General features: G+C 44.5%; 105 protein-coding genes, 3 tRNA genes and 2 other RNA genes (1 of these 110 running past the window's edge). 57 read left to right on the forward strand and 53 right to left on the reverse strand.

Annotated elements, in window-relative coordinates; all coding sequences use genetic code 11:
* Positions 1-115 precede the first annotated feature (115 nt).
* The 9 genes from WC496_07185 to WC496_07225 all read left to right on the forward strand — a co-directional run bounded on the left by WC496_07185 (position 116) and on the right by WC496_07225 (position 10,890).
* Positions 116-649, forward strand: coding sequence for a hypothetical protein (locus tag WC496_07185; protein MFA5292802.1), 534 nt, complete (start codon positions 116-118; stop codon positions 647-649).
* 58 nt (positions 650-707) lie between these two features.
* The gene (locus WC496_07190) at positions 708-3,983 is read left to right on the forward strand and encodes a right-handed parallel beta-helix repeat-containing protein (protein ID MFA5292803.1); all 3,276 of its coding nucleotides are present in this window, start codon (positions 708-710) and stop codon (positions 3,981-3,983) included.
* A gap of 160 nt (positions 3,984-4,143) precedes the next feature.
* Positions 4,144-5,109: a hypothetical protein gene (locus WC496_07195; GenBank protein ID MFA5292804.1), complete on the forward strand. Its 966-nt coding sequence runs from the start codon at positions 4,144-4,146 to the stop codon at positions 5,107-5,109.
* A gap of 200 nt (positions 5,110-5,309) precedes the next feature.
* Positions 5,310-6,164, forward strand: a complete 855-nt coding sequence (locus tag WC496_07200) for a hypothetical protein (GenBank protein MFA5292805.1) — start codon at positions 5,310-5,312, stop codon at positions 6,162-6,164.
* A gap of 36 nt (positions 6,165-6,200) precedes the next feature.
* A complete protein-coding gene (locus tag WC496_07205; protein ID MFA5292806.1) occupies positions 6,201-6,365 on the forward strand; it encodes a hypothetical protein in 165 nt (54 codons plus the stop codon).
* A 61-nt stretch (positions 6,366-6,426) separates the two neighbouring features.
* Positions 6,427-7,482 carry a rod shape-determining protein gene (locus WC496_07210; protein MFA5292807.1) on the forward strand — a complete coding sequence of 352 codons (1,056 nt, stop codon included), beginning with the start codon at positions 6,427-6,429 and terminating at the stop codon, positions 7,480-7,482.
* Positions 7,483-7,550: 68 nt separating this feature from the next.
* The gene (locus tag WC496_07215) at positions 7,551-8,354 is read left to right on the forward strand and encodes a rod shape-determining protein MreC (GenBank protein MFA5292808.1); all 804 of its coding nucleotides are present in this window, start codon (positions 7,551-7,553) and stop codon (positions 8,352-8,354) included.
* A 3-nt stretch (positions 8,355-8,357) separates the two neighbouring features.
* The gene (gene mreD, locus WC496_07220; GenBank protein MFA5292809.1) at positions 8,358-8,879 is read left to right on the forward strand and encodes a rod shape-determining protein MreD; all 522 of its coding nucleotides are present in this window, start codon (positions 8,358-8,360) and stop codon (positions 8,877-8,879) included.
* Positions 8,880-8,886: 7 nt separating this feature from the next.
* On the forward strand, positions 8,887-10,890 hold the full coding sequence (locus WC496_07225) for a penicillin-binding transpeptidase domain-containing protein (protein MFA5292810.1): 2,004 nt from the start codon (positions 8,887-8,889) through the stop codon (positions 10,888-10,890).
* Positions 10,891-10,948: 58 nt separating this feature from the next.
* Here WC496_07225 and WC496_07230 read toward each other — a convergent pair whose 3' ends face one another.
* The 7 genes from WC496_07230 to WC496_07260 all read right to left on the reverse strand — a co-directional run bounded on the left by WC496_07230 (position 10,949) and on the right by WC496_07260 (position 15,659).
* A complete protein-coding gene (locus WC496_07230) occupies positions 10,949-12,640 on the reverse strand; it encodes a penicillin-binding protein 2 (GenBank protein MFA5292811.1) in 1,692 nt (563 codons plus the stop codon).
* A 27-nt stretch (positions 12,641-12,667) separates the two neighbouring features.
* Positions 12,668-12,898 carry a hypothetical protein gene (locus WC496_07235; protein ID MFA5292812.1) on the reverse strand — a complete coding sequence of 77 codons (231 nt, stop codon included), beginning with the start codon at positions 12,896-12,898 and terminating at the stop codon, positions 12,668-12,670.
* Between the two features lie 5 nt (positions 12,899-12,903).
* A complete protein-coding gene (locus WC496_07240) occupies positions 12,904-13,734 on the reverse strand; it encodes a LysM peptidoglycan-binding domain-containing protein (protein MFA5292813.1) in 831 nt (276 codons plus the stop codon).
* Between the two features lie 23 nt (positions 13,735-13,757).
* On the reverse strand, positions 13,758-14,663 hold the full coding sequence (rsmH, locus tag WC496_07245) for a 16S rRNA (cytosine(1402)-N(4))-methyltransferase RsmH (GenBank protein MFA5292814.1): 906 nt from the start codon (positions 14,661-14,663) through the stop codon (positions 13,758-13,760).
* A 43-nt stretch (positions 14,664-14,706) separates the two neighbouring features.
* On the reverse strand, positions 14,707-14,913 hold the full coding sequence (locus tag WC496_07250; protein ID MFA5292815.1) for a hypothetical protein: 207 nt from the start codon (positions 14,911-14,913) through the stop codon (positions 14,707-14,709).
* A 25-nt stretch (positions 14,914-14,938) separates the two neighbouring features.
* Positions 14,939-15,412, reverse strand: coding sequence for a hypothetical protein (locus WC496_07255; GenBank protein MFA5292816.1), 474 nt, complete (start codon positions 15,410-15,412; stop codon positions 14,939-14,941).
* A 176-nt stretch (positions 15,413-15,588) separates the two neighbouring features.
* A tRNA-Gly gene (locus WC496_07260) sits at positions 15,589-15,659 on the reverse strand.
* 183 nt (positions 15,660-15,842) lie between these two features.
* Here WC496_07260 and WC496_07265 point away from each other — a divergent pair.
* The 4 genes from WC496_07265 to WC496_07280 all read left to right on the forward strand — a co-directional run bounded on the left by WC496_07265 (position 15,843) and on the right by WC496_07280 (position 19,012).
* Complete coding sequence (locus WC496_07265) at positions 15,843-17,141, forward strand: glutamate-5-semialdehyde dehydrogenase (GenBank protein MFA5292817.1); 1,299 nt, start codon at positions 15,843-15,845, stop codon at positions 17,139-17,141.
* On the forward strand, positions 17,141-18,241 hold the full coding sequence (proB, locus tag WC496_07270; protein MFA5292818.1) for a glutamate 5-kinase: 1,101 nt from the start codon (positions 17,141-17,143) through the stop codon (positions 18,239-18,241). Before WC496_07265 ends, proB begins: the two co-directional genes overlap by 1 nt.
* A 41-nt stretch (positions 18,242-18,282) precedes the next feature.
* Positions 18,283-18,366: transfer RNA gene (locus tag WC496_07275), tRNA-Leu, on the forward strand.
* A 100-nt stretch (positions 18,367-18,466) separates the two neighbouring features.
* Positions 18,467-19,012 (forward strand): nitroreductase family protein, encoded by a 546-nt coding sequence (locus tag WC496_07280; protein ID MFA5292819.1) that lies wholly within the window; start codon positions 18,467-18,469, stop codon positions 19,010-19,012.
* Positions 19,013-19,163: 151 nt separating this feature from the next.
* Here WC496_07280 and WC496_07285 read toward each other — a convergent pair whose 3' ends face one another.
* The 3 genes from WC496_07285 to WC496_07295 form a co-directional block, all read right to left on the reverse strand.
* Positions 19,164-19,994 carry a hypothetical protein gene (locus tag WC496_07285; protein ID MFA5292820.1) on the reverse strand — a complete coding sequence of 277 codons (831 nt, stop codon included), beginning with the start codon at positions 19,992-19,994 and terminating at the stop codon, positions 19,164-19,166.
* A 158-nt stretch (positions 19,995-20,152) separates the two neighbouring features.
* On the reverse strand, positions 20,153-20,854 hold the full coding sequence (gene rnc, locus WC496_07290; GenBank protein MFA5292821.1) for a ribonuclease III: 702 nt from the start codon (positions 20,852-20,854) through the stop codon (positions 20,153-20,155).
* A gap of 83 nt (positions 20,855-20,937) precedes the next feature.
* On the reverse strand, positions 20,938-21,273 hold the full coding sequence (locus tag WC496_07295) for an STAS domain-containing protein (protein MFA5292822.1): 336 nt from the start codon (positions 21,271-21,273) through the stop codon (positions 20,938-20,940).
* A gap of 236 nt (positions 21,274-21,509) precedes the next feature.
* Between WC496_07295 and WC496_07300 the strand changes: the two genes are divergently transcribed.
* The 6 genes from WC496_07300 to WC496_07325 all read left to right on the forward strand — a co-directional run bounded on the left by WC496_07300 (position 21,510) and on the right by WC496_07325 (position 26,804).
* Entirely contained in the window at positions 21,510-22,136 is a 627-nt protein-coding gene (locus WC496_07300) for a PIG-L family deacetylase (GenBank protein MFA5292823.1), read from the forward strand.
* A 33-nt stretch (positions 22,137-22,169) separates the two neighbouring features.
* Positions 22,170-22,541, forward strand: a complete 372-nt coding sequence (locus WC496_07305) for a four helix bundle protein (protein ID MFA5292824.1) — start codon at positions 22,170-22,172, stop codon at positions 22,539-22,541.
* Positions 22,542-22,649: 108 nt separating this feature from the next.
* Complete coding sequence (locus WC496_07310; protein ID MFA5292825.1) at positions 22,650-23,792, forward strand: glycosyltransferase family 4 protein; 1,143 nt, start codon at positions 22,650-22,652, stop codon at positions 23,790-23,792.
* Complete coding sequence (locus WC496_07315; GenBank protein MFA5292826.1) at positions 23,792-24,976, forward strand: glycoside hydrolase 100 family protein; 1,185 nt, start codon at positions 23,792-23,794, stop codon at positions 24,974-24,976. Before WC496_07310 ends, WC496_07315 begins: the two co-directional genes overlap by 1 nt.
* Entirely contained in the window at positions 24,966-26,384 is a 1,419-nt protein-coding gene (locus tag WC496_07320) for a hypothetical protein (protein MFA5292827.1), read from the forward strand. The genes WC496_07315 and WC496_07320 overlap by 11 nt, the downstream gene beginning before the upstream one ends.
* A 90-nt stretch (positions 26,385-26,474) precedes the next feature.
* Positions 26,475-26,804, forward strand: coding sequence for a DMT family protein (locus WC496_07325; GenBank protein MFA5292828.1), 330 nt, complete (start codon positions 26,475-26,477; stop codon positions 26,802-26,804).
* A 23-nt stretch (positions 26,805-26,827) separates the two neighbouring features.
* Here the strand turns inward: WC496_07325 and WC496_07330 are convergent, their stop codons facing one another.
* The 3 genes from WC496_07330 to WC496_07340 are packed head-to-tail and all read right to left on the reverse strand — an operon-like array spanning position 26,828 to position 29,833.
* A complete protein-coding gene (locus WC496_07330) occupies positions 26,828-27,235 on the reverse strand; it encodes a DUF3795 domain-containing protein (GenBank protein ID MFA5292829.1) in 408 nt (135 codons plus the stop codon).
* A gap of 15 nt (positions 27,236-27,250) precedes the next feature.
* Positions 27,251-28,777, reverse strand: a complete 1,527-nt coding sequence (locus WC496_07335) for a YifB family Mg chelatase-like AAA ATPase (protein MFA5292830.1) — start codon at positions 28,775-28,777, stop codon at positions 27,251-27,253.
* Between the two features lie 21 nt (positions 28,778-28,798).
* Complete coding sequence (locus WC496_07340; GenBank protein MFA5292831.1) at positions 28,799-29,833, reverse strand: hypothetical protein; 1,035 nt, start codon at positions 29,831-29,833, stop codon at positions 28,799-28,801.
* A gap of 116 nt (positions 29,834-29,949) precedes the next feature.
* Between WC496_07340 and WC496_07345 the strand changes: the two genes are divergently transcribed.
* Entirely contained in the window at positions 29,950-30,354 is a 405-nt protein-coding gene (locus WC496_07345; GenBank protein ID MFA5292832.1) for a hypothetical protein, read from the forward strand.
* A gap of 265 nt (positions 30,355-30,619) precedes the next feature.
* Here WC496_07345 and WC496_07350 read toward each other — a convergent pair whose 3' ends face one another.
* The gene (locus tag WC496_07350; GenBank protein MFA5292833.1) at positions 30,620-31,894 is read right to left on the reverse strand and encodes an SLC13 family permease; all 1,275 of its coding nucleotides are present in this window, start codon (positions 31,892-31,894) and stop codon (positions 30,620-30,622) included.
* Between the two features lie 57 nt (positions 31,895-31,951).
* Positions 31,952-32,155: a hypothetical protein gene (locus WC496_07355; protein ID MFA5292834.1), complete on the reverse strand. Its 204-nt coding sequence runs from the start codon at positions 32,153-32,155 to the stop codon at positions 31,952-31,954.
* Positions 32,156-32,317: 162 nt separating this feature from the next.
* Between WC496_07355 and queA the strand changes: the two genes are divergently transcribed.
* The 3 genes from queA to glgP all read left to right on the forward strand — a co-directional run bounded on the left by queA (position 32,318) and on the right by glgP (position 36,803).
* Positions 32,318-33,364, forward strand: coding sequence for a tRNA preQ1(34) S-adenosylmethionine ribosyltransferase-isomerase QueA (gene queA, locus WC496_07360; protein ID MFA5292835.1), 1,047 nt, complete (start codon positions 32,318-32,320; stop codon positions 33,362-33,364).
* Between the two features lie 156 nt (positions 33,365-33,520).
* Complete coding sequence (locus WC496_07365) at positions 33,521-33,979, forward strand: PTS sugar transporter subunit IIA (protein ID MFA5292836.1); 459 nt, start codon at positions 33,521-33,523, stop codon at positions 33,977-33,979.
* Positions 33,980-34,181: 202 nt separating this feature from the next.
* Positions 34,182-36,803 carry an alpha-glucan family phosphorylase gene (glgP, locus tag WC496_07370; protein ID MFA5292837.1) on the forward strand — a complete coding sequence of 874 codons (2,622 nt, stop codon included), beginning with the start codon at positions 34,182-34,184 and terminating at the stop codon, positions 36,801-36,803.
* Positions 36,804-36,951: 148 nt separating this feature from the next.
* Here the strand turns inward: glgP and ssrA are convergent.
* Positions 36,952-37,305: a transfer-messenger RNA gene (gene ssrA, locus WC496_07375) on the reverse strand.
* A gap of 173 nt (positions 37,306-37,478) precedes the next feature.
* Between ssrA and ssrS the strand changes: the two genes are divergently transcribed.
* The 3 genes from ssrS to WC496_07390 all read left to right on the forward strand — a co-directional run bounded on the left by ssrS (position 37,479) and on the right by WC496_07390 (position 42,372).
* Positions 37,479-37,662: non-coding RNA, 6S RNA (gene ssrS, locus WC496_07380), on the forward strand.
* A 284-nt stretch (positions 37,663-37,946) separates the two neighbouring features.
* Positions 37,947-40,613 (forward strand): carbohydrate-binding protein, encoded by a 2,667-nt coding sequence (locus WC496_07385; GenBank protein ID MFA5292838.1) that lies wholly within the window; start codon positions 37,947-37,949, stop codon positions 40,611-40,613.
* 139 nt (positions 40,614-40,752) lie between these two features.
* Positions 40,753-42,372, forward strand: a complete 1,620-nt coding sequence (locus WC496_07390) for a pectate lyase (protein MFA5292839.1) — start codon at positions 40,753-40,755, stop codon at positions 42,370-42,372.
* Here the strand turns inward: WC496_07390 and WC496_07395 are convergent.
* Entirely contained in the window at positions 42,365-43,453 is a 1,089-nt protein-coding gene (locus WC496_07395) for a DNA-binding transcriptional regulator (protein ID MFA5292840.1), read from the reverse strand. The two genes, WC496_07390 and WC496_07395, sit on opposite strands and share 8 nt — an antisense overlap.
* 304 nt (positions 43,454-43,757) lie before the next feature.
* Between WC496_07395 and WC496_07400 the strand changes: the two genes are divergently transcribed.
* Positions 43,758-46,553: a pectinesterase family protein gene (locus WC496_07400; protein MFA5292841.1), complete on the forward strand. Its 2,796-nt coding sequence runs from the start codon at positions 43,758-43,760 to the stop codon at positions 46,551-46,553.
* Between the two features lie 72 nt (positions 46,554-46,625).
* Here WC496_07400 and WC496_07405 read toward each other — a convergent pair whose 3' ends face one another.
* Positions 46,626-49,769: a glycoside hydrolase family 78 protein gene (locus WC496_07405; protein MFA5292842.1), complete on the reverse strand. Its 3,144-nt coding sequence runs from the start codon at positions 49,767-49,769 to the stop codon at positions 46,626-46,628.
* A gap of 178 nt (positions 49,770-49,947) precedes the next feature.
* On the opposite strand from WC496_07405, the gene WC496_07410 reads away from it, so the two are divergent.
* The 3 genes from WC496_07410 to WC496_07420 all read left to right on the forward strand — a co-directional run bounded on the left by WC496_07410 (position 49,948) and on the right by WC496_07420 (position 55,068).
* Entirely contained in the window at positions 49,948-51,819 is a 1,872-nt protein-coding gene (locus WC496_07410; GenBank protein ID MFA5292843.1) for a pectinesterase family protein, read from the forward strand.
* A 103-nt stretch (positions 51,820-51,922) separates the two neighbouring features.
* Entirely contained in the window at positions 51,923-54,022 is a 2,100-nt protein-coding gene (locus WC496_07415; protein MFA5292844.1) for a TIM-barrel domain-containing protein, read from the forward strand.
* Between the two features lie 212 nt (positions 54,023-54,234).
* Complete coding sequence (locus WC496_07420; protein ID MFA5292845.1) at positions 54,235-55,068, forward strand: bifunctional methionine sulfoxide reductase B/A protein; 834 nt, start codon at positions 54,235-54,237, stop codon at positions 55,066-55,068.
* Between the two features lie 28 nt (positions 55,069-55,096).
* On the opposite strand, the gene WC496_07425 is transcribed toward WC496_07420, so the two are convergent.
* From WC496_07425 to WC496_07475, 11 genes are all read right to left on the reverse strand, one after another.
* Positions 55,097-56,650, reverse strand: coding sequence for a glycosyltransferase family 39 protein (locus WC496_07425; GenBank protein MFA5292846.1), 1,554 nt, complete (start codon positions 56,648-56,650; stop codon positions 55,097-55,099).
* 191 nt (positions 56,651-56,841) lie between these two features.
* Complete coding sequence (locus WC496_07430) at positions 56,842-57,648, reverse strand: sugar phosphate isomerase/epimerase family protein (GenBank protein MFA5292847.1); 807 nt, start codon at positions 57,646-57,648, stop codon at positions 56,842-56,844.
* Between the two features lie 28 nt (positions 57,649-57,676).
* The gene (gene nifS, locus WC496_07435) at positions 57,677-58,840 is read right to left on the reverse strand and encodes a cysteine desulfurase NifS (GenBank protein ID MFA5292848.1); all 1,164 of its coding nucleotides are present in this window, start codon (positions 58,838-58,840) and stop codon (positions 57,677-57,679) included.
* Positions 58,841-58,850: 10 nt separating this feature from the next.
* Complete coding sequence (gene nifU / locus WC496_07440) at positions 58,851-59,699, reverse strand: Fe-S cluster assembly protein NifU (protein ID MFA5292849.1); 849 nt, start codon at positions 59,697-59,699, stop codon at positions 58,851-58,853.
* 11 nt (positions 59,700-59,710) lie between these two features.
* Entirely contained in the window at positions 59,711-60,031 is a 321-nt protein-coding gene (locus WC496_07445) for a hypothetical protein (protein ID MFA5292850.1), read from the reverse strand.
* Entirely contained in the window at positions 60,031-60,393 is a 363-nt protein-coding gene (locus tag WC496_07450) for a four helix bundle protein (protein MFA5292851.1), read from the reverse strand. The genes WC496_07445 and WC496_07450 overlap by 1 nt, the downstream gene beginning before the upstream one ends.
* A 30-nt stretch (positions 60,394-60,423) precedes the next feature.
* Positions 60,424-61,713: an O-acetylhomoserine aminocarboxypropyltransferase/cysteine synthase gene (locus tag WC496_07455; protein MFA5292852.1), complete on the reverse strand. Its 1,290-nt coding sequence runs from the start codon at positions 61,711-61,713 to the stop codon at positions 60,424-60,426.
* Between the two features lie 2 nt (positions 61,714-61,715).
* Positions 61,716-62,633 carry a quinolinate synthase NadA gene (gene nadA, locus WC496_07460; GenBank protein MFA5292853.1) on the reverse strand — a complete coding sequence of 306 codons (918 nt, stop codon included), beginning with the start codon at positions 62,631-62,633 and terminating at the stop codon, positions 61,716-61,718.
* Between the two features lie 7 nt (positions 62,634-62,640).
* A complete protein-coding gene (epsC, locus tag WC496_07465; protein MFA5292854.1) occupies positions 62,641-63,540 on the reverse strand; it encodes a serine O-acetyltransferase EpsC in 900 nt (299 codons plus the stop codon).
* Positions 63,541-63,640: 100 nt separating this feature from the next.
* Entirely contained in the window at positions 63,641-64,561 is a 921-nt protein-coding gene (cysK, locus tag WC496_07470; protein MFA5292855.1) for a cysteine synthase A, read from the reverse strand.
* Between the two features lie 18 nt (positions 64,562-64,579).
* The gene (locus WC496_07475; protein MFA5292856.1) at positions 64,580-65,017 is read right to left on the reverse strand and encodes an Rrf2 family transcriptional regulator; all 438 of its coding nucleotides are present in this window, start codon (positions 65,015-65,017) and stop codon (positions 64,580-64,582) included.
* 198 nt (positions 65,018-65,215) lie between these two features.
* Here WC496_07475 and WC496_07480 point away from each other — a divergent pair, with 198 nt between their 5' ends.
* The 3 genes from WC496_07480 (at position 65,216) to xth (ending at position 67,734) form a co-directional block, all read left to right on the forward strand.
* Complete coding sequence (locus tag WC496_07480; protein MFA5292857.1) at positions 65,216-66,238, forward strand: hypothetical protein; 1,023 nt, start codon at positions 65,216-65,218, stop codon at positions 66,236-66,238.
* 196 nt (positions 66,239-66,434) lie between these two features.
* Positions 66,435-66,950: a hypothetical protein gene (locus tag WC496_07485; protein MFA5292858.1), complete on the forward strand. Its 516-nt coding sequence runs from the start codon at positions 66,435-66,437 to the stop codon at positions 66,948-66,950.
* A gap of 13 nt (positions 66,951-66,963) precedes the next feature.
* On the forward strand, positions 66,964-67,734 hold the full coding sequence (gene xth / locus WC496_07490; GenBank protein ID MFA5292859.1) for an exodeoxyribonuclease III: 771 nt from the start codon (positions 66,964-66,966) through the stop codon (positions 67,732-67,734).
* Between the two features lie 28 nt (positions 67,735-67,762).
* Here the strand turns inward: xth and WC496_07495 are convergent, their stop codons facing one another.
* From WC496_07495 to WC496_07505, 3 genes are all read right to left on the reverse strand, one after another.
* Positions 67,763-67,903: a hypothetical protein gene (locus WC496_07495; GenBank protein ID MFA5292860.1), complete on the reverse strand. Its 141-nt coding sequence runs from the start codon at positions 67,901-67,903 to the stop codon at positions 67,763-67,765.
* A gap of 61 nt (positions 67,904-67,964) precedes the next feature.
* Entirely contained in the window at positions 67,965-68,723 is a 759-nt protein-coding gene (locus WC496_07500) for a pseudouridine synthase (GenBank protein ID MFA5292861.1), read from the reverse strand.
* Between the two features lie 11 nt (positions 68,724-68,734).
* Complete coding sequence (locus WC496_07505) at positions 68,735-69,415, reverse strand: hypothetical protein (protein ID MFA5292862.1); 681 nt, start codon at positions 69,413-69,415, stop codon at positions 68,735-68,737.
* 332 nt (positions 69,416-69,747) lie between these two features.
* Between WC496_07505 and WC496_07510 the strand changes: the two genes are divergently transcribed.
* Positions 69,748-71,190, forward strand: a complete 1,443-nt coding sequence (locus WC496_07510) for a hypothetical protein (GenBank protein MFA5292863.1) — start codon at positions 69,748-69,750, stop codon at positions 71,188-71,190.
* Between the two features lie 16 nt (positions 71,191-71,206).
* On the opposite strand, the gene WC496_07515 is transcribed toward WC496_07510, so the two are convergent.
* Positions 71,207-71,986: an NAD(P)H-hydrate epimerase gene (locus WC496_07515; protein ID MFA5292864.1), complete on the reverse strand. Its 780-nt coding sequence runs from the start codon at positions 71,984-71,986 to the stop codon at positions 71,207-71,209.
* Between the two features lie 7 nt (positions 71,987-71,993).
* Between WC496_07515 and surE the strand changes: the two genes are divergently transcribed.
* From surE to WC496_07540, 5 genes are all read left to right on the forward strand, one after another.
* Positions 71,994-72,740 carry a 5'/3'-nucleotidase SurE gene (surE, locus tag WC496_07520; GenBank protein MFA5292865.1) on the forward strand — a complete coding sequence of 249 codons (747 nt, stop codon included), beginning with the start codon at positions 71,994-71,996 and terminating at the stop codon, positions 72,738-72,740.
* A 15-nt stretch (positions 72,741-72,755) separates the two neighbouring features.
* Positions 72,756-73,046 carry an ACT domain-containing protein gene (locus WC496_07525; protein ID MFA5292866.1) on the forward strand — a complete coding sequence of 97 codons (291 nt, stop codon included), beginning with the start codon at positions 72,756-72,758 and terminating at the stop codon, positions 73,044-73,046.
* Between the two features lie 95 nt (positions 73,047-73,141).
* A tRNA-Arg gene (locus tag WC496_07530) sits at positions 73,142-73,215 on the forward strand.
* A 100-nt stretch (positions 73,216-73,315) separates the two neighbouring features.
* A complete protein-coding gene (pta, locus tag WC496_07535; GenBank protein MFA5292867.1) occupies positions 73,316-74,317 on the forward strand; it encodes a phosphate acetyltransferase in 1,002 nt (333 codons plus the stop codon).
* 165 nt (positions 74,318-74,482) lie between these two features.
* Complete coding sequence (locus tag WC496_07540; protein ID MFA5292868.1) at positions 74,483-74,863, forward strand: DNA polymerase ligase N-terminal domain-containing protein; 381 nt, start codon at positions 74,483-74,485, stop codon at positions 74,861-74,863.
* Here the strand turns inward: WC496_07540 and gltA are convergent.
* Both gltA and WC496_07550 read right to left on the reverse strand, forming a co-directional pair.
* Complete coding sequence (gltA, locus tag WC496_07545; protein ID MFA5292869.1) at positions 74,838-76,310, reverse strand: NADPH-dependent glutamate synthase; 1,473 nt, start codon at positions 76,308-76,310, stop codon at positions 74,838-74,840. The genes WC496_07540 and gltA overlap by 26 nt on opposite strands.
* Before the next feature lie 144 nt (positions 76,311-76,454).
* Positions 76,455-77,306 carry a sulfide/dihydroorotate dehydrogenase-like FAD/NAD-binding protein gene (locus WC496_07550; GenBank protein ID MFA5292870.1) on the reverse strand — a complete coding sequence of 284 codons (852 nt, stop codon included), beginning with the start codon at positions 77,304-77,306 and terminating at the stop codon, positions 76,455-76,457.
* 332 nt (positions 77,307-77,638) lie between these two features.
* Between WC496_07550 and WC496_07555 the strand changes: the two genes are divergently transcribed.
* From WC496_07555 to WC496_07570, 4 genes are all read left to right on the forward strand, one after another.
* Positions 77,639-77,947 carry an HU family DNA-binding protein gene (locus WC496_07555; GenBank protein MFA5292871.1) on the forward strand — a complete coding sequence of 103 codons (309 nt, stop codon included), beginning with the start codon at positions 77,639-77,641 and terminating at the stop codon, positions 77,945-77,947.
* Between the two features lie 100 nt (positions 77,948-78,047).
* The gene (locus WC496_07560; protein ID MFA5292872.1) at positions 78,048-78,251 is read left to right on the forward strand and encodes a cold shock domain-containing protein; all 204 of its coding nucleotides are present in this window, start codon (positions 78,048-78,050) and stop codon (positions 78,249-78,251) included.
* Between the two features lie 131 nt (positions 78,252-78,382).
* The gene (locus WC496_07565) at positions 78,383-79,018 is read left to right on the forward strand and encodes an HNH endonuclease (protein ID MFA5292873.1); all 636 of its coding nucleotides are present in this window, start codon (positions 78,383-78,385) and stop codon (positions 79,016-79,018) included.
* Between the two features lie 28 nt (positions 79,019-79,046).
* Positions 79,047-79,664, forward strand: coding sequence for an NAD(P)H-dependent oxidoreductase (locus WC496_07570; protein MFA5292874.1), 618 nt, complete (start codon positions 79,047-79,049; stop codon positions 79,662-79,664).
* Positions 79,665-79,679: 15 nt separating this feature from the next.
* Here WC496_07570 and aroF read toward each other — a convergent pair whose 3' ends face one another.
* Positions 79,680-80,699, reverse strand: a complete 1,020-nt coding sequence (gene aroF / locus WC496_07575; protein MFA5292875.1) for a 3-deoxy-7-phosphoheptulonate synthase — start codon at positions 80,697-80,699, stop codon at positions 79,680-79,682.
* The gene (locus tag WC496_07580) at positions 80,696-81,568 is read right to left on the reverse strand and encodes an NAD(P)H-hydrate dehydratase (protein MFA5292876.1); all 873 of its coding nucleotides are present in this window, start codon (positions 81,566-81,568) and stop codon (positions 80,696-80,698) included. Before WC496_07580 ends, aroF begins: the two co-directional genes overlap by 4 nt.
* A 122-nt stretch (positions 81,569-81,690) precedes the next feature.
* Between WC496_07580 and WC496_07585 the strand changes: the two genes are divergently transcribed.
* Both WC496_07585 and WC496_07590 read left to right on the forward strand, forming a co-directional pair.
* Positions 81,691-83,199 carry a pectinesterase family protein gene (locus WC496_07585; protein ID MFA5292877.1) on the forward strand — a complete coding sequence of 503 codons (1,509 nt, stop codon included), beginning with the start codon at positions 81,691-81,693 and terminating at the stop codon, positions 83,197-83,199.
* Positions 83,200-83,409: 210 nt separating this feature from the next.
* Complete coding sequence (locus WC496_07590) at positions 83,410-84,060, forward strand: hypothetical protein (protein ID MFA5292878.1); 651 nt, start codon at positions 83,410-83,412, stop codon at positions 84,058-84,060.
* 143 nt (positions 84,061-84,203) lie between these two features.
* Here the strand turns inward: WC496_07590 and tsaD are convergent, their stop codons facing one another.
* From tsaD to WC496_07605, 3 genes are all read right to left on the reverse strand, one after another.
* Positions 84,204-85,238, reverse strand: coding sequence for a tRNA (adenosine(37)-N6)-threonylcarbamoyltransferase complex transferase subunit TsaD (gene tsaD, locus WC496_07595; GenBank protein ID MFA5292879.1), 1,035 nt, complete (start codon positions 85,236-85,238; stop codon positions 84,204-84,206).
* A 61-nt stretch (positions 85,239-85,299) separates the two neighbouring features.
* Entirely contained in the window at positions 85,300-85,755 is a 456-nt protein-coding gene (locus WC496_07600) for a hypothetical protein (GenBank protein ID MFA5292880.1), read from the reverse strand.
* A gap of 23 nt (positions 85,756-85,778) precedes the next feature.
* Entirely contained in the window at positions 85,779-86,729 is a 951-nt protein-coding gene (locus WC496_07605; protein ID MFA5292881.1) for a DUF362 domain-containing protein, read from the reverse strand.
* A gap of 97 nt (positions 86,730-86,826) precedes the next feature.
* Here WC496_07605 and WC496_07610 point away from each other — a divergent pair, with 97 nt between their 5' ends.
* Positions 86,827-87,918 carry a M20 family metallopeptidase gene (locus tag WC496_07610; GenBank protein MFA5292882.1) on the forward strand — a complete coding sequence of 364 codons (1,092 nt, stop codon included), beginning with the start codon at positions 86,827-86,829 and terminating at the stop codon, positions 87,916-87,918.
* Between the two features lie 83 nt (positions 87,919-88,001).
* On the opposite strand, the gene WC496_07615 is transcribed toward WC496_07610, so the two are convergent.
* The 7 genes from WC496_07615 to WC496_07645 form a co-directional block, all read right to left on the reverse strand.
* A complete protein-coding gene (locus WC496_07615) occupies positions 88,002-89,117 on the reverse strand; it encodes a glycoside hydrolase family 172 protein (GenBank protein ID MFA5292883.1) in 1,116 nt (371 codons plus the stop codon).
* 80 nt (positions 89,118-89,197) lie between these two features.
* Positions 89,198-90,604 (reverse strand): chromosomal replication initiator protein DnaA, encoded by a 1,407-nt coding sequence (gene dnaA, locus WC496_07620; GenBank protein ID MFA5292884.1) that lies wholly within the window; start codon positions 90,602-90,604, stop codon positions 89,198-89,200.
* A 243-nt stretch (positions 90,605-90,847) separates the two neighbouring features.
* On the reverse strand, positions 90,848-92,218 hold the full coding sequence (locus tag WC496_07625; GenBank protein ID MFA5292885.1) for a transcription antitermination factor NusB: 1,371 nt from the start codon (positions 92,216-92,218) through the stop codon (positions 90,848-90,850).
* Positions 92,218-93,174: a methionyl-tRNA formyltransferase gene (gene fmt, locus WC496_07630; protein ID MFA5292886.1), complete on the reverse strand. Its 957-nt coding sequence runs from the start codon at positions 93,172-93,174 to the stop codon at positions 92,218-92,220. The genes WC496_07625 and fmt overlap by 1 nt, the downstream gene beginning before the upstream one ends.
* The gene (def, locus tag WC496_07635) at positions 93,171-93,701 is read right to left on the reverse strand and encodes a peptide deformylase (GenBank protein MFA5292887.1); all 531 of its coding nucleotides are present in this window, start codon (positions 93,699-93,701) and stop codon (positions 93,171-93,173) included. Before def ends, fmt begins: the two co-directional genes overlap by 4 nt.
* A complete protein-coding gene (gene lptB / locus WC496_07640; GenBank protein MFA5292888.1) occupies positions 93,701-94,456 on the reverse strand; it encodes an LPS export ABC transporter ATP-binding protein in 756 nt (251 codons plus the stop codon). The genes def and lptB overlap by 1 nt, the downstream gene beginning before the upstream one ends.
* An 80-nt stretch (positions 94,457-94,536) precedes the next feature.
* Complete coding sequence (locus WC496_07645) at positions 94,537-95,460, reverse strand: metallophosphoesterase (protein MFA5292889.1); 924 nt, start codon at positions 95,458-95,460, stop codon at positions 94,537-94,539.
* A 125-nt stretch (positions 95,461-95,585) separates the two neighbouring features.
* On the opposite strand from WC496_07645, the gene WC496_07650 reads away from it, so the two are divergent.
* Entirely contained in the window at positions 95,586-96,518 is a 933-nt protein-coding gene (locus tag WC496_07650; GenBank protein ID MFA5292890.1) for a peptidyl-prolyl cis-trans isomerase, read from the forward strand.
* Positions 96,519-96,619: 101 nt separating this feature from the next.
* Here WC496_07650 and WC496_07655 read toward each other — a convergent pair whose 3' ends face one another.
* Positions 96,620-97,996, reverse strand: a complete 1,377-nt coding sequence (locus WC496_07655; protein MFA5292891.1) for a tetratricopeptide repeat protein — start codon at positions 97,994-97,996, stop codon at positions 96,620-96,622.
* Between the two features lie 298 nt (positions 97,997-98,294).
* On the opposite strand from WC496_07655, the gene ribE reads away from it, so the two are divergent.
* The 5 genes from ribE to WC496_07680 are packed head-to-tail and all read left to right on the forward strand — an operon-like array spanning position 98,295 to position 102,463.
* A complete protein-coding gene (gene ribE, locus WC496_07660; GenBank protein ID MFA5292892.1) occupies positions 98,295-98,759 on the forward strand; it encodes a 6,7-dimethyl-8-ribityllumazine synthase in 465 nt (154 codons plus the stop codon).
* Positions 98,760-98,777: 18 nt separating this feature from the next.
* A complete protein-coding gene (nusB, locus tag WC496_07665) occupies positions 98,778-99,218 on the forward strand; it encodes a transcription antitermination factor NusB (GenBank protein MFA5292893.1) in 441 nt (146 codons plus the stop codon).
* On the forward strand, positions 99,206-100,051 hold the full coding sequence (locus WC496_07670) for an AAA family ATPase (protein ID MFA5292894.1): 846 nt from the start codon (positions 99,206-99,208) through the stop codon (positions 100,049-100,051). Before nusB ends, WC496_07670 begins: the two co-directional genes overlap by 13 nt.
* Positions 100,052-100,071: 20 nt before the next feature.
* On the forward strand, positions 100,072-100,797 hold the full coding sequence (locus WC496_07675; GenBank protein ID MFA5292895.1) for an RsmE family RNA methyltransferase: 726 nt from the start codon (positions 100,072-100,074) through the stop codon (positions 100,795-100,797).
* A gap of 1 nt (position 100,798) precedes the next feature.
* Positions 100,799-102,463: a glycosyltransferase family 39 protein gene (locus WC496_07680; GenBank protein MFA5292896.1), complete on the forward strand. Its 1,665-nt coding sequence runs from the start codon at positions 100,799-100,801 to the stop codon at positions 102,461-102,463.
* On the opposite strand, the gene WC496_07685 is transcribed toward WC496_07680, so the two are convergent.
* The 3 genes from WC496_07685 to WC496_07695 form a co-directional block, all read right to left on the reverse strand.
* A complete protein-coding gene (locus WC496_07685; protein MFA5292897.1) occupies positions 102,420-102,971 on the reverse strand; it encodes a dual specificity protein phosphatase family protein in 552 nt (183 codons plus the stop codon). The genes WC496_07680 and WC496_07685 overlap by 44 nt on opposite strands.
* Positions 102,972-102,983: 12 nt before the next feature.
* A complete protein-coding gene (locus WC496_07690; protein ID MFA5292898.1) occupies positions 102,984-103,943 on the reverse strand; it encodes a glycosyltransferase family 2 protein in 960 nt (319 codons plus the stop codon).
* Between the two features lie 86 nt (positions 103,944-104,029).
* Positions 104,030-104,860, reverse strand: coding sequence for a ChbG/HpnK family deacetylase (locus WC496_07695; protein ID MFA5292899.1), 831 nt, complete (start codon positions 104,858-104,860; stop codon positions 104,030-104,032).
* Positions 104,861-104,987: 127 nt separating this feature from the next.
* On the opposite strand from WC496_07695, the gene WC496_07700 reads away from it, so the two are divergent.
* From WC496_07700 to WC496_07710, 3 genes are all read left to right on the forward strand, one after another.
* Positions 104,988-106,583, forward strand: coding sequence for an LptF/LptG family permease (locus WC496_07700; protein ID MFA5292900.1), 1,596 nt, complete (start codon positions 104,988-104,990; stop codon positions 106,581-106,583).
* A gap of 3 nt (positions 106,584-106,586) precedes the next feature.
* A complete protein-coding gene (locus WC496_07705) occupies positions 106,587-107,690 on the forward strand; it encodes an LptF/LptG family permease (GenBank protein MFA5292901.1) in 1,104 nt (367 codons plus the stop codon).
* Between the two features lie 90 nt (positions 107,691-107,780).
* Positions 107,781-108,977 (forward strand): aminotransferase class I/II-fold pyridoxal phosphate-dependent enzyme, encoded by a 1,197-nt coding sequence (locus WC496_07710; protein ID MFA5292902.1) that lies wholly within the window; start codon positions 107,781-107,783, stop codon positions 108,975-108,977.
* 59 nt (positions 108,978-109,036) lie between these two features.
* Here WC496_07710 and WC496_07715 read toward each other — a convergent pair whose 3' ends face one another.
* Complete coding sequence (locus WC496_07715; GenBank protein MFA5292903.1) at positions 109,037-113,224, reverse strand: M56 family metallopeptidase; 4,188 nt, start codon at positions 113,222-113,224, stop codon at positions 109,037-109,039.
* An 11-nt stretch (positions 113,225-113,235) separates the two neighbouring features.
* Entirely contained in the window at positions 113,236-113,655 is a 420-nt protein-coding gene (locus WC496_07720; GenBank protein ID MFA5292904.1) for a BlaI/MecI/CopY family transcriptional regulator, read from the reverse strand.
* A gap of 747 nt (positions 113,656-114,402) precedes the next feature.
* On the opposite strand from WC496_07720, the gene WC496_07725 reads away from it, so the two are divergent.
* Together WC496_07725 and WC496_07730 are read left to right on the forward strand one after the other, a co-directional pair.
* The gene (locus tag WC496_07725; GenBank protein MFA5292905.1) at positions 114,403-114,960 is read left to right on the forward strand and encodes a PEP-CTERM sorting domain-containing protein; all 558 of its coding nucleotides are present in this window, start codon (positions 114,403-114,405) and stop codon (positions 114,958-114,960) included.
* A 34-nt stretch (positions 114,961-114,994) separates the two neighbouring features.
* Positions 114,995-115,343: the 5' portion of a PEP-CTERM sorting domain-containing protein gene (locus tag WC496_07730; GenBank protein ID MFA5292906.1), read on the forward strand. 287 nt of this gene lie beyond the right edge of the window; the window shows 349 of its 636 coding nt (coding positions 1-349); it begins with the start codon at positions 114,995-114,997; its stop codon lies beyond the right edge, outside the window.

Below are 115,343 nucleotides of genomic sequence, written 5' to 3' on the forward strand. Positions count from 1 at the left end.
TTTTAATGGTAAATTTGGTATAATGAATTATTGAGTCTGGCTGATGATTAGGCAGGATGCGGAAGTCCAGACGGAGAAGAAAAAATTAGGGAGAAATTTTTTAAGGAGCGAGAAAATGAAGAAGTTATTGGGATCAGTTTTTGCAATTCTGTTTTTATTGTCGCTTCGCGCTAACGCAGGTTACATTGACATCTATGAAGATACAATTATTAGCACCGATCTTGGCGCAATTGTTACGGTACATGGTTCTGCTCAAATTACTGTTTTACCCGGCGGGGACGCATCAGTCTTTTACTTAACAGATACCAGTTCAGCTATTGTATATGGTGGCAGCGCAAGTTACAGGGCAAAAGATTCCAGCGTGCTTAATCTTTATGGTGGCACATTCGGCTCCGTTGGATATGACGGCAGTTTGGCAAAAATTTATGTATATGGCGAAAACTTCCAAATAGATCCCGCAAGTGATGACCATACGACAGTGTTTCTCAAGGGCAATTGGCTAAATGGCCCATCTTTTGACATCTACTTTAGAATGTTGCCGCAGCCATTTGAAAATGCGATCGGAACAAATATATTTCTCATACCTGAACCAATAACGATTTCTCTAATGTTGTTTGGAATTTTAGGCATAAGAAAATTTAGAGGTTAGTCTTACTAATTTATTTTATCAAAATTTAACGGAATGCCCTGCATTCAAAGGAGGAAATATGTTTACCGGAAGAAGTATTATAGGCCTTTCTTTCATTTGCTTGTTCATTTTGTTTGTTAGTTCATCAATTTTATATGCAGAATACGAGCCAATTAGATTATATACAAATAGCTATAAAGCCGAAACCGGCGGCGTTGCGTTCAACTGTTATCCATCAGGTTATTCAGACGGCTGGTGGTGGGGTGAAACTGACAGGCATGAAGGTTACGGATATCATGAGACTTTGTCGGGAGAGTGGGCTACCGCAATTTACTATACCGGTATTCACAACAACGTCAGCAATTGGTTTGAAAAGCATTTTCTATATCCATATTGGGATCCAGACACAAGTTTTGAGGAAGATACAAATTTCTATTACAACCAGGATACACAGCAGTGGCAAAGCTGGCATGTCTGGAATAACAATCGTACAGCGCAATCACGAGTTTATGACCCAAATATTCAGGTGACAATCGATTACAATATAATTGATCTTGGCGAAAACGGCTATGTTTCTATGCCTTTTTACCCAGAAGGCTATTCTGGTTCTGATGTACCTTATGTAACAAGTGAACGATATATTTTAATCCAAACCTACAACATAACCAATACGCATTCGTTGCAAAGTGGCGTCAATATAACTGGACTCAAATTTTACCAAATGCTTGATGGTTTGGTAACTTTATCAGGCGCTAAATCCTCTACGTATTCAAACGCTAATATCCCCGGCTTACTTACGGGCTATGATCCCACCGACCCAACAGTTGTTTTCAAATATGTAATTACACAATGGAATAACTATGAATATCATACTGACTGGATAAGTTTTGCCTGTAGTGTCGAACCGACCTCGTTTGAAAATGGTATATATGACACCGGTTCCGGTGGAGATAGCACGCCAGGCTATGTTACTTATGACATTAGAAATTGTAATCTTAATAACGACCCAAATGTTTATGATACTTATGGCCCTGCTGGAGCCATGGGGTGGGATTTAGGCACTCTTGCGCCTAACCAAACCAAATCAATAACGGTAGCCGCCATGTTTGGTACCGGCCCTATACAATATGCAGAGCCGATACCGCCATTGCCGCCGGGCTGCGAAGATGTAAACCTTTCAATAGATACCACCGACGTTGAAGACTGTGTTGTTCCATCTGTTGACGGCTGGATTGACAGTGTTTTTGATTATAATATCTGTTATCATTTTGGCCCTGCCTGCTCGGCTAATGACATCAACATTGTCAGCACATTGGACGATTATGTGGATTATAACGATTCCTCACCGGAAGGTTATTATGACCCCTGCAACCACACCGTAACGTGGACTCTCGGCGATTTGCAGGATGTAAACGAATCGAATTGTATAACTTTAACCGTTCGTGTGGCTGAAGGTGTCATTCAGGGAAGAAATCTTGAAAATACCGTAAGAATATATCAGGGCAGCAATGTCGTCAAAACCGTAAAAGAATATACAAAAGTCTGTTGTTTGTATGATACTGTTTTTGTTGATAATGATGCTCCGCCGGAGGGCGATGGTAAATCATGGGATACTGCTTACGATAATTTGCAGGATGCCCTTAATGATGTTTGGGCTGGCGATCACGGCTGCGCCGATAAAATCTTCGTAGCTGCCGGGACGTATTATCCGACAAACGATGCTAACCAGACTGATGCGACTTTTACATTGGTAGATGGCGTTGATATTTATGGTCATTTCGAGGGCTGGGAAACCAGTATCGACCAGAGAAATCTCGCAGATATTAACAGCACGACCACTCTCTCCGGTGTTTTGAATCAATACGGCTATCCTGCTCTTAATCATATTGTTACCGCCGCTGATTGTCATATTGACGGCTTTACTGTTACAAAAGGAACGCAAAAAGGAATTTACTGCTATGCCTGTTTGCCAACGATTGTAAATTGTGTTGTCAAATACAACAACAATGGGATATACATAGAAAATAGTCCATATGCAGCGATTATTAATACATTTGTAACTAACAATAATACAGGGATTAATGGCCCAAGCAACTCAAGTATCGATATTAATGAATGTACCATAAGCCTAAACAGCGTTTATGGACTTACGAGCAGTGGCTATACGATGAACGTAACAGACAGTATTTTTGGGGGGAACAGCTTTGGGGCAGGCTTTGTAGCAAGTGGCATTGAAATCAACGGTGGCACTTTAGCCATGCAAAACTGCGATGTCAATGATAATAAAGGACATGGAATTTACCTGACCATGACGAATGCCAGTATTCAAAGATGCAGGATACAACGCAACTCTGACTGCGGATTAAAGAGTGTCTATGCAAATGCCAGTCTCATATCAAATATTATTGCTGACAGCGGTTTAACAGGTGTTTATATTTTTTCAAATTATTCCGGGGATTTCAACCTGATTAACAACCTGATTTATCACAACTCTGAAGGTATATATAGCACTAGTAATACTTCTCCGGGAATTTACAACAATACCATTGTTTCGAATGATGGTAATGGTATTAGCAACAATGGCGATCCAAATATTAACAGCAATATTATATGGGGAAATGCCAATAGTCTTAACGGCACATTTACAAAGGTAAATTACAACTGCATCCAGAATTACACCGGCGGCGGAACAAACAGGAATGATAATCCGCAATTTCGTGACTCTGATGCAAACAATTTCCATTTAACGGCAGATTCAAATTGTATTGATAACGGCAATCCCAATTTTGTTGCCGAACAAGATGAAACCGATATTGACGGTGAAGACAGGATAATAAACGGCAGGGTCGATATTGGCGCGGATGAATATTACAAAAATCCTGCGGATTTCAATAATGATGGTATTGTTGATTGGGCCGACATGGTTCTTTATTCGGATAATTGGCTTGAAGAAGTGGATAGTTCAATGCCTGCTAATTTTGTCGATGACGATGTTATTAACTTTCTGGATTTTGCGGTATTTTCATCTGATTGGCATTGGCGGGAAGGCATGAATTATTGGGCGCATATTGGCGGAAGTGGCGCGTATTTTGAAGATACAAGCGGCCAAATAGAAATGATGATGTCGGAACAATCCGAACCGGAACTTTTATTGATGCCTGCACAAATGCAGGCCGAGGCGATGACAGTGGTACAAGTTGAGCCTCAGGTTGTCGAGATTGAGCAGGTATTCGATGTTAACCAGGTACTTGACTGGCTCGACGAATTATGGAAAAACGATGAGGAATTTATAGAATCGATGAGCGAACAAGAGTATCTTGAATTCAGAAAATCTATTGAGGATTCGGAGAAATAGATATTTAGCAGTAAAATACAAAGATAAAAGGCCGGTTTTGCCCCCGGCCTTTTTTTGATGTGTTTTTTAGCATAAATTTCAACTATCTTTGGGGTATAATCCGTTTTTGTGTCGATATATAAATTAACCGAAAACAGAAAGGTGAAAGCGGAAAACGGCCATGAATAAATTAAATACTATTTTTATTATAAGTCTTTTAATAACAGCAAATTATTGCACTGGGTCGGAGACGGTAAAAAGTCTTGTTCCCGAGGCTGAGGCAATTGTATTGAACAGTTTGAAAAGTTCGGACGCAAGAATCAGGGCCAACGCTGTTGAGGTCATTTCCGAGGGCAAAAAAACAGAAATGATGGAAAATGTCGTTGCTCTTTTGGACGACCCTGCGGTAGCTGTACGTTTTGCCGCTGTTGTCGCTATTGGCGATATGCTGTACGGCCCGGGCGAGGCTAAGCTCAAACCTTTATTGAAGGATCCAGACTTAAATGTAGCTGTCGCCACGGCTTATGCCCTTTATAAAATAGGAGGCGATATAAAGTATCTCAAGCCGATAGAGGATTCGGCCGACTCGCCTGACCAGACAGTAAAGGCCAATGTCGCAATGTTGCTCGGGAAACTGAAAAGCAAACATTCTCTGCCAATACTTCACAAACTCAAAGACGACCTTAATGCCGGAGATGCCGTCGCACTTAACGCGACCGAGGCAATTGCGAGGATTGAGCCGAATGATGAAATTTACAAAAAAATATGGACAATGCTTATAAGTGTTTATGCTGACAAGAGATATATGGGAGTACGCGCGATGGGCGCATTTGGCGGCGTTAAAGGCGCCAACGCCATTATTACGCTTCTCGATGACGAAGTGGCTGAAGTAAGACTGGCAGCCGCTGAGCAGCTTGGAATGATTGGCGATAATAGCGGCCAAATTGTTATTCTCGAGTACTTAAACAATCCTGAACAGGCAGAAAAACCAATAATAGATCGCCGTAATGTCCTTGCCGCACTTGCGATAGGGTCGATCGGCACAGAGCCGCTGATAGCTCATCTGCCTAAATTGCTTAAGAACGAATCGCAACCAGTCCGACTTGCGGCGGCTGAGAGCATTTTTATTCTTGCCACAGGCCATTGAACGGTTTTTAAAACCCGGTAACTGTCTGCCAAATAGGTGCACAGTAAAGGTAAAAATAACTTGACCTTAAGGCAATCAACCCGTAAAATCTGCACGAGTCTTATGATACAATCCGTCAGGTGGCGGATGAATCTTGAAGCTTTCGGGCAGTCTTGTCTAAACGTAATCAGCCTGACAACCAGCAGCGAAAGGAGCAAAATTTGAGTACTCTTACGAAAATTCTAATAGTTTTGTTGTCATTATTATCTGTTTATCTATGCAGCAGCGTCGTAATCTATGTCGGTACCGCTACGAATTACAGAAAAGCTTACGAAGACTTAAGGTCCGAGCTGGCCGCGACACAGGAGAAAAACAAGAGCTTCGAACAGCAGCTCGAAGAGAAAAAACGGCAGATGAATGAGCTTTCCGATAAGCTCGACACAGAGATAGCAAAGCTAAAAGCCGATAAGCTAAAAGCCGAACAGGATATGAAAGACGCCAAACGTTCGGAAAGCGAACTTAACGAGAAAGTCAAGACCCTTGCGGCGGCGGCATTGAAATTCGAGGGGACAGTCGGCGGAATGGAAGAATCCCTGAAAAAAACGCGTGAAGAGCTTGACGCGGCACGGTCGGACGGAATCAAGCTAAGCAAAAATCTCAACGAAATAACGGCGAGCCTCGAAGAAAAGATGGTTCAACTCGAATCGTTAAACGCGGAAAAGAAGAGACTGCTCGAGGAAAAGACAAAACTGGAAAATCAGCTCGCAGGCAAAATGCCGATGGGAGAAAACGCCGGGCCGATAACCACTGTACCAGACTCTGCAAGCCAGGCAATTGAGACCTCCCCCGGCGCCACTATCGAGGGCAAGGTTACGGCAATCGAAGGAAGTCTCGTAACGCTTTCGATAGGAACTGCTGACGGCGTGGAAAATGGCATGGTATTTCACGTTACACGAAACGATACCTTTATCTGCGATATAAAAATAACAGAAGTAGACGCAGAAGTATCCGCCGGAACGCTGCAATTAATACAGCAGCAGCCGCAGGTCAACGATATCGCTTCTACGGCATGGTAAAAAAATAAGTCATTATTCGATATAACAGGAACAGAAATGAGCGACATACAGACAACAGGCAAAGTAAAGCCCGCAAGCAACCTTTACACAGCCTTACTGGCTTTGGCGTGCGGCGTTGTCGCCGCGGCTGCCGGTTATATTACATATAGATGCTGGCTCGATTACGAAACTATCTTGAAGATTGTAGAAGTTTTTCGTTAACGGACAACGGAAACAGGACCCCAAACCGGGGTTGCTGTATTTTTTTTGAAAGGATTTTAGCGTGTTTCTTGACCCGATACTTGGCTGGTTCAGCATGGATATGGGTATCGACCTGGGAACCTGCAATACTCTGGTCTGTGTCCGTAACGAAGGTATAGTACTTAATGAGCCAAGCGTAGTGGCTGTCCGCAAAGGTACAAATATCGTTTTGAACAACGGGGAAGCTGTAGGTCTTGTCGCCCGAGAAATGCTCGGCAAAACGCCTGGCAGTATTTCCGCAATTCGTCCCCTCAAAGACGGCGTGATAAGCGATTTTGAAATAACCGAAGCAATGCTAAGCTATTTTATCCGCAAGGTTCACGGCCGCAGCGGATGGTTAATAAAGCCCCGTGTAGTCATCGCAGTGCCGAGCGGCATAACAGCGGTTGAAAGACGAGCAGTAATAGACAGCGCCGAAAGAGCTGGCGCCAGAAGAGTTTTCCTTGTCGATGAACCAATGGCCGCCGGTATCGGAGCAGGGCTGCCAATTACCGAGCCGACAGCGTCAATGATTATCGACATAGGCGGCGGTACAACGGAAGTGGCAATAATGAGCCTTGCCGATATAAGTTCGTGCGAATCGGTGCGAATCGGCGGCGACGATATGGACGAGGCAATAATCATTCATCTCAAACGAACATATAATCTTCTCATTGGCGAACCGCGAGCAGAGCAGGTAAAAATTCAGCTCGGTTCGGCGGCACCGCTGGCAGAAGAACTTACAATGGAAATCGCCGGCAGAGATACGATATCCGGCCTGCCCCGCAAGATTGTCATAACGAGCGAGGAAATCCGCGAGGCACTGAAGGAACCAATCGCCGGCATTATAGAAGCGGTAACGAAAACGCTGGAAAAGGCCGAGCCTGAACTGGCGGCGGACCTAATCGAAAACGGAATGCATCTTTGCGGCGGCGGTTCACTGCTTCGGGAAATGGATAAAGTTCTCGCTAACGCAACAGGTCTGAAAGTGATACGCGTCGAAGAGCCTCTTACCTGCGTGGCAAGAGGAACCAGCGTTTATCTCGAGAACCTGGAAATATGGAAAGATACGATGGACCACAGCGGCGGATGGGAGTAACCGTTGAACGGTTGCCGTATCGTAAGAAGTCATTTCGGGTTACGTTTTATACCACGACAGAAGATTAAATGGCACGCAAACAATTCAAACCATCAAAATTGACATTATTCATCGGTCTTATTCTGCTCGGATGCATATTTCTGCTTCTGCCTCAAAGCGCAACATCACGGGTAAATTTCGCATTCATAGATATTTTCGGTTATTTTCTGAATATGGGCTCACCGGCGGCATATAAACATCTGCCGAAAAGTTCATCGCCTGATTTCGTATCAAGACACGAATACAACAGACTATGGGTAGCCTACTCTAATATGCAGACAGCGCTTTATGAACAGAAAAGACAGATGGAAGAACTCGGCAAAGTCCGATTGACCGAACCTGACCCATCGACCGGTCTTGTACTGGCAAAAATCGTCAGCAGAAAAGAACACGAGTTCATCATAGACCGCGGTTCCAACGACGGTCTCAAGGTCGGCCAGTATGTCCTCGGCGATAACGCGGTAATCGGTCTGGTCGAACAGGTTTCCACCGAGATTTCAAGCATTCGACTGATTACAAGCTCTGCGTGTAAACTGCCAATCAAGATTTCTGCGCCTGAAATCAACACATATTTCAACGGCACAATGCAGGGCGATGATAAAAAATGCGCGATGATATTGAATATTCCCCAGAAATATGAAGTCAACGCCGGTTTTAATGTTTACGCCGCAGAGAAGACTGGATTCCTGCGGTCGATGCGCATCATCGGACGAATATCGAAATGCGCCGCGGGCGAGAAAAATCCCGTCGTCTGGGATATTACCGTAGAACCGGCGTACAATCTTAACAACATAACCGACGTAGCAGTAATCGTATTGAAGGTGCCGGAGTAAGAAATGAAATGGTTTAGATTCGCACTTATAGTTGTACTCGCCGCGGTGATCCAGGCAAGTGCGTTTCTGAACACAATTTCGCTTACAGACCTGCATATAAAACCTGATATACTTTTGATACTGCTGGTTTATTTCGCGATAAGCTGCGACCGTTACGATGTGATTATCTGTTCTTTCTCGCTGGGTTTGGCCGCGGATGTTACAGGCGCATTAATCGGTCCGCATTTTATCAGTTTCGGAATTATCGGCACGGCACTGGCTCATATCAAAAAGGTAATCCTCGTGAAAAAGACCAGCCAGCAGGCGATTACTATTTTTGCCACTGGGATTTTAACATATCTGATTGCGGCGATACTGACCAAACTAAAAGTTTCAACAGCGGATACAGGCGGTTTATTCGAAGTCTTCGCCTCTTCGATTTATTCGGCCATTTTCTGGTTTCTCATTAAATGGCCCGTTACAACAACAGGCAAATGGCTCGGCATAGGCGTTCATCGCTTCGGTATAAGCACGGAAGAACGATAGCGGGAAAATGTCCAATAAGCGGTTAAAAATACTTGCGTTTCTTTGCGTTGTGTTTGCGGCGGTATGCATCTTACGGCTGGCCTACATTCAACTCAACTCGCATTCGGCATGGCAAAACCAGCTCGAGAAAATCAGAACAGGCAAAAGCACTCCGCTGGTCGCCCTTCGCGGTAAAATTCTCGACAGAAACGACAATGTACTGGCGACCGACGAGGCGTGTTTTACGCTTTGCATAGATTATCGTTTCGCGAGACTTGCCGATGAGCGGTTCTGGACTGTGCAGTCGCTTAAATGTTCGGACGATTCCGAGAGACAAAAAATAAAGGAAAAATATCAGCAGGACTATAACGGGCTAAACGAAACAATCTATAAATGCGCCGAGTTTAAAAACTGCGAGCCTTTGCAGATAAGCGAACAGATAAACCGGCAGATTAATGATCCAATCTGGCAATTGCGGATTTACCTGGCGGGAAAACGAAAATATCCGAATCAGGAATTCGAAACAGCGGAGCCGGACGCCAACGAAAGACTGCTTTTGGCATCGGCAGTCGATATAGCTGAAATGCATCAGCCGCAGCCGCTGATGATGCTCGCCAACGACGATGAAGTTCTCGCGGCCCAGCTTAAATTCATAGATACCCCCGGGATTCAGGTCGCGGCGGGGACTATGCGAATTTATCCGTATAAAAATTCCGCCTGTCAGCTTATCGGATGGGTCAAACCGTGGAACTCGGCCGATGAGGACCCGAATAATTATTCACCGGGCGATTTAATCGGCTTTAACGGTATGGAATGGTTTTGCGAGCCGTACCTCAAAGGCAAATCAGGCAGAATAGTTTATGATATCGACAACCAGATTGTCAGCAGAACGGAAAGGCAATTCGGCAACAACGTAAAATTAACCATAGACATCGAGCTTCAGCAAAAGCTGGAGAACCTGTTGGATAATCCCGATTTGAACCCGGATGGCAGAGCGATAGGTGTTGTTGTCGTGGATGTAAATTCGACAGATATTCTCGCGATGGCATCGATACCTGATTTCGACCTTAACAACGTAAGGAGCAACTATTCCAAACTGCGCGCCGATAAAAATCAGCCCCTGCTCAACCGCGTTTTAAGTGAAGTTTATCCGCCCGGCTCGTCGGCAAAACCGATAATCCTCGCCGCCGGGATGGCGGAAAAGAAAATAACGGCCAATGAAATTATATCCTGCCCTTCTGTCGCGCCGCCGCCGGGATGGCCGAATTGCTGGATTTTCAAAAGCTCCGGCTCCGGACATGACGAGCAGTGGGCTGACGAAGGCGGCAATAAAGCGCGCAACGCGCTAAAGGGAAGCTGTAACATTTATTTTTCACATCTTGCCGTCCGTATCGCACCGGAGGTATTACAGCAATGGCTTTATGAATTCGGATTCGGCAGAGATGCGTTGGAAATAAGAGACCCGGCTATAATTGATTCGTTCAGGAACTTCCCAGGCAGAACATTTCCGCAATCGGCGGGAATTATATCCAGCTCAAGACCGAAGACAGAGAGCCTTCCGCCGATTGACTCTGCGGAGAGAAGATTTTTCGGCATCGGCCAGGGCAGTTTTCGCGCTACGCCGCTGCAGGTGGTAAACGCGTTCGCGGCAATCGCGAGAGGCGGATTTTTCAAAAAATCCAGAATCATCGCGACAGAACCTGCCGACGCAGGATACAGCCTTAATTTAAGCAGCGAGATTATCGCTGTAATTTATGATGGTATGCACGCGGTTGTTAACGAATCCGGCGGAACGGCTGTAAGACAATTTGCTGAAGCCGGATTCGAATCGAAAGGCATAAAAGTATTCGGTAAAACCGGCTCAACAGAAAGACCATATCACGCGTGGTTCGCAGGTTTCGCAAAAGATAATCATGGAAAAACAATCGCATTTGCGGTAGTTGTCGAAGGCGGTCAGGCCGGCTCAAGCGACGCGGGGCCAATTGCCAGAGATATCATCAGTCTTTGTATAGAAACAGGACATCTTAAATAATTGAAAATTGAAGATTTAAGATTGAAGATTTCTCGCAATAATATTTTCAGAAATGCCCTTAAATTTTCAGATATGTAAGGGTTTTTTCGAGGATTTCTTTGGCGACAGGTACGGCAACCGCCCCGCCGGTATAGCCTTTGCCAAGACTTCTGTTCGGTTTGCGAATCGAAACGAGAACAACTATCGCCGGCTCTTTGGCGGGCGAACCGCCGATAAATGAAGAAACGTAATTTTCCTCATCGTAGCCGCCTTTGTTGCGAGCGGCGATATTTGCTGTGCCTGTTTTGCCCCAGACCTGCCGGTTCTCAATGGCGGCTTTTTTAGCGGTGCCTTCTTTCACTACCTCCACAAGCGCTTCTTCGATAATCCATCTTGCGGTTTTTTCGCTTACAACGAAACTGGCGGTCTGAAGCGGTTCCTGCATTTTTATTTTATTTCCCTGTCCGTTTACAATTGCTTTTACCAGATGAGGCTTTATCGGCCTGCCGTGATTAGCGAGGACGCAATACGAACAGACCATCTGCATCGAAGTGGTGGAAAATTCATGTCCGAAAGGTACGCGGGCAATACTGTAGCCTGTCCAGAATTTAAGAGGCCAGACAACGCCGCTGTCCTCGCCGGGCAGGTCGATGCCTGTTTTTCGACTAAAGCCGAAAAGCTTAAGACCTTCGTGAAGTTTGGCTGCGCCCATTTTCTGACCGATTTTCGCCATTCCGATATTACTCGAATGAGCGAGAATTCCGCTGATTGTAAGATTTCCATAACCGTTGCGATATTCGCCGATTGTTCCGAACCCTTTGCCGCTGTAGCTGCCGTTTTCGCAGAAGATTGTATCGCCGGAATTAATCGAACCTGTTTCAATCGCCCAGGCGGCGATGACCGGCTTGATAATACTGCCGGGCTCAAATGGGTCAGAAAGAATATGATTGCCAAGACTTTTTTCATCGGCGCCTTTCAGTGTCGATGGGTCAAAATCCGGCAGCGAAACCATAGCCAGTATGGCTCCGCTGCACGGGTCTATTACTAATGCTACACCGCTGTCGGCCTGAAATTCGTCTACCTGTTTTTTAAGAGATGAATATGTAATTTCCTGAATAGCCGAATCCAGCGTCAGGACAACATCGCAGCCGTCCTGCGCAAAGCCGCCGAAACTTTTCAGTTTTACAGGTCTTCTGGCGGCATCGGAAAAAAACGTGCTGCTGCCGAATGTGCCTTTGAGGATTTTGTCGTATTGAAGCTCAAGACCGGCCAGTCCCCGACCGTCAGTACCGACAAAGCCGACAGCGTGCACTGCTTCACCGCCAAGCGGGTAGTATCTTTTCCAACGGCTTTCAATGCCGATGCCCTGCAAAGACTGTATCTGTTTTCGCTGTTCATTTGTAAGTTTAATATCCGAAATTATCGGGGCATAGCCTTCGTTCCTGGTTGTCAGAATAGCTTTGCTGATTTCGATTGGACCTGCTGAACCGATTATATCCGCCAGTGCCTGTGAGGTTTGTTTGATATCGACAATCGCACGCGGTTCGGCGAAAACGGTATCGGAAACATAGCTGGCGGCAAGAATCCTGCCGCGGCAATCGAGTATCGCTCCCCGTTTGGGCTGTTCTGTAAAATTCGAACGCTGAGCTTTGAATGAAACCTGCTGAAAATAATTGTTTTTATAATACTGAAGATAAAAACATCGAACCGCGACGCCGATGAAACCGGCGCCAATCAGCAAAAGCAGGATTAAAGCTATTTTTTTGCGCATATAATATCAGGTAAGGTACAGGTCATATTAGTTTCGCTTATTAGTTTCGTCTTTGACAACGTTGGATATCGAAGCCGGATTGATATAGTTTTCGAGCTGCAATTGTTTTTGCCAGAGCTGCTGTTTCAATCTGGCCGTTTTGACCTGGCTGCTTCTGAATTTATAAAATTCGCAATTCTCCGTCCGGCGAAGATACACCGCGGCTATCGAAACAAAGAAAATAACAAGAACAACAAAAATATAACGATATGAAGTCAAATCAATCACTTAGCAGGTAATGTTATTTTTGTGCCGACAATGAGATTGTCGGGGTCGATAGACTTATTCAACTCCACTATTTCCTCGTATCTGCTGCCGTTGCCGAGATATTTGGCGGCGATTTGCCAGAGGCTGTCATTGTCTTTTATAACGTATTGCCGCGATGCCGACGATTTTACCGGGGCAGAAGCGGCGGCAGGGGCCGCTTCTTTTTCAACTTTTTCAAACAGGCCAGTCTGAATAAGCGCCTTTTCCTTTTCGTTCAGCGGAGGAATAACCAGCTTTTGACCAATCTGGAGGTCGTCCATTGATTTGAGTATTTTTTTGTTTGTCTCATAGATTTTTCGGACATTGACAAGTTTCTTTCCCGCCTGTGGACCGTAAAATTTTTGCGCGATGCTCGCGAGGCTGTCGCCATCGCCTACTTCATAAATTGTATTGGAAATTTTACCGGCAGACTGGTCCGATACGACAGGAACTGCCGGGGTTTCAATCACAGCAGTTTGCTGCGGCGGAGTATTTACCGAAGTGCTCTTTACGACCTCACTGGCCGCGGGAAGAATCGCCTGATAATTCTGACCGGTCTGAGTGTTAGCCTCAACCGCAGGCGATACAGTAATGGAAACAACCCTTTTGTTCATAGCCGCGGCGGCATCCCTGCTGGTCCTGTCAACAATGCCAGGCTCATCGGCTCTGTTATAGTGATTGATATAGCCGGCGGTGTCCGGAGTATTGTCTTTCTTGCTGAGAAAATCGGGCAGGCCGTTAATAACAAAAGTAATAGCTACAATAAATACCAACGCTAAAAGCAATCCAATCTTTGCATCGGTTGTCATTGATAAAACTCCTTTTTTAAATATTACAATTTAGCAGCTATTCTTAATTTAGCGCTTCTCGAACGCGGATTTTCAAATACTTCCGTCCGCAGAGCCGTTAACGGCTTTTTAGTAATTATATCATAAATACCCGCGGCTTTGTTCTGCCGAAAATTATTTTTTACTATTCTGTCTTCAAGACTGTGAAAACTTATAACGGCCGCTTTGCCGTCTTTATTCAGCAATAATGGAATAGCATCCAAAAATTTCTCAAGATTGTCAAGCTCATTATTGACCGCAATTCGAAGTGCCTGAAATGTCTTGGTTGCCGGATGAATCCTGCTTCTTCTCGATGTCGGGCTGCAGCCAAGGGCTCGGCAAATAACATCCACCAGCCCCGTAGTTGTTTTAATCTTCGCTGATTTGCGGTAATGAACTATGGAACGGGCAATCTTCCGTGACGCCCGTTCCTGCCCAAAATTAAATATCAGGTCAGCTAACTCCTTTTCGTCCCTGCTGTTGACAATATCAGCGGCGGTAACATCCAGTCTGTCGTCCAGCCGCATATCAAGTTTCATATCATGGCCAAAGCTCAAACCCCTGTCGATATCCGTAAGCTGACCGGAGCAAACGCCCAGGTCGGCGAATATCAAATGGGCGTTTTCAATTCCGTTTTGATGCAGACTATCGGCAATTTCAGCAAAATTTTCCCGAATCAGCAAAACTTTGCACGGCAAATCGCTCAGATTCTGCCGGGCGGCTTCAAGGCATTTCGGGTCAACATCAAAACCTATAAGCACCCCATCCGGGCCAAGAGACTCGGCGAATATCCTGCTGTGTCCGGCGAAACCGATAGTAGCATCGACAACCACGGCATTGCTTTTCAGTTTCAGCTCGGTCCGAATCTGCTGGGCAAGTACAGGTTTGTGCTCAGCCGGCGTATTATTCACTTTTCACTCCTGCTATTATAGACAGGTTCAAATTAAAACCGACTCAACTTATGGCAAGCAGCGATTCCTGCTCGACAAGAGCCTGCACCTGCGGCGAAAAATCGACGTCAACCAGCCGGCGATGTATCTTGCGAACAGCCTGGAGCTTTTCTGCAAGAAGGTTTATCGAAGCAAAGGTTTGCTCGTCTGCGGGTCTTTGGCCTGTCAGGCTTTCCATAACAACGTTACAGTGATCTATATCCATATGCATTCGCTCTCTCCTTAAAGCATTTAATTTATAATTCTTTTCCCTGTTTCACAAGCACCGCCTGTCTTGCCTGCATTGTCTGCTGCTGGAACTGGGCCGAATGGTCTGAAATATATTTTTCCCAGTCGTCTGCGTTCCAGAACTCTATATGGTCCCGAACACCTATAAGCGTAAGATTGTTCTGCAGGTTGGCTCGCTTTCTGATTTTTTCACTGATTAACAACCTGCCCTGCCGATCCAGCTCGACCTTGCTGGCCAAAGCGAAATTCATTCTTTCAAATACGACTGCTTCATCGGGGGCCACCGTCCCTGGCGACTCGGCAAGGGCAATTTGTTGAAAATATTTTTCAGGATAAAGACACAACACGCCGTTGGGACCGGCGGCAAGATAAAAACTGTTGCCGTGCTCATCGCAATCTATCTGACTGCGAAGCTTGTTGGAGACGAAGACTCTGCCCTTCTCATCCACAGTGCCTTCGTATTCACCTGTTAGTAAAAGCATGGTACATATCCCACTTAAGTAATCTTACGGCCCAATTATCCCCACTATTCCCCACTTGTCAACAAACAAAAGCAAATCTTTGAAAAAATCATTAAAATTTCTTATCGGACTTGATAATGGATTGGTCGCTAAAACCTTTTTATTTTACCCAATTTACCAACAGTGTTTACGCAAAAAGCGGGCGATGAGAATCGAACTCACATGACCAGCTTGGAAGGCTGGAGCTTTACCACTAAGCTACGCCCGCTTAAATAACCGATAGTTTTATCGGTATAAAGCCTTATATGGCTGATATTTTAGCCGATGACCCCTGAAATTGTCAAACATAAACAGTTTTCGTGCTATTGGGCCAAAATCACTGGCGAATTCACAAATGATTGTTAAAATGTCTTTTTTAACCTGAGAATTGCGGTCAGGAAGGATTTAAGATATGGATTTAGCGATACTTGCACAATCAGCCAAGAAAGCCTCTATCCGGCTTTCCGCAGTAAGCACTGAAAAGAAAAACAGTGCCCTTAAATCCATCGTCAATGCTCTGAAACAGAATACCGCACAAATCCTGCAAGCAAACAAGCAGGATATGGAAAAGGCTGAGAATGATAAAATATCTCCCGCCCTGCTTAAAAGACTCAAATTCGACAAAAACAAAATCAACGACGCGTGCAGCGGCATTGAAAACCTTATAGCATTGGACGACCCCACCGGAAAGACACTTTACGCAATGCAGATGGATAAAGGCCTTGACCTGTATAAGGTAAGCTGCCCCATCGGTGTAATCGGAGTTATTTTCGAATCAAGGCCCGACGCTTTGGTTCAAATTTCGATGCTTTGCCTCAAGAGCGGCAACGCGGCAATTTTAAAAGGCGGCACAGAAGCGGCGAATACAAATCAAATCCTTTATGAAATCATACGCGATGCAAGCATAAACGCAGGAATACCCGAAAACTGGATTCAGCTTTTGCAAACCCGCGAAGACGTTCAGGCAATGCTGGCACTGGACAAATTCATCGACCTGTTGATTCCAAGAGGCTCGAACCAGTTCGTCCGCTACATTATGGACAACACAAATATACCAGTGCTGGGCCACGCGGACGGTATCTGCCATGTTTATGTTGACGGCCAGGCCGATGTAGAGATGGCGGTTAAAATAACAGTTGACGCTAAAACGCAATACGCAGCCGTTTGCAATTCGGCGGAAACGCTGCTGGTTCACAAAGATGTCGCCCAAAGATTTTTACCCGTGATAAAAAAAGCTCTTGAAGCAAAAGGCGTCGAGCTTCGCGGCTGCGAAAAAACCAGAAAAATAATAGATATAAAACCCGCTGATGAAAAAGACTGGGAAACCGAATATCTTGCCGAGATTCTTTCGATAAAAACGGTCGATTCTATTGACGAGGCTATAGACCATATAAATAATTATGGCTCGCATCATACGGACGCGATTATTACGCAAAGCCGAACTCTCGCCGCCGAATTCCTGCAGCTTGTGGACTCTGCGAATGTATTTCTCAATGCCAGCACACGCTTCAGCGACGGTTACCGTTACGGACTTGGCGCCGAGGTCGGGATAAGCACAAATAAAATTCACGCACGCGGTCCCGTCGGACTCGAAGGATTAGTCATATACAAATGGAAACTTCTCGGCAGCGGACAAATCGTCGCTGATTACTCCGGACCTGACGGGAAACAATTTACGCACAAAAAGCTGAAGAAAGATTTTCATTTATAATGCGGAATTTTAAAGATTCAAAACGGATAGCGATAAAAATCGGCACTAATACGCTGAGTAAAGACGGAGCTGTTGACAGTCTGTTTATTCGTTCTATCGCCCGGCAGGTCGCCGAGCTTATCAAAGACGGCAGAGAAGTTGTCATTATAACGTCCGGCGCAATCGGAATGGGCGCAGGTCAACTAAAAATAACCGAAGCGGTTACCGGAGTACAAATGCGTCAGGCGTGCGCGGCGGTAGGCCAGCCTTTGCTTATGACAGAATACAGAAAGGCGTTCGATAAATTCGGTCTTACATGCGCTCAGGTGCTTTTGACGGCGGAAGTGCTTAATAACCGTCAGACCTATCTGAACCTGAAAAATTCCATCGAAACACTTTTAAAGCTCGGCGTTGTGCCCATTCTTAATGAAAACGACTGCATAGCGACCGATGAAATCGGCACCGCGTTCGGCGATAACGACAAATTAAGCGCACTTGTCGCAAGCAAGCTCGACGCCGATGTATTGATAATAATGAGCGATATTGACGCCCTTTACGACAAGGACCCGAAAAAATTCGACGGCGCCAAACCCATAAAAGTCGTTTATGAAATCACGGATGAGATTTTGAAAAGTGCCGGCAGCAAAGGCAGCGCGTTTGCCACGGGCGGTATGAAGAGCAAACTCGAAGCCGCTAAAATAGCCGCTAACGCCGGCTGCCGAATTGTTCTCGGCAACGGCAGAACAAAAAATATCATAACAAAAATCATCGCCGGCGAGGATATCGGCACGGTATTTATGCCGAAAAGGAAATTGAGCAATCGCCTGCGGTGGCTGTTAAATAGTACGGCAAAAGGAACAATCACGATAGATGACGGCGCGGTCGAGGCGATAAAGAAAAAGAAATCGTTATTGCCGAAAGGCGTTAAGACCGTAAGCGGTAATTTTGATATCGGCGATGTTGTAATGCTTAATGCAATCGCAAAAATGGTTACCAATTTCAGCAGTGATGAGCTAAAAAAAATAGCCGGCAGGCACAGCAGTCAGATAAGGGACATTCTCGGCCCTGATAAAAAAGACGTTATCGCGATACCGGAAAATATCGTTTTTCTTGATTACTGAGTTGACAAAAGGTCAAAGTTGTAAATAATCCTTGTTTCTCGGCCGAAGTGGCGGAACTGGCAGACGCGCAGGATTCAAAATCCTGTCCTCGCAAGAGGGTGTGGGTTCAATTCCCACCTTCGGCATTAACAACAGTTGCTTTATGCAGTTGCGCCAGTCCTCGAACCGCAAAAAAATACTTCCAGCAGAAAAACGGCTGTACAATGACAGAGGCGGATGGAAATTATGAACTTTTTAGAACTGGTAAATAAACGATACAGCGTAAGAAATTACAGTCAAACCCCTGTTGTCCGTGAAACTATCGCCAAATGTATCGAGGCCGCAAGGCTCGCACCGTCGGCCTGCAACTCTCAGCCATGGAAATTTATCGTAGTCGATGAGCCCGGCCTTAAAATTGATGTCGCCAAAGCCGCATTTGAAGGGGTATTAAACGTTAATCATTTCGCGTTTAAAGCTCCTGTTCTGATTTTAATCGTTTCTCAGCGTCAAAAATTGCTCGCAAAGATTGGAAGCATAGTCAAGAGAAAGAATTTCAGTCTGATGGATATAGGCATTGCGGCAGAGCATTTCTGTCTTGAGGCCGCCGAGCAAGGCATTGGAACGTGCATACTTGGCTGGTTCAATGAAAAAAAAGTTAAGAAAACACTCGGCATCCCAAAAAATAAAAGATTAGAACTTATAATTTCCGCCGGTCTGTCCGCTGATGAAAAAGTGCCGGGCAAAATACGAAAAAAACCTGAAGAAATCACGTCTTACAATAAATATTTATAACTTTAAAATTGACGAAGTAAAACCCAAGAGTATTTCTGAAAATATCATTACTTCAAAAACAAGATTGCTTCGCCCCAAAGGGACTCACAATGACGAGGTGCCCCCGCTGCCGGTTTAATTCCAACTCTCGTTATTAAAAAAATGGTTCAGCTTAATGGTTCGGGTCTTTCGGCAATACATAATACCGCGGACGATATCTATTCCCCCGCCATAAATTCGTCATATCATCTTCGACCCTCAGCAGCCGCTGTTCGAGAAGTTTTGCAGCCACTTCGATGCTGTTCATTTTTTTGTTCAGCGCCTTATATCCCCCTATTGCAACTGTATTATTGGCAAGTTCACGACGGATGGCTTCGATATTGTTCGAACTTTCGGTAATCTGTTCCTGCATTTGCTGCAGGCGGGCATCGAGCGTCGAGAGCAGTTCCATGTTTCTCATTTCTGAGCGGGCTTTAGCCTGCTGTGCCCATTTTTCCATATCTGTTTTTATCAGGCTGATTTTTTCATCGAGTTCCATAACAAGCTTATGCTCCGGCCCAAGGGCGCCTTCCGCGACGGCTCTGGCGTTCTCAAAACATCGTATCGCCTGTATAAACTCATCGGGGTCATCCTGAAAATCCCAGACTTTCTGCTCAAAATATTTTCCTGTATCCCGCCAGTAATCCAGTTCAGAAACAGTTTTATTGATAATCGACTTTTTGTCTATGTCATTTTTGGAATATGTCGATAACAGTATCTTACTGCCTTTAATTTCAGAGATTTCGATATTAAACGGGTCCTCGTTCACAATTTCCCCGCTAACCCTTCTGCCGTCAGTCAGATTAAACGAAACAAGCTGGACCTTCTCGATGGGTTTTCTTCGGACCGACGATAAGTTGGTATCTGTTTGAGCGAAAATATGCGTCGGCAAAATAAGGATTAAATTTAAGACGATAAAAGCGGGTATGATACTAACAGAACTTTTTTTATTCGCGGGAATCATTTGAAAGCCTCCCTGTAAAAAGTTTTTAATATATACAATATTATAGGTTTGAGACAAAGCGATTACAAGCCTCAAATTTTACAATGCGGCACAGACGGCTTGACTTGCAGGGAAAAGATTATTGAATGTCGGGGGAAAATTAAAGCCTGATATTTGGGTTATTCCTCTTTTTTCTGTTTGATTACGCCCAGTTCAGCCAGTGCGTTATAAGCAGCATTCTGCTGCGCTTCTTTTTTCGTATTTCCCCAGGCGCTGGAATAGCGTTTACTGTCTACAACAACGGCACTTTCGAAGCATTTGTTATGGTCGGGGCCTTTTTCATCGAGAATTTCATAAGTAACCGTACTGTCAAGATGCTGCTGGGCGTACTGCTGAAGAAGCGATTTGAAATTTTCCTGATGTTCGTCGGCATCGGCCTGTTCGATAAGCGGACCGAAAATCCTCATAATGAAATCCTTTGCCGAGGCAAAACCTCCGTCGATATATATCGCCGCTATTAAAGCTTCGAGGGTGCCGGCCGCGACCGAGCCTTTCAGCGACCTGCTTTTCTCCATGCCCGGCCCCACATTAAGCAGGCCGTCGATTTCCAGTTGATTGGCAAGAAGCGAACAGGTCTTGCGGGAAACAAGTTTGCTCTTTATTTTCGTAAGGTCTCCCTCAAGATAGGCTGGGAATCTTTCGAAAAGAGCCTGGCAGATTGTCAGTCCGAGAACAGAATCGCCGAGAAATTCGAGTCTTTCATTGCTGTCGAGCTTGCCGGAGGCAGCCGAAGAATGAGTAAGGGCTTTTTGCAGAAGGATATGGTCGGAAAATTTATATTGAAGTGCTTTTTCAATTCGCTGCACAATTTGCTTGTCCATAAATACTTCCTGTTACGCTCAATGCGGCTTTCGATACCGAGGCGTGATATTAGCATTTTGTGCCATAGATGTCAACCGCGGACCTATGAAGTTAATTGCAGACCGGCAAGGGCGATAAACCTGTCCTCGACAAATTCGAAGACTTTATCCAGACCGGTAATAGCGAAAATACCTCTGGTCTTTTGACTCGTGCCGCAAAGGACAAATTGCTGATTGTTGTCGTCAAGAATTTTTTGAAGCCTGAGCAGTTGGGCAAGACTGGAAGAGGTTACAATGTCCACCTCTGAAAAATCTATTACCACGCTGCAGTTTTTCCGATGGCGAACCACATCCGTTACGGCCTTAAGTTCATCACACATATCCGGCTCCGGTGCGATATCAACCAGTATTACATTTTCAGACCAATCCTGAATTCCCATCTCAATTCTCCTTTATTCCGAGTTTCGTCATATCCATTTTATCGGCAGTCATTAAGGTAAGATTAACAAAAATAACTATAACCGCTGTTACAATAATAAAAGCTGTTTTTCACTCAATAAACGACTATCTTATAGGTCCTGCAAAGGTCTGCGGCAGTCAAACCAAAGCCGGCGATTGACAAAAACAAAATTATAAGTAGTCTTAAATCGTTAAATTTATTCTTAAAAGAGCGATTTTGGATTCATCCGTCAAAAAAGATGTATTTGCCGAGATAAAAACCGGAGCGGTAATTGTCGCTCATCCGGATGATGAAACTCTATGGGCAGGCGGCACCATACTGATGCATCCTGAAATTAACTGGACGATAATGACGTTATGCAGAAAATCCGACCCGGACAGGGCGCCCAAATTTCTTAAGGTCGCAAATATCCTCGGAGCCAAAGGCTTTATGGCAGACCTCGACGATGGCCCCGACCAGAAACCTCTGGAACAATCCGATATTCAGCGTACAATCTTAAATACCCTGCCGGTAAGAAGTTTTGATGTTATTATGACCCATAATCCCAAAGGCGAATATACAAGACATCTGCGGCATGAGGAAGTTTCGCAGGCGGTTTCAGGCCTTTTCAAAAAACAGGACCTGAAAGCTGGAAAACTGTTGTTTTTCGCTTATGAGGACGGCGGGAAAAAATATCCGCCGCGGCCCCGAAAAGATGCTGATATTGTGATTAATCTGCCGAAAAACATTTGGCAAAAGAAAAAAGATATTATAATTAACAGTTATGGTTTTTCACCCGATAGTTTCGAAGCGACGGCTGCTTCGGATGTCGAGGCGTACCAAATATTGAAGAATGAAGATTGAAAATTGAAGATTGAAGATTAGGAAGTTGTAGATATGAACGAAATTAGTAAATACAAACAAATAGAAAAACGAACAACTGATTTCGCCCATCGGTGCGTAAAACTTGCGATTGCCCTGGAAGGAACAAGGCTGGGTAATCACATATCAGGGCAATTAATAAGATGTTCCACATCAGTAGCGGCAAACTATCGTGCTTGTAATCTCGCCCAGACGAAAGCAAGTTTTGCTGCCAAATTGAGCATTGTACTTGAGGAAACAGATGAATCGATTTTCTGGATGGATTTTTCATTAGAAGAAAAATTAATACAAAAATCCAAGATAAGATTATTAGTTGAAGAAGCGAATGAACTAAAAGCAATATTTTTCGCATCTCGTAAGACATTGAATTCACAAAGAAAACGGTGATATTTATGAAGTTTTTAATTGTAAAATCTTCAATCTTAAATCTTCAATTTTCAATTTTTTATGTTTATACTGCTATAAGGTTTTGATTTTTTTACAGGAGTCTGACAAGTGAAAGTACTCGTTCTTTATGATTATCCGCCTTCTCCGGGCGGGCTGGCGACACAGGGAGATTTGCTTTACAGAGGTCTTAAAGAAATGGGCGTCGATACTTACGCGGTAAACTTCGAATCCGCGCAGGAAAAAGAATGGTACTACCGCTGGTTCGAGCCTGACGTTGTAGTGGGCATCGGTTACTGGGGACATACTCCTCATCTTGTTATGCATCCGCAGCGTTATGGTGTTACGCCGGTTCCCTGGCTCGTGGCTGACGGGTATATCGCCAATTACAGGGAAATTCTCGAAGCACTGCCTTTGATACTCGTAACATCCGAATGGGTGAAAAAGGTTTACATCCGCGACGGCCTGAGCGGCAAAAATATCGAGGTTTTGCCGGTCGGCTGCGACACAGATTCGTTTTGTCCGCGAGACAGGCACGACCAAAAAATAAGCACTGTCCGCGAGGCACTGGGCGTCGCCGAAGAAGACCTGATGATACTTACTATCGGCGGCGATGCCGCTTCGAAAGGTGCACAGGAAGTTATGAAGGCACTTGCATTGATTGACAACAAGGCCCCGGCGTGGAAATATGTCTGCAAGGTCTGGCCGCAGCCGAGAACCGAACATCAGAATCTTCTGGATTTGCAGCTTGCCACACAGTTGGGAATTGAAAAGAACGTGATTTATACCACAAACAGAATTTCAAGAAATTTTATGCCGTATTTAATTGAAGCCTGCGATATTTACGCAGCACCGAGCCGGCTTGAAGGTTACGGAATGATTCAGGTCGAAGCCAACGCCTGCGGCAAGCCGGTTATCAGTATCAATGCAATGGGACTTCTCGATACGATGATTCAGGGCAAAACGGCGTTTCTGGCTGACGTTGAACAGGAAATAACCATAAAAGAAACAACCGTCGGCACAGAATCAGGTTTTGAGCCGAACAGCAAAATTATATTCAAGGAGCCTCGAGTAGTTGACTACCGTGCAAGTATACAAGACATTGCAAAGTATCTTCTTGAGCTTATGAACAATCCCGAACTGCGAAAAACAATGGGCGAGAACGGGCGTAAAAGAGCAGTTGAAAATTTCGACTATAAATTAGTCGCGAAAAAATTTGTAAATATTGTTTCCAAAAGGCTCGGCATTAAATAATGGAAAAAAAAGACCAAAAGCTAATCTCGGCGGCCAAAGAAGCGGCATTAAAAGTTTTGCTGCATAACAACCACGGTCCGTATTACGGTCTGCCGCGAACCGCCGGCTGGGGTTATCCTGAGTCTTATACACGCGATATGATGATTTGTTCACTTGGCGTTTTGGCAAGCGGGCAGGAGAAACTTTTAAAAACACTCAAACGTGTGCTCGAAAAGCTCGCCCAGAACCAAACTCAGCGGGGCCATATCCCGTCACTGGTTCACGACAAAGAAGACCGCGGAGCAAGCGACACTACGCCGCTGTTTCTTATGGCTGTCGCTTTATACCGAAAAGCGACCGGCGATGAACCTTTCCTTGAAGAAGCCGTCCAAAAATCTCTCACGTGGATGGAATATCAGAGCCCCTCAGACAGACTCATCACCGCACAATTGCCGACAAGCGACTGGCGAGACGAACAATGGGTGCTCGGATACGGTCTTTATGTTAATACCATCGTCTATACTTACTTAAAACTCTTAGGCTTTGATGAGAAGGCAAGTCGAGTTCAGGAAGAAATGGGGAGATTTGCTATAATGAGCGAACGTCAGCATCGGCACGTCCACGAAGGTCTTGTTCTGAAACACAAGCCGTATTATGCCTTCTGGTCTTACAAGGTGCACAAAAGCGAACGTTTTGATTTGCTCGGCAACAGCCTGGCGATTCTTTCCGGCATAGCATCGAAAACAAGAGCGAAAGAAATTGTAATATGGATAGAAACCGAATGTAAAAATTTGAGGGCCAACGAAGACCTCGCGGTGGATTTGCCGCCGAATTTCTTTCCATATACCCGGCCGGGCGACCCTGACTGGATGAAGCGGTATGAAAAATATAACCAGCCGGGCGAATATCATAACGGCGGAATCTGGCCGTTCATCTGTGGTTTTTATATTGCCGCTCTTGTCGCGGCAGGCAGATACAGGCTCGCAGAGAAAAAACTTGTGGCTCTTACCAATTTAATCAGGCAAACGAGAGTGGCCGAGGTTGAATTTGGTTTTAACGAATGGCACAGGGCGCAGGACGGCAAAGCCTGCGGCGAAGACTGGCAAAGCTGGTCGGCCGCGATGTATTTTTATGCCGCCTGCTGCGTCGAACAAAGAAAAACTCCGTTCTTTGACGAAATAAGAAAGGTAAATCATGCCGTATAATATTCGAATAGTCAGTACATATCCGCCGAGAAGGTGCGGAATCGGAACGTTCAGCAGAGACCTCGCTAATTCGCTCGAGCATTTTACAGGCGAAGTCGGTCATATCAGGGTGGCTGTTATCGACAAGGACAATCTTCCTTATCATATACCGGTAGATTTGATTATCGACCAGTATGACCCTCAATCGTGGCGGGATGCCACAAATGATATCATCACCCGCGCGAAGGAAAGCATAAACAAAACTATTATACTCCTTCAGCACGAATTCGGCCTTGACCCGGACGATAAAGGCAACAACGGCGCAGGTACGAACTTTGTTAATATGGCAAAGGCTTTTTCTGAAAAAGGATTGACTGTACTTGTTTACCTGCATACTGTTCTTGACGACCCCAATCAACATCAGAAAAAAGTAGTGCAGTACCTTGCCCATTACAGCAGCGGCCTTATCGTAACAACTGAAAGCGCAATCCAGATTCTCCATTCTCCCCTCTACGAGATAGAGCACGATAAATTAAAACATATTGACCACGGCATAAGGATGAGCCATCCATCACAGTTCGATCGGTTGGAGATAAAAGAAAAATTCGGTCTCAAGAACCGTTTCCTGATAACAACGATAGGATTGCTGTCTCCCGATAAAGGCGTTCAGTACGGCATAAGAGGACTTGGTAAATTTCTTACCGAATCCTGCACGCCGGCACAGAGAAATGATATCGTATATCTAATCGCGGGACAATGCCATCCTGAGTTTGCCAAATACGGCAACGGTGAAGATTACAGGCGTTTTCAGCAGCTCATTAGCGAATCTCTCAAGCAGGCAGACGTCCGATGGTGTACAGTAAAAAATCTGGAAGGGATTCCGTTTGAGGAATATGACGTCATTTTTCTCGATAACTTTCTTGAGGAAAAATTACTGCTCGAACTTTACGGAGCATCGAATGTTATGCTTTTGCCGTATTTGAATATGCAGCAGATTTCCAGCGGTATTCTCGCCGATACTCTCGGTTCCGGCAGAGCGGCTATAGCAACAAAGTTCCGTTATGCACTCGAATTGATTTTATCAAATCATAAATGTCCCGACGGCCTTGTTATCGGCAGGCATGCAAGAGGTATTTTGGTCGACCCCGGCGAGGAAAGCGTCGAACAAATTGCCCAGGCACTTGATTATCTGGTCTTCAATCAGGCACAAAGGCTGCTTATGGAAAAACAGGCCCATCAAAGAGGTTATCAGATGAGCTGGCATAATACCGCCTGGGCGCTTTTACAATATGCCAATTTTTTAACTGAAGAAAAACAGATTCATACCGGAAGAGGTCTGAAATTCAAACGGGAAAAACCTTCGATTTATCAGCGTACCCAAACTGCACCTCCTGAACTTCCCAGGCAAAAAGAAAAACCAAATGCTTAGAAATATTTTAGACTCTTATTATATCGACTTATTACAGCTTTTAGGAACCTCTTAAACAAAGCATCTCATTCCACACTCGGAGCCAAATCTATGAAAACTATCATTCTCCTTACGATTTCCAATATCTTTATGACCTTTGCGTGGTACGGACATTTGAAATTCAAGGATAAGCCTCTCGCATGGGTAATTCTCATAAGCTGGCTGATAGCGTTTGCAGAGTATTGTTTTCAGGTTCCCGCCAACAGGATCGGCAGTTACGTTTTTACCGCTGCGCAGTTAAAAACCATTCAGGAAGTAATTACACTGGTCGTTTTTTCAGTTTTTTCGATACTTTATCTGAAAGAGGAGTTTCGCTGGAATTATGCAGCAGGATTTTTATTGATTGTTCTGGCGGTTTTTGTAATCTTCAAAAAATGGTAAAAAAGATGTCAGGGGTTTTTCTCTTATTTCTTTTTTCCACAGCTATAACAAAAACCTTTATGAACACAAATAGTCCCGCCGCAATTGGAACATATCCATCTTGTTTTTTCGTTTAGTAAAAATTTTCTAATACCAGATTTTTCAATATTTCCAAGATTTTCAATCATGCTCATATTATACTTCGTTCTATATCTTTTATCCAAATGCTTCAATTTATCGCAGGGAAGATCATTACACTGAAAACAAAACTTTGCCTTTTTATTTTTAAAAACTTCGCAGATTTTGATTTTGCATTTAACGCGGGTTATCGGCTTGCCAATATCCGAGCCCCGGCACCCCGGGCATTTGTTATTTTCTCTTAAATACGCATGGCAAACACCGCAATTTATTCCACATGGAGCAATAAGTGAAGCTGCATTTAATGATGCCATAATAAACCTTATTTATTATAAACTTCTGTCTAACTTTCTGTAACTGACGGCTTCGGCGATATGTTCGGCGCTGATATTTTCCTGGCCCGTCAAATCGGCGATGGTCCTTGCGACCTTGCAGATTTTGTCGTGTGCCCTTGCCGATAAACCAAATTCAGTCATTGCGTTTTTCAAAACCATTTCCGCAGGCGTATCGAGGTCGCAGTATTTACTCACCTGCCTGTGCGTCATCGTGGCGTTTGTGGTCGTCTTTTTTTCGCCGAACCTTTTTCTTTGGATTTCTCTTGCGGCCACAACCTCCCGCCGTATCGCCGCTGAATCATAGGAGCTTTGTTTCGAGCGTAATTTGCTGAATGTAACACTGGGCACATCAATATGAATATCAATCCTGTCGAGCATCGGTCCTGAAATTCTCGCCATATACCGTTCAATCTGGTTCGGCGTACATTTGCATCTTTTCTGTGCCGAGCCGAAATATCCGCACGGACACGGATTTGTCGCGGCGACGAGCATAAAATTGGCCGGGAATGTAATTGAGCCTTTCGCACGTGAGACAGTAACCTTTTTTTCCTCCAAAGGCTGACGAATCATTTCCAAAACGTGTCTTGGAAATTCGGCAAACTCATCGAGAAATAAAATTCCGTTATGTGCAAGTGATAATTCGCCGCAGCGCGGATTAGTTCCGCCGCCAACCAGTGCCGCACCTGTCGCAGTATGATGCGGCGTTCGAACGGGTCTTGTCGCCATCAATGCCTTGCCGTCGAGCAGGCCGATGGTGGAATAAATCCTTGTCGTTTCCAGCGATTCAGTCAATCCCAATGGCGGTAGAATAGTAGCGAGCCTTTGAGCGAGCATTGTTTTTCCCGCTCCCGGCGGACCTATCATCAGAATATTATGCCCGCCTGCGGCGGCGATTGTCAGTGCGCGTTTGACGGTCTCCTGTCCTTTGACATCGGCGAAATCCACATCGTAAACTCCCGCCTGCTTGAGAAGATGGTCGATATCGACATAAGCGGATTCCAGCGCTACCTGCCCTGCCAGAAACGATGCAGCCTGGGCCAGCGAGCCGACGCCGAAAACCTCGATATCTTCTACGACTGCGGCTTCGCGGACATTTTCCAAAGGTACAATCATACTTTTAAAGCCCCCTGCCTGTGCCGCCATCGCCATACTCAATACACCGTTAACCGGCCGAACTCTGCCATCGAGAGCAAGTTCGCCGATAATGACAAAATCCTTTATAACGGGACTTTCAATCGCTTTTGTGGCAAGCAGAATTCCCAGCGCAATCGGCAAATCGAACCCGGGCCCGACTTTTTTGACGTCGGCAGGCGCAAGATTTATTACGCTTTTTGTTTTTGGGTATGTGTAGCCTGAATTTGTTACCGCCGATTGAACCCGTTCGATGCTTTCCTTTACAGCGGTATCCGGCAGGCCGACTATCAGTGATTTTTCAAACCCGCTGCGTTTTATATGAACTTCGACCTCGCAGATTATTCCTTCGATTCCTTCAAGCGTTACGCTATGCAGTTTTGCAAGCATATCTCCTCCCTGATCTTACCGTTACGGCAGTCTCTTGAAATGCAGGTATTCGACAACAATCAAAATCAGCCAGCCTATTTGCAGAACAAAAAATAATATTATTTGTATCCACTCGGCACGATGTTTTGCCGAAACTGTAAAGTTTTCCATAATCAGCGAATAACTGTCCTGAAGCGATTCGAGTTTGCCGCGGATAGTTCTTCTCCAGTCGTCGATTTTAAATTTTGCCGCAGCCATCTCATAGAAACGTGCCGAGTACCAGTCGCCGATAAGCTTGATATCGCGTTCGAGTCTTTGCAGTTCCGAACTGGAAGTCATTCGTATCTCCATGGTTTCTTTCATTTTCTGCGCCAAATCTCTGCCGCGCAGGCTTCCGCCTACCGGTATATTATGCAGCAGTTCTGCCAACCGGGTCAGTCTCCCGTCAAGCTGATGGTCAAGAAGTCGGCACCTTAAAAGCTGAAGATTCGCAAGCGTCAGCAATTCCAAATCTTCCTCGATATCGCCGTTGGGGTCGAATAGAAACGCTCCGTCCCAGTCGATTATCGATAAATCATTATTATCATATTTGATTTTACTGTTGAGTGTGTATTGCACTTCCTGCGGGTCGAGGCTTAACAGTTCTTCCGATTTCAGAAGCGACACGATAATATCTTTGTTATTGAGGAACTGCTCAGGCGCGCCTTCGTAATCAGTAACCGCAAAAACCGAGTACTCTTCACTGAACAAAGGCTCGCCGCCGTATTCCTTCAGGATTTCATACGAATGTTCGTAAGACTGCTTCTCGAGTGCAAAAATTTCCTTATGAAATATGCTTTCAACCTCTATTGTCGTCTGAATCAGAAGCACATCGGGCTGATACCCGCGAAGGTGATATGTTACGTTTTTGTCTCCGATGGCATAACTTCCCTGCCCGACTATTACCTGTTTCGGCACAGCGGTTTTATAATACACCGGAGAGCTTTTGATAACCGCGGGATTGAATACTTCGCCGGTAAGCTGCTTCGAAACTTTTCCCAATAATAACGTGATAAGTCGTTGTTTTACCTCTGCCATATTGTAAATTATAACTGCGTTTTGTCTTTATACCAGTATGTTTTGGTTTTTCTCTTTGCTTTTTTCAGGCATTCTGCGTTACAATTCTCCCGTCTATTTTAGTCAAAGGAGATAAAATGGAAATCGAGGCTTTTCTATTATGCGACGCCGCAACGGAACAGCAGGGAAAATTGAATATTTTAGGGGCTTTTGACAATATATGGGTCAGGCAATTGCCTGCCAAGCACCCCTTCTGCTCAATCGCGGCAAGAATCCGTTTTGACAGAATAGAAGAAGGTAATCATCCCGTTAAAATCCAGATAATCGACGAGGACGGCAAAAATATAGCCCCCAAACTCGAAGGCAATATATCCGTACGAACCGGCCCCGGTTTTGATTCCTCCGCAACTAACCTTATTCTCAATATCCAGGGCCTGGAATTTAAGCAATATGGACGGTATCAAATCGACCTGGCGGTTGACGGTCAGCTGCAGGCTTCGCTGCCTTTAAGGGTAAGCGAAGTGCCAAAACAGGCCCAATAAATCTGTTTTTTGAAATCATAAACCCTTTGCCTAAAGCAAGTTATAAAATTTTAAAAAAATGTAAAAAAAATATCAAAAAACCCTTTGCAAAAACCAGATACTGGGATATAATAGATGGCGTAGTAATGCTCTTTTTTTTCTTATAATGGTTTTGGTTTCGCTGAAGTGAAATGTTTTTTTATAACCCAATAGTTCTATATATTAAATACTAAGGGTTTTGCTTCAGCAAGGCTCAGGTCTCCTGAGCCTTTTTTATTGCGCAATTTTACACCGGCCGCCATATCAGCCAGACAAATATATACGCTGCGCCAACCGCGGCGAGGGTAAACGGTAATCCTATTTTTACAAAGTCCCCGAACTTAACCTGATACCCTTCTTTCTTCAGTATCCCGCAGCCTATGATATTTGCCGATGCTCCGATTGGTGTAATATTTCCGCCAAGACTTGCACCAATCAGCAGGCCGTAAAGAAACAACGACGGCTCCATATTAAGTTTAGCGGCCATTGAAATCGCTACCGGCAGCATCGCCGCCAGGAAAGGCACATTGTCCACAAACGCCGAGACAAAAACAGAGATAAAAACTATTAACGTATAACCTAAAAATATGTTTTGCCCTACCAGCTTCGACATAAATTCAGCGATTGTTTCAATCCAGCCTGTCGCGGTAACGCCGCCGACAAGCACAAAAATACCCATCAGAAACAAAGTTGTGTCCCAGTCGAGAGACTTTACCCCCGCTATAATAGAAGTTTTATTAACAAATTTTTGCCACAGCAGGGAAATCGTTCCAAAGACCATACACATTATACCGGCCAGACAGGAAAAGCCTGTATCGAAAAAGCTCGATGCGGCAAGTGCGATTATTAAAACGACCAGCAATATTGTAGGAACCCATGATTTGACTTTTTCTACCGCTACAATCCCGGTCTTTTGGCGGTGTTTTCTGAAAATAAAATAAAGGACGCAAAACGAAACGGCCGCACCGATTTCAACTGCGAAAAAGATACTCGGCCTGCCGTGATAGAAAAAGAAATCCCAAAATGTCATTTTCGCGAAACCTCCCAAAAGCATACTTGGCGGGTCTCCTATTAACGTTGCCGTTCCCTGCAGGTTACTCGATATGACAATCCCTATCATCATATTAACAGGACTGATTTTAAGTTTTTTCGCCAGTGCCAGTGCTATCGGCGCAACTATCAGAACCGTCGCGACATTTTCAACAAACGCCGAGATAAATCCTGTCAGCATACAAATAAAAAGTATCGCCCACGTTGTGTTTTTGGCCTTGTTGACAATGACCTCGGCGAGCCACGCCGGCATCCTGCTTTCCATAAATATATCGGCAACGGCCAGCGTACCGACAAATATTCCCATCACGTTCCAGTTTATCGCCCAAAAAGCCTGCCTGAGCGTGATTGCTCCGGTAAAAATAACCAGCAGGCTCGCTATAACAGCGATAACGGTTCTTCTGGCGGGCAGAAAAACAAATAACGCATACGCTATAATAAATAGAGATACTGCTATTGTCCGGTGTTCCATAATGGGGATAATTTTAACCTGCCGGAAACTTTACGCAAGCAAATTTGAAATGGTTGTTCAGTTGCTTTTCTTTTTTAATTTCGCCGTTATCGCCGCGAAAAGTATATGTCTCAGCCGGTCAATTGTCAAACTGCCGAGATACTCATCGGTGAAGTCGAACCTGAAATTGCCCCTGAAATTTTTGAGTCTTTTTTCTACCTCGCTCCTGCCGAGCGACGAGATGGAACTTGCAAGCCGTTCAAATGTTCTTTCCGTGTCCATTTATCTTCTGTCCCGAATCAATCTTTATCACTGCTCTTTTTATCGGATTTAATCGCCTGTGGTTTTCTTTCTAAAAAACAAATACAGAAAAAACGCTTATTATCAGAAACAAAACCGGATAATTTTTTTGTCATTTTCCCGAAGGTCTGATAATTTACTGTTATGGAAATCGAAAAACTCAATTACGACCTGCCGCCGGAGTTAATCGCTCAAAAGCCGGCCCAAAACCGCAGCGACAGCAGAATGCTCGTTCTGAACCGCACCGATGGCTCTCTGCGAGACAGCAGTTTCTCCAAAATCTGCGATTTCCTGCAAAAAGGCGACTGCCTTGTCATAAATAATACAAAAGTCATCCCCGCAAGGTTCTTCGCTCAAAAGAAAACCGGTGCTCAAATCGAAGGCCTTTTCCTGACAGTGCAGGATGACAAATGGAAAGTAATGCTGAAAAATTCGGCACGCGTAAAAGAAGGCCAAGTCATATTTCTGCTCGACAGGGATAAAAAACAATACTGCCCCGCCGTCATCGACACTAAGCTCGAGGCCGGTCAATGGCTCATAAAACCAGACTGCAAGGTGCCCGCTGAAAATATTTTAGACAGCATCGGTTTTGCTCCCCTGCCACCTTATATAAAAAGACCACAGGGCGGCTGCGAATATGAACTCGACAATAATCGCTATCAGACCGTTTACGCCCTCAACAACGGCGCCATCGCCGCCCCGACCGCAGGGCTGCACTTTACGCCGGGGCTTCTCGAACAAGTCAAGGCGAAAGGAATATCCGTTGCCCAGATTACACTTCACGTCGGCCAGGGTACTTTCCTTCCCGTAAAAACCGAAACTCTTGAAGAACACGAAATTCACAGCGAAGAATATTTCATCGATGAACAAAACGCAGATATTATTAACAAAGCAATTCAGGCCGGCGGAAGAATTTTCGCCGTCGGCACAACATCCGTCAGAACTCTCGAAACAGTCGCGCAGGGCAGAAAAGTAACGCCGTCAAAAGGACAAACAAATCTGTTCATCACCCCCGGCTTTGAGTTTAAGATTACCGGTTGCTTAATCACGAACTTTCACCTGCCCAAATCCACACTGCTCGCCCTGGTCGGAGCATTCGCCGGATTGGAGACAATTCTTGCCGCCTACAGCCACGCCGTAAAGGAAAAATACCGTTTTTATTCCTATGGCGATTGTATGCTGATACTGTAACGCAAATCGTAACTCTTTTATTCCAAAGATGTTACATCTAAAATAATTATAAATATAATTAAAGTATTTGCCTTTTGAACTAAAAACTTATAGAATTTTGCGTTCAATGATTTTGAAACCCTTCTTTATTATTTTCGATGGAATGAGATTTTAGAAATGGTATTGACTCAGATTCTTAAACCGGTTTGTGTAAAGGTTCCGCTGGGCGGAAAAGACAAGGACTCTGCAATACAGGAGCTTGTCGAACTGCTCGACGCTGGAAAATTGCTTACCAACAAAGACGAAGTGCTCCTGGCGGTAAGGAGCAGAGAAAGTACAAGAAGCACCGGAATCGGCTCCGGCATCGCCATACCTCACGGCAAATGCAAAGGCGTTAAAGAGCTGGTAATGGCGATTGGCATTTCACGTGACGGCATTGATTTTCAGAGCATCGATTCAAAGCCTGTTTACATAGTTGTGCTTTTGGCTTCTCCGATGGACAGGACAGGTCCGCATATCCAGGCCCTTGCCAGAATCAGCAGATTAATGCTGGATGAAGACTTCAAAAACAAACTGCAGAATGCCGCTTCGGCCGATGAACTCTACAATCTGATTAGCGAAAAAGAAGCGGAATAAATAAAAACAAATCTTAAAAGCCCCCGGCCTTACCGGGGGTTCATCGCTGCGCCCCCGATTTATCGGAAGTATGGTTTTCCAGCAAAATACGCAACAATATACTCTTTGCACAAGTCCGATAACCTAAAAAGCTTTTCTAATCCGCAATTAAGCAATCCCCTGAAAATGACGATAGAATAACATACGAAAATTAAGGAACGATATGCAAAAAATACGTAATTTCACAGTGTTACCGTCGTTGCCTGAAGCCTTGATGGGTCTTAGGACTATTGCGCACAATATGTTTTGGTCGTGGAATCCGGAATTTATTGAATTATTCCGACAGATTGACCCTGAAAAATGGGAGCAGTGCGGCCACAATCCTGTAAAGCTTCTCGGTACTGTAAATCAGAACAGACTAAACGACCTTGCAGGAATGCAGGGTTTTGTATATCAGCTCAAGCAGGCCCAGGAAAAGCTGAACCACTATTCGACTTCGCCGGGCTGGTTTGACAGGGTTTGGACTAATAAGCACAAACCTGTCATCGCGTATTTCAGTCTTGAGTTTGGAATTCACGAATCGCTGCCGGTTTATGCCGGCGGTTTGGGTATTCTCGCAGGAGACCATTTAAAGAGCGCATCCGATTTGGGTTTGCCTCTTGTCGGCGTGGGTCTGATGTATCAGAAAGGATATTTCAGGCAGTATCTTAACGCCGACGGCTGGCAGCAGGAACGTTACGAAGATAATGACTTTTACAATATGCCCGCAGAACTCGTCCGCAAGAAAAGCGACCATCCGCTGACAATTAAACTGGCCTTTCCGCAAAGGCAGGTAGCCGTTCAAATCTGGAAAGTTACCGTCGGAAGAGTAAATCTGTTTCTGCTTGATACGAACGTTCCCGCCAATTCCGAACAGGACAGGCTTTTAACTTCTGCCCTGTACGCCGGCAATTCGGAAATGAGAATCCAGCAGGAGATACTTATAGGTATTGGCGGTTTCAAGGCGCTTCTGGCGATGGGACTTGAGCCGTCCGTTTGTCATATGAACGAAGGCCACGCCGCTTTTATGGCACTGGAGAGAATAAGACATCTTTGCAGTACGAGGAATTTAAATTTTGAGCAGGCTCTGGAAGCAACGAAAGCCTGCAATATTTTTACAATTCACACGCCGGTAAAGGCGGGTAACGATGAATTCAGTCCGGAGATGATGAGTAAATATTTCGGCGTTTATTTCCCGAAGCTCGGACTTGACAAAAATGCATTTCTTTCACTTGGCAGGCTTGACCCGTCCAAGGACAGTGAAACCTTTAAGATGCCGGTACTCGCTTTGAAGTTGAGTACATGGCGCAATGGCGTCAGCAAGCTCCACGGCGGCGTTTCACGCGCGATGTGGGCTGAGCTTTGGCCCAAACTGCCGGTCGAAGAAGTTCCAATTCAGTCAATTACCAACGGCATACACGCCAAGAGTTTTATTTCATCGGACCTCAATCAGCTTTATGAAAGATACCTGGGCTTTAACTGGGCCGAGGAAATCGCTGAGGAATCGATTTGGCAGAATGTTGACCAGATTCCGGACGAGGAATTATGGCGCATACATCAGAGATGCAGAGAAAATCTCATTAGTTTTGTACGCAAGCAGATTAAAAAGCAAATGCAGCGGCGAGGTACATATCATACCGAGCTGGGCTGGGCCGAGCAGGTTCTTGACCCTGAGGCTTTGACGATAGGATTTGCAAGAAGGTTTGCGACTTATAAGAGGGGCAATCTTTTATTGAAGGATGCCGAGAGGCTTGTAAATCTTTTGAACAAGACTGACAAGCCCGTTCAGATAATCTTTGCCGGCAAGGCTCATCCTAATGACGAACAGGGCAAAGAGATTATTCGTCAGCTTATCCATTTCGCTACCAGAAATGACGTCAGGAAAAGACTGGTTTTCCTCGAAGATTACAATATGGATATCGCCCGTTATATGGTACAGGGCGTCGATATTTGGCTCAACAATCCGCGAGTCCCTATGGAGGCATCGGGAACAAGCGGAATGAAGGCGGCACTCAATGGTGCGCTAAACGTCAGCACTTTAGACGGCTGGTGGGTGGAAGGATATGCCCTGAATTCCGGATGGGTAATCGGAGCAGGAGAAACCTACGACGATTATGAATATCAGGATAAAGTAGAATCGGAAGCGATATTCAACCTTTTCGAAAATGAAATCGTACCGCTATTCTATACCCATTCATCCGACAACCTGCCGAGGGCGTGGATACACAGGATGAAAAATTCGATAAAATGGATAGTGCCGCGATTCAATACTCACAGAATGGTAGCTGAATACACCAACAGATTCTATAGGCCGGCAGCGGAAAGATGGGAAAGTTTCGCTTCCTCAAATATGGAAAAAGTAAAAACAATGGCTACTCTGAAAAACCGCCTTAAAGAAGAATGGAAAAATATAAAAATAGAAGATGTGGATGTACAGGTTAAAAACGGCAAAACAGCCGTTTCTCTCAACGGCAACGCCTCGCATCTCGAAGTAGGATGCGAACTTGAAATAACCGCAACCATCGGACTGGGCGGACTGAACCCGGACGATTTGGCTGTCCAGATATATCACGGAGCTGTCGATTCGTGGGGAAATATAAACCGCGGCAGCGTTAAACAAATGGCCGGAGCGGCTGAAAAAACCAAACAAAATTCGTGCGGGTTCACCGGAACAATCAAGTGCACCCGCAGCGGAAAATGCGGATTCGCCGTGCGAGTTCTGCCGGGAGCAAAAGACCTTGCCGACCAATACGAGCCGGGAATGATATTGTGGGAATCGACGAACGGAGACAATAACAAAAATTAAAAAATAAAAATGTAAAATTATAATGTCCCGCGATTTAAGCCATCTAATCGCGGGATTTTTTTTGAAAATTTTTAATGAACTCAAAACCTGAATAAATCCGGAAACATACCCCTCATTTCTTAAGTCATCGTAAAATAATGAAATAAAAAAATGGAGGCGGGGGGATTCGAACCCCCGTCCCGAAACGTTTCAAAACAGGCATCTACATGTTTAGTTGGTCATTTGGTTCTCGCTTCACTAAACGCCGATCAACAGGCTTTCAGTTCAGCCAGCCGGTAATTTTTAACTTTGCTCGGACCAGCGGCCTGACAAAGCTGTCCCGCATTTTGACGCCCTTGCGAAACTGGCGGGAACAATCCCGCAGGACGAGCCGCCTAAATTAGGCAGCCATTGCTAATTGGTAGTTGCCAATTAAATTTGTGTCGGATGATTAGCCAGGCCAACCGACATCCTGGACATGCAACCTGCTTCTCTACCCGTCCGGTCGAAGCCTTTCGCCCCCGAAAAAAATGCTCGATTTTTAAAAGAACATTTTTATATTTATATACACGTAATTATTGTACCACAATTAATTATAAAAGTCCAGTAAAACAGTTATAACCGGTCGGAGCGAATCCCTGCAAATAAAATTTCATTGTAAATCGTATTAAAATCCGATACAATACTATAGCAAGGTTTCCCCTGCAGTGTTCGACAGGATCGTAGATATTTGAAGAACCGATATCCATATTTTAGGAAGTCAGAACCTGCCGGCTCGAAAACGCCTGCTCGACAGGACTTTCGGACGCTTGAAGCTGACTTACCACTTTAAAATACTGGGTTCTTTAAATAGCCTTCCATCGGCACAGGTGGAGGTTACCAAGCATTAAAAAGGTCTGCTTTTGCGGGCCTTTTTTTATATTGTTACTCAGATACTAAGATTTAAAGGCGTCTCTAAAAATATCATTTCCATGTCTGTATCGCCACTGTACCGGCTGCATATACAAATTCCTTGCTATTATTAAATATTTCTGATATAATCTGATTAAACCTACAAAAAGTCTGGCTAACAGGTGAATACTGGTTTTAAAAGCACATCAATCTCTGATAGGGACATCGTTCTTGCAAATAAGCCGGCAATGGCAGCGTCTCCTTGTCTTATTGATGGTCTGCATATTTTTCGTGGTTTGTCCTGCATATTGCAGTGATTATTTTGTCGACCCCAATGGAAATGACAGCAACCCCGGCACCATAGATTATCCTTTTGCAACGATTCCTACGGCTGTAACTGCGGCGACGGCAGGCGATACAATTTATCTTCGCGGCGGAACTCATATATATACCACAACCATTTCCATTTCGAAGGACGGCACATCAGGTTCCAGATATTATATGTTTGCCTATCCCGGCGAACGGCCTGTTCTCGATTTCTCGGCAATGGCGGAAAGCGGCAGCAACAGGGGAATTATACTGTCTGGAGATTATTGGCATATCAAAGGCATAGACGTTTACGGTGCCGGCGATAACGGTATGAATATAAGTGGCGGTTCATATAATATTATTGAATTCTGCCGGTTCTATGAAAACCACGACACTGGTTTGCAAATAGGAGGCGGTGCGACATACAACCAAATCATAAACTGCGACTCATATTATAACGCAGATTCCTCGCTGGAAAATGCGGATGGTTTTGCGCCGAAACTGGATATTGGTACAGGCAACTATTTCTATGGCTGCAGGTCATGGCAGAATTTAGATGATGGATACGATGGTTATTTAAGGCCGTCAGATGGCATTTTGACAACTTATGAAAATTGCTGGGCATTTAAAAATGGTTACCTGAAAAACGGCCAAGCCAGCAGCGGAGACGGCAATGGTTTTAAAATGGGCGGCAGCGACGATAAAACACTCAGGCATAATGTTATCTTAATAAATTGTCTTTCTTTTCAGAACGCGGTTAAAGGCTTCGATCAGAACAATAACAAAGGTTCCATGACCCTTTATAATTGTACAGCATTTAATAATGGTTCATATAATTACAACATCCCCTTGGCGCTGGCCAGCGGTTCGACCGCAACGCTTACAAACTGCGTTTACTACTTAGGCTCGAATAGTCTCGGCAGTTTCGTTGTGCAAACTACAAATAGCTGGCAGAGTCCGTTTTCCGTCAGCAGCGGCGATTTTGTCAGCGTTGACCCTTCGGCAGCTTATGGGCCAAGACAGGCTGACGGCAGTTTGCCCGATATTACTTTTATGCACCTTGCGGCGGGAAGCGATTTAATCGACGGAGGAACAGATGTCGGATTGCCATACAACGGCAGTGCACCTGACCTTGGATGTTATGAATACACTGTAAGCAATGTAGATTATCCCCCTGCCTCGCCTGCCGGTTTGTCAGCAACAGGCTATAATGGTTCGGTCGGTCTGAACTGGAACGACAATAGCGAAAGCGATTTGGACGGCTATAATATTTATCGTTCGACAACATCAGGCTCGGGATACAGCAAATTAAACGGCTCACTTTTGAGCAATTCAAATTATACCGACGACAGCGTTATCAATAATACAACTTATTATTATGTTGTTACCGCAGTTGATGTTAATGAACATGAATCAAATTATTCAAGCCAGGTATCGGCAACACCTGCGGATACTGATGCACCTGCAACGCCGACAGGTCTGATTGCAGGAGCAGGCGACCAAATTGTAATACTTGGCTGGAACGATAATACCGAACCAGATTTGGCAGGCTACAATATATATCGTTCGACAACTTCAGGTTCAGGATATATCAAACTCAACAGTTCGCTACTCAGCAGTCCGGATTACAGCGACAGCAGTGTTACAAATACGATTACCTATTATTATGTCGTTACTGCAGTTGATACATCTTCGAATGAATCTGCACATTCAGGCGAAGTTACCGCTATACCAACAATATACGGTGATTTCATAGTTAACGGCATCGTGGAAATAGACGACCTCGCTTACCTGTGCAACTTGTGGCTGGTAAATGACTGTGAAGCGACCACCTTGGCGGACATTGACGATGATTGCACTGTTAACTTCTACGAGTTTTCAGCTTTTGCCAATAACTGGATGATAATTCCACCTGATATTAACGCCCCTGCCCCGCCAACAGGTCTCTCTGCAATGGCCGGCGACGCAACGGTTTCACTAAACTGGAACGACAACAGCGAAAGCGATTTAACAGGATATAATATATATCGTTCTACAACATCAGGCTCGGGATACAGCAAACTCAACAGCTCACTTTTGAGCACTTCTGATTATACAGATAACAGCGTTATAAACGGCACAACATATTACTATGTTGTTACAGCGGTCGATACATCAGCCAATGAGTCAGCATATTCCAGCCAGGTTTCTACAACACCTGCCGCTCCTGTTACGAGTATAACCATACAGGAAAATACTGACGGTTATTGCGGTATCGATGGCACAATTGATACCAACCATAATGGCTATACCGGCACAGGTTTTGCCAATACCACCAATGACACCGGCCAAAGTATTGATTGGAGCATAAATGTTTTAGCTACGGGAACATATACTTTTACCTGGCGATATGCCAACGGATCCACAACTACCAGACCGGGAAATTTGATTATAAACGGTTCTACTGTGGTATCCGGAATAAGTTTCCCTGTCACCAGCGACTGGGACACGTGGACTACGGTATCAACGAATGTAAGTTTAACAACAGGCATAAAAAGCATAAGTCTTGAATCAACCACCAGTGACGGCCTGACAAATATTGATTATGTCGAGATAACCGGCCCGAACCTGACAACGGCAACCTGCCAATAGCTGAGGTTTTGATTTCAGCGGCGGCTGAAGTAAATAATCCAATTAAAACCACATGTCCAATCATCTACTCTTTGCGATAGATTTATTGCCGAATTTGCTGTATATATACAAATCAATACCTGACTGTCGGAGATTAAATATGAGCTCGAATAAATGCCTGTGTTTGCTTTGCGGTTTGTGGATTGTGTTTTCCGGCGGAACTGCCGTCAAAGGCGAGAGTGATAAAGAACTCAAATCCCAATGTCTTGCGACAATGAAAAAAGCCGCTCAATATATGGTTGAGCAGGTCAGTACGAACGGCGGATATGTATGGAACTATCTGCCTGATTTTTCAAGACGCTGGGGAGAGATGGAAGCGTATAAGACAATGATATGGGTTCAGCCGCCGGGGACGCCGACTATGGGCAATCTTTTTCTTGACGCATATCACGCTACGGGAGACGAATATTATTACCAGGCCGCGAAAAAAACAGCAGATGCCCTGATATGGGGACAGCTCGAGTGCGGCGGATGGCACTATATAATCGATTTCGCCGGCAATACGTCGCTGAAAAAATGGCACCAAACAATCGGAAAAAACGGATGGAGACTCGAAGAATTTCAGCATTATTACGGCAACGCGACTTTTGACGACAGCGCCACATCGGAAGCTTCGAGGTTTCTTTTGAGAATGTATATCGAAAAATTCAACCCTGCGTATAAATATCCGCTCGATAAGGCGATTAACTTTGTTATCGAAAGTCAATACCCGATAGGCGGCTGGCCCCAAAGGTATCCGCTGATGTACGAATTCAGCCATCACGGCAGAGAAGATTATTCTTCATATCTCACATTTAACGACAATGTCACCGGCGGAAATATAAATTTCCTGATTCAATGTTATATCGTACTGGGGCAAAGGAGATGCCTGGAGCCGGCTGTCAGGGGAATGAATTTTTATCTTGTATCGCAACAGGCCAAACCGCAGGCGGGATGGGCTCAGCAATACACAATGGATTTGAAACCGGCCGGCGCGCGAACGTATGAACCGAAGGCTCTTTCGACAAAAGATACCGTTGATAACATTAATCAGCTCATAACTTTTTATCGAATGACGGGAGACGGCAAATTCCTTGACCATATACCCGATGCGCTCGACTGGCTGGATAAATGCAAACTTGACAAATCGCAAACCGCAGACGGCAGATATTTATATCCGAGATTTCTCGAAATTGGCACAAACAAGCCGATTTATGTGCATCGAAAAGGTTCGAACGCTGCATACGGTTATTATTATACTGACTATAACGATGATAAATTACTTGCGCATTCGGCAGGAAAAATTTATATCGATGTAAACCGGATTCGCAAAGAGTTCGAACAGGTTAAAAAAATGAGCGTTGAGGAAGCGACAAAAAATTCACCTGTTTTGAATGAGCAATTCACACAGGATGGCAGTCCGCAAAAATATTATTCTTTAACAGGCTCAATGGATGATTTATTCGAAGCCAATGTTGATTATAAACGGCCTAATATGGAGCAGGTCAAATATGTTATTAAAGAACTGGATGATAAAGGCAGATGGCTGAGCAGGCACAGCGTTAAAAGCAATCCATATATCGGAGACAGCACTAAAACCGAAGCGACAGATGAACACGCGTCAACGCGGGTGGGTGACAAAACAGATACTTCGCCATACAAGGATGAAAGCGGACAGGACTATATATCAACCGAAACGTTTATAAACAATATGAAGATACTTTTAGATTATATTAAATAACAATATGTGTTTTTCTAAAGGCAGCGGGCGAAATGCCTTTGTACTTTTTGAACACCCTGATAAGATGACTGACAGAATCAAAGGTGGATGCGGCAGTAATCTGGTCAACTGACATATCTGTTTCCAAAAGAAGAGAAGCGATGCGTTCAACTCTCAAACGTGCGACCTCTTTCATAATGGAACGGCCAAGAATTGACTGGAATTTCGCCTCCAGGCTTCGTCTTGAACAGGAGGCCGCATCGACGATATCTGCAACCTGAATACGTGAGTTAAAACTTCTTCGTATGAAACTTAAAGCGCCTGCGACATCGATATCATTTATGGCCATTATATCGGATGACTGCCTTGTAACAACGTGGGTAGCGGGGGCAAGAATTTCCTGGCCTGCCATTGTTTTCTTTCCGAGAATAATATCATTCAATAATTTAGCGGCCTGGAAACCCGCCGATTCGAGGTTTATCGCAACGCTTGAAAGCGGCAGTTTCGAAACATTGCATAGTACATCATCATTAAACGCCCCTACTACGGCAACTTCTTCCGGAATGCGAATGCCCGCTTCTCCGGCGGCCTCGATAAGGTCATAACCAATAGTATCGTCGCAGGCCATTAGTCCAACAGGCTTTGGCAGAGAATGGAGCCATTTAATTGGTCCTTCAAGGCCTTTCATCCATGTCCGTCCGGACTGCCAGTCGTATTTATCGTGTTTTGTGATATTCGGATTGTAAACGCTGATTTTGTAGCCGGCATCGTGAATCTTTTGACTGAATCCATGTCTTCTGCGAACCGACCAGAAATAATTGCTTGGGCTGTAATAGGCAAAGTGCCTGAATCCGCGTTCGAGAAAATGTTCGGCGGCAAGCTTGCCTGCATTAACGGAATCCGCAGTTAGATAAGGCAGAACTTTGGGGATTTCGAGACAATCCATAGAAATGCAGGGAAGGTTCATAGTGCCGACCTTCGACATAAGCTTTTTGGAATGAAGAGCGACAAACATTCCATCTATTCCATTTTTTTTCAGTAAAGGAAGGATACGCTCCGGAATACCTGCGGCGATGCGAAGATGCCAATTGGTATTAACCATAGCGTAACGATGAACACCTTTCAGGATTCGTTGTAAATTGAGACTTATGCTTGGCACAACGAAAGCAATTCTGATATTACGTTTTTGTTTTTGGCGTAACGGCATTTCAAAATAATAACCAAATATCGAATAAATATCAATAGGCCAAAAACAATGTTGCGCAATTGTGCTACTTTTCTGCGCAAAACGCACTATTATTTACATGTTATTGTGCTAAAATTATAGCTTAATGCGTCAAAATACCGGTACAAGAAGAGAACGGCTAAATAAAATGGCTAATTTCAAAAAGGAAGGAGTGGCTATTATGCGTAAATTTTATAAAAATTTATATATTTATTCAATTTTTTCACTCACGATAATCGGATTTATAGCAAATTCCAAAGCAACGGCTGATATTATGGTAATAACGAACTTTTCACCAACGCCAAATGGAATTGAGGTCTGCGCGGATACAAAACTTTGGATAACATTTACTTCAACTCCAATAGTATCAGACAGCGGATTCCTGCAAATTTTCAAAGCATCTGATGATTCGGTGGTTTATCAACTAAACTTGCAGACGCTTGCAGACCCGCCGGTTTTGACAGCCTGGCCTTATCAGATTAATTTGAACGGATTAACATTAAACTACATCCCATTTGCCGTAAGCGGAAATGTTCTGGAGATTCATCCTTCCACACGCCTGGATTATAATACAACTTACTATGTCAAAATGTCGGCTGCGTTCTGTACGGATTCCAGCGGCAACTATTCACCTGCGATAAACAACAATGCGGCGTGGCGATTTACAACTAAGGCTTCAGCGCCTGCGGCGGACCATGACTACCTGGTAGCGGCCGATGGGAGCGGTGATTTCTGCACAATTCAGGGAGCATCAGACGCCGTAGTTGACAACGACACAACCAGAACAATTATAAAAATAAAAAATGGCGATTACAGGGAACTCATACATACAACAACTGCTAAAACTAATATGACCTGGCTCGGAGAAAACCGTGATGCTACCGTAATCTGCGGATACAATCGTGATGCATTCAACTCGGGTACCGATTACAGAATGATGGTCAAGATTGAAGGTAATGGGCTTAGGGCGTATAATGTAAATTTCTATAATACGGCCGGCGGATATAATCAGGGCCAGGCTGAAACAATCAGGAATAAATACGGCCTGCAGTGTCTTATGGATAATTGTAAATTTTTGAGCTACCAGGATACACTCCTGCTGGACAACCAGACATATTTCAGGAATTGTTATATTGAAGGTGCTACGGATTATATCTGGGGAACGGGAGTAGCTTATTTTGACAATTGCGAACTCCGTTTAATAGCCGATGAAAGTTCATATATAACACAGCCAAGAACACCGAGTACCAATAACGGCTTTTTCTTTGTGGACTGCAACCTTACTGCACCGGCAGGAGTAGATAACTGTTATTTCGGCCGATTGTTCAGCGGATACGATTATGCACAGGTTGCGTATATTGATTGTATTATGCCGAGTGGTCTAATCAGACCGATAGGATGGAACACAAACACTCAAAGTCTTATGGACTATTTGAGACTATGGGAATACAAGTCAAGAGAACCTAACGGCACACTTATCGATGTAAGCAGCAGACTTAATCCGGGCTCGTCACAGCTTGACGATGCCAATGCAGCTTACTGGAGAAATGTCGAAAACGTGTTCAGCGTTAATCCGTGGAATCCAAAACTTGCCAATCAGCCAACTGAGTCCTGGAATCCATATCCGGCAAACGGCGCAACAGGCGTAGATAAAGCCGGCGTAACGCTAACCTGGGCGGCAGGTGCTGAAGCTGCATCTCATATCGTTTATTTCGGAACAGACAATCCGCCGTCATCGATTGGAGAACAAACCGGCCAATCGCTGGCAACAGGAGTCATGGAAAACAATACAACTTACTACTGGCGTATAGATGAGAAAAATTCAGCCGGAACAACGACAGGAACATTGTGGAGTTTTACATCCTCTGACGAATACGATTCGGTTCCTCCAAGTCCGTCGCCGATGACATGGTCGGTAAGCCCTTATCCGGTAAGCATCAGCGTTATTGCGATGACCGCAACGACCGCAACAGATAACTCGGGCGTTGAGTATTATTTTGCCAACGTAACAGACCCGAATCACGATTCAGGCTGGCAGGACAGCCCTACATATATCGATAACAGCCTGGTTAACAACACGACCTATACTTATAAGGTCAAGGCACGTGACAAGAGCATAAATCAAAATGTCACGGCAGATTCCAACGAAGAATCGGCCACTACGATGAGATATTCCTGTGACAATGCACCCGATAGTGACCTGAATGAGGATTGTCAGGTTAATTTTGGAGATCTCATAGTTATGGCGGATGGCTGGGGTGAGCCAAACGAAGCAGGAAACTTACTGACCAACGGCGGTTTCGATACAGTGCTGACACCATGGCTGCTTGTCAATGCACCAGGCGCATCAGGCGTACTAAGTGTGTTCTATGACGGCTCGAAAGGCGAACCTGCAGGTTCAGCTTACCTTTGGGCAAATACTACAGCCGTGAAGGTTGCTAACCACCGCTTTTACCAAATATTCCCGGTAACTATCGGCAAAAAGTACAGATTTTCGGGCCGATGGAGCGGTAATCTGAATGACCCAAATTCCACTACGCGGCAGAACTGGGTGGAAGTATTGATAGCATTCAGCCTAACCAGTCCTACACCATCAACATGGGGCAGCCCGATCGGTTGTTATATGAAAAAATTCATTGCTATAGGCAGCACAAGCAATTTGAACTTTTCTCCCACTTCCAATGGTATATGGGATTGGGAAGATATAACAGAATCACCGAACATCAGCCCTTATGCACCTCCGGCCAATGATGAGTTTACCGCTACCGCACCTTATATGGTTGTGGCTTTTAACCTGAACGGTGCAAAAAGCGGCGGGTTAATAAAATCATGGCTGGATAATATAAGCGTCAACGAGAAAACATGCTCCGATTTAGATGTCACCGGCGACTGCCAGCTGAACTGGCAGGATATTGGAGAACTCGCAGACAAGTGGCTGACCTGCTATAGAACGCCTGAGGCCGAATGTTGGCAGTAAATAGTAAAGTATAATGTGCAATACACCGCATCTTAGCTTGAACCGGCGATGCATAAAACATCGCCGGTTTTTTTATTGAGCAATTTTCACGGTAAATTCATAATCGCCGGATGGGACTTCATACAAAATATAACCCCCCTGCTTTTTAAGAAATTCGGCACCATCAGTGATAACATCTTTTTTATCTTCAGCAGGAATGTAAACAATGGCTGATGTATTTGCCGGAATTGATATTTTCAGCCTAAACAAACCATTTTTTATTTTCCAATCTGAAACAATTTTACCATAGATGGAATCATAAGAAGTTTTTGCCCAGGAAAGTTTTCCGCCGGGTTGAGGATTGATAATTATTTTTTTAAAGCCGGGGCCGTCTGATTTTATCCCGCCGATATTTTCAAACATCCATTGGCCGATACTGCCAAAGGCATAATGTGAAAAAGAATTCATCCTCGCGACCTGAAAACCCTTGTCAGGTGTCCAGCCGTCCCAGCGTTCCCAGATACTTGTCGCACCATTTTTAATCGAAAAGCCCCACGATGGATAAGTATCGTTGTGAAAAAGTTTATAAGCGATATCATTTCGGCCGATTTGGGCAAGAGCAAGCATTAAATCCTTTGTACCGACAAATCCGGTAGATAAATGCCAATCGCGGGCTTTAATACGTTCGACAAGATGTTCTGCCGCTTTTGAACGAACTGGTTCATCGAGCAAATCAAATGAAATCGCAATCGCATAAGCAGTCTGAGTATCACTTTCAATTTTGCCATTTGAGTCAACATACGCTTTATTAAAAGAAGCTTTAATCTTTTCAAACAACGCCTCAAATTCTTTCGCATCGCCGGTCTTGCCGAGAGCTTTCGCGGCCTGCGCAGTTAATTTCGTACTGTGCGCGAAATACGCGGTATAAATAACATCCTTTGAGGTTTCGGCATTAAGATTGAGATGGTCGCCATAGCAGAAATATTTTTTCGGCGGAAGCATCTCTTCCGTACTGCGGTTTTTACAAAATTCTACAAACTTTTTCATCGACGGGTAAGCCTGCTTCAGCAGTTTTTTATCGTCATAGACGGAATATATCGTCCATGGGCATATAACACCCGCATCGGCCCAGGCGGGGCCGGCGTCCGAAGATGCCAATTTAAAGGGAGCGACTTTTGGAAACTGGCCGTCCTTTCGCTGAGAGTCCCGCAAATCAGTGAGCCATTTTTCGTAAAAGGCCTGGACATCGGAATTCATACAGGCAGTATAAACATAAACCTGCGCATCTCCCGTCCAGCCCATTCTTTCGTTGCGCTGGGGACAATCGGTTGGAACATCGAAAAAGTTGGCACGCTGGGTCTGGCAGATATTTCGATAAAGCTGATTTGCGTTCTTATCGCTGCATTCGAACGAACCGGCGACAGGAGTCGCGGAAGTCAATTCAATGCCGATAACTGTGTCAAGGTCTGGTTTGCCGGGAAAACCTGTAATTTCGACATACTGAAAACCATGATAAGTAAACTGCGGCTGGAAAATTTCAGTGCCTTTCCCTCTGCAGATATAAATATCCGTAACGCGGGCATTGCGAAGATTCTCCGTATAGGCCGTACCATCAGGATTCAGGCGTTCGGAAAAACGTAATGTAATTGTATCACCGGCGACAGCGTTTGTTACTTTCAATCTAACGACACCGGCAAAATTCGTACCCATATCGTAAACATAAACACCCTTGCGCGGCTGATTAACAGAGAGCGGTTTAATCTCCTGAAACTTTTGGACTGTTACGCCGGGATATGATTGAACTATCGCAGAAACTGATTTTGTTACATCAACCTTTTGCCAATTGTCAGAATTAAAACTCGGCTCAACCCAGCCGGGCATTTCCTTTCGCCCGTCATAAGTCTGCCCTTCCAAAATATCGGCCAATCGAATAGGACCTGTCGAAGCTTTCCACTCCGAACCAGTTGCAAAAGTTTGAGTAGTACCATCGGTATATTCAACGCATAATTGAGCCAGTAGTCTCGGATTTTTTCCGTAATGATTTCTGGCATTGCTCCAGCCAAGATAGCCCGCATACCAGCCGTCGGCAAGAATGGCTCCAACGGCATTATCGCCCTGCCGCAGCATTTGAGTAACATCATAAGTGTTGTAGTAAACACGTGTTACGTAATCAGTCCAGCCGGGAGTAAAAAAGTCCTGTCCCACCTGTTCGCCATTGAGATATATCTGATACAGGCCAATCGCCGATGCGTAAACTGTGGCACGTTTTATAGGTTTTGTTATCTTAAAATCATTACGCAAATATGCAGGCGGCGGAAGAATCCACTGTTTTTTGTCAAATTTTCCCCAGGGAGCCGAACCATAAGGAATTAAACTCGTCCTGTCTGTTGTCCATGTCGAATCAATTGGAACAATAATGGCGGGTTTGCTCTGGAATTCGAAAATAACTTTGCCGATGACGCAGAACTGTTTCACACTTTCGGCTTCGATTGTTATTACGTTGTCTCCATCAATAAGTTTCCCAAGAATATTAAGGGAATGGGCGGATTTAAAATCTTCGATTTGTGATATTTTCTGATTGTTGACCCAAACAACTGCCCTGCCGTCAATGGCAAGGCGAATTTTAGCGACTTTGAATTGTGAAAGCTCATCAACCTTTATAATCTTTTTCAGGAAATATTTCTGGATTCCCGCTTTCGCGGGAATGGCATTACAAACCCAATTGCAGTCATTAAAAGTTTCGGGCTGACTGTCGTTATCCTGCTGGTAGATATTTTCAGGACGGTTATCAAAGCCTATCCATTGAGCTTTCCAATCGTTCTTATGCAATAACCCCATCAACCAGAAAGCAGGCGGCGACCAGGCAGATACATTTCCATTTGCGTCCCAAACCCTTAATTTCCAAAAGTACTGCATCTGCGATTTCAAAGACTTTCCTCTATATTCAATGCAGGCTGTTTCACTGCTTTCGGTTTTTCCTGAGTTCCAAAGGTCGGCTTCGTTCGCATCCAGTTTTTGACGGCTCGAAGCAGCGAATATCTGCCAGGCAGTTTGTTTCTGGCCACGATGAGAGGACGTAACAATCCAGCTTAAACAAGGGTTTGGCCGGTCAATTCCCAAAGGATTTGTTTTGTATTCACAGCGAAGGTACCCGGCATTTAACCGGCAATTTTGCGCCGACAGACAGGATGAACAGATTAAAAAAATTAAGATTTGATAAATAATTTTCGATTTCATAAATCTTCTTTCTCTAAACGCCTGATTCGATTTTACGCATCATTATAACCCTGTCAAGAAAAAGAGTTTAGGAACATTTTTTGCACTAAATGGACTTTATTGCTGCGCGATATTGTCTTGAAATTTGTGGCAATTTTGCGGATAATACTGTATTGTCTATAATCAAGGAAGTATGTGCATGAACAAGAAATCATTATCAAGCCGGAATGTTTGTTTTATCATTTTGCTTGCCATGCTCATATTTGCCTGTGCGCCGGACACAAAAGCAACCGATATGACCATAAGCAGTTTCATCCCCGCGAATAATTCGATTGAAATATGCGCAGATACGAAACTCTGGATAACCTTTACAACTGTTCCTGCCGTTGCAACCAGCGGCAATCTCCAGATATGTAAAGTGTCAGACGATTCCGTTGTTTATCAGCTTGACCTGCAGACGTTGCCCTATGATATTCATGGCTGGATTGCAACAGGCTGGCCTTACCAGATAAACTTGAATGGGTTAACATTAAACTACGTTCCTTTTGCCGTGAGCGGTAATACATTGGAGATTTATCCATCAACGCGATTAGAATACAACACCTCCTATTATGTAAAAATTACCGCCGGTTTCTGCACCGATTCCGGCAGCAATACTTCGCCGGCGATAACCGACAATACAACGTGGAGATTTACGACCAAAGCGTCAACACCAGCGGCTGACCGCAATTACATAGTAGCTCTTGATGGAACCGGGGATTTTTGTACTCTGCAGGGTGCTACGGATGCTGCGGCTGATAACGACCCATGCCGAACAGTTATAGGAATAAAAAACGGCACCTATAGAGAAATAGTTCATATACCGGCCAGCAAGACAAATATAACCTGGATCGGAGAAAATAAAGATGCGACGATTGTGGCTGGATATAACCGCGAATTATTTAATCCCGGCAGTGATTACCGAATGATGGTTAAGGCTTTCGGCAGTGGATTCAGAATGTATAATTTAACGCTTCAGAATACGGCACCTGATAATTCGGGTCAGGCTGAAACAATAACACCAGCAGCGCTGAAGTGCGTCGCCAATAACTGCAAGTTCCTGAGCTATCAGGATACACTGCTTATCAAAGCAGGAGGACAGGTATATTTCAAGGATTGTTTTATCCAGGGCGATACGGACTTTATCTGGGGATACGGTACGGCTTATTTTGACAAATGTCAGATGAATGAAGTAACTTCAAACGCATATATAATGCAGCCAAGAACACCGGATGGCGTTAACGGCTTTTTCCTTGTGGATTGCAATTTGACTGTACCAAGAGGGGTTAGGAATTGCTATTTTGGACGATTGTTCGATGGCCACGGCTACGCTCAAGTCGTAATGCTGAATTGCGCTTACCCAGGCTCAATTTTTTACCCGGTAGGGTGGTATCAAAATACATTGACTGACCTTACTAACCTGAGACTATGGGAGTATAAGTCAGTAGATATATACACCGGCGAACCGGCGAACATAGCATCCAGACTTACGCCCGGTACAAGACAACTTACTGATGCCGAGGCGATAACGTGGAGAGATGTGAATAATGTTTTTTCTGCAAATCCATGGAATCCCAAATCGCTTGAGCCTCCTACGGCTTCCTGGCTGCCTGTGCCGGCAGACGGAGCAGCCGATATTAATTCGGCAGGTATATCGCTTACATGGACAACCGGCGCAACAGCCGTATCTCATAGAGTATATTTCGGAACAACTAACCCGCCGGAATTTGTTACGGAACAGACGGGTACATCTATGGCGACAGGAGCAATGTCTCTGGACACGACTTATTACTGGCGGGTCGATGAGAAAAACACGGCCGGCGTTACAACAGGAGCCGTCTGGAGCTTTACAACACAAAAATACGTCTGTAACGGCCCGATGCCTTTTGACCTGAATGGCGATTGCCAGGTAAATTTATTCGATTATATTATTATGGCAAATGCATGGGCAGGCGACTGGCTCGATATGCAGCAATTGGCGGAAAACTGGCTTATGTGCAATCGAAATCCTTCAGGCCAGTGCTGGCAATGAGAAAAAATACGGTTGCAAACCGGTATTTGATTTATTAATTTGTTTATGTAAAAAATCTGACATTTGACCCGCCTGCGGCAGGCAAGTTTGAAAGGATTCAAAAATGACGCGAATTACACTTTTCCTGAGCATCATTGTACTTTTTACAAATAACATCTTTGGAGATGTCGAATATAAAAAATCCTCGTTTATCGTAAGCTCGCCGTATTTAAAACAACCCCTCTTAATAGGCAATGAAAAGTTTCCAATATGCTTAGAGACTAAACAGGGGAAATTCTATCTGAAAGATATGCCGGTAACTATGTTCAGCTCGGCGGACGGTTTCACCGCAGACTGGTCATTTGAGGGCGGGAAAAAAATAACAGTTAATTTCGCGAAAGAATATGATTCGTATCGAATAGACCTGAAAGCGGCTGGTTTTAAGGATATCGTTCAATGGGGCTTTTCAATCGATGCCGCCGGCGATGAATATTTTACCGGTCTTATGGAGCGCGTTGTTGACGGCGCCCAGAAGCTTTCGTGGGAACCGGGGATAAAAGAAGCTATGAACCTTCGGGGACAGTATATCACAATGATAGTCAAGCCGACCGTTTCACTATATTGTCCATTCTATATATCGTCACGAAACTACAGCCTGTTTGTCGAAGGAACATGGCCGGGCACTTATGATTTCTGCAAATCAGAGCCTGGTCTTGTACTAATCAGCTTCGAGGGACCAAATATATCGATGATTCTTAACACGGCTGATAATCCCGCTGAACTGGTAAAGGCACATTCACTTTATGTGGGGCCGACAATACTTCCGCCAAAATGGATATTCAGGCCCTGGCGGTGGAGAGATAATCATACCAACAGGGAAACCTATTATGACGGCACTAAAGTTACCGCTCCTTATAACAGCGAAGTGGTTGAAGATATACTGATGATGAAGGCATTTGATATTCCGATGAGCATATACTGGGTCGACAGGCCCTGGGCTATCGGGCCGGATGGATACAGCGATTTTGAATGGGACCCGAACCGGCTCCCGAACGCACCGGAAATGATTAAGTGGCTGGACAGCAAAAACATCAACTTCGTATTGTGGATTGGGCCGTGGGTTATGGGAGATATGGCAAAAGAGGCTGTTGAAAAAGGTTTTGATGCTAAAGGACAACTTAGCGAGCCTCGCGATAAACTGGTTCGCGTGCTTATCGATTTTACAAATCCCGCGGCAGTAAAATGGTGGCAGGAGAAAGGCATCGCGAAAGTTCTTAACCAGGGCGTAAAGGGATTCAAACTTGACCGAGCCGAACAACTCGTGCCGAACGATTATGAAAATAAGGGTTTTGACGGCAGGACATCGAGAGAATACCACAATGATTATCCGGTTATGTACACAAAGGCCACCCACGACATCTGCAAGGAGATATGTGGAAACGACTTCGTAGCAATGCCGCGAGCCGGTTATACCAACAGCAGCCGATATGCCGTGTTCTGGGGCGGCGACATCGGGGCCGGCACCAAAGACAAAAAAACCGTACCGGAAGCGCTTCGAGCCGCAATTATAGCTTTGCAGAAATCCGCTATAATCGGATTCCCTATATGGGGGTCGGATACGGGCGGATATACCAAAATCAGCGACCATGAAGTGACGGCAAGATGGCTGGGGTTCAGTTGTTTTTGTCCAATAATGGAAGTGGGACCGATGGAAGACAAAGGGCTGTGGGATCTTATAGAGGAGCCGCACTACGATAAACAACTTATCGCGATATGGAGACTCTATTCGAAAATTCATGAAGAACTTGCTGATTATTCATTCAGGCTCGCGAAAGCAGCGGCCCGAAAAGGTATGCCAATGGCAAGGCCGCTTTTCCTGGCTTATCCCGACCAGCCGCAGGCATGGAACGACTGGCAGACATATATGTACGGGCCGGATATTCTTGTCTCGGCTATCTGGGAAAAGGGGAAAACGCAGCATACGTTATATCTGCCCGCAGGCGAAAAATGGGTCGATGCGTGGGATAAGAATAAAATCTATACCGGCGGTCAAAGTATTACTGTAGATGCCCCGCTTTATAAGATGCCGATCTTTATACGCCAGGGTTCCGCAATTAATATGGGCGACCTTAATGCTCTTTATAAAGAGTCACTTAAGATTGCCGCAAAAAAACCTAACCTTAAGAAACTGCAAAAAGCTGAGTTTTCTAAAAAGAAAAAATAGCGGAGACAATTAAACCTTTTTCAGCAAACAAATATTGCCGAATTTAAGTATATATAATGAGATAAGTTATATATAAGGGGGCAAATATGAAAACGGTTCGGTCATTGGCTGTTTTATCGCTTGCCGCGGTATTCGTATGTATCATTTTATTCACAGCCTGCAAAGACACCGGGCAAACCGCCCCAAAACCGACTTCCAGCAAGGAGAAAACAATGTATAAAAAACTTACTCCGCCAGAAGAAAGGGTAATTGTCCATAAAGGCACCGAAATGCCGTTTACCGGCAAATATAACGACTTCTTTGAAAAAGGCCTATACACCTGCAAAAGATGCGGGTTTCCATTATTCGAATCCAATTCGAAATTCAAATCCGAATGCGGCTGGCCGAGCTTCGACGACCAAATACCCGGTGCGGTAATATCGCAGCGGGACGCTGACGGCGCACGAACGGAAAATTTATGTGCAAGCTGCGGAGCGCATCTCGGACACGTTTTTAAAGGTGAAGGCTATACAGAAAAAAATATACGGTTCTGCATCAATTCAATCTCGATGAATTTCGTACCAAACGGTCAGAGAGCAATCTTCGCCGGCGGCTGTTTCTGGGGAGTGGAATATCATTTCAAAAACGCACCGGGCGTTATATCCGTCACGTCAGGTTACACAGGCGGCCATACTGAAAAATCAACTTACGAACAGGTCTGCAGCGGCAAAACAGGGCACGCTGAAGCTGTTGAAATTGTTTATGATGCAAATAAAACCAACTTCGAAAATTTAGCGAAACTATTTTTTGAGATACATGATTTTACTCAGTTAAACCGGCAGGGACCTGATGTCGGAGAACAATACCGAAGCGGAATTTATTATTTCAATGATGAACAAAAGAAAACCGCTGAGAAATTAGTTCAGATACTAAAAGAAAAAGGATATGACGTAAAAACTGAGATTGCCCCGGCAGGTACATTTTGGCCTGCCGAGCAATACCATCAGGATTATTATGAAAAAACCGGCAAAACGCCCTACTGCCATATATACAAAAAAATCTTTTAATTCTTTACGTGCAAGAATCACAAAATTTTTATTTTATTTTTTGTTTTTCAAGTTTCCATTTCCACGCGGTTGACCAATCAAGTTTGTAGATTTCCACAGGTCCATACTGCTCATTGTAAAATTCATGCACCTTAGTACCAAAATATTTGCATAAATTATCGGTAACAAGATATGAACGAAAGGCCGGCATTTTGTTCGGCAACTTATGAAGTCCTAAAGACGGACCGTTAACCCAGGATGTTCTGATAGCATAATCGAACGATTGCGAGTAAGCCCACTGGAACGCATCCTTAAGCTTCACTTCATCATATGTCTGTAGATATGGACCGTATATATACCTGTCATGGCCGACCCAGAAAACAGGTTCTGCATGTACCAGAGATTTAGGTCCGACAACTTTGACCACTTCATCAACAACATAATTAAAATCGGCATTTCGCTGAAAATACAGCATAAGTATAATCGGAACCAGCGAAGAAAAAATGTATATTGATATCACAGCAGGATTAAATATGTAACGTATCCATCCAATATTTAAAATGTCAATTTTATTCATACGAAAAACAAACCTGACTATCAGAATGCTGAAAAAAGGCAGCACCGCAACAAGGTAACATGCCATAGCATCGACACTCATTGGCAGCAGGCTTAATGGATAAATAATAACGATAGTCGCTGCAAGTTTGTCCTCATCAGTGGATTTCCACCAAGCCGACAGCCATGCTGCAAATACAACTAAAGCAACAGGAATTCCAACCGGCAATCTAAGAAAACTCTTCCATCGTACCATCTCTCTTGCTAACATAGAACCGTATATAGCCCCACCATGCATCTGCCCAAAAAAACTTACGCTTGGCTGACTGGAAGCCCAAAAAGCATAAATTGCATAAGGCAGAAAAAACAAAATAAAACCTGCCAATGCCCATAATATAAGTTTAAATAAATGCGGTTTTTCCTTCCAAATTATCCAGCTAATACTGATAGCGGCTACGATGAGTAAACCATTCGGGTGTGACAGAGAAGCAAGAGCAGCGAATATCCCAACAAAAAAAGCTGTCCATGCCCGCTGCTGACGAAAATATGAAATAAGCAGCCATAAGAAAACTAAAGCAAAAGCGACATAATATATCTCGGGGCGGCAGCGGCGAGAAGTTACCCAGAACCAGGGGTTTATAATTGTAGCCAGGCACACAAAAAAACTTTGTTTGTCTCCAAAAAAATACTCCACAACGTGATACAACGCAATTACAGCTAAAACCCCAAATAACAGTGACGGCAATCGTGAAATAACAATGCTATAGCCTGTAATTTTAAATACTCCTGCACAAATGATGGGTAATACAACCCGAGGCTGCACAAAATAGACTTCCATCCCTCCGAAGTTGTGTATAAATGGTTGCCGTAATACACCTTTTTGGGCTAATTCGTAACCAATTGAAGCATCCCATGCCTCATCTATGTAAATTCGCGGCACAGAGTTGAGATAAAATATGCCCAGGAAAAATTGAATAAAGCATAGTGAGAAAATATGTAAGAAACGAACCCTTCCAGCAGTCAGCCTGTTTGAATAAGATGTAGCCAATTAAAACATCCTCTATTATTTAAAACAAAGTAATCCTTATTGCGTCTCTTTTAGAAACCAGCCAAACAACTTTGGTATTTTATCATATCTGGATAGAATTAGAAAGCTTTTTTCGATGGAAAGGCATAAGCCATAAAATGCCTTACTGTCACCTTTATAAGAAAATATTTTAATCCTTAACCGCATTCCAATTATGCACATAAAGATTTGAAAGTTTTTATTGACTGCTCGGCGGCGGTTTGAGAATCCGGCCATGGCAATGCCTCTGCAGAAAGATAGCCTTTGTAGCCAATATATTTGAGAGCATCGACAGCAGATTTTAAATCAATGTGCCCCGTTCCTGCCGGTTTGCGGTCGCTGTCAACAAAATCGACATAACCGATATATCCGGCGGCCTGTTTTATGCTCTCGGCAATATTCTTTTCCGCAATATCCATATGAAAAAGGTCTGCGAGTAGTTTTATATTATCGGCGCCTGCTTTTTTGATAATTTCAATGCCTTCCGCAAGCGTATTTATCACATCGGTGCTTAAATGGCTTAACGGTTCAAAAAGAAGCTCCACATTCCTCTGTGCAGCATATCGGCCTAATTCATTAAGACTATCAGCAAGCTCAGCCAAAATATCCCCCCTGCTATTATTGCCGATATGACCCTGCATCGAGCCTATTTTTGCAGGGGCGTTAAAAGGTGCGCCGAAATCAATCATTCTTTTGATAAAATCAATCGCCTTTGCACGGACAGCTTTGTCCGGACTTGTCAATGTAAGATTATGCAGTGCTTTACCGGCACCTGTCGGAACGGCAGAGAGAACCAGATTGTTATCGTCGAGAAGACGTTGTAAATATTTTCCGTCAACCTCATCCGCATTCGTTACACAAAGTTCAATGCCGTCAAAACCGATTTGTTTTGCCTTAGGGATATATATTGAAAGGTCGCCCTGAAAAATGTGTGCTCCCTTTGAGGATTTGACCGTAGAAATTGTTACGCTCGATTTCACAGATTGCCCTGTAGCCGGAATTTAGATTTTATTGGGAATTAACGAACGGACTGAGTTCTCTAAGGCGGTTGACAATTGCCGGCATTTTTTCAATCACAAAATCCACTTCTTCCTCGGTATTGTAGATGCTGAGGCTGAATCTAATCGAGCCGTGAGCGGCGGTAAACGGAACACCCATCGCACGCATAACGTGGCTCGGCTCAAGCGCACCAGAAGTGCAGGCAGAACCGCTGCTGGCACAGATTCCGAACTGGTTGAGCAAAAGCAAAATCGCTTCGCCTTCGATAAACTCGAAACTTATATTGGTAGTATTCGGCAGACGATTAATTTTATCGCCGTTGAGCATAGCACCTGTGCAGCTCTTTAAAAGAGCGTTTTCGAGCTTGTCGCGAAGTTTTTTAACTTTCGTATTCTCCTGCTTTATAGATTTTGCGGCAAGTTCGGCAGCTTTGCCCAGGGCAACAATACCTGCGACATTTTCAGTACCCGCTCTTCTGCTCTTTTCCTGATGGCCCCCGATCATAAAAGGCGAAATCCTTGTGCCCTTCCTGACATAAAGAACACCGACGCCCTTGGGAGCGTGGAGCTTATGGCCGCTGAGACTAAGCAAATCGATATTGCTCTTACTAAGATTCAATGGAATCTTGCCGATGGCCTGAACAGCATCGGTATGAAAAACAACGTCTTTCGATTTGACAATCCCAGCGATTTTATCTATTGGAAAAATCACGCCGGTTTCGTTATTTGCATACATTATCGTAACAATCGCGGTATCGTCATTGACCTCGGCTTTAAGCTCGTCGAGATTTATTTGCCCTTCCTTATCAACGCCGAGTTCAACCACCTTATAGCCCTGCGACTGTATCTCCCGGCAGGTCGCAAGAACGGCAGGATGCTCGACGCGGGTTGTAATAATCTTCCTCTTTTCCGGCAGAGCGGCAAGAACGCCTTTTATCGCAGCGTTGTCGCTTTCTGTGCCGCAGCTTGTGAAAATAATTTCCGAAACGTCGCAGCCAAGAAGATTTGCGATTGTTTCTCTGCTTTGGGCGATATATTTTTCTACCTGACCGCCAAAGGTGTGCATACTCGATGGATTGCCGTAGAGGTCTGTCAAAAAAGGTTTCATTGCTTCAAAAACTTCCGGGGCGACCTTAGTCGTAGCATTGTTATCAAAATATATTACTTTCGACATTTGTGTTTCCTTACACTATTTGTTCTTCTACAATAATATCTTCGCTGACAAATTCACGAAGTCTTGCTTCAACAACGTCCTTTATAGTAAATTCAGCCGTTGGGCACTGCGAACACATACCGCGGAAAGCGACGATAACCTTGCTGCCTTCGACATCGATAAGGTCGATATCTCCGCCGTGAGTTTTAAGGAGCGGACGAACCTGTTCTGCAATCGTCCGCTGGATGAGCTGGATTTTCTGCAGATTCGTCAATTTTTTCGGATGAGTATGTGTTTCTGTGACTTTATCTTTTTTCCCGCAAATCCTGTCAATAATCTGCTGAATTTCGCCGCGGCAGGAGCCGCATCCGCCGCCGGCCTTGCAGTAATTCGTAACCTGCTCGACTGTGTCGATATCATTTTCAATAATTACTTTTTCAATTTCCTTATCTGTTACGCCGAAGCAGGTACAGACGATTTTGCCTTCGGCTTTTTTGGTCGGCTTCCCTTTTCCGGTGCGATAATTGGCAATCGCGGCATGGAGAGCTTCCATACCCATAACCGAGCAGTGCATTTTCTGTTCCGGCAGACCGCCAAGCTTGTCAACAATGTCTTTATTGGTTATTTTCTCGGCCTCGTCGAGAGTAAGACCTTTCACCATTTCAGTCATTACCGAAGATGAAGCGATTGCGCTTGCGCAGCCGAAAGTTTTAAACTTCACATCGGCGATTCTGCCGTCCTTATCGAGTTTGAAAGTCAGCTTCAGCATATCGCCGCATGCAAGAGAGCCTTCTTCTCCGACGCCGTCGGGGTTTTCAATCTCGCCGACATTTTTCGGATAAAGGAAGTACTCCATAACTTTTGGATTATAGTCCCACATATTTTTAGTCCTTAGTTTTGAGTTTTTAGTTTTGAGTTATATACAATTACATCATCTTTTATTTTTTTACATTTTAAAATGGTGCACATTACACATACAAAAAAGAGAACACTATAAGCAATTACAAAACTTAAAACAGATTGTAAATCTGGAAATTCTTTCTTATTCCACAATGGACTCATCAATATTACAAGATTTAAAATTATAGAAGCAATAACACTGAATAACCCTTTTGGAATACGACACAATTTAGCTATACAATAAAATAATATACCAAACAAAAGCCATACTATTGTCTGCCCCAACACTTGTGCTGCATAGGTCATCATCATTAGTTTCCCATCTGCATTTTTTCATTTCCTGTTTTAACAATACTCGTTAATATTTTTATAATTTCTAAAGATTCTTTTAATAAATATTCCACACTAACATCACTGCAAATTTTGGCATCCTTAATCAGTCGTAACCAATAATTTGTTTCCCTTGCTTCTTTTGACGCTATACACATCTTTGCATAAAAATCCCTTTGACTTTGTCCCGCCAATGCCTCTTCAACATTAGCGCCTATACTCGTCCCTGAACGCAAGAGTTGTTTCGCAATTTCAAAATGTTTTTCGTCTTTAAGTTGCTGGCAGAACCTAAGTATACTTAACGCGAATTTATAACTTTTTTCTTTAATTATACTCTTTGCCATATCGTCAACTCAAAACTTAGAACTCAAAACTCAAGACTCCGAACTCTTACTCAACGCCTGATCAAAGTCGATTATAATATCGTCAATGTGTTCGGTTCCGACCGATACACGAATAAAATCAGGGCTTACCCCTGCCGCAAACTGTTCTGCCTCACTCAACTGCTGATGAGTCGTGCTTGCAGGATGAATAACCAGCGTCTTGCTGTCAAGTATATTAGCAAGATGGCTGGCGAGTTTCACGCTGTTAATAAATTTTTCGCCTGCCTTTCTGCCGCCTTTTATTCCGAAGCCGAGCATCGCACCCGCCCCATTAGGCAGATATTTTTTGGCAAGTTTGTAATCCGGATGAGATTCCAAACCGGGATAATTGACCCATGTTACAGCTTTATGTTTTTCGAGCCATTTGGCAAGAGCCAGAGCGTTTTCGCAGTGCCGCGGTACTCGCAGATGCAGCGTTTCGATGCCCTGCAGAAACAGGAATGCATTAAACGGCGAAAGACAGGCACCCATATCGCGCAGCAATTGCAGGCGTGCCTTTAAAATATATGCGACATTACCGAACTGCTCGACGTATTTTACGCCGTGATAACTCTGGTCCGGCTCTGTCAATTCAGGGAATTTGCCGTTGGCCCAGTTGAATTTGCCGGAATCAATAATAATTCCGCCAATGCTCGAACCGTGGCCGCCGATTATCTTGGTGCAGCTATGTACGACAATATCGACGCCGTATTCAATCGGCCGCAGGAGTATCGGCGACATTGTTGTATTATCGCAGATAACCGGCAGATTATTTTTGTGGGCAATTTCAACAATCTTTTCAAAATCCGGAATATTATTTTTCGGATTAGCACAGCTTTCGATATAAATCAGTTTTGTATTTTTCTTTATTGCCTTTGTGAAATTTTCCGGCTTTGAAGGGTCAACAAAACTGACCTCAATGCCGAGCTTGGGCAGAGTATGACCGAACAGCGTAATTGTGCCGCCGTAAAGAGTGCTTGCCGAGATAAAATGCTCGCCTGATTTGCAGATATTCAGAATCGCCGCGGTAATTGCCGCCATTCCTGAACTGAAAGCAAGAGCAGCGACGCCGCCCTCGAGCGCAGCGAGGCGTTTTTCGAGAACATCGGTCGTCGGATTCATCAGTCTTGTATAAATATTACCGAACTGCTTAAGACCGAAAAGGTCCGCGGCGTGAGCGGTATCTTTAAAAACATAACTGCTTGTCTGGTAAATCGGCACTGCCCTGCTCAGCGTGTCCGAATCTACCGTCTGGCCGGCGTGCAGAGCCAGCGTTTCAAGATGATACTTTTTCTCTTCCATTTTTATCCTTTCGGCAAAACTGCCACCATTCTTTCAAGTGCTTTTCTGGCTTTTTGGGCCGTTTCGTCAGGAACTTTGATAATATATTTATTATCTTCCAGCGAAAACAAAACCTTTTCGAGCGTAATCTTTTTCATATTCGGACAAATAAACTTATTCGAAGCCGGGTAAAAAGTTTTTTCCGGATTTTGTTTTTTCAAAGTATGAATAATGCCGATTTCAGTAGCGATTATAAATTCCTTTTTATCGCTGCCGCGGACAAACTTTAACATTTGTCCTGTACTTAAAAGCTCATCGGCACAATCTCTGACCGTAACGGGGCACTCCGGATGAGCCAGCGTAATCGCCGCCGGATGAACAGCCTGTATTTTTTTAACATCGTCAGCAGTAGCGAAAACGTGCGTCGGGCAATAACCGGGCCAAAGCACCATATCCCTGCCGGTTCTTTCTTTTACGACCTGTCCGAGATTTTTGTCCGGCACAAAAATAATTTTCTTTTGGGCGTCTATCGAATTTACGACATCAGCGGCGTTTGAACTTGTGCAGCAGTAATCGCTTATCGCTTTCACTTCGGCAGAACTGTTTACATAGCAAACGACAATAGCATCCGGATATTTTGCCTTTAATTCTTCAAGCTGGTTAGCTGTAATCATATCCGCCATCGGGCAGCCTGCGGTTTTATCAGGCAGTAAAACAGTTTTGTTCGGCGAAAGAATCGAAGCCGTTTCAGCCATAAACAAAACGCCGCAGAAAACTATTTTCTCTGCAGGGGTACTTGCCGCCTTTCTGCTCAGTTCAAGCGAATCGCCTGTAAAATCAGCAATGTCCTGAATCTCGCCGGACTGATAGTTATGCGCAAGAATTACCGCGTTTTTCTTTTTCTTAAGATTATTTATTTTTTCAATGATACTCTGATTCATATATTTTTTACTTTTTTGGTTTCTTCTGGATATAAACAAGTTCCGGTCTTGACATTGAAACTATAACGCCCGGGGGAACTGAATCCTTAATCCATACGTTTCCGCTTATTATTGTGCCTTTGCCGATTACCACATCGCCCAGGATTGTAGCCGCGGCATAAATCGTAACGTCATCTTCGATTGTCGGATGTCTTTTTACCCCTCGCAGGCTCTGTCCCTTGGCGGGAGCAAGAGCGCCGAGCGTCACGCCCTGATAAATTTTTACGTTATTGCCTATGATGGAAGTTTCGCCGATGACTATACCGGTGCCGTGGTCGATGAAAAACCTTTCACCGATTTTCGCGCCGGGATGAATGTCAATTCCCGTTTCGTGATGAGTACGTTCGCTCATTATTCTCGGAATCAGCGGCACATCTTTAAGATAAAGTTCATGCGCAATCCTGTGAGTCGTTATTGCCTTTAGGCCCGGATAGCTTAAAACGATTTCCTCGAAACTCGATGCCGCAGGGTCGCCGTCAAAAGCCGCCTGGATATCGGTCTTGAGCAGTTTGCGAATTTTCGGAATCTGCGCCAAAAGATGCTCCGTAACTTCTTTGGCCATTATATGGCATCCGTCGCTGTTGCACTGTTTCAGTCTGCACTGATGACGAAACGCCCTTTCCACCTGCTCGACGAGCTGATTTTGAACCTGGCAGAGAATATCGCCGACTACGAAACTGATATTCGAGCTTGTTATATCTCTGGCCCCTGTATAGCCGGGAAAAATAACTTCCGTAAGCAGGCCGAGTATTTCGCGTATCCTGTCCCGCAGAGGCAGATTCGTGGTATCGATAAAATTTATACCGGAATCGTCTTCGTAGGTATCCACAACCGCCTTGACAAATTTTTTAATTTTATCATTTTCCATATTTACCCCCACACCAATGTTTCTGATAAATACTTTGTTTTCATTTTTTCCCTTAAAATTTTATCCCCTGCACCGATACATTGGTGTGGGGGCGTACCTTTTACTGAAATAGTTCTGTCGAAATATATCTTTCGCCGGTATCACAGATAATCGTTACTATAACTTTTCCTTTATTTTCTTTTCTCTTTGCAAGCTGCATAGCGGCGAAAACATTTGCACCGGAACTAATCCCCGCAAGGATGCCTTCTTTTGCGGCAAGCTGCTTTGCCGTTTCGATTGCGTCTTCATTTGTTACGCAGATAATCTCATCGCATACAGCCCTGTCAAAAACCTTCGGCACGAAGCCAGCGCCTATGCCCTGAATTTTATGCGGGCCGGGTTTGCCGCCTGAAAGTATCGCCGAATCGGCAGGTTCAACCGCTACAACCTTAACGGACGGCTTATATTTTTTAAGCACCTGCCCGCAGCCGGTAATTGTACCACCTGTTCCAACACCGGCAACAAATATATCGACCCCGCCGTCGGTATCATACCAGATTTCCTCGGCCGTGGTCTTGCGGTGTATCTCCGGGTTTGCCGGATTATCGAACTGCTGGAGCATAACCATATTGCCGCTATTGCTGACCATTCGCTGGGCATAGGATACAGCCCCTTTCATGCCCTCGGCGGCAGGTGTCAGAACAATTTCAGCGCCAAGTATTTTAAGAATTTTTCTTCTTTCGATACTCATTGACTCCGGCATAACCAGCATAAGTTTGTAACCTTTTACCGCGCAGACAAAAGCAAGACCTATGCCTGTATTACCGCTGGTCGGTTCAACAAGAGTCGTATGCCTGTTGACCCTGCCATCTTTTTCAGCAGCTTCAATCATTGCCAGACCTATTCTGTCTTTGACGGAACCGCACGGATTAAAAAACTCCATCTTGCCAAGTATTTGTGCATCAGAAGAACCGAGAGTATTAATCCGCACCAGCGGCGTATTGCCAATAGTCTCAGTCAGATTGTTATAAATCTTTGCCATAATACGCTCCAATCAAAATCAAATCTGATAACTCATACTGCGTTTTTCTTTTTCAGCCATTTCGACCAAATCCCGCAGCGTTTTATTTTCCAATACGCCTAATATCGCATCGTTCATCTGAACCCATAAGTTTCTCGTCGCGCAGTCGGCGTGACTTTGGCAGAGATTTTCATTCTCGACGCATTCGACTGTGAGCACCGGCCCTTCGAGCGTTCTGAAAACGTCGCTTAATTCTATTTCTTCCGGCGGTCTCGAAAGCACATAACCGCCATGAGGCCCCCTGATACTCCTGACTAGGCCGGCTGTTTTCAGCATCGATACGAGCTGCTCAAGGTATTTATTGGATATATTCTGACGCTCTGCTATTACCTTAATCTGCAGCGGACCGGCATTGTGAGCTATCGCAAGCTCCAGTAAAGCCCGCATGCCATATCTTGTTCTTGTTGAAAGCTTCATGACTTTCTCCTAAATTCCTATGGTTTTAGTAGTGTACTATATAAATATTACGAAGTTTTGTCAAGAATGTGCATAAAAAAAACAACAAAACAACAAATTTACTCTATAATATTTAAACCCTTATTTTTTAACTACTTGACACAATTTTACCCCGACAATAGAATAAACCGGCTTTTTATAGGACAAAAAGAGGTTTCTATGCCAAAACAATTGCCTGAACCATCTATAGAGCATCTTCAGCGTCTTACCGACGATACAGGCCTGATGCAGCACGCCAAATACATAATACCTGACCGATTGAACGGCTACTGCACCGACGACAACGCACGGGCTCTTATTGCGGTTACCAAATACCTTAAAAACCACAACGAACCGCGGGCAAGAAGACTATTCGATATATACCTGGCCTTTCTTTACCATTCCTTAAAACCGGACAAGACTGTTCATAATTTTCTCGACTATAATAGAAACTGGAGAATTGATGAGCCGGAACATGATACGTTAGGCAGAGCTATCTGGGCGTTCGGCACGGTAATCGCTTCATCCCTGAACGACAATTACCTGCGTTTCGTCAAAGAATTTTTTGGTGATACATCCAACCATATTCCATCAATGCCGCTGCGAAGCACGGCCTATTCAATTTTCGGTCTGTATGAATTCCTTACTAAATTTCCCAGGGACAAACACATACTCGACCTGTTAAACATCGCCGCCGGCAATATTGCCAAAAATTATAACGACTGCTCGACGCCTAAGTGGGACTGGTTTGAAGAGGTACTCTCTTACGCAAACGCTATCCTGCCCGCTGCCATGTACACTGCCGGCAGAATACTCGACAACCGGACATATCTTGATATAGCGGAAAAAACCTGTTCTTTCCTGCTGGCAAATACATTCAACGGTAAACATTTCAGCTTTATAGGTTCCAACGGCTGGTACCCGAAACGCGGCAAACGCGCACAGTTCGACCAGCAGTGCATTGAGGCTTCAACAACTGTCATAATGCTCGCAAACGCATACCTGGCGACAAAAGACAAAAAATACCTGACTCTGCAGAGAACGGCCTTTAACTGGTTTCTGGGAGAAAATGACGTACACCAAAGTCTTTACGATAATGAAACAAAGGGCTGCTGCGATGGCTTAAGCGCAGATGGAATAAATATCAATCAAGGTGCGGAAAGCATAATAAGCTTTCTCCTTGCACATCTATTTCTCCTTTAAAAAAGCCTGTTGTTAAAATTTACAGAGATACTAAAAATTAAACTGCAAGGCCAAAACCAATTAGCAAATTATTTCAGTTGAGTTTGGAATAGAAAGAAATATAATTATTTCAAATTTAGTGAGGAAAATGATGATAAAAAACAAAATAATTATAAGTCTGAGTTGTGTTTTTTTAATTTTTTCGGCCGGATGCACTATGCCTCTCAACAAAGAAATAGCTTCTGAAGAAGTGATAGGCAAAAGATTCAATGAACAAGGAAAAATCACCGAAGAAATTTTAAAAAGGGAAATTCACCAAAACTATTATGCAATCATCGGACCTGACGGTCCCGGAAAAAATTATTTTGCATCATATGAATGCTATTTTAAAAATGACAAAATAATAAAAAAGATTTCTGACATAGAATTTTACCGGGAAAATGGGAGTTCATATAATATAAAAACACCTGTTCGGCCAGTAACAGGCAGCACTAAATGGGTAGCAATTCAAGGTGGCTGTCCCACATCACTTCATTTTGCAAATATATATATTATAATTTTCGATAAGAATAAAACTTATAAAATGTTTAAAATTCCTGATTGCCGCAGAAAAGGTCTCGATGATTTTGAAATAGAATTTAAAGAAGGTAATAAAAAAGCAGTTATAAACACGAAAGATGGCAGAATTGTATTAGACGCTGAAAAATGTACTTTAGAAAGCGGTCAACAATAACAAAAGGTATTGAATGAAAATTGCAACTTTTAACGCTAATTCGATAAGGTCACGCGCTCAAATAATCATTGATTGGCTGGCGGAAAATAAGCCGGATGTTTTATGCGTGCAGGAGACAAAGGCTCAGGACAAGGATTTTCCAACTGAAGCCTTTGCCAAAACCGGATATGAATTCGTCTTCAAAGGCGAGAAAAACTATAACGGCGTGGCAATCTTCAGCAAACACAAAATCACAAAAGCCGAATACGGTCTCGACAGCGAACCCAAAGACCCGGCGCGAATGATAAAGGCAAAAACAGCAGGAATCACTATCGTCAATACCTATATCCCGCAGGGATTTGAAATCGAATCGGAAAAATATCAATACAAACTCGACTGGCTCAAAAGACTGTTTGAATATTTTAAAAAGCATTTCAAGCCGACAGATAAATTAATATGGACGGGCGATTTCAATATCGCTTATGAAGCAAAGGATGTTTACGACCCGGTTGCGCTTGACGGGACGGTCTGTTTTAACCGGCAGCTTTCACAGACTTTAAAAGAGTTTATGAAATGGGGCTTTACCGACCTTTTCAGAAAACATTGCAGTGAACCCGGACAGTTTACTTTCTGGGATTATCGGGAACCAAACGGTTTTAAAAGAAATCATGGCTGGCGGCTCGATTATATAATGGGGACAGAACCGATGGAGAAGGCTTGTACGAATTGCTATATTGATAAAAAACCGAGAACGCTTGAAAAGCCCAGCGACCATACCTTCCTCGTCGCTGAATTCAGGGACTAAACAACTTCCCGGCTTTCAGAAAGCACTTTCAATCCGAATCTTTTTTACTTCTCCGTTCGCCGTCGCGTCGCTCAGGCCCGTTATAGCCAAAGGCAAATTTTCTACGGTCCGAACCTTTACGTTTTTCAGAGTCCCCCTGCTTGTCCTGTTTATTCTTATCAGATGACATAATCTCTATCCTTTCGCCTTTTTATTTTATATGTCATATATTTCGACACAAACAGGCCGTTTCAATGAGTTTTTCGCCGTTTCGCCTCTGAATTTAGACTTTCAGGCCGGTCTTCCTTTTTAAGATAATTAACTTCCGCAGCCGTAAGCGGCCTGTAATCGCCCAGAGCCAGACGTTCGAGAGAAATTTTGCCGATATGAGTTCTCTTAATCGATGTTACTTTGTAGCCGAATTTGGCCATAATTCTCTGAATCTGCCTGTTAAGACTCTGCCGGACTTTTATTTCGAGCAGCGACTGTTTTTCCGAGGCCTTGAGAATCTTCAGCTTTGCAAGCATAGATTTGCCTTCCGCCAGCCAGACGCCCTTTTTGAGCTTTTCTATCGCATCCGGCATTATTCTGCCCTTTATTTCCACTAAATAGGTTTTTTCAATACCATATCGTGGATGCGTAAGAAGGTTGGCAAGAGCAGAATCATTGGTCAGGATTATCGCCCCTGCAGTATCGGTATCGAGTCTGCCGACACAGAAAATTCTCTGGTCGCCGCCGATTAAATCGACTGCTTTTCTTCTGCCCGCAGGGTCATAATTTGTGCAGATAACGCTTTTGGGTTTATTTAGCAGATAATAAACCTTTTTAGCAAAACGCAGTTTTCTGCCTTCAACGGTAATAATATCTTTGTCGGTATCCGCAAAGGCCGGCAAAGTATCAACAGTCCTGCCGTTGACCTTTACCAGCCCTTCGAGGATAATTTGCTCACATTTCCTGCGCGAATCAATGCCTGCCGCGGCAAGTATCTTATGCAATCGTTCTTTAGTCATAGTTGAATTTTCTAAGAGTATTTTTTCCTTAATTCTTCAAGAAATTTTGCCGCAGTATCTTTTCCGCCTAATCCGAACGCAAGAGCCAAAGCAAGTACAATACCGCCAAGGATAATATTAAAGGTAGCCGATACCAACAGCGGTGCGATACCGAGCTGTTCCAGTGAAATAGTTATCGCAAAGATTATAATAGTCCATCGGCTTATACCGGCAAGCAGTTCCGGTTTGGGTAATTTGGCATTGCCCGCGGCCGTGCGAACTATTCCAGATACAAAGCTGGCCAAAAACATCGCGACTATCAGAACAAGCAGAGCCGCTATGACCTTCGGGACATAAGCAAACAAGCTTGAAAGAATATCGGAAGCTTTCGGCAGTCCCAGTGCATCGACCGTCATCACTAAAACCATAATAATAATCAGCCAGTAAACTATGTTGTCTACAACCTCTCTGGCGGAAATTTCTAAATTCCCTTTCTTAAGAATCTCTGCTATGCCCGCTTTGTCTGCCAGCGTATCGAACCTTATCGCCTTAAGCAGCCAGTCAACCAATCGTCTGATTGCCTTGGCCACAATCCAGCCTACTATCAGGATTATCAACGCACCCAGCAGGACAGGAAGATATGCCAGTATTCTGCTCAACATTTGGCGAACCGGCTCTACAATTAGATTGTTCCATTCAATTACAGATAACATTTTATGTACCTCCACAAATTGTTAATACGGAACACTTGCCCTTATATCTTTCAACCCCTTCTTACTCTTCCCGGAAAAATCAGGATGTTTACGTAATATACGAACATACGAAAGCTGATATGTCAACTCTATTTCCGGCCATCTGTGGAGGTTGCCGGAAATCCGGCTTAACATAACTATCCCACCTGAAAGATAGTTATGTTTCAATGACTTTGAGAATTTAGGCAAGTTTTTAGTTGACTAAACAAGGATTTTTGCCGATAATTACTATACAGTTTTTGTGTATAAGTACCGAATTTAACTGAACTAATATCCATTTCAGGAGATATTAAATGGCAGCTGCTCGTCAGGAACAGGGTAATGTAATGCTTTATACAGCTATTACCTTTGTCGGATTATTCGTTATTTCCGCGATTTTAGCGGTTATTTTCTATATCAAATCCGAAGACTGGCGGAACCAATTTGTCACAAGCCAGCAGCAGATGGAAGAGTTTGCCACAACACCGGAGGTTCAAAATCAAGGTACCATCATCGGCCAGAAAGACCGTCAGACCAGCCGGGTTAAACAACTGATTGGCTATCTCGACACATTGTATAAAATATCTACCGGCAGTGAACCGCAGGAGACAAGCGCAGAAGTAAAGTTCGGCGAGCTTGAAACAAAATACAAGGATATCGTCGCGGCCCTTCCAAAAGACTTTGTTATTATCGCAGAAGCTAATGACACCAACGGGCCGGGCATCTTCAGAATAGTCGAAATGTATAATAATAAACTCAACCAGAAAGATGAGCTTATCAGTCAGTTACATACCCAGCTCAATGATCTCGGCAGTGAATTTGATACGGCCAAAAATGGCGCAGCGGAAAGAGAAGCCCAACTGCTTGTGCAGCTCCGTACCATACGCCAGGACGCCAACAGCGTTCAGCAGAGCTATAATCAGCTTCGTGACCTTATGGACAAGAAAGCCACCGAACAGGTACAGGCGCTTATGCAGCAGCGGGACGAGGCGATAACGGAAAAGAACAAAACCAGACAGGAACTGCTCGAAACAATGAGCAAGCTGAGCATTACGCAAAACAGGCTGCAGGATTCTCTTGAAAAACTGGATGTATTAAAACCCCGGCCCAAGGAAGATATTGCCGCTTACAAGCCGGACGGACATATTATCTCAATCGATATAGCTTCAAATATTGTCTTTATAGACATCGGCAGCAACGCGAGGATTTATCCCGGACTGACTTTCTCCGTATATGACAGAAACGCACCAATCCCGACAGACGGCACAAGCAAAGCTGAAATAGAAGTATTCAACGTGGACAAAAATACCGCGATGGCAAGGATAAACAGGTCGAGCAAAAAAAATCCTATCTCCGAAGGCGATATAATTATCAATCTAATCTGGGACAGCACTGCTGTTAACAGTTTTGTCGTCGCGGGAGATTTCGATTTTGACGGCAACAGTGAAATCGACTCTGACGGCGCAACAAAAGTCAAACAGCTTATCGAAAACTGGGGCGGAAAAGTCGAAGACACCGTAACTATCGATACAGACTTCGTCATACTCGGCAACCAGCCGCAAGTGAAGAAAAAACCCACCCTCGACGAAATAGAACTCGACCCGCTGGCTACTGAAAAATATGAAGCGTCACTGAAAGCATCGGAAAAGTATCAGGAAGTTAAAACTCAGGCAAAAGACCTGTTTATTCCTATTTTCAACCTGAAAAGATTCCTGAACTTTATCGGATACGAATCTCTGGCCACAGGCAAAAAGTAAAAGGGCAAAAGAACTATCAAGTGATTTGCTCCTGCGGCTCAATGCCGATTGAGGCAACGTAAACTTCGCCTGTATATCCAGCCGAGAGCAGGTTCTTGAGACCTTTTTTCGCTGCCGCAAATGTAACCGTCGCGATTGCCTTTATCGCAGTGCTTAAAGCCTCTCCCGTATCACAGTCAAGACCCGAAGGAATATCAACCGCTATAACCGGTTTATTAAGTGAATTTATCGAATCGATAAGTTCGGCGAATCCGCCGGCAAGTTCGCCTGTCAAACCTGTTCCGAAAATAGCGTCTATAATCAAATCGCAATCACAAGCGGTAGTTTCAATATCCTTTTTAATATTCGCTGAGGCAGCCTCAAGGCTTTTAACCGTAATTCCCATATTGCAGACAATTTTATAATTTATCTCGGCATCGCCTTTTATTTTCGACGCCGGCCCGCAAAGACCAATAACCACATTGAAACCAGCATTTTTCAAATGCCGGGCGATTACAAAGCCGTCTCCGCCATTGTTGCCTGTACCGCAAAAAACGCAGACTTTCGAGCTTTTTCGTTTTTCCAGCTCCGCGATAACAATTCCGCTGCAGCCTCTGCCGGCATTCTCCATAAGCACAACACCGGGCACACCGGCGGTGTTTATCGCCCAGGCATCAAAATCGCGAACCTGCTGCCGGGTCAAAACCAAATCATTCTGTTTGTCAAATTTCCTTATCATATTATCGATTATACCCCTGCTGTACGGAGCGTCAATAAATTGATTTATTGTTGAATATTTGAAGTTTGGCGTTACCATTACAGCTATGAATATCCTGTTGACAAATGACGATGGAATCCTGGCTCCGGGAATAGCGGCGGCCTATAAAGAGCTTATCAAACTCGGCGATGTAACCGTTGTAGCCCCGTCCGACAGGATGAGCGGCGCAGGGCACAGCATTACGGTATTTGAGCCGCTGGCCTGCGAAAAAATAAACATCGAAGACAAATTCAGCGGATACAGCGTAAGCGGCTCGCCGGCAGATTGCGTCAAGCTCGCTATTATGGAACTATGCCCGAAAAAACCTGACCTTGTCGTCAGCGGAATAAATCACGGCGCAAACGTCGGCATTAATGTCTATTATTCCGGCACGGTTGCCGCCGCGATGGAAGCGGCGTTTTACAGAATACCGGCTATCGCGTTAAGCGCAGCTCATGAAGAGCCTATAGATTTCAAAAATGCCGCTAAATATTGCGTCACGGTAATGAATAAACTGCTGCCGGTCAGTTATCCCGGCGTGATAAATATTAATATTCCACGTCTTTCACAGGGCAAGCCGAAAGGCATAAAAATCGTGCCGCAGTCAACGATGGGTTTTGACGAACACTTTGTAAAACAAAAAAACGATACGGGGCAAACACTATATCAGCTTGCCGGCGGGACTCATCGCGATAAGGACCTGCCCAGCGATACCCTCGCATTGGATGATGGCTTCATAACCGTTACGGCTCTGGGCTTTGATATGACAGATTATGATGGCATGAAAAAACTTAACGAGAAAAACCTGAAGTGATTTAAGGAAAAAATAATGGCTGCAAAAAAACAATCCCAGATTTGTATAATAACCGTTACCGGCAAAGACAGAGTCGGTATCATCGCCAAACTCGCCAACGCTATGGCAAACGCGAATATCAATATCGTCGATGTAAATCAGAAAATTATGGAAAATTACTTCGTTATGACCATGGCCGTCGATATCGCAAAGGCGGCAATAACTATTCCGCAAATTCACAGGAAACTGGACAAAATCGGCGAGGAAATGAAGCTTAAAATCACCTTTCAGGATGAAAAAATCTTCAAAATGATGCATCGCATCTAATCTTCTTGCAAAACAGGCCTTTGGGCTGTAAAGTAAGCTTTGAAACAGGGTTTCAGATTAGACTGTTTTCGTAACATAATACCAGAAATAGAGTTGCGTCCGTAGCTCAATTGGATAGAGTGCCGGCCTACGAAGCCGAAGGTTACAGGTTCGACTCCTGTCGGACGCATTGTTCTTAGCCACAAAGGCACTAAGACACTAAATTTTTATTTATATTTTTTTTACTTTGTGCCTTTGTGTCTTAGTGGCTAAGTTTTTAAGGAAAAACCATGGAAACGAAAAAAGATTTCTCAGAACAGATACTTGAAAAAGCGACATCCCTTTTCAAGCACATCGTTCTGCCGGAAGGCGGAGACACAAGAACAATAGAAGCAGCAAAAAAAATCGCCGACAGGAAAATGGCGAAAATTACCATTCTCGGCGATGAAAAACAAATCGGCGATGTGCTTAAAAGTATGGGGGCAAAAACAAACGACATCACAATCATCAATCCAAAAACCAGCAGCAAATTAAAAGACTACGCTGAACAATTTTATCAGCTTCGCAAAAATAAAGGCGTTACGCCGGAAGCAGCCCTCGAAACAGTAAAAGACGAAGTCTATTTCGGGACAATGATGGTCAAAACCGATGAAGTTGACGGCCTCGTATCCGGTGCGGTACATTCGACACCTGATACCGTCCGCCCCGCTCTGCAAATCATTAAAGCTGCCAAAGGTATCGCGACGGTTTCGAGTATGTTCTTTATGACAAACAGCAAAATGACAATTCTATTTGCAGACTCCGGCCTGAATCAGGACCCTGACGCCGAACAGTTGGCAGATATCGCCATTACAACGGCAAGGACCGCGAAACAGTTCGGAATCGTTCCGAGAATCGCGATGCTCTCATATTCTACAAAAGGCTCCGCAAAAGGCACAGGCCCGGACAAAATGATAAAGGCAACTGAACTTGCTAAAGCCAAACTTGCCAGTGGGTTTGACGGCGAATATCAAATCGACGGCGAACTGCAATTCGATTCAGCCTTTGTGCCGAAAGTCGCAGCGAAAAAATGCCCGGACAGTCCCATTAAAGGCCAGGCCAATGTGTTTATATTCCCGGATTTGGGAGCAGGCAATATCTGTTACAAAATGACGGAAAGACTTGCCGGCCTGAACGCTTACGGCCCAATTTTGCAGGGAATCGCAAAGCCGGTTAACGATTTATCCCGCGGCTGCAACAGCGATGATATCGTCGCAGCGGCAGCGATAACGGCCATCCAAACCTTAGGATAGTCTTTTTATAAATCGCTGATTACACGGATTATGCCAAAATAGGAAGCAAAGAAATGAGGAAACAAGGATGCAAGGACCAGTTTCGACCGTTTTCCTTACTTCTATACCTCTTTACTTCCTTACTTCATTTTAATCAATGGAATCAGCGTAATCTGTGATTAAAATATGACTCAACAAAAAAGATTTGTTGTTCAAAAGCATACCAAAGGTAGCGATATACATTGGGATTTGATGATTGAGGATGGCGATAAACTCAAAACCTGGCGGTTGGAAAACCCGCCTGAAAAATTATCAACAGAAAAAACCAAAGCAACCCCAATTGACGACCACGACAAAAAATTCCTCACCTATCAGGGCCCTGTCAACAATGGCACAGGAACCGTTGAAATAGTCGATGAAGGATTTTGCATAATCGAATCTACAAGTGAAAATGAAATGAATATAAATTTTGACGGTAAAAAGCTGAAAAATAAATTTAGACTTTTCTGTCTGACGAATATTTGGTTCTTTGAGTCAATAACTACTTCGACTTCAAATACTCGTTAATCGCGGCGGCGGCGGTTCGACCCTGGCCCATAGCTAAAATTACTGTTGCGGCGCCTAAAACAATATCTCCGCCGGCGTAAACGCCCTCAAGCGAAGTTTTGCAGTTTTCATCAACTATTATATTACCCCACTTGTTCAGCGTCAGTCCGTCTGTTGTCTGGCCGATTAACGGATTTGCACCGTTGCCGATAGCGACAACCACGGTATCTACATCAATTATAAATTCAGAACCTTCAATCGGAACAGGTCTGCGTCTGCCTGATGCATCGGGTTCGCCAAGCTCGAATTTCAAACATTCTATTGCCGTTACTACGCCCTCTGCGTTGCCGATAATTTTTTTCGGATTGCGTAAAAGATGGAATTCAATTCCCTCTTCTTTTGCGTGGTGTACTTCCTCGACTCTTGCAGGCATTTCTTTTTCGCTTCTGCGGTAAACAAGATAGACCTTTTCAGCGCCGAGCCTTACAGCCGTTCTGGCCGAATCCATCGCGACGTTCCCGCCGCCGACGACCGCGACGCGTTTCGACATTGCGATTGGCGTATCGGCTCCTTTGCCGAAATCATAAGCACGCATAAGATTCGCTCTTGTCAGATATTCATTGGCGCTGTAAACGCCGACAAGGTGCTCGCCTTCAATGCCCATAAACATCGGCAGTCCCGCTCCGACGCCGACATAAACGGCATCGAAACCATCTTCTTCAATAAGCTGTTTTATGGTTTTTGTTCTGCCGACGACAAAATTGCGAACTATTTTAACGCCCATTTTTTCAAGCGTATCTATTTCTTCCTGCACAATCGCCTTTGGCAGACGAAATTCCGGAATGCCGTAAACCATCACGCCGCCGGTCTTGTGAAACGCCTCGAATACTGTTACATCGTGGCCTGCTCTGCGAACATCTGTAGCGACAACGATTCCGCCGGGGCCTGAACCGATGACGGCAACTTTTTTGCCTGTCGCCGCGGCAACTGCCGGGCTTGACTGGTCGTGCTGTTTTCTGCCCCAGTCTGAAACAAATCTTTCGAGCCTGCCGATAGAAACTGATTTTTCGACATCCTTGAATTTTTTGCCGACGGTGCACGGAAGCTGGCACTGAACTTCCTGCGGGCATACTCTTCCGCAAACGGCCGGAAGAAGAGAATTTTCCCTGATTATATCGAGAGCTTTTTGGAAATTGCCTTCGACTATTTCAGTGATGAACTCTTTTATCTTTATTCTTACCGGGCAGCCTTCGACGCAGGGAGCGTTTTTGCATTGCAGGCACCGCAGGGCTTCGAGACGAGCCTGGGTTTCTGTATATCCAAGCGCAACCTCGTTGACGTTCTTTCGCCGTTCTACTGAATCCTGCTGCGGCATCGGCTGGGGCGGGATATTGAACCTGTCGGATGGTTTTAATGTGCCGTCTTTATGTTTTTTCAAAAGCTCATCGAGTAATTGCTGCTGGTTCAATTTATTATCCCGCCACAGAGTTAAATAATTTATTTTTAGCCACAGAGAACACAGAGTCCACAGAGATAATACTTTTATATACAGTGTAAATCCGTGTTCCGCCGCTGCGGAATCCGCGTCTGGAAATCACAGTGAAATTCCGTGTCATTTATCCAGTCCGATTTTACATTTATGTTTATATTCTTCCAGTGCCTGGGCTTCCTGTTTTTTATAAGCCTGCATACGTTTCATCATCAGGTCGAAATTCACCAGGTGTCCGTCGAACTCAGGCCCGTCGACGCAGACGAATTTTGTTTGCCCGCCGACTTCGACTCTGCATCCGCCGCACATTCCCGTTCCGTCAATCATAATCGTATTCAGCGAAACAACTGTCGGCACATCGTATTTTTTCGTAGTAGCACAGCAGAACTTCATCATTATCGCAGGGCCTATCGCGACAGCAAGGCCGGGCTTTGGCGCTGCCTGGCAGATTTCATCGAGCGGGCCTGTAACAAGCGCCTTTCTGCCGTAAGAGCCGTCATCGGTAACGATAATAATTTCATCGCTCACAGCTTTAAAATCTTCTTCGAGAATTAAAAGTTCTCTTGTTCTTGCGCCGAGGATGCTGATAACTTTATTGCCGGCTTTTTTCATCGCGGTCGCAATCGGCAGCAGCGGAGCGTTTCCGATTCCTCCACCGATGCAAACGACCGTTCCGAATTTTTCAACATGAGTAGGTTTTCCCAATGGGCCAAGTATATTTTCCACACTGTCGCCGACCTTTAACTGGCCAAGTTCAACTGTACTTTTTCCTACAGCCTGCCAGATAAGACGGATTGTACCTTTTTTTGCATCTGCCCCGGCTATGGTCAGAGGAATTCTTTCGCTGTACCCTCCGGCTAAACAGACAATTACAAACTGGCCCGGCCTGGCAGCCGCAGCAACCAATGGAGCCTCGATATCAGTCATATAGACATTAGGACATAACTGCTTTTTTGACAATAGCTTATGTGACAATTTAGCCGCCTTTCGCCCAGAATTAGTTTAAGAAGCGGGATTATTGCCGATTTTGGGCAATTGGTCAAGCAATTATACCACCTTTTTCACATCCTAACCTGCTGCAGAAAAAAGCCTTATTTTTGAGCCATTTTTCGATATTTTAACTTAAAAAATACTGTAAAAAAGTGCTTGCCGATTAGAAGTCTTTGCTGTATAGTGGTTTGCGGTTTTTGAAACTAATGAATCGTCAGCTTAATATTCGTAAATAAACTTGTTTTAAATTAAGGACTCTTTAAGAGCTTAAAAATAAATATCAATTCCTAATCCTGTCTGTTGATACGAGGTACACTATGACAACAATAACGAAGAAAGAATTAATTGACCGTATTGCGGAACAAACCCAGGCCAAAAGAGTTGTGGTCAAGCGGGTTGTTCAGTCGTTTCTCGATGAGATAATTTCAGAGCTCATCAAGAACAACCGTCTTGAATTCCGCGACTTTGGTGTCTTTGAGGTTCGTACCCGCGAAGCGAGGGTAGCTCAGAATCCCAAAACACTCGAAAGAGTGGAAGTGCCCTCCAAGCGAACTGTAAAGTTCAAAATGGGTCGATTGATGAAGGAGAAGCTCGGCGGTAAAGTTTCTTCATCTCCGGGTGAATAAAAAATTATAACCGATATATTTCTACACGGTTTAAGATATAATCAGGCCGGCTTTGGTTGGCGGCCTGAAACCGAAGGGGGCAGTATAAAAAGGAGTTTCTATGGCAGAGGGAGTTGTCAAATGGTTTGACCCAAAAAAGGGTTATGGTTTCATAGACGGCAACGGTCAGCCGGATATATTTGTTCATCATACCGGCTTTAAGACCAAGGGCCTTAAAATCCTCAACCAGGGCGATAAAGTCAGCTTTGAAATAGCACAGGGTGAAAAAGGGCCGCGAGCCGAAGATGTGGCTCTTGTGGAATAAGTTACAGACGATTGGATAGTTTTGACCCGTACCCGTAAGGGTATTGGGAAAAGTCCGACGGAATAAATTTTGTTTTATATAAAAGCTCGATTTCCGATATTTAACATCTGAAAGAAATGAGCGAGGAGGAAATGGCATTTGTTGAATCGCAATCCGCTCTGAATTGCAGCGTGCTTGTACTAAACAAGCATTATATGCCGTTGCGCATCATAGACGTCAAAAGAGCGATGTGCATGCTGTGCAGGGAACTGGCAGAAGTCATATCTTACGAGCAAGGCCAGTATTACAACTACGATTTCGAAAGCTGGAGAGATATTTGCCAGATAAAAAGGTCCTTTGAGCCAAACGAACATGACTGGATTACTACAGTTAATTTTTACATAGCCGTACCCAGAATCGTCAGACTGTTGTTCTATGACCGTTTGCCGAGAAACGATGTCAAATTCAACAGGCGCAACATTTTTGCCCGCGACAGCAACAAATGCCAGTACTGCGGAAAAAAATTCCCGACAAGCGAATTGTCCCTCGACCATATTATACCGAGAAGTATGGGCGGAGGGGCGACATGGGAAAATCTTGTCTGTGCCTGTACCGATTGTAATGCCAAAAAAGGAGGCAGAACGCCCAGGCAGGCGGGAATGACTCTTGTCAGGCTGCCGGTAAAACCCAAACGCAACCCGACTGTTCACCTTCACCTGAGCCATCAAAGATATCATAGCTGGAAGCAGTTCCTCGACCACGCATACTGGTCTGTCGAACTGACATAAAAAATATTTTTTCGTAAAAAGGAATTTTATGAAAACACTTCTTTACATAAAAGCCTCCCCAAGAAACGAAAGAAGCCATTCGCATATAACGGCCGAGGCTTTTTTGTCTGCGTATCGGCAAAAAAATCCTCAGGATAAAATCGTGACAATCGATTTGTTCAGGGAATCATTGCCGGAATTCGATAATTTCGCGGCAGAATCGAAATACGCAATTATGCACGGCAAAGAAAAAACCGCTGAGCAGTTGAAAAAATGGTCGCAGGTTGAAAAAGTAATCGAACAGTTCAAATCCGCTGACAAATATCTCGTATCAACGCCGATGTGGAACTTCGGAATCCCCTATAAACTCAAGCATTATCTCGATATTATCATTCAGCCCGGCTATACATTCACTGTAACAGACGCCGGCTATAAAGGCCTTGCCGGCGGAAAACCATTATGCGCAATTTACGCTCGCGGAAGCAGTTATGACGAAAACTCCACGATGGATTTTCAGAAAAAATACCTCGATTTCATCTTTGGCTTCATCGGTTTTACAGACGTAAAATCGATAATCTGTCAGCCTATGCTTCTTGACGAAAAAACTGTAAGCGATGCACAGGCCAAAGCCGTCAGCCAGGCTGAAACTCTCGCACAAACATTCTAAAACCAGGATTTGTTTTTAAACATCCCTGCCGATAGCCTGCGCTATGGCTTTAAGCTGTGGCATAAGTTCCGAAAGAGTTGCGGGAGTAATTGATTGCGCCCCGTCGCTCAATGCGTGTTCAGGGTCGGGGTGACACTCGATAAGCAAACCGTCAGCGCCTGCCGCTACTGCCGCCCTGCACATCGCCGGCACAAGATGCGCATGACCTGTTCCGTGCGACGGGTCAACAACTACAGGCAGATGCGTCTTGTCTTTAAGCTCCGGCACAATCGCCAGCGCAAGAGTATTGCGGACATATTCCTCATAAGTTCTTATTCCTCTTTCGCAGAGAATAACCTGAGAGTTCCCCGCGTTGATTATATACTCTGCGGCAAGTAAAAATTCATCGAGTTGAGCGCTCATCCCGCGTTTTAACAGCACCGGCTTTTTGACTTTTCCCAGCGCCTCGAGCAGCGGATAATGCTGCATATTTCTGGCGCCGATTTGCAGAACATCTACATATTCAGCGACAATATCAATATGTTCGACCGCAACAACTTCTGTAATCACAGCAAGACCGGTTTGCTTTTTAGCTTTTGCGAGAATTTTAAGTCCTTCCACGCCCAGTCCCTGAAAGCTGTAAGGACTCGTTCGCGGCTTGAATGCCCCCGCCCGAAGCCCGATACAGCCGGCAGCAGCGACTTTTTCAGCAGTCTGCATAAGCTGTTTTTCATTTTCGACAGAACACGGCCCTGCTATTACGCCTATTTTTTTACCTCCCATAGGAAAAGCATTTGCGCCGATTTTTATTTGTGAATATTCCCTTTTAACTTCTCTTGAGGCGATTTTATATGGCGCAAGTATCGGCACAATGCGTTCGACATTCGGAGCATTCTCAATTGCTCCTTTGTCAACCATCCGTTTGTCGCCAAGACAGGCTATAACCGTCCTGTTTGTGCCGACTATTATATGTTCTTTTAAGCCGAATTCATTTACCAGTTCCACGACATGTCGAACATCCTGCTCAGTTGCGACTGGTTTCATTACAATTATCATTTTTTGTCTCCCATAACGGCCTTAAAAGCCTGCGGCAGATAATCCATAATATCCGTCGCGATTAAACTTATCTGACATTTCTCTTCCGCCGCCAAATCGCCGGCAAGACCGTGAACATAAACTCCCGACACCGAAGCGTCAAAATTATCGAATCCCTGTCCGCACATCGCGGCAATTATTCCCGTAAGCACATCGCCGGCCCCCGCCGTCGCCATTCCCGGATTGCCTGTAGTGTTAACATAAATTTTTTCAGCATCGGCAACTACCGTTTCGTGTCCTTTCAGCACAACAACAGCCTTGGCCGCTTTAGCAAATTCAGCAGCTACAGCTCCCCTGTCCACAGGCTCCGGTTTTCGCAAAAGTCCGTCCCAAAGTCTTTTCATTTCGCCCGGATGAGGTGTGAGGATAAGATTTGCTTTATTAATATCAGGCCAGTTTTTCAAAGCGGCAAGATTATTCAGTCCATCGGCGTCAATCAAAAGTCTCAACCCTTCCAGCCGCAGGAGATTTTCGAGTACTGCTTTTACGCCATTGGCAACGCCGACGCCCGGCCCAAATGCAACGATATCATTTTCCTCGACAGCTTTCAAAACCGCATCAATTGCTTTTGCACCGATTTTGCCAGACGAATCTTCAGCCAGAGAAATTGTCGTATAACAGGGTTCGATAGCCGCCACAATCGGCAATATACTTTGCGGCACAGCGACTCTGACAAGGCCGGCACCGCTTCGCAGCGCGCTTTTGCCGGCAATTGCCGCAGCACCGCTGAAACCGACACTGCCCGCTATTATGCAAACCTTTCCGAAATCGCCCTTATGAGTATCAATCGCTCTTGGTTTTATCTTCGGGATATTTTTTATTATCTGCATATAAACTCCTTTATCGAAACATTTTACATATAACACAAGGTATGGTCAATAAAAGAATTGACATCAATAGATGAGTTGACATATTGTTTATTTATCTATTCTTAAGATAGAAAGGCTTGACCATGAAACAAAGTTTTGTAACCGTCACTGTTCTTGTTTTATGCAATTTGGTTTTTGCACAAACCACTTCTATTTTTCCGGCAGACAACGCTAAGCAGGTAAATCCGGACACGCATCTGATGCTTACTTTCCCCGGTGAGCCAACCTTAGGTGATTCAGGACAGATTCGCATTTATGACGCGGCAGACGACCGGCTTGTTGACGTTCTTGATATGAGCATCCCTGCCGGCCCGACAACCAGCGACAAAACCTCTGTACCTTATACCGCAATTCCTTACAAATACGTCTCCGGCCGCTTAACCAATGCCAACACTAAACCGGGAACTCCATCCGGCACTGCACTCACCACGTCCGACAACTATCAGCTCACGATTATCGGAGGCTTCACCGACGCGTTTCACTTTTATCCGGTGATAATCCACGGTAGCGTGGCGACGATATATCCTCATAATAATCTTCTGGATTACAATAAAACATATTACGTACAGATTGACCCCGCAGTACTGACCCTAAGCGATGGCACTTTCTCCGGAATCACAGGGAAAACAGGATGGACCTTCACAACGAAAAAAACACCACCATTAAAAAATAAACAGCGGCTCGTAGTCTCCGGCGAGGGCAAAGGTGATTTCAGCACCGTGCAGGGAGCGATAGATTTTCTCCCCGATAAAAATCCCAAACGTGTAACAATATTTATCAAAAACGGCACGTATGAGGAAATAGTATATTTTCGCAATAAGACAAACATCACCTTCCTCGGCCAGGATAGGAATAAAACTATAGTATGTTATGCCAATAATGAAGTCTTCAACCCGCATCCGTCAAATGTAGCCACCAACGAGTGGCCGGGCACTTTCCCTTCCCGCCGTGCTGCGTTCATGGGAGATAATTCAAAAGGCATTCACCTGATAAATTTCACTATCAAAAACTTAACGCGAGGTCAGGCCGAAGGTCTGCTTTTGATGGGCGAGCAAAATATCGTCAGCAATGTTAATATTGTAGGTTCAGGTGACGCCTTGCAGGTCAACGGCTCGGTTTACCTGACCGACTGCAAAATTACAGGCGATGGAGATATAATCCTCGGCCGCGGGCCTGCGTTCTTCAATAACTGCGAACTCATTTCAACCGGCGGCACCTTTATGTGGATTCGCAACACAGCCGCTAACCACGGCAATGTCTTTTTGAATTGCAGGTTTCAAACTTTAAATGGACGCGAAACTGAAATCGCCCGTGCGCCCACCAATAAAGGCAATAATTACCCATACTGCGAAGCGGTATTAATAAACTGTGCCCTTTCAGGCATCAGCCCTGTCGGCTGGGGCCCTGTGGGCGGCGATACGTCGAATGTCCATTATTGGGAATGCAACAGCACTGATTTCGATGGTAAACCAATTGATGTGAGCCGGCGCAGCGGCGTTTCCAGACAATTGGATAAAAAGAAAGACGCCGAGATAATCAAAAATTACAGTAATCCGGCTTATGTACTGGGCGGCTGGAAACCGAAGTTTTAATCGTCGCAGCCGGCTTTAGCTTTAAGTTGAAAATTGGTTAATAAAGATTTGACAAGTAAACGGAAAGTTTTATACTTCTTAAAGAGACAACTTTTGAGGAAATAATGCAATTGGAGTTGTGGAAGAAAAACCCGAAAGTGGGTTTATCTGGAAATCATATAAACATAAGTTAGGCCAGTAACATTTCGCAAATACTGATGGAGGTGGGTCATGGGATTAGTAGAACTGAAAGATGAATATCAAGTCCTCCGAGAAGAAATGCTTCATCGTTTTGAAAAATTGTATGATGTGGAGAAGTATGGAGTTGGTAGTATCCTAGCCTTGATTGGCTTTAGCGATACCCTCCATTGTGAGAAAATAATCATCTTGATAGTGCTCGAATCCTTGATCCTCATCCTCGGCATATTCGTTATGAATGAATTCATGATGATTTATCGGCTTGGCACATACATAGCGATTTTCAGCGAAGGTAAGGATGCGAATTCTGCCAAGTGGATTCGAATAAGTCGTCGAGGCCATGACTGCTTACAGGCTATCAACGGCAACTTGCCAAAATTCAAGTTGAAAGTGGGGTTTCCATTTACATACGGATGGGGTTCTGATTCTGCGCAATTTGCTATCGCATTACTTGTTCTGCTGATGGCAAGCTGGGGGAGCTGGTTGGTTACGCGACCAGCATTTAACTGGCAAATCATTTTCCCTATTCTACCGCTTATAGGAATTCTCTTTAATGTGCTATGGTTGGTTTGGGGGGTAAAAAAATACCGAAAGACAACAGAAGAGAATTGGATGAAAATCCAAAAGGCATGGGGGACCACCACCTTTCCTGACCCTTATGAGAATACAACGAACACGAAATAACTTAACCATTGCACTGAAGCCAAGCTGCAAAATCGCGGCTGGTTTAGCTCCTCGTTAGCATCTTTACCAAAAATATGAGGAAGGGATAATAGCACACCTATCCGCCGACAAATCATTAGTCTTTGGTTTTGAGTGCCTATCTTTCAATCATCGCAGCCGGCTTTAGCCTCAATTGTCATATCGGCGAAAAGGCCTGCTTTGTATTTATGAAAGCCGAGCGAAGCTATCATAACTGCGTTATCCGTACAGTATTTTTTAGGCGCAACCAGCAGTGTTCTGCCGGTTTGCTGAGTCATTTTTTCAAGTTCGTTTCTTAAAAGCGTATTGGCCGCGACTCCGCCGCCGAGCAGAATTGTTTTCGCTCCGATTCTATCGGCAGCCATTTCAGCTTTCCCAACGAGAACATCTATAACAGCCGCCTGGAACGACGCGGCGATATCAGCGATTTCCTTTGGGTTCATCTTTTCGATGCGATTTCCCCCCTTCATATCCTTGCCGCAGCAATGATAAAGAACCGCTGTCTTTAAACCGCTGAACGAGAAATCGAGCGAATCCTTCGCAAGCATCGTTCTGGGGAATTTAATCGCGGCAGGATTGCCGTCTTTTGCGGCCTTTTCAATACTCGGCCCGCCGGGGTATGGCAGATTTAAAATCGACGCGACTTTGTCGAATGCTTCGCCCGCCGCATCGTCAATAGTCGAGCCGAGCAGATGAAGATCGAGAATATTTTTGCACTCATACAAACTCGTATGCCCGCCGGAAACAACCAGCGCAACGGCAGGAAGCTGTAAGTTCTGTTCATCCATCATTGCCGATTGAAGATGAGCGTGTATGTGATTTATCGCAATCAGCGGTTTTTCCAAAGCAATCGCAAGTGTCTTCGCGGCAGTCAGTCCGACGATAAGCGCAACGGCAAGCCCCGGCTGATTGGCGACAGCTACCGCATCAATCGAATCCTTATCGAGTCCCGACTGTTTAATCGCCTGTTCTACAATCGGATAAATTTTTTCAATATGAGCCCGCGACGCGATTTCAGGCACAACACCGCCGTATTTCTGGTGAAGCTCTATTTGCGAAGAAATGACATTTGACAGTACTTCTGACCCATTGCGTACCATCGCCGCGGCAGTTTCATCGCAGCTTGTTTCTATACCGAGAATATTAATGTCAGATTTCATCTGGCCAAATGATAATGAATTGCACCGGATATGTCAATTTAACTGGAAAATAAAATACAGGCTAAAGGCCAAGGATCTCCTTGCAGAAATCGGGAAACTTCGCCAAAAGATATTCCTTTTCCATCTCCATTCTTTCCTGCGGTAAATGCCTGTCAAAAAGACAGACGAAATACTCCCTGTCTGTCTCGTACTTATCCTGTCTTGAAATTGTGCCGCCTCTGTTAATAACCTGCCCGTCATGAAACTTCAGGGCGATATTAAGTTTATCTCCTTCTTTAAATGCCAACCCCTGCGGGTTAATATCCGGAATGAAAAACCTGACAGCCTTTGCTGAAAGGCCTACCACCTGCAGCCGCATACCCACAATCGCCGGAGCCGCCGCCAGCGGATAAGCTATCCTGCGGCACTGACGCCTGTCGTCGGTTTGTCTTCTATCGGCCTTGCGATTGTTAGTCTCAACATCCTGCGGATTCTCTCTCCGCTGACCTTTTCTTCTATCTATGCCGTCCCATTTCATAAGATTACCTCCTTACTTTAATTTTAAGGCTGCCGTTTCGCTTTTACAAGTATAAAAATCTGCCGCAATATACTTTTAATGACTCTAATAGGCGTAAACCTCAGGGGTATCAGTTCTGCCTGAACAAGCCCTATACGCCCCCTTATCGGCAAAGAATCGCCGACAATTTGAATATTTTTTTTATCCCTACAGCCAAAACTTATTTTTTCAGCAGTTCTGATTAAAGGCAGTTGCTCAGGAGCCAATCCTATTAAATCACAACATATAACCTCTGCGGCCATTGGGTCAACAGACCCAATCAGCCAGCCGAACTGTTTCGGATTTCCCCTTATCGGCCCGGGACCTTCCATTGCTGCAATACCATCAATAATTGTCAAAACAGGATTAAGCAGTTTATAAATATCTATAAGCATTGTGCAAAAATCGTCAAAATTTGCCCCTTTTTTGTAATGCCATACTGCTTTTGCTTTGCCGCTTACACAGCCGAACATATTTTTAACGGCAATTGTCGCGACAAGCTGTTGATGAGTTTTCAGTTTCGGCAGGTTTATAATTTTATCGGCTTCGAGCGCATATCGGCTGATACCCACGCGGGTTCGACAGGTTTCGAGCCTGCGTTTGACAGGTTCGTCAAGCTGCCTTATGGGAACGCCGAGTTTTTTTAAAGGTTCGACAATACCGATTGCTTCTGCGCAGGTCTGTGTATTTGCCCATGCGGGCGAATCGGCAACAAACGGCCTGACGCCATAATCGAGAAGAATTTTCGCAAGTTCGATAATTACGGCAGGGTCGGTCTGCGTGGCACAACTCGCAGGTCTGGGCGCTATCATATTGGGCTTTATAAGAACGCTGTCGCCTTTGCTTATTAGAGATTCGATGCCCCCGTGAAACTCAAAATGCTTCAGCAACGCCGCCCGTACCTTTTCAGGCTCATAATCGCTGCATTTAGTAAGTGAAACTTTTGTCTGTGCCATTCTGCGTTAAGATTTTAACATCATCTCCGTTTTTTTCAAGAAATTGTTTGCAGGTTTGCTTTACCAGTCAGGCTCGTCAGGTTATAATGTATTGCGAATGAAAGAACTTTTGAAAAAACTTATTCGGGCAAAATCAACGACCGAGACCGGCGAAGTCAAATGCGCCAAAGTTCTGGCCGACTTTTTCAAGGCAGCCGGTTTAAAGCCGCGAGTCAATGTCTGGGACAAAAACCGCGCAAATGTTACCGTCAGACTTAAATCCGCGGACAAAAAACCCGGATTACTGTTTGTCAGCCATCTCGATGTCGTACCGGCCGAAACCAACTCTTTGTTTCAGCCTGTCGAGCGGAATGGCAAAATCTTCGGCAGAGGCGCCTGCGATATGAAAGGCGGAATCGCCTCTGCAGCATCGGCCATCGTCGAAATATTTAAATCCGGGATTAAATTACAGGGCGATGTAATATTTTCCGCAACGGCCGGCGAGGAAACAGACAGTGCAGGTATAAAAAAAATTACAAAATCTTTCAAGAATAAAAATCTTTGCGGAATAATCGTTCCCGAACCGACCGATTTTGACCTTGTTACAGCTCATCGCGGACTTCTGTGGCTTGAAATTATTACAAAAGGCAAATCCGCACACAGCTCAATGCCATATCTCGGAATAAACGCGATAGACTCGATGAGAATGTTTCTCGACAAACTCGACGATTTCAAAATTATCGGCACAAACAAACTGCTCGGCAAAGCATCTTTGAGCGTAAACAAAATCAACGGCGGCACTGCATCCAATATCGTACCTGATTTATGTTCTGTCCAGATTGATATTCGAACAATCCCCGGCCAAAACATTCAAAAGATTGTCGGCGATCTCAACAAAATACTTGCCCGGCTCTCGAAACAGAATCCGCAGTTCCGGGCCGAGCTGAATATTCTTCGCGATTCCGGTTCAATGCAAACCAGCGAAAAAACGGAATTTGTAAAGCAATTAAAACATCTTTTAAAAACAGAGCCTAAGCCTGTGCCTTTTACAACAGATGCGCCATATCTGGTCACATTAAAAACACCGATAGTTATTTTCGGCCCGGGCGAGCCTTCGCTTTGCCACAAACCAAACGAACATATCAAAATTAAAGATTTGCAAAAAGCGAAAGATTGCTACAGGAAGATTGTTCTGCATTTTGTCGGTTAACTTTCGTTCGCTCAAAATTAAACTGCAACGGAAAACTCATATATCCTTGCCCTTCCGGACCGAATCATTCGCAATACTCTAAACTACTTTTGCGGCCCAAAATCCTTCAATTGAGGAAAGACGGCATGAGGTTCTGTTTGATACCAGAAAGCCACAGATGAAATATTGTCCTCCAAAGGCTGATATATCCCGTTTTCTTTCCAGCCGAGCGCCTGAATTGTAACTTTCAGTTCTTTTTCAAATCTGATTGGATCGGTAATATGCCAGCGGTATAATCCGAATTTGACACCTGCAATTTCACCATCGGTCAGACTTTTACCTTTCGGATATATTACCTGATTAAGACCGGTGTAAGGCGTATTAAACACCTTATATTCTCTTTTATCCGGGGCATCGGCTCTTGGTCCTTCGAAATTATATGAGCCGCAAAAATAGTCTTCTGTGCCTGTGCCGCAGATTGTCGGGTAAGCTTTGTCGCCGTCAAAGTAGAATTTAATTTCACCCTCGCCCCACCAGCCGTTGCTTTTAGTCTCCCAGCACATATAAGTTCCAGCGTATTGGCCTTTTCCTTTTATACCGTCAATTATTGTATAAACCTGTTTACGGGGGAGCGGATTTACACTCCTAAACTGAGCGTGCAGATATGCTGCGTCTTTCGGCACTTTTGCAAGTACATAATCAATCTGATAATACAGTGTCATTTTCCTGGAGTCTATATTTGTCATAGTGATTTTTGCGCTTTTACGGAATGGCATCGTCCAGTAACAATTAAAACCGCTTCCCGGATTCACGCAGACCGGCAGAGATGAAAACTGCATATACTGTCCCAAACCGGCGGCAAAGAAATCGCCGACCGGACATTCGATGGAAGGCGTTTCTTCGCCATCCCAATAAACACGCAAAATATTAAGACGATTGTTTCCCGTAGGCGTCATCCAGATATGTTGAATCGCACCGGGGCCTTTTATATCGGCCATAACAAATGTCTGGTTCGGCTCAATATGAACGTACGGATTGACTTTCCATCCCGTGCCAAGCTCGCTTGATGCGTGAGCGGCAGAACCTTTTTCCTGCGGAGTTGCCCCGCCTTTGCCCTTTTCACCGGTAATGTTCTCAGGACTTATAGAACGCGTTTTAGCATCAGACATTAATGGCAGGTTCCCGAGATTCACCGTCAGACCGTCAAAACCTGCAGCCATTACACTTGCTCCAAGAATAAAGACAATAATCGTTTTAAAATAATTTCCACGCATTGAATTTACTATTCTCCGAATAAATTTTACGCGATTGTTTCTTCCAGTTTCGCGAGAATATCCTGCCCTTTTCCCACCTTGTTGCCGTTGGGACTTTGCCAGTTGACTGAAGAATTGTTTTTGAGAATCTCCTCTACTTTTCTGCACGCAAGAATAACCGTAGCGTGATTTTTATTGCCCATCAGTCTGCCGATTTCCGGGAACGACATATCCGTATACTTTCTGGCCAGATACATACTAAAAGACCGGGCAAGACTTACGGTCCTGTCTTTTTTGGAAGAATGTACGTCGGCCGGCGTGATGCCGAAGAACGTCGTAACTGCCGCTTCGATATCTGAAATATGAACAATCGGGTCTGTTCTCGAAATATGTTCGGCAAGAACCTGCCTCGCCATTTCAGGTGAAATCTTCTCATTGCACAGCGATGAATAGGCGATAAGCTTTAAGATAGCTCCTTCCAGTTCCCTTATATTCGAGCGGATATTCTCAGCGATATAGCTGACAACCTTATCCGGAAGCTCTTTATTCATTGCCGCTGCCTTTTGACAGATAATTTTGCAGCGTGTCTTAACGTCCGGCGGTTCTACTTTTACCACCATTCCAGATACGAATCTGTTTACCAGACTTTCGCATAGCTGGCCTATCATTTTCGGATGGGCGTCCGAGACCAGCACTACTTTTTTGCCCGCCATATTTATCGTATTAAACGTATGCAGGAATTCTTCCTGCGTTGATGGTTTGCTGGCCAGGAAGTGTATATCGTCAATAGCCAACAAATCCATTTGCCGGTATCGCCTCCTGAAAGCATCCAGCTTCTTGGTCTTCAAGGCCAGCACAAACTGATTGGTAAAGTCCTCCGCTGACACATATAGCCAATTGGCTGTGGGCCGGGTCCGGCTCATCATATTGCAAATCCCTTGCATCAGATGCGTCTTACCAAGGCCATATCCTCCATGAATAAACAGCGGATTGAACGGACTTACTTCTTCAGATACTAAACTTACCGCTGCGTTGTAGGCCAATTGATTGGATGGTCCTACAACAAACGATTCGAGCGTCATCTTCAGCGAACGTCCCGTTATCTGCCGGTCGCTTATTCTGCTTCGAGTCGTTTTATTCTGAGCCTTCTGAACAAGTTCTGCCTGACAATCGAGCTGCGTTCGTCTCTGATTGCCGCACAGTTCGGGCTCAATATTAAAAGTAATTTTTTTCACGGAACCGGTAATTGTTTCAACAGCCGCCGTTATATCGGATAAAAAATGGCTCTCTATCCAGCTCCCGACAAAAGGATTTGGAACGCCTATTTTTAAATAATCATCCGCTATCGTAAATCTGGTCGAATTCCTGAACCAGACACGATACTTCTGCTGACCTACTTTTTCAGCGAGAAGCTGGTTGATTGCGGTTATCTCATCCTTGATTATTGTCTGCATATAAAACTTCTGTTATGAAACTATATATTATAAATAAAATACTTGTCTGAATATACGTCTTTGTCTTTAGTAAATCAATGCAGTTTTGTCAAAATTCTTTTCCACTGCACAGATAATTCTTAAACACAAAACGTTGTGAGAAAAAAAATTTTGTTTTGAACAGGTTTTACACAGCCCTAAACTGCTTTGTGGAAAAAATGTGGATGATAATTTAATTATTAGCTGATTTAAAAAATGTTTATTTTAGTTTTTTTGGAGAATCGCGGCATAAGCACCGTCGCAATCGTAAGTTCCGGCAGAGGGAAGGAATATTTTTTCTTTTTCGAGCGAAAATTCAGGTTTTTGTCTGATAAAATTATTCACAACATCGATATTTTCCTGATTTAATATGCTGCAGGTGCTGTAACAGATTTTACCACCCTCTGTTACAATCGAAGAAGCAAACTCAAGCAGCTCAACCTGGGTTTTTGCAAGTTCTTCAATTCGTTTTTCATTTAACCGAAGCCGTACTTCAGGTCTTTTCGCCAATACGCCTGTATTCGAGCATGGAACATCGAGCAATACCGCGTCCGCCGAAGCAGGCTGGCAGGCTTCTTTAAGAAAATCATCGTAACCTAATACTTTTACGGATGTTACCCCGAGCCTTTGAATATTTTCGCCAATCCTGGTCAATCTTGAATTATCTTTATCTGTTGCAACTATAACACCTTTGTCACAAGTAAGTTCCGCTATTTGAGTCGTCTTTGTACCGGGCGCGGCACAAATATCCAATATCTTCCAGCCGGACTGCGGATTTAACAAAGTAACAATGGAAGATGACGTTGCATCCTGTATTGTAAAAAGACCTTCTTTAAAGGCCTTAAGTTCAGCAATATTGCCTGACTTGTTTATCCTGACCATCTTATATTGTTCAGCAAAATCACAATCTACCCCCTGGCTTATCAGGATTTCAAAAAGTTCTATTGCGGTTAATTTAAGTCTGTTGGGTCTTGCATAAACTGAAGGTCTGCGATTTGACGCGAAACAAATATTTTTTGTCTGCTCGAAATCGAACTGGCCGAGCCACTGCTCGACGAGCCATAAAGGCAGTGAAAACGCACTGCTCAGATATTCGGCTTTTTTCTTATTTACGTCCGGCAGGATATCGATATTAAATTCACAGCCGATGGTCGGACTTAACGGCAGAGTTTTTCGTGAATCAGCCTTGCCTAAATCCGCTGATTTGTTTTTTATTGAAGCGCAAACTTTTCGCAGTACCGCATTTATAAAGCCCGCTGCTTTTTTCGAGCTGATTTTCTTCGCCAGGTCAACTGCTTCGTTGACAATGGCATAATCAGCCTGACTGGTAAAAACAAGCTCATAAACAGCAATTCTCAAACAATTAAGAATCTTTGTCGGAATATTCTTTATGGGCTGAACTGAACTTTGTGCGATGAGATTATTAATAAACCCATAATTTCTTATTACGCCGAATGTGATATCAACAAGAGCTGCGCGATTCTGTGTTTTATCGCCGAACTTTTCGACAAGCTCAGCACAGTTATACTCTGACACCTTAAAATTATTTAAAACTTCCCACGCAGTTCGCCGCGGACTAAATTGAGGAGCTTTCATTACCCGTTTTCCTCAAGGGGCACAAAAAAATCACCTGCCCCGCTTCCCCTGCCGTTTAAAAACGACTTAAAATCCATTATTTTCCCGCCATGCGGTTTAATTTCCAATATCTTTATACTGCCCGTTCCGCAGGCAATATTAAATTCTGCGTCAACCAGCCCCGCCCGGTCGTGTTTTGCATGTTCATCCGTAACTATTGTTTTTGATATCGCCGCCGGGCACTTTTTGCCGTTTTGAGCGGAAACAAAACACGCCGCAGCCCCCGGCCAGGGACAAAGCCCTCTTACCTTATTATGTATCTGCCTGGCCGATAATGTAAAGTCAATTCTGCCATCGCTTTTTTTCAGTTTCGGGGCCGACGTCGCCAGTGAATTATCCTGTTTGGCATAAACAGCGGTACCGGCCTGGATTTTATCGATTGTTTCAATCAGCAGAGGCGCCGCAACTTTCGCGAGGGCGTCATGAACAATGTCGGCTGAGTCATCATCTGCAATTTTCATTTTAGCCTGCGCCAGCATCTCGCCCGCGTCCATCTTCTGGGCCAGTGTGATAATTGTTACGCCGGTTTCTGTTTCGCCGTTGATAATCGCCCAGTTAATTGGAGCGGCGCCGCGGAATTTGGGCAGCAATGAACCGTGAACGTTTATCGCGCCTTTGGGAGGAATATTTATAATGTCAGGTGAAATCTTCTGGCCGAATGCGATGACAACAAGCAAATCGGGAGCAAGTTTTTTAACAAGCCCTGTGCCTTCGGCGCTGTTTATATCCTCAATGGCGGTAAACGGTATATTATTCTGCTGTGCCCGCTGCGCGACATCATTGGCCCGCAATTTTCTGCCCCTGCCGGCCTGTTTATCCGGATGAGTTATAATATGCAAAAGCTGATGATTCGATGCTTTTAAGGCATTTAAGGAATCAACCCCAAACTGACCGCAACCACAATAAACTATTTTCATTTTTTCTGCTGCTCGTAATCTTTGCGAAGTTGTCTGAGCTTCCTGCGGGCAGCAATCTTCGCAACCGTAGAGAGCTTATCTGCTATAAGGGTTCCATCGAGATGGTCGCATTCGTGCTGAAATATCCTCGCAAGATGACCCTGGCACTCTTCTGTAAATTCTTTGCCGTCAAGTCCCTGTGCTTTTATCGAACATTTCGAATATCGCTTAATACTGCCCCAGACACCCGGCAGAGACAAACAGCCTTCTTCATTTGCCACAAGATTGCCGGAAGACGTAAGCATTGGGTTTATATAAACCTTCGCGTTTTCTTTGGTGCCGTCCGGAGAAGCCACAAAAATTCTCAATCCCACTCCCGCCTGCGGCCCGGCAAGCCCGACGCCTTTATGCTCAACCATTATATCTTTCATTTTTTCCGCAAGGGCGCAGATAGCATCGTCAATCTTCTCTATCGGCTCGGCCCTTCGCAAAAGCACCGGCATCGGCCATCGGGTAATGCAGCATTTCTTAACGTCATCAATCGTCATCAGCCGCTCCTGTCTGACGTATCGTCAAATTCATCGCCTTTAAACGTATGACCGAGATAGCTCTTGCGGACAAGTTCGTTTTTGACTATCTCCGCGGGACTGCCCTCGGCAATAACCCTGCCGTGGTCGATTATGTACGCCTTGTCGGAAACCTCAAGTGTCCGTTCGACATTATGGTCTGTTATAAGGATACTTACTCCCGACGCGACCAGCCTGTGAATTTCACCCTGCAATTCTTCGACGGCTATCGGGTCAACGCCGCTGAATGGCTCATCGAGAAGAATCAAAGACGGATTTGTAATCATCGCTCTGGCAATCTCAAGTTTTCTTCGTTCGCCGCCGGAAAGAAGCCTTGCGTGACTGTTGGCGACTTCCTCAAGCGCGAAACGCTGGATAAGTTCCTCGGCTCTGCGCTTCCGCTCTATAGCTGTCAGCGACATCGTTTCGAGTATCGCCAGCAGATTATCGCGAACACTGAGCCGCTGAAAAACGCTCGGCTCCTGTGAAAGATAGCCCATGCCCATACGGGCGCGTTTATACATCGGCAGAGTGGTAATATCCGAACCTTCAAAAACTACCGTTCCGCCTTCAGGCGTAATCATACCCATAACCATTCGGAACGAGGTTGTCTTTCCGGCTCCATTTCTGCCGAGCAGGCCGACGATACTTCGCTGCTCAACGGTAATGGATACCTGGTTGACAACGGTTCTGCCGGAATACTTCTTTACCAGACCATGTGTTTCGAGAAGAATCATATCTACCAAATTTTGCCTCCATATTTTTCAGCCGTCTATTATAACAGGCTTATCGAAGTCTGAAAACCTTCTTTTAAGGATTATTGCCGGTCTGAATCCATACATTTAAGGGTCAATAAATTCACCTCCGGCCTGCAAAAAAACCGTACCATAACCCTGCCGGACGTCCCTACGCCGGCGGAGGTAAATCCCGTCATATTTTTATACTGCCATCGGCCTTTTGCAAGGCTCTGGGGCACTTTTGCGCCTTTTATCAGGGCTTTCCCTCCCGGCAAACACACCTGACCGCCGTGAGTATGGCCGCTGATATAGAGATTGTAACCCAGTCTCTGGGCCTGCTTGTAGAGCTGCGGGCTGTGCGACAGCATAATTTTAAATTGTTCGGCAGGTATGCCCGCCGAAGCCTGCTGCATATCGGCCGCGTCGAAGACATAACAATCATCTACGCCTGCAAGGTAAATTTTATCTCCGCCGCGATCGAGAACGGTATTCTCGTTCAAAAGCACACAAACACCGAGACTTTGGAGAAATTGAGCCATTTCATAGTGGTCATGATTGCCGAGGACGCCGAATATTTTGTCTGTTTTGATATTACTGATAATTCTTTTCATCTCTGTTTTTGTCTTCTCGATGTCGTATCTCTCATAAAGACTGTAATCTCCGCCGAGAATGCAATAATCGCATTCGATATCTTTTATATAATCGATTATCTTATCGACAAGTCCGTCAAAACATTCGATATGTACATCGGATATCAGCAGGATACGGCAATTATCTAACCCCTTCGGCAGATTCTGCAATTCAATAACTTCATTGGTCATAGCAAGGGCTTTTGCGTTAACAAGGCCCCGCTGCCCAAGACCGGTTGCTTTCAGAAGCAGATGTATCAGGGGCGACCACGTGCGGACCTGTCTGAGCCTTCTGAAAAAGCCGTGTTTTGAATACCTTCCCTCCTTTTTTCTGTATTCTTCAACAAAATTTCTATTGGGATGTATTTTTTTCATACTGGTCGGTTCGCAAAAATCCGTAAAAACAACGTTGACTATTTGCTTGTCTTATATTTAAATAATAACCTTAAAGTATCGAATAGTCCAGATGAAAGGTTTTTGCTTTTAAAGGAAAAGAAACCATGAGTAGAACTGTATTATTTTTACTTGTACTCGCCGCCATATTATTCACCGTTGAAACCGCCCGCTCTCAGGAGCCGGTTGTTCCATCGCAGCCTCAGCAGCCGCAGGGAATCGCTGTGCCGCAGGACCCGAATTATGTGGTTATGGTTCTCGACGGCAATGAACTGACTATCGGCAAGGCAAAGTTTTTCACGCCTGATTTTGATTACGCTACACTGGAAAATGTTGCCGATTTCTGGCTTAATACCCAGCTTCTTTACGAAGAAGCCGTAAAAAGAGGTATCGATAAAGACCCCAAAGCCAAATTTCTTGCCGATATCAGCTATAAAAAAGTAATTGCCGGCGAACTGATTGAAAAAAGCAGAAGTACGGTAAAAATCAGCGATGAACAGGTAAAAAAATATTACGAAGATAACAAGGAAACAGACCCCGGTTTCAGGGAGCCAAACTATTTGAGTTTCTCACATATAACAGTTGAAACTCTCGAACAGGCTCAGGAGGCGCTTAAAAGAATAAACAGCGGCGAAGAAATCAACGAACTCGCAAAGTCATTATCTGTCGCCGGAGACGCTAAAAAAGGCGGCCGACTTACTAAATCTACCGAACTGAACATTCAAACCCACTTTGGACAGGAATTGCTCGACGCACTGCTTAAAGCTTCCGAAGGAGATATCGTAGGGCCGGTAAAAGGCAAAAATGGAAAATATGAAATCGCCAGGCACGAAGGGAAAAGAGCATCGCGTATAATGGAATTTGACAAGGTTAAGGATCGGATAAAGGCAAAGCTCGAAGGTCAGGCCAAAAACAAAGCCGTTGAAGACCTGATACAAAGCCTGAAGGAAAAAGCCAAACAGAGATACAAAAAGATGGGCATCTTAAGCGAAAAAGATAATGCAGAAAATGTGAATGAAAAATCTGAAAAGAAAAAATAATTAATTATTGACAGCTTTTTTTAAAAGCGTTAACATAACTATAGGTAATTAAAAGGTTGCTTTAAAGACAAAACTTTTTGTCATCCACAAAGCAACCTTTTTCATTTTCTAAAAAACCCCGGAAGGAAACGCACACTCTCTTTGATTCTTCGCAGCCATATTTTCAAATGCGCGGCAGCTTTAATAATCGTCAGCCCTGAAATGGCATTGGCTCCTGTATCTAATGCCGCCAGTACATCGAAAACTTTTTCCGGTTTTCCCATATCGAGATAAACCAGCAATACGCCTTTGACAAGCTCCCAATTCGATGGAGCCAGTTCAAGTACATAATCGAGGAATTGTATGGCGTCATCCTGTTCGCCGCGCATAGTGAGCGATTTGGCCAGATGGAGATAATTTAACGCGTTTGTCGGTTCAAGTTCTGAAACTCTTAGAAAACAATGAGTCGCATAGTCGGTCTGACCCAGTTCCATCATAATTACGCCTATCGCATCGAGAATCTCCGGCTGGCTGATATCAAGCTCAAGCTCGGCGGCAAGCAGTGAAAACGCCTCATCCCTCTCCGACTGCGCAAGTGCAAGCTGCGCAAGCCGAAATCTCGGACCGGCCGTATTTCTGTCAATCCTTATTGCCTGAAGATATAGTTTCGCCGCTTCTTTTATTCTGCCGGCATTCAGCTCTATCTCGCCGAGATAAAATAATGCCTGCGCCGATTCCGGCTCTACTTCCAGTATCCTGCGGAACTTCTCAGCGGCAGAAACAATATCGCCGCAGTGAAGAAGAAACAAACCGAAATCAAATATAACCTCTTTGTCGCCGGGATTTTTCCTGAGTTCCGCGATAAAATGCTGCCACGCCATATCCTTATCGCCGAGATTCCAGTACCCCTGCGCAATGTGATAATTAATTTGCGGATGGTTCGGCTCGAGAGAAGCGGTCTTTTCCCAGCACCACACGGCCTTTTTAAAATTGCCCTGAATGAAAAATGAATTGCCTATATTATAAAAACAAAGCGGACAGGCGTCGTTTATCTGTTGAGCAAGGTAAAACATATGCTCGGCCATCTCGTAATTGCTCATCTCGGTATAAGTGATTATCCTGTTGCAGTAGCCCGGTTCGAAATCGGGGTCGATTTTTTCAATCTGTTCAAATAGATTCAGCGCCAAATCGTACTGACCTGTGCGGGTATAATCGATCGCAAGACAGTTCAGCGTTTCAATATCATCAGGATTCATATTTAACGCCAACTTGTATTCTTCTATCGCGTAGTCAAACCTCTCCATCGCATCGAGCGTAAGAGCCTTATTGAAATGCCATCTGTCATTGGCCGGGTTGATATCGATTGCCTCGTTCATCGCCGAAAGGGCCTCGTTCATTCGGCCTTCTTCGTAAAGCTCATAGGCCTTTATGGCCTTTTGCTCAGCCTGGTCCCATGAGTTGAACTGGTCGAACTGTTCAAACCCGCTGTCAGAATTCATATAATCTCCCTATAAATCTATAGTTATCCGCAATTCAAATCGGCACAAATAACCGGTCTGCTTAGTCCGAAAAATGCCTCTTTCGAAAATTTACAAAAAACAGGTAATTTATGTGGAAATTAACCCCCTAAGTCTTTAAAATATGGCAGGTTAGCGGAAAAATCTCAATCTATGCTTATCTGCCTGCGTCATTGGCCGCTGCCTTTTTCTGGAAAATACTTGTTTTTGGTCTTATAATGCTTGTGGAATTTTCAGGTTTATCCGCCGATGGCGGAATTACAATAAGGAGTAATCGATTATGATAAAACAGATACAGGGAAAACTTACTGCCGAAAAGGCGAAATTCGCGATAGTTGTAAGCCGCTTCAACGAGTTTATCACTTCCAAACTTCTCGCGGGCGCCATCGATGCCCTGCAGAGGCACGGCGCTGAAGACGAGCAGATTACAGTTGTCTGGGTTCCCGGCTCTATAGAAATCACACCAGCTGCCAAGAAGCTCGCTGCCGGCGGAAAATTCGATGCCGTTATTTGCATCGGCGCAATTATCCGAGGCCAGACGAATCACTACGAATATGTCGGCCAGCAGGTAAGCCGCGGCGTCAGTCAGATTAACTACGACACCGGGATACCGACTATTTTCGGTGTCCTGACCTGTGACACAATAGAGCAGGCGATAGAACGGGCCGGCACCAAGGCCGGCAACGCCGGCGCAACTGCCGCTGTCAGCGCGATGGAAATGGTAAACGTGCTCTGTCAAATATAAACAGAAATAAGAATACTTATGCCTACAACCGATAGAAGAACCAGGGCAAGAGAGCTTGCAATGCAGGCTATCTGCCAATTGGACGTTCAGGGCGATGCGGTGCTGAATATGCTCGGCCGTTTCTTTGCCGAAAATACCGATGACCCCGCGACACGGGAACTGGCTGAGAAATGGGCGAAAGGCGTATGGAAATCCATAACTGAATGCGATAGTCTTATTTCCGTCGCCGCCGTCAAGTGGGAGCTATCGAGATTAAATCAGGTCGACAGAAGTATTTTGCGGCTTGGGGCATATCAGTTAAAATACTGCCCGGATATACCGGCCAAAGTGGTGATTAACGAGGCGATAGAGCTTGCAAAAAAGTTCAGCGCCGAAGCGTCACCGGCATTTGTTAATGGTGTTATGGACGCAATCTATAAAAAATTGAAGATGGATTCGGAAAACAAATGCGAAAAATAGTAATGCTCAACCAGAAAGGCGGCGTAGGCAAGACAACTTCTGTTGTCAACATCGCTGCCGCTCTCGCCCAAAGCGGCGCAAAGGTCGCTGTTGCCGACTTTGACCCGCAGGCGCATCTTACGATACACCTCGGCGTCGAGCCTGACAGCGTCGAACTCGGCACTTACAGGGTTCTTAGCGGTTCCGCTGATTTTGACCAGGCTCTTATCAAAGTCCGACCTAACCTGTTTCTGCTCGGATCTAATATCCACCTCGTCGGAGCCGAAAGCGAGCTGGTCAGCGTCGTCGGCAGGGAAATCATCTTTCGCGAAGCGGTTTCCAAATCGAAGCAGAATTTCGACTATCTGATTATTGACTGCCCTCCTTCGCTAAGCCTTTTGACGCTTAACGCCCTTGCCGCCGCTGAAGAAGTAATTATTCCTCTCCAGCCGCATTTCCTGGCGCTTCAGGGACTGGGTAAACTCCTGCAAACCGTAACTCTCGTCAGCAGACGGATAAATCCCTCGTTGCGGGTAAGCGGAATACTCCTGTGTATGTTCGACAGCAGAACGTCCCTGTCGGAAGAAATTAAAAATGATATCGACAAATTTCTCGACAGCGCAAGAGAGACGGACCTGCCCTGGAACAAGGCACGGATAATCCCTGTTTTCGTACGAAGAAATATTAAGCTGGCAGAGGCTCCCAGTTACGGCAAAACTATCTTTGAGTATGAACCTGAATGTAACGGCTCAAAAGATTATCAAATGATTGCCGATTATCTTCGCAATGGCGCTGTACCGGCCGCCGAACCGAAGCAGAATACCGTCGAAATTTCCAGCCAAACGCCTCAATAACGGTTTCGCCACATCCGACTATGAGAACTTTAAGATTTCTTTGTGATACGATAAATCAAAATACTGATGCGGTCCTCGCTGATACGCAGTTCAGACATCTTACGAAGGTTCTTCGCCTGAAAAACGGCGATTCTGTCGAGCTTTTCGACGGCAAAGGCGCACTCGCTCAGGCGGTTATTAAAAAAATCGAAAAAAATCACGCCGTACTGACCGTTAAAGATGTCAAAAACTACTCAAAACCTCAGCGAAATAGAATCATAATAGCCTCAAGCATCGCCAAAGGAGAGCGTTTCGAGCTGCTTGTCGCCAAATGCACGGAATTAGGCGTTGACAGAATCGTGCCGGTTATTTTCGAAAGAACCGTAAAGCAGGCACTGCAGCATAAACGGCTCGAAACAATCGCTGCCGAATCGACAAAACAGTGCCAGAGATTATTTCTGCCCGTAATCGACGAGCCGATGGATTTTAAGGAAATAATTAAAAAGTTAAAAACTGAATATCCCAACGCTAAAATTGTCTTTGGTTCTTTAACAGAAGGCGCCGAATCAATTATAAATTTTGATTTTGGCTCAAATGATTGTTTTGCCTTCATCGGGCCTGAAGGCGGCCTGACCGACGCTGAAGAAAATATGCTTAAGGAAATTAATGCGCAAGCCGTCAAACTTACGGATACAATATTAAGAATTGAAACAGCCGCAATCGTATTTGCCGCCTGTTTAACCGCTAAAAGAGATTTTGGAAAATAATATGACTGAACAAAATAATAAGCTTCTGCTGACAATCGCTGTTATGGCATTTGCATCTGTTATGTCCTTTTGGGCCCTTTCTGGCGGCCCGCTGGACAACCACGAATGTCTCGTATCGGTAACAGCAAGGGAAATGCTCGCAAATAACAACTGGATTGTCCCGACATTCAACGATGAAATCCGTCTCCAAAAGACCCCGCTTAACTACTGGCTTGTCGCCTCTGTCGCGAAAATAACCGGCAGCGTAAATGAGTTCTCCGCCCGCCTGCCAAGTGCCGTATTTGCGATTCTATCCGCCGCGGCCATTTTGTATTTCACTTCGCAATGGCTGGCCTTTCCAATCGCGATATTATCGACTGCCCTATGGATATCGACGCTGGGCTTTATCAGGTATTCGCATAACGGCCGGCCTGAAATGACGCTTTGCGCACTAATTATGATTTCAATGTTAAGTTTTTACTCCGCGATGAAAACACAGTCTCGCCGCCGCCAGGTTTCATATATGCTCGTATTCTGGCTCAGTTTCTCCCTTGCGATGCTCGCAAAAGGTCCTGCCCCGCTGGCTCTTGTCGTACCGCCGATTTTCTTTTACTTCGCCGTATTTCGGCAGTGGGGCAAATTAAAATTCACTCTGCCGATAATTGGTACGATTTTATTCCTGCTCATCGTTCTTCCCTGGCCCATAATCGCCTTTGAAAGAACTACCGGCAGCCTGTCTTTCTGGAAAAGAGAATTTATCGACCGCTTTCTGGGCGATTACGCCGCGGGCCGCAAACCATTCTGGTACTATCTGCAGGTCGTATTTTTATTTACCGCCCCGTTTTCCGCTTTCGTGCCTTATATAGTTGCGGCGCCTTTTTATTCCGTCTGGGAGAAAAAAAGGCCTCTCATGTGGTATTTATGGCTTTGGTTTGTCGTACAGATTGTGGTAATGAGCATTTCGGGCGGCAAACGTCAGCACTATATTCTCCCTGCTATGCCGGCTTTCAGTATTTTAGCCGCGATTTGCCTGTACGATATGATATTCGAACAGACAGCATTTAAGCTTAAGCAGGTTAAATCGCTTTTCATCGGTCATATAATCGTCATCGCCGCGGGCGTAATCGGACTTCTATACTGGGCGCTTACAAAAGAAAAGGCATTCATTTGGCCTTCGATTCATATTGCGATGATGATTTCCATTATGCTTGGGCTTGTAGTTGTCCTGTTCTTGCAAAAGCATAAAATCGCGGCGACCGCATTGCTTTTTGCCGGCTACGGCGCAATAGTAATGACGGTTTTCATTTATTTCCTGCTTCCGCTGGACTACAATAATCCATCGAGAATTTTCTCTCTCGAAATCGGCAGAACCGTCCCCTCCGATGAAAAACTCATCGCCTACCGCAGTGCCTCCGCTCGTACGATTCATTACGCAGGCAGAACTATTCCTGAAATTGCCGATTTCGATGAACTTTATAACAGGTACCTGCAGGGCCAGTGGATTATAGCCACAGGCAAAAGCTATGAGGAATTAGTTAAGGACGGCAGATTTAATACTGTCTTTTACAGACCCGTTGCAGAGCGTTCCGGCTCAAACGATATCGGGGGAGCGCTTCTTCATAACTCTACCGGGCCTGATGTGATTAAGGCACAAGAGAACGCAGAAATTCCATCTCCTGCTCGTTAAGCGGCTGTCCTTTTAACTGTTTGATTTTTTCCACAGTCTTGTCGAGATTAAAACCGCCCGACTTCAGCATCCATACCGCCGCAAGATACGAAACTCTTTTCTTGCCGGTATTGTCGTGCAAAAGTACGGGAATATTGGCTCTTTCGTCCATTATCTCCAGAAATTTGCCAGATGTTTCCAAATCGGGAATACCGTCATCCGCAACGTCTTTATCTATCGGAAGCTCTATATATGTTACGCCGTGGCTTTTCATCCAGGCCACTTCTTCATTGTGCCAGTTCTGTTCACGATGTTCGTCCGTCTTGCGTACATTTACGAATGCGGCAATGTGATACTTATATAAAAGACGTGTATAATCCATACCCCGCGGCTGGCCGCTCGTATAAAGAACTCCCGGCTTTATCACCTGAAAATTCTTTATATAAAAATGTTTTACAAGCACTACCGCCAAAAGGACTATTGCCGCTATCCATAACCATCCAATAACAGGATTTTTCTTTTTCGCCATTTTTTATCTGCCTTACTTTCTATAAACATTTCTGACCGCGTAGATTTTTCGGTCGGTCGCTTCGAAATACACCCTGCTTATCAGTTCGCCCAGGAGGCCGGTTGAAATAAAAATCAAACCCATAAGTAAAAGAACTATCCCTGCCGCGGCTAACGGTCCGTGAGCATCGAGTATCGGCACATTAAAATAAAGCTTGTCAAAAAGCACATAAGCCAAAATAAGACCGGAAATCACGAGACAGTAAAACGCGGCCTTGCCGAAGAAATGCAGCGGCCGGGTGATATAACCCAGAAGAAAACGAAGGGTAATCAAATCGAACGCCACTCTGAACGTTCGTGATATGCCGTAATTGCTCTTGCCTGCCGGTCTTTCAATGTTCTTAATCGGAATTTCAATAATCCTTGCACCGCTGGAGGAAACAAGGGCAGGAATAAATCGGTGCATCTCGCCGTAGAGTCTCAGGTCGTCGATTATCTGCCGCCGGTAAGCCTTGAAGGTTGTGCCGAAATCGTGAATATCCACGCCGCTGACCTTTGAGGCCATCCAGTTGGCGGCCCTGCTCGGAATTTTTCGCATAATAAGATTATCGACCCGTTTTTCCCGCCAGCCGCTTACGACGTCGTAGCCTTGCTCTATCTTCACCAGGAAATTCGGTATCTCTTCCGGCAGATGCTGCAGGTCGCCGTCCATACTTATTATCACTTCGCCGCAGGTATGGTCGAACCCTGCCGCCAAAGCGGGCGTCTGCCCGAAATTTCTCCGCAATTCTACCGCTACTACATGCTCGTCCTTTTCGGCGATGCTCTTCAGCTTTTCCATCGTCGTATCGCTGCTGCCGTCGTCGACAAGCACAAGCTCGTAACTTCCGCCCGTTTGTTTCATCACCTTTGTAAGCCGTTCGTAAAGTTCCTGCACTACGGACTGTTCGTTATACAAAGGAACTACTATCGAATATTTCACACTCTCAGCCATTTCTATTCCCTTTACATATCCGCCATGGCCCAAAGGCACTAATTTTTTATTTATATTTTTTTCTTAGTGTCTTAGTGCCTTAGTGGCTAAATTTTACCATAATGCACAAGTTCAATTCCTGCTTCGGATAGAATCTGTTTCGTCGCCGATTCGCAGAGCCATTTAAGTTCGACCTGACGCTGTTCGACAAGACGAGTATTCACAAGACCTTCCGGATAACCCGGATGCGTCATAACTTCAGCTGTTCCGCCGAATTGCGTCTTGCCGATTTCGGCCCAGAACTCTTTGTCGATTCTGCCCGTATGGGCCAGACCGAAGAAAATATCATTCTTTATAAAACGGCTGTCTATCTTCTGACAGTTTACCGCCATTTGCCTTACCATAAAAGCGCGAATTTTATCTTTCATACCGACCTGCGGCCAATTACCGCAGCAGACTGTCTCCGGCTCCCACGGCCACCGAATAGCGCCTATCTTAAAATTCTCCGCCAGGGAGCATACTATCTTATATATTGGCCCAAAGCAGTGAAAGTGTTTATGCGAATCCAGATGAGTTGGCTTTACGCCTCTTTTTATGACCGATTCAACCTGTGCCGTAAGTTCAATTTCGACAGCCTTGCGGATTTTTTCGCTAATAAACGTTTTAATTGCGAGCTTCGATGGCGAATATTTAAATTTGCCGTCTTCCCCAAGCAGAACATCTACTTTCGAGTCTGTGGAAACGGGCTTGCCTTCGAGGACATTCAAATGCACCCCTACTCCGAGACTCGGCATCTTTTTAGCCATTGCTACCGCCTCATCCGACCCGGGCATATTGGCCATAATTGTAGCGCTGGTAAGCACTCCGCCGCAGTGTGCCTCGGCGATGGCTTTATTAACGCCTTCGCAAAGTCCGAAGTCGTCCGCGTTTATAATCATTTTTGCCGTCATAAGAGGGTAAAGTTTACGTCTCAAACGCCTTAAGGTCAATTAATTTAACAAAAAGAAGGGGCTGGACTATTTTTGTTGCAAAAACTCGTAATTTAACGAAAATATTGCAAATATTATGGTTTTTATTCTTCACAGATACATTTTTAGGGAATTGTTCAAGGTCTTTGCCCTTTCGGCGATGGCCCTTGGCGTTATCATGAGTCTGGGCAGTCTTTTGCGGCCCGTTCAGGAATATGGCGTTGGTCCTCGCCAGGTATTCGACCTGCTATGTTATTTTCTCCCGATAACGATGACATTTGTCCTGCCCGTTGCCGCCCTTTTCGCAACTTCCCTTGTGTACGGAAGAATTGCCGCCGACAACGAGTTCGACGCCTGCAAGGCAAGCGGAATAAGTCCTTCGATGCTTTTTTATCCCGCTCTTGTACTGGCGATTATAATTTCCATAGCCAACTTACTGTTAAGTTTTCACGTCGTGCCCGCTTATGTCCAGCGAGCCGAAGCGGCCATGAAAGCCGATGCCAAGCAGATATTATTTCGAAATATCCAGCGGCAGGGTTACTATTCTCTGCCCGGCAGTCAATTCAGAATCTACGCCGACGCCGTCGACATCAAAAACTCCGGCCTGTTGGGCGTGGTAATTATTGACACCAGCAAAGACAAAGAAAAAAAACTTATCACCGCTGAATCCGCGACGGTAAATTTTGACAATACCGCCAAAACCAATGAGGTAAAGGTTTACGCCAAAAACGCTTTTCAGTTTGACGAGCAGGGTGGAATATTCGTCAAGGCGATTTCTGTGCTCGGCGACTTCCAGGCGCTTATGGGCGACGACGTAAAATTCCGGAAAATAGAGCAGATGAACGCCATCAAGCTTTCACCTATGACTTACTATCCGATAGCTGTCTGCGCTTGGAACGCGTACGAACGGCTGACTACCGAAATGCTGTATAAGGAAATAAAAAACGCTCTTAACGCCAAAACCGATAACTTTTACCAGTTGCATAACGACAATGCCCTGATTCGGTTTACCGGCGAAAAATGCCTGCTTAATAGCGAACAGGACAACATAGAGCTTACCGGGAAAATCGTACTGTTTGAATACGACAAAAGCAGTGGTGAGCTTACAAGGAGCTATCGCGGCGAAAAACTCACCCTTCAGCTCTCCGCCGAAACCCAAACCAGGCCCAGTACGAAAATCGTACTTACACTTCCAAATGCAATCTGGCTCGACCGCGGCGTGGAATTTATAAAGCCCCGCTACTCGGCAAAGGAACTTGCCCTGCCGGATTCCATTGCTTCAAAACTCGGAGAAGACGTTATTACCACTGCCCAGGCCCACAGTTATATTACCGCCCCATCGTCGAGGCTTGAAGAGCTTATCAAAGAAATGAAACGTAAAATCCGTGTAACGCTTTTCGAAATCAAGGCCGAAATTCATTCGAGACTCGTCTTTGGCATAGGCTGCATAACATTGATACTTATCGGCACTGAGCTTGGAATTATATTCAAAGGCGGGCATCTCCTGACTGCTTTCGGAATCAGTTCTATCCCCGCCGCCGCGCTGCTTGTCTTTATTATGGCCGGAAAAAACATAACGACAAATCAAAATTCTTCGGCAGGCGCCGATTTCGGCGTCTCGTTTATGTGGACAGGACTGCTGATTCTGTCTATCTTCGCCGTTGTGTTTTACAGGAAATTATTAAAAAATTAAAATATGAAGACCCTTGATAAATATGTAATGAAAAACTTTCTCACAGGTTATCTGATTGCTTTCCTTGTGCTGATGGGGCTGCGCATAATGATAGACCTGTTCGTCAATGTCGACGAATTTACGGAAAATGCGCAGCTTACATCCGTTCAGGTGCTGACAAATATCACGTCATATTACGGCAGATACAGTTTTCTGTACTTTCGTGACTTTGCCGGAATGATTACTGTCGTCGCGGCAGTGTTCTCGCTTGGAAAAATGACAAAAAACAACGAGCTGGTGGCCATAATGGCTTCCGGCGTAAGTCTCAAGCGGATGATAACACCTATTCTGGTTTTATCTCTTGCCTTCGCCGGCCTGCACGTAATCGACGAGGAACTTCTTATACCGCCGATGGCCGACAAACTTGTCCGCTCGCACGACGCTCTTGACGCGACTCTTTCTTATGATATGTGGTTCATCGGCGACAGCAGCGGCAACCTGTTCTGCTCCCCACAGTTCAAGGTACAGGACGGCATCATTATAAATCCGACAATAATAACAAGAACCAGGAAGGGAAATTCCATACTCTGGGATGTTACAGGCATAATCAAAGCCGATTCCGCTCGTTACGACGATAATAAAAATTCATGGATTCTGGATAACGGCGTGTTTCTGGCTGTATCGCAGAAGCTTGCCGACAAATCCTACCAAACGATAAAAACCTGTCCAAGCGACCTCACCCCGAAAGATATCCCCGTAAGGCGAAAATCAGCGCACATGGACCTGCTCAGTTCTTACGACCTTATAAAACTCGCCAGGCAGAGTCCCAAAGACCTCGCAAGACTCTACGCGCAGAAAAACTTCCGTTTAACAGACCCCATAATAAATCTCATTATGCTTATGATTTCTCTGCCAGTACTTGTCTGCAGAGACCCGAAAAGTCTCAAATCTGCTGTCTTTATAAGTTTCGCCCTGACGGGCACCTGCTATATCCTGACTTTCGTAAGCAAAATCTTCGCCTCGGAAATAACTATAGCCGGCAGGGTTATGCCCGAATTGTGGGCCTGGCTGCCGATTTTCATCTTTCTGCCGATAGCCTTTATCGAGCTGGATTCAATGAAAACATAAAAGCCGCCAAAAAAAAATTGCATTTTAAATTTTTAATTCTAAATTATCTTAGTGTCTTTGTGCCTTAGTGGCTATTTAAGGATATAAAAAATGACAGAATTTAAAATAGAACCGGCTGAACGTATTAAAAGACTGCCGCCTTATCTTTTTGGAAGACTTAACGCTCTTAAGCTCGCCAAAAGACAGCAGCAAATCGACATTATCGACCTCGGTATGGGAAATCCCTCCGACCCCACTCCGCAGGTAATCGTTGACAAGCTTTGCGAAGCCGCCCGCGACCCCCGCAATCAGCGGTACAGCTCCAGCAGAGGCATCTTTAATCTCAGAAGAGAAGTCGCTATTAAATATGCCAAACAGTATAACGTCGAACTCGACCCAAATACCGAAGTCCTCGCCTGTATCGGCTCAAAGGAAGGTTTTAGTCATTTGTGTCTTGCGATGCTCGGTCCCGGAGATACGGCTCTCGTCGCTGACCCGGCGTTTCCAATCCATATTTACGCCGTTGCTCTTGCCGGCGCAAACGTCGTTACTGTACCGCTCGGCAATACACAGGATTCGCTGAAAAATATTCAGGAAACCTGCGAAAAACTTTATCCACGTCCGAAGATGATGATTTTGAACTTTCCGCATAATCCAACGGCAATGACTGTTGATGACATAAGTTATTTTGAAACTGTTGTCGATATCGCAAAAAGACTCAATATCGCTGTCATTCACGACTTCGCCTATGGCGATACCTGCTTTGACGGCTACAAGGCTCCGAGTTTCCTTTCTGCAAAAGGCGCAAAGGACGTAGGTGTAGAATTTTCCACTTTGAGCAAGGCCTACAATATGGCCGGCTGGCGAATAGGCTTCGCAACCGGAAACAAGCAGATGATTGAAGCCCTTGCGACTATTAAGGGTTATTATGATTACGGCATTTTCCAGGCCATTCAGATTGCAAGTATTATCGCGATGAGGCAATGCGAAAACGATACAGTTGAGCAGAACAAAAAATATCAGTTCCGCAGGGATGTCGTCTGCGACTGCCTTGCGAAAGTCGGCTGGCAGGTCGAAAAACCTCGCGCCTCGATGTTCGTCTGGGCAAGAGTTCCAGATGACCAGTTAAAAGGCAAAGGCACTATTGATTTCGCGATGGATTTGATTGAAAACGCAAACGTCGTCGTTTCGCCCGGCAGAGCCTTTGGCGAAAATGGCGAAGGGTATATGCGAATAGCTCTTGTCGAAAATGAAAACCGTATGCGGCAAGCCTTCCGCAACATCAAAAAATACATCCAAAAAGGATAAAAATCGGTTAGCCCCGCCAACATTTTGGCGGGGTTTTAAATAATATTTAGCCCCCGGTTTCACCGGGGGTTTTTTATAATTTCCCCGTTTTCAAATAAAACCTTTATTGCTGCCGAATTGTTAAGTTCATTAGCTTCAGCAATACTGCTGTCCGTATCAAGAACAACGGTAAATTGATTTATGCCTCCTTCAATCGCAAAAGGTGAACTTTGCTCATTCCAAAACTCGCCCGGCTTGATTGGCCCTGCGCCGTGGCTGCCGGTTTGCGGCTTGCCGAAAAGATTCTGATTTTCTTTCGGGTCTCCCTTGTAAAAATTCATTCTGAATGCAGGGGCGGTCGCAGTTCCGTGATTTCCGATTTTCGCCGTTACCGTATATAATCCCCCTGCCGGATAAGGCTGGATACTGAATTCTTCAATATAAACATCTAAGTCTTTACTTCCACTACTGACTGATTTCGAGACATTTGATGTAATAGTTGAAATATCCGGCACTTTTTCCGCAGAACCTTTTTGAGCAAAATATATACCGCCAAAGCCGCTACCGCCGTTGGCCGGATAAAAGCTCAAATGAAGCCAGCCTTCTTTCTGATAAGTAAAGGTTCTGGTAAAATCGCCGCTGCCGCGTTTTATTACAGGGCCTTGCTGGCTGTCAATTTCGCCGTTAGTAGCGTAAATATGGAGCATCGCCTCATCGGCGGAAGACAAATCATATTTTCCTTTTACCGTATAAGTTTGACCGGTTTCAATTTTATCTGTGCTGCCGAGAACTTCAGTAATTTCGATTGAATCGCCTTCTAAAAATGACTGTTTTGTTATTTCAAAGTCGATTGAATATAACCGTACATCCGCCTCTATTTTACCGAATGAAATCAGCTTTTCATCTTTATCAAAAACAAAAAGCTGGTTCGTAATTATTTTGTCTTTATCCCAGATAGTCGCCTGATATTTATAACGTATTGATTGGTTGCCGTTAGCGTCAATTATCGGCTCGCCCCATTCGATAGTTTTTCTTTGGGTAATATCCCTGTAATTATGCTTAAAAAAGTCTTCAACCAGATTTTGCAGCTTTTCTTTTTCATCTGAAGGTTCTTCCTTGAATATTTCTTTATAGAGCTGTTTGGCTAAATCATGCTTATCGCTTTTAATATCAAAATAGGGCATTAGATGTTTTTTTATAATTTCTTTATCTGCACCAAAAGTAAGTCCCCATCTAATTCTACTTACAAAATCATTCGAATTACTTTCGTTTAAAGCCATTTCTACAAGCTGTTTGATAACTTGCTCATCCTTGTTGGTAATAACCGAAAGCCCAAAATAAACCGCCTGGTATCGAACATTTTGGCTTTGGTCTTTTGATAATTGTAGTAATATTTCAATTGCTTCTGCCGGCTGAACATTTTGTCCCCAAACAAAATTACTGCCAAGAATACGAGCGGTTTCTGCTCGAATGTCTGCATCATTATCTTTAGCGCATTCACCTAAAGCAGCCATAAAACTACTGTCATGAAACAATGTTATTCCATTTCGGTTTACAAATTTGCAGGCTTTGCGTCTCTCCTCGCTTGTACCTGTTAAAAATGTTTTTTTAATTTCCGGCAAATTATTACCGAATTCACGAATTGTCTTTTCAGTTTGTTGTTTTTGATTCCACTCTCTTTCCCACCTGTCCCAGTCAATTTCACCTTTAAAAGCTTTAACAACTATATCTGCATGCTCTCGTTTTACAGGATCGGAACTGCGTAAATAAGGCTCAAGAAAAGCTATGAATTCATTCCCTTGTTTCGATTGCTTTACCCCCCAGATAATCCGCCCAAGTTGATGGTATTCCAAAGCAATGTCAACGAGACGTTTGAGAACTTTTTCAGATTTAGGATTAGCAACAGACAGCCCGCTATAAACCGCATAATATTTGTACTCTGGACTAAAGCTTGCATAATAAACTAAATCGATCGCTCTTTGATCGTCAGGTTCTCTGTTCCAAATATATTTCACGCCGATATATTGCATAGGAAAATTGTCTTTATATTTGATTGTGCATTTTCTTAATCCTTTACGAAAAAGCTCAAAAAATGAATCATCATCCAGATTTATTGTGCCTTTATTTTCCCACCATTCATCTAATTTCTTACCGGCTTCCACATCTTCAGGAAAATATGATTCAAATATTGACAAGTCGTTTTGATTACTTTGCAATTTTTCTTTTTCAACTGTTCCGTCTACGGTCTTATGCTCTTGTGCTCTTATGCCCTCTTTATCAACTCTTTCAATCTGCACATCCGTCTTAACTCCCGGCTTTAGTGAAACATTTTTAAAGTCTATCCATTCAACTGCATCATCAGATCGATCCTTTTCGTATGCATAATCATTTTGCCATTGCCCCCAGCAAACACCAACTCTAAGATCACATTGCTTTATCTGTTCATCAAAAGCAGCACCAAGCCAGACGACTTTTTCATTGGGTGAACCATCAATATATTTAATATTTTCTTTGCCATCCTTTTCACTAATACTTAACAAAGTCCCACCATTTATAGTCTTGAAATTGGTGGGAATAATCCTGGCGTCAACTTTCTTTCCTGCCAAGCCACTAAATTTTACAGCAAATTTATAACCTTTTTCGCCACTTCTCGGAAACGCTTTTCCAAAGTCATCATCATAATGAGATTCTTCCAACAAAGCCGCATCCGGCCGCCACCATTGTTTGCCTTTGCTCGGATGCTCACAAATACCGATAAGCTCGACTTTTGTGCCGTTGGAAAGTTTTATTGAAAAATCATTCTGTTTAATATTTCTTATATTCTCTGCCTGCCCTGAGCCTGTCGAATGGGTGAGCTCTGTGTCCTCTGTGGCTAAAATATTTTTCTCTGTGGCCTTTAATTCAAAATTTACAACCTTTTCTTTTTCCTTCTCGCCTAAAAGTTTTACAAGCAGAATATCAGTCTTATCTTTATACCCCGCCGCCCTGCATTTCAGAATATGTTCCTCGTAATACGTTTTATAACTGTAATTACCGTTCGCGTCGGTAGTAGTGTTATACTTGCCGTAGGCGTAAGTTACGACATCCCCGACTATCGCCCCTGCTATCGGCTTTCCCGTCTTCGCATCCGTTACTGTCCCTTTGATTATAAAATCCGGAACTGCCTTAAATTTCGCCATCGGCAGCACACACGCCGACATCACACATATCAAAATAAAAATCGTCGCGATTCGCAAAGGCCGATACCTCCAGCTTTTTTTCTCCAGCCATTTCAGCCTGTCCACCAGCCAGCTCGAATTTTCAAACAGGCCTAATAATCCTAAACCCGGGTCAACCGGCTCTGCTAACAATTGTCTGGCCGTCTCAAGCAGTGTCTGTCGATAACCGGCTGTTTTTTCTTTTAATAATTTAGCGACAGTCGCATCGCAGCAAAGTTCTCTCAGGTTTTGCATCGGTTTTCTCGCCAGCCAAATCAGCGGATTGAACCAGTACACGATTTGCAGAATCATATAAACTGCGTGAACGAATAAATCACCGCGTTTTATATGCGCAAGTTCATGCAGAAAGATATGCTCGGCATCCTGTACCGTCATATTTTGAAGTTTGCCTGCCGGCATAAGCAGCACCGGCCTGAAAACGCCGAACACCGCCGGACAGCAAACCTTATTTGTCAAAATCACCTGCGGAACTTTTCTCAGCCTCAGTTTTTTAGCCGTCGATTCCAATAATCCTTCCAGTCTTTCCGGCAGATTCGATTGCTGCTTGTTTTTTAAATGCTCCCGCCTCAGATTACCTAATCTTATAACCAGCCACCCCGCCAGAATCGCCATACCCCCCGTCCACACGAACATAATATAAACCTTCCACGACAATGACGCCTGCATATCAACCCTTTGTGGCAATTCCGATCTGTTTAGCCCCCGGACCTGTGCCAGGGGTTCTTCCGTTTTTGTTTTCATCATTTCAACAGCGGGTTCTAGGGCTTGGGTAGTCTGTGGTGATATTTGTGGTTGATTTATTTTTATCGCCGTTTGTTTAACCATAAATGGAATTTCCGCCGTGAAGCTTGTCGGCGAAGTAAGCGATGGCGGTAAAACAAGTTTTACGAGAATCAAAAGCCAAAGCGCGTATCGCACCTGCGGCCACGTCCATTTTTTTATCAAAAGGTCAATCCCCGCTATGATGATAATCAGCAGGCCGACCTGCCAGAGCATCGACACTTCCCAGTCGAACCATCTTTCCGCTAATTGATTTAATATCGCTGTCATTTTTATCTCCTTTACTTTTCTCTGTGTCCTCTGTGCTCTCTGTGGCTTAAATTAGTATTTTCTTTCTCTGTGGCCAAACCTTTTTCCAGCATTTTTACAATTTCTTTTCTCTCATTTGCCGATATTTTTTTCTCTTCCACCAGAAAATGCATCAGCGGCCCGAACGCCCCGTCAAAGGCCTGATTAGCGAGAGATGCCAGTGCACTGCGCCTTGCGGTTTGTCTGCTGACGATTGGTTCGTAAAGACTTGTATTTCCTTTTTTGCTTTCTTTGACTGCGCCTTTTTCCGCCAGTCTGGTCAGAAGCGTTTTTATCGTGGTATATGCCCAGTTAATTTCCTTAGGCAGTCTCTCTGCGATCCCCCGCGCAGTCGCGGGATACCTTTCCCACAGACAATTCATTATCTGCCATTCCGTATCTGTAAGTTTCATAGCCGTTTCCTTTCTACAAATATAGTGGTATTCTACTACATTTGTAGTAGATGTCAACTGTTTTTGGGAAATTCCTGAAAATTTTTTCTGCGATTTCCGCATTCTGATTTTCTGGCTTTTGCTTTTACCGGACATAGGCCCTTTTGTGTTAAAATAGGCAAAATTTACTTGACTTTTGCCCTTTTTTTTGTTTTAATAGGGGAAATGAATGTTGCATCGCGAAGCTATTTCGCAAGGCGACACGAGTTCTTTTCTTAATTGGGGTATTATTAGTTAATTTGGGGTATTTAATCTTCATCGATTAAACTGGTTCTTTTTTTTCTTAGACAATTTATTTTCGTAGCTGCAGGGCTTATAGACAGGGTCTTTGAACTGCTTCACAAAGATACTCTATAATAAGGATACCTGTACTGGTCTTGTACCTGCTGCGGAGATCGTTTAGCTGTTGTCGGCACGGCAACATAAACAGAGCCGCGAATCTAAAAGCGGATTGTGTTAAATCTGAACGATTGACTGCGGACAGAGTGTAGACTGACACTGTAAGCTTGTGACGCGTAGAGATACTACGCACAGCAGCTCTGGGACGCTCTTGGTATAGTGTCACGGAACCGTTCTGCCGCTATGATACAAAAGATTTTTGGGGGTAATCCGACAATCGCTATACAGAGATTCTGCGCGCATTAAATGCCGCGGTATTAAAAAATTTAATTTGGGGTGAAAACTATTTTTTAGAAAATGGGGGTAAATATGAAGTTTTATTATGGGGTGTTTACGATTTGTGTTCTTTTAACTTTCTTTGGATTGGCCTGTGCTCAGAGTGACTATGCCATACTCGTGCAGGAAAGTCCCGCCGGTGCCGGCGTTATTAAGCCGGGCGTTGGCGTACACACAGTTGGAATTAACGAAACTATTACACTTACAACCGTTCCAAATACCGGCTGGAAATTCGTTTACTGGCTTGGCGATGTGCAGGACCCGACTGCAAACAGAACCAAAGTAAATGTTAACGGCCCAAAAATTATCATCGCAGTTTTCGAAAGAGATGAATATGCGATGTTATCGCCTGCCGGGCCGCAGATTAGCGTAGGCCCGCCGGGATTGTACCCAAACTATGTATATAGCAGAGGCGGAGAATATACCGGCGGCGGTTCAAGAAGATATGATCCCCCGGATTATCCGCCATATAATCCTCCGGAAGAACCGGAAAATATGCCGCCGCCAGTGCCAGAAGAAATTCCGGAACCTGCAACAATGATGCTTTTAGGCCTGGGAACTTATCTTATATCAATAAAGAGAAAAAAATAATACCGAATAGATTGTTATTGAAAGGAAAGTGATAATGAGAAAAAACCATACCAAAACACTTAAATTGGTTGGGCTCCTTATGATGACACTGCTGCTGCAAACAATAGCGAAAGCCGGATACTACCTGCCCGAAAGTTCAACATGGCAGGGCTCTCGTTATTACAATGAGAACAACGTATATGCTTATGTTGAATATGCCGTCTATGATTCTGAAGCCTCGAATTATTACCCTGTACTGGACGGTCAGGCTGACAGATTTCCCAAACCCGGCACGGGCCGATACATCTATGCCTATCAGGTATTAAATCTTAGCAGCACTTTGCCGCCGATAGCAACTTTCAAACTTCTTGGCGGCGACCCCTCCGCTGCAGATTATATCGGCT

Source organism: Phycisphaerae bacterium, assembly GCA_041652575.1.
In the GTDB taxonomy this organism is placed as follows: domain Bacteria; phylum Planctomycetota; class Phycisphaerae; order Sedimentisphaerales; family UBA12454; genus UBA12454.

What these genes read in the sequence shown, in the direction of transcription:
- WC496_07185 (MFA5292802.1), top strand. Translation starts at nt 116, where the DNA reads ATGAAGAAGTTATTGGGATCAGTTTTTGCAATTCTGTTTTTATTGTCG.
- WC496_07190 (MFA5292803.1), top strand. Translation starts at nt 708, where the DNA reads ATGTTTACCGGAAGAAGTATTATAGGCCTTTCTTTCATTTGCTTGTTC.
- WC496_07195 (MFA5292804.1), top strand. Translation starts at nt 4,144, where the DNA reads ATGAATAAATTAAATACTATTTTTATTATAAGTCTTTTAATAACAGCA.
- WC496_07205 (MFA5292806.1), top strand. Translation starts at nt 6,201, where the DNA reads ATGAGCGACATACAGACAACAGGCAAAGTAAAGCCCGCAAGCAACCTT.
- WC496_07215 (MFA5292808.1), top strand. Translation starts at nt 7,551, where the DNA reads ATGGCACGCAAACAATTCAAACCATCAAAATTGACATTATTCATCGGT.
- mreD (MFA5292809.1), top strand. Translation starts at nt 8,358, where the DNA reads ATGAAATGGTTTAGATTCGCACTTATAGTTGTACTCGCCGCGGTGATC.
- WC496_07225 (MFA5292810.1), top strand. Translation starts at nt 8,887, where the DNA reads ATGTCCAATAAGCGGTTAAAAATACTTGCGTTTCTTTGCGTTGTGTTT.
- WC496_07230 (MFA5292811.1), bottom strand. Translation starts at nt 12,640, where the DNA reads ATGCGCAAAAAAATAGCTTTAATCCTGCTTTTGCTGATTGGCGCCGGT.
- WC496_07240 (MFA5292813.1), bottom strand. Translation starts at nt 13,734, where the DNA reads ATGACAACCGATGCAAAGATTGGATTGCTTTTAGCGTTGGTATTTATT.
- WC496_07250 (MFA5292815.1), bottom strand. Translation starts at nt 14,913, where the DNA reads ATGCATATGGATATAGATCACTGTAACGTTGTTATGGAAAGCCTGACA.
- WC496_07255 (MFA5292816.1), bottom strand. Translation starts at nt 15,412, where the DNA reads ATGCTTTTACTAACAGGTGAATACGAAGGCACTGTGGATGAGAAGGGC.
- WC496_07265 (MFA5292817.1), top strand. Translation starts at nt 15,843, where the DNA reads ATGGATTTAGCGATACTTGCACAATCAGCCAAGAAAGCCTCTATCCGG.
- proB (MFA5292818.1), top strand. Translation starts at nt 17,141, where the DNA reads ATGCGGAATTTTAAAGATTCAAAACGGATAGCGATAAAAATCGGCACT.
- WC496_07280 (MFA5292819.1), top strand. Translation starts at nt 18,467, where the DNA reads ATGAACTTTTTAGAACTGGTAAATAAACGATACAGCGTAAGAAATTAC.
- WC496_07285 (MFA5292820.1), bottom strand. Translation starts at nt 19,994, where the DNA reads ATGATTCCCGCGAATAAAAAAAGTTCTGTTAGTATCATACCCGCTTTT.
- rnc (MFA5292821.1), bottom strand. Translation starts at nt 20,854, where the DNA reads ATGGACAAGCAAATTGTGCAGCGAATTGAAAAAGCACTTCAATATAAA.
- WC496_07295 (MFA5292822.1), bottom strand. Translation starts at nt 21,273, where the DNA reads ATGGGAATTCAGGATTGGTCTGAAAATGTAATACTGGTTGATATCGCA.
- WC496_07305 (MFA5292824.1), top strand. Translation starts at nt 22,170, where the DNA reads ATGAACGAAATTAGTAAATACAAACAAATAGAAAAACGAACAACTGAT.
- WC496_07315 (MFA5292826.1), top strand. Translation starts at nt 23,792, where the DNA reads ATGGAAAAAAAAGACCAAAAGCTAATCTCGGCGGCCAAAGAAGCGGCA.
- WC496_07320 (MFA5292827.1), top strand. Translation starts at nt 24,966, where the DNA reads ATGCCGTATAATATTCGAATAGTCAGTACATATCCGCCGAGAAGGTGC.
- WC496_07325 (MFA5292828.1), top strand. Translation starts at nt 26,475, where the DNA reads ATGAAAACTATCATTCTCCTTACGATTTCCAATATCTTTATGACCTTT.
- WC496_07330 (MFA5292829.1), bottom strand. Translation starts at nt 27,235, where the DNA reads ATGGCATCATTAAATGCAGCTTCACTTATTGCTCCATGTGGAATAAAT.
- WC496_07335 (MFA5292830.1), bottom strand. Translation starts at nt 28,777, where the DNA reads ATGCTTGCAAAACTGCATAGCGTAACGCTTGAAGGAATCGAAGGAATA.
- WC496_07340 (MFA5292831.1), bottom strand. Translation starts at nt 29,833, where the DNA reads ATGGCAGAGGTAAAACAACGACTTATCACGTTATTATTGGGAAAAGTT.
- WC496_07345 (MFA5292832.1), top strand. Translation starts at nt 29,950, where the DNA reads ATGGAAATCGAGGCTTTTCTATTATGCGACGCCGCAACGGAACAGCAG.
- WC496_07350 (MFA5292833.1), bottom strand. Translation starts at nt 31,894, where the DNA reads ATGGAACACCGGACAATAGCAGTATCTCTATTTATTATAGCGTATGCG.
- WC496_07355 (MFA5292834.1), bottom strand. Translation starts at nt 32,155, where the DNA reads ATGGACACGGAAAGAACATTTGAACGGCTTGCAAGTTCCATCTCGTCG.
- queA (MFA5292835.1), top strand. Translation starts at nt 32,318, where the DNA reads ATGGAAATCGAAAAACTCAATTACGACCTGCCGCCGGAGTTAATCGCT.
- WC496_07365 (MFA5292836.1), top strand. Translation starts at nt 33,521, where the DNA reads ATGGTATTGACTCAGATTCTTAAACCGGTTTGTGTAAAGGTTCCGCTG.
- glgP (MFA5292837.1), top strand. Translation starts at nt 34,182, where the DNA reads ATGCAAAAAATACGTAATTTCACAGTGTTACCGTCGTTGCCTGAAGCC.
- WC496_07385 (MFA5292838.1), top strand. Translation starts at nt 37,947, where the DNA reads ATGGTCTGCATATTTTTCGTGGTTTGTCCTGCATATTGCAGTGATTAT.
- WC496_07390 (MFA5292839.1), top strand. Translation starts at nt 40,753, where the DNA reads ATGAGCTCGAATAAATGCCTGTGTTTGCTTTGCGGTTTGTGGATTGTG.
- WC496_07395 (MFA5292840.1), bottom strand. Translation starts at nt 43,453, where the DNA reads ATGGTTAATACCAATTGGCATCTTCGCATCGCCGCAGGTATTCCGGAG.
- WC496_07400 (MFA5292841.1), top strand. Translation starts at nt 43,758, where the DNA reads ATGCGTAAATTTTATAAAAATTTATATATTTATTCAATTTTTTCACTC.
- WC496_07405 (MFA5292842.1), bottom strand. Translation starts at nt 49,769, where the DNA reads ATGAAATCGAAAATTATTTATCAAATCTTAATTTTTTTAATCTGTTCA.
- WC496_07410 (MFA5292843.1), top strand. Translation starts at nt 49,948, where the DNA reads ATGAACAAGAAATCATTATCAAGCCGGAATGTTTGTTTTATCATTTTG.
- WC496_07415 (MFA5292844.1), top strand. Translation starts at nt 51,923, where the DNA reads ATGACGCGAATTACACTTTTCCTGAGCATCATTGTACTTTTTACAAAT.
- WC496_07420 (MFA5292845.1), top strand. Translation starts at nt 54,235, where the DNA reads ATGTATAAAAAACTTACTCCGCCAGAAGAAAGGGTAATTGTCCATAAA.
- nifS (MFA5292848.1), bottom strand. Translation starts at nt 58,840, where the DNA reads ATGTCGAAAGTAATATATTTTGATAACAATGCTACGACTAAGGTCGCC.
- nifU (MFA5292849.1), bottom strand. Translation starts at nt 59,699, where the DNA reads ATGTGGGACTATAATCCAAAAGTTATGGAGTACTTCCTTTATCCGAAA.
- WC496_07445 (MFA5292850.1), bottom strand. Translation starts at nt 60,031, where the DNA reads ATGATGATGACCTATGCAGCACAAGTGTTGGGGCAGACAATAGTATGG.
- WC496_07450 (MFA5292851.1), bottom strand. Translation starts at nt 60,393, where the DNA reads ATGGCAAAGAGTATAATTAAAGAAAAAAGTTATAAATTCGCGTTAAGT.
- WC496_07455 (MFA5292852.1), bottom strand. Translation starts at nt 61,713, where the DNA reads ATGGAAGAGAAAAAGTATCATCTTGAAACGCTGGCTCTGCACGCCGGC.
- nadA (MFA5292853.1), bottom strand. Translation starts at nt 62,633, where the DNA reads ATGAATCAGAGTATCATTGAAAAAATAAATAATCTTAAGAAAAAGAAA.
- epsC (MFA5292854.1), bottom strand. Translation starts at nt 63,540, where the DNA reads ATGGAAAATGATAAAATTAAAAAATTTGTCAAGGCGGTTGTGGATACC.
- cysK (MFA5292855.1), bottom strand. Translation starts at nt 64,561, where the DNA reads ATGGCAAAGATTTATAACAATCTGACTGAGACTATTGGCAATACGCCG.
- WC496_07475 (MFA5292856.1), bottom strand. Translation starts at nt 65,017, where the DNA reads ATGAAGCTTTCAACAAGAACAAGATATGGCATGCGGGCTTTACTGGAG.
- WC496_07480 (MFA5292857.1), top strand. Translation starts at nt 65,216, where the DNA reads ATGCCAAAACAATTGCCTGAACCATCTATAGAGCATCTTCAGCGTCTT.
- WC496_07485 (MFA5292858.1), top strand. Translation starts at nt 66,435, where the DNA reads ATGCCTCTCAACAAAGAAATAGCTTCTGAAGAAGTGATAGGCAAAAGA.
- xth (MFA5292859.1), top strand. Translation starts at nt 66,964, where the DNA reads ATGAAAATTGCAACTTTTAACGCTAATTCGATAAGGTCACGCGCTCAA.
- WC496_07495 (MFA5292860.1), bottom strand. Translation starts at nt 67,903, where the DNA reads ATGTCATCTGATAAGAATAAACAGGACAAGCAGGGGGACTCTGAAAAA.
- WC496_07500 (MFA5292861.1), bottom strand. Translation starts at nt 68,723, where the DNA reads ATGACTAAAGAACGATTGCATAAGATACTTGCCGCGGCAGGCATTGAT.
- WC496_07505 (MFA5292862.1), bottom strand. Translation starts at nt 69,415, where the DNA reads ATGTTATCTGTAATTGAATGGAACAATCTAATTGTAGAGCCGGTTCGC.
- WC496_07510 (MFA5292863.1), top strand. Translation starts at nt 69,748, where the DNA reads ATGGCAGCTGCTCGTCAGGAACAGGGTAATGTAATGCTTTATACAGCT.
- WC496_07515 (MFA5292864.1), bottom strand. Translation starts at nt 71,986, where the DNA reads ATGGTAACGCCAAACTTCAAATATTCAACAATAAATCAATTTATTGAC.
- surE (MFA5292865.1), top strand. Translation starts at nt 71,994, where the DNA reads ATGAATATCCTGTTGACAAATGACGATGGAATCCTGGCTCCGGGAATA.
- WC496_07525 (MFA5292866.1), top strand. Translation starts at nt 72,756, where the DNA reads ATGGCTGCAAAAAAACAATCCCAGATTTGTATAATAACCGTTACCGGC.
- pta (MFA5292867.1), top strand. Translation starts at nt 73,316, where the DNA reads ATGGAAACGAAAAAAGATTTCTCAGAACAGATACTTGAAAAAGCGACA.
- WC496_07540 (MFA5292868.1), top strand. Translation starts at nt 74,483, where the DNA reads ATGACTCAACAAAAAAGATTTGTTGTTCAAAAGCATACCAAAGGTAGC.
- WC496_07555 (MFA5292871.1), top strand. Translation starts at nt 77,639, where the DNA reads ATGACAACAATAACGAAGAAAGAATTAATTGACCGTATTGCGGAACAA.
- WC496_07560 (MFA5292872.1), top strand. Translation starts at nt 78,048, where the DNA reads ATGGCAGAGGGAGTTGTCAAATGGTTTGACCCAAAAAAGGGTTATGGT.
- WC496_07565 (MFA5292873.1), top strand. Translation starts at nt 78,383, where the DNA reads ATGGCATTTGTTGAATCGCAATCCGCTCTGAATTGCAGCGTGCTTGTA.
- WC496_07570 (MFA5292874.1), top strand. Translation starts at nt 79,047, where the DNA reads ATGAAAACACTTCTTTACATAAAAGCCTCCCCAAGAAACGAAAGAAGC.
- aroF (MFA5292875.1), bottom strand. Translation starts at nt 80,699, where the DNA reads ATGATAATTGTAATGAAACCAGTCGCAACTGAGCAGGATGTTCGACAT.
- WC496_07580 (MFA5292876.1), bottom strand. Translation starts at nt 81,568, where the DNA reads ATGCAGATAATAAAAAATATCCCGAAGATAAAACCAAGAGCGATTGAT.
- WC496_07585 (MFA5292877.1), top strand. Translation starts at nt 81,691, where the DNA reads ATGAAACAAAGTTTTGTAACCGTCACTGTTCTTGTTTTATGCAATTTG.
- WC496_07590 (MFA5292878.1), top strand. Translation starts at nt 83,410, where the DNA reads ATGGGATTAGTAGAACTGAAAGATGAATATCAAGTCCTCCGAGAAGAA.
- tsaD (MFA5292879.1), bottom strand. Translation starts at nt 85,238, where the DNA reads ATGAAATCTGACATTAATATTCTCGGTATAGAAACAAGCTGCGATGAA.
- WC496_07600 (MFA5292880.1), bottom strand. Translation starts at nt 85,755, where the DNA reads ATGAAATGGGACGGCATAGATAGAAGAAAAGGTCAGCGGAGAGAGAAT.
- WC496_07605 (MFA5292881.1), bottom strand. Translation starts at nt 86,729, where the DNA reads ATGGCACAGACAAAAGTTTCACTTACTAAATGCAGCGATTATGAGCCT.
- WC496_07610 (MFA5292882.1), top strand. Translation starts at nt 86,827, where the DNA reads ATGAAAGAACTTTTGAAAAAACTTATTCGGGCAAAATCAACGACCGAG.
- WC496_07615 (MFA5292883.1), bottom strand. Translation starts at nt 89,117, where the DNA reads ATGGCTGCAGGTTTTGACGGTCTGACGGTGAATCTCGGGAACCTGCCA.
- dnaA (MFA5292884.1), bottom strand. Translation starts at nt 90,604, where the DNA reads ATGCAGACAATAATCAAGGATGAGATAACCGCAATCAACCAGCTTCTC.
- WC496_07625 (MFA5292885.1), bottom strand. Translation starts at nt 92,218, where the DNA reads ATGAAAGCTCCTCAATTTAGTCCGCGGCGAACTGCGTGGGAAGTTTTA.
- fmt (MFA5292886.1), bottom strand. Translation starts at nt 93,174, where the DNA reads ATGAAAATAGTTTATTGTGGTTGCGGTCAGTTTGGGGTTGATTCCTTA.
- def (MFA5292887.1), bottom strand. Translation starts at nt 93,701, where the DNA reads ATGACGATTGATGACGTTAAGAAATGCTGCATTACCCGATGGCCGATG.
- lptB (MFA5292888.1), bottom strand. Translation starts at nt 94,456, where the DNA reads ATGATTCTTCTCGAAACACATGGTCTGGTAAAGAAGTATTCCGGCAGA.
- WC496_07645 (MFA5292889.1), bottom strand. Translation starts at nt 95,460, where the DNA reads ATGAAAAAAATACATCCCAATAGAAATTTTGTTGAAGAATACAGAAAA.
- WC496_07650 (MFA5292890.1), top strand. Translation starts at nt 95,586, where the DNA reads ATGAGTAGAACTGTATTATTTTTACTTGTACTCGCCGCCATATTATTC.
- WC496_07655 (MFA5292891.1), bottom strand. Translation starts at nt 97,996, where the DNA reads ATGAATTCTGACAGCGGGTTTGAACAGTTCGACCAGTTCAACTCATGG.
- ribE (MFA5292892.1), top strand. Translation starts at nt 98,295, where the DNA reads ATGATAAAACAGATACAGGGAAAACTTACTGCCGAAAAGGCGAAATTC.
- nusB (MFA5292893.1), top strand. Translation starts at nt 98,778, where the DNA reads ATGCCTACAACCGATAGAAGAACCAGGGCAAGAGAGCTTGCAATGCAG.
- WC496_07670 (MFA5292894.1), top strand. Translation starts at nt 99,206, where the DNA reads ATGCGAAAAATAGTAATGCTCAACCAGAAAGGCGGCGTAGGCAAGACA.
- WC496_07675 (MFA5292895.1), top strand. Translation starts at nt 100,072, where the DNA reads ATGAGAACTTTAAGATTTCTTTGTGATACGATAAATCAAAATACTGAT.
- WC496_07680 (MFA5292896.1), top strand. Translation starts at nt 100,799, where the DNA reads ATGACTGAACAAAATAATAAGCTTCTGCTGACAATCGCTGTTATGGCA.
- WC496_07685 (MFA5292897.1), bottom strand. Translation starts at nt 102,971, where the DNA reads ATGGCGAAAAAGAAAAATCCTGTTATTGGATGGTTATGGATAGCGGCA.
- WC496_07690 (MFA5292898.1), bottom strand. Translation starts at nt 103,943, where the DNA reads ATGGCTGAGAGTGTGAAATATTCGATAGTAGTTCCTTTGTATAACGAA.
- WC496_07695 (MFA5292899.1), bottom strand. Translation starts at nt 104,860, where the DNA reads ATGATTATAAACGCGGACGACTTCGGACTTTGCGAAGGCGTTAATAAA.
- WC496_07700 (MFA5292900.1), top strand. Translation starts at nt 104,988, where the DNA reads ATGGTTTTTATTCTTCACAGATACATTTTTAGGGAATTGTTCAAGGTC.
- WC496_07705 (MFA5292901.1), top strand. Translation starts at nt 106,587, where the DNA reads ATGAAGACCCTTGATAAATATGTAATGAAAAACTTTCTCACAGGTTAT.
- WC496_07710 (MFA5292902.1), top strand. Translation starts at nt 107,781, where the DNA reads ATGACAGAATTTAAAATAGAACCGGCTGAACGTATTAAAAGACTGCCG.
- WC496_07715 (MFA5292903.1), bottom strand. Translation starts at nt 113,224, where the DNA reads ATGACAGCGATATTAAATCAATTAGCGGAAAGATGGTTCGACTGGGAA.
- WC496_07720 (MFA5292904.1), bottom strand. Translation starts at nt 113,655, where the DNA reads ATGAAACTTACAGATACGGAATGGCAGATAATGAATTGTCTGTGGGAA.
- WC496_07725 (MFA5292905.1), top strand. Translation starts at nt 114,403, where the DNA reads ATGAAGTTTTATTATGGGGTGTTTACGATTTGTGTTCTTTTAACTTTC.